Annotated in this window: 106 protein-coding genes and 2 tRNA genes (1 of these 108 cut by a window edge); 38 read left to right on the top strand and 70 right to left on the bottom strand. The window is 71.0% G+C overall.

The annotated features are described in order from the left end of the window. Nucleotides 1–157: 157 nt before the first annotated feature. From ACSU6M_RS12835 to ACSU6M_RS12845, 3 genes are all read left to right on the top strand, one after another. Nucleotides 158–1,255 (top strand): Gfo/Idh/MocA family oxidoreductase, encoded by a 1,098-nt coding sequence (locus ACSU6M_RS12835; RefSeq protein ID WP_437069687.1) that lies wholly within the window; start codon nt 158–160, stop codon nt 1,253–1,255. Further along, nucleotides 1,252–1,767, top strand: a complete 516-nt coding sequence (locus ACSU6M_RS12840) for a heme-degrading domain-containing protein (protein WP_437069689.1) — start codon at nt 1,252–1,254, stop codon at nt 1,765–1,767. The genes ACSU6M_RS12835 and ACSU6M_RS12840 overlap by 4 nt, the downstream gene beginning before the upstream one ends. A 151-nt stretch (nt 1,768–1,918) precedes the next feature. Further along, the gene (locus ACSU6M_RS12845) at nt 1,919–2,815 is read left to right on the top strand and encodes an aromatic prenyltransferase (RefSeq protein ID WP_437069691.1); all 897 of its coding nucleotides are present in this window, start codon (nt 1,919–1,921) and stop codon (nt 2,813–2,815) included. Nucleotides 2,816–2,940: 125 nt separating this feature from the next. On the opposite strand, the gene ACSU6M_RS12850 is transcribed toward ACSU6M_RS12845, so the two are convergent. The 4 genes from ACSU6M_RS12850 to ACSU6M_RS12865 form a co-directional block, all read right to left on the bottom strand. Further along, nucleotides 2,941–3,798, bottom strand: coding sequence for a fumarylacetoacetate hydrolase family protein (locus ACSU6M_RS12850; protein ID WP_437069693.1), 858 nt, complete (start codon nt 3,796–3,798; stop codon nt 2,941–2,943). A 130-nt stretch (nt 3,799–3,928) separates the two neighbouring features. After that, nucleotides 3,929–4,624 (bottom strand): YidC/Oxa1 family membrane protein insertase, encoded by a 696-nt coding sequence (locus ACSU6M_RS12855; protein ID WP_437075114.1) that lies wholly within the window; start codon nt 4,622–4,624, stop codon nt 3,929–3,931. 216 nt (nt 4,625–4,840) lie between these two features. After that, a complete protein-coding gene (locus ACSU6M_RS12860) occupies nt 4,841–5,158 on the bottom strand; it encodes a DUF6412 domain-containing protein (protein WP_437069694.1) in 318 nt (105 codons plus the stop codon). 115 nt (nt 5,159–5,273) lie between these two features. Continuing rightward, a complete protein-coding gene (locus tag ACSU6M_RS12865; protein WP_437069696.1) occupies nt 5,274–6,104 on the bottom strand; it encodes a class E sortase in 831 nt (276 codons plus the stop codon). Nucleotides 6,105–6,244: 140 nt separating this feature from the next. Here ACSU6M_RS12865 and ACSU6M_RS12870 point away from each other — a divergent pair, with 140 nt between their 5' ends. The 3 genes from ACSU6M_RS12870 to ACSU6M_RS12880 are packed head-to-tail and all read left to right on the top strand — an operon-like array spanning nt 6,245 to nt 8,780. Next, entirely contained in the window at nt 6,245–7,261 is a 1,017-nt protein-coding gene (locus ACSU6M_RS12870; protein WP_437069698.1) for an SEC-C domain-containing protein, read from the top strand. Between the two features lie 37 nt (nt 7,262–7,298). Next, entirely contained in the window at nt 7,299–8,276 is a 978-nt protein-coding gene (locus tag ACSU6M_RS12875) for a NaeI family type II restriction endonuclease (RefSeq protein WP_437069700.1), read from the top strand. A gap of 15 nt (nt 8,277–8,291) precedes the next feature. Continuing rightward, nucleotides 8,292–8,780: a very short patch repair endonuclease gene (locus tag ACSU6M_RS12880; protein WP_437069701.1), complete on the top strand. Its 489-nt coding sequence runs from the start codon at nt 8,292–8,294 to the stop codon at nt 8,778–8,780. Here the strand turns inward: ACSU6M_RS12880 and ACSU6M_RS12885 are convergent, their stop codons facing one another. Further along, nucleotides 8,781–10,001 (bottom strand): DNA cytosine methyltransferase, encoded by a 1,221-nt coding sequence (locus ACSU6M_RS12885; RefSeq protein WP_437069702.1) that lies wholly within the window; start codon nt 9,999–10,001, stop codon nt 8,781–8,783. Between the two features lie 580 nt (nt 10,002–10,581). On the opposite strand from ACSU6M_RS12885, the gene ACSU6M_RS12890 reads away from it, so the two are divergent. The 5 genes from ACSU6M_RS12890 to ACSU6M_RS12910 all read left to right on the top strand — a co-directional run bounded on the left by ACSU6M_RS12890 (nt 10,582) and on the right by ACSU6M_RS12910 (nt 21,467). Continuing rightward, entirely contained in the window at nt 10,582–12,690 is a 2,109-nt protein-coding gene (locus ACSU6M_RS12890) for a hypothetical protein (protein ID WP_437069704.1), read from the top strand. 14 nt (nt 12,691–12,704) lie between these two features. Then, nucleotides 12,705–13,634, top strand: a complete 930-nt coding sequence (locus ACSU6M_RS12895) for a hypothetical protein (protein ID WP_437069705.1) — start codon at nt 12,705–12,707, stop codon at nt 13,632–13,634. Next, nucleotides 13,627–19,194 (top strand): DEAD/DEAH box helicase, encoded by a 5,568-nt coding sequence (locus ACSU6M_RS12900; protein WP_437069706.1) that lies wholly within the window; start codon nt 13,627–13,629, stop codon nt 19,192–19,194. Before ACSU6M_RS12895 ends, ACSU6M_RS12900 begins: the two co-directional genes overlap by 8 nt. A gap of 135 nt (nt 19,195–19,329) precedes the next feature. After that, the gene (locus ACSU6M_RS12905) at nt 19,330–20,754 is read left to right on the top strand and encodes a PIN-like domain-containing protein (protein WP_437069708.1); all 1,425 of its coding nucleotides are present in this window, start codon (nt 19,330–19,332) and stop codon (nt 20,752–20,754) included. A gap of 116 nt (nt 20,755–20,870) precedes the next feature. Continuing rightward, nucleotides 20,871–21,467, top strand: coding sequence for a hypothetical protein (locus ACSU6M_RS12910; RefSeq protein ID WP_437069709.1), 597 nt, complete (start codon nt 20,871–20,873; stop codon nt 21,465–21,467). 6 nt (nt 21,468–21,473) lie between these two features. Here ACSU6M_RS12910 and ACSU6M_RS12915 read toward each other — a convergent pair whose 3' ends face one another. Next, a complete protein-coding gene (locus tag ACSU6M_RS12915) occupies nt 21,474–22,472 on the bottom strand; it encodes a zinc-dependent alcohol dehydrogenase family protein (RefSeq protein ID WP_437069710.1) in 999 nt (332 codons plus the stop codon). Between the two features lie 102 nt (nt 22,473–22,574). On the opposite strand from ACSU6M_RS12915, the gene ACSU6M_RS12920 reads away from it, so the two are divergent. Further along, a complete protein-coding gene (locus ACSU6M_RS12920) occupies nt 22,575–22,910 on the top strand; it encodes an ArsR/SmtB family transcription factor (RefSeq protein WP_437069711.1) in 336 nt (111 codons plus the stop codon). A 54-nt stretch (nt 22,911–22,964) separates the two neighbouring features. On the opposite strand, the gene ACSU6M_RS12925 is transcribed toward ACSU6M_RS12920, so the two are convergent. The 3 genes from ACSU6M_RS12925 to ACSU6M_RS12935 form a co-directional block, all read right to left on the bottom strand. Beyond that, on the bottom strand, nt 22,965–24,632 hold the full coding sequence (locus ACSU6M_RS12925; RefSeq protein ID WP_437069712.1) for a glycosyltransferase family 2 protein: 1,668 nt from the start codon (nt 24,630–24,632) through the stop codon (nt 22,965–22,967). Nucleotides 24,633–24,772: 140 nt separating this feature from the next. After that, nucleotides 24,773–25,270 (bottom strand): DUF2267 domain-containing protein, encoded by a 498-nt coding sequence (locus ACSU6M_RS12930; protein ID WP_437069714.1) that lies wholly within the window; start codon nt 25,268–25,270, stop codon nt 24,773–24,775. 298 nt (nt 25,271–25,568) lie between these two features. Next, nucleotides 25,569–25,991: an Hsp20/alpha crystallin family protein gene (locus tag ACSU6M_RS12935; RefSeq protein WP_437069716.1), complete on the bottom strand. Its 423-nt coding sequence runs from the start codon at nt 25,989–25,991 to the stop codon at nt 25,569–25,571. 162 nt (nt 25,992–26,153) lie between these two features. Between ACSU6M_RS12935 and ACSU6M_RS12940 the strand changes: the two genes are divergently transcribed. Next, entirely contained in the window at nt 26,154–26,456 is a 303-nt protein-coding gene (locus ACSU6M_RS12940) for a hypothetical protein (RefSeq protein WP_437069718.1), read from the top strand. 220 nt (nt 26,457–26,676) lie between these two features. Here the strand turns inward: ACSU6M_RS12940 and ACSU6M_RS12945 are convergent, their stop codons facing one another. After that, nucleotides 26,677–27,633 carry a GlxA family transcriptional regulator gene (locus ACSU6M_RS12945; protein ID WP_437069719.1) on the bottom strand — a complete coding sequence of 319 codons (957 nt, stop codon included), beginning with the start codon at nt 27,631–27,633 and terminating at the stop codon, nt 26,677–26,679. A gap of 359 nt (nt 27,634–27,992) precedes the next feature. Here ACSU6M_RS12945 and ACSU6M_RS12950 point away from each other — a divergent pair, with 359 nt between their 5' ends. Then, nucleotides 27,993–28,442 carry a DUF2269 family protein gene (locus tag ACSU6M_RS12950; protein ID WP_437069721.1) on the top strand — a complete coding sequence of 150 codons (450 nt, stop codon included), beginning with the start codon at nt 27,993–27,995 and terminating at the stop codon, nt 28,440–28,442. A 15-nt stretch (nt 28,443–28,457) separates the two neighbouring features. On the opposite strand, the gene ACSU6M_RS12955 is transcribed toward ACSU6M_RS12950, so the two are convergent. Then, nucleotides 28,458–29,822 (bottom strand): DUF445 domain-containing protein, encoded by a 1,365-nt coding sequence (locus ACSU6M_RS12955; protein WP_437069722.1) that lies wholly within the window; start codon nt 29,820–29,822, stop codon nt 28,458–28,460. A 185-nt stretch (nt 29,823–30,007) separates the two neighbouring features. On the opposite strand from ACSU6M_RS12955, the gene ACSU6M_RS12960 reads away from it, so the two are divergent. Continuing rightward, nucleotides 30,008–31,354: a GDSL-type esterase/lipase family protein gene (locus ACSU6M_RS12960; RefSeq protein ID WP_437069724.1), complete on the top strand. Its 1,347-nt coding sequence runs from the start codon at nt 30,008–30,010 to the stop codon at nt 31,352–31,354. A 6-nt stretch (nt 31,355–31,360) separates the two neighbouring features. On the opposite strand, the gene ACSU6M_RS12965 is transcribed toward ACSU6M_RS12960, so the two are convergent. The 4 genes from ACSU6M_RS12965 to ACSU6M_RS12980 all read right to left on the bottom strand — a co-directional run bounded on the left by ACSU6M_RS12965 (nt 31,361) and on the right by ACSU6M_RS12980 (nt 34,858). Next, complete coding sequence (locus tag ACSU6M_RS12965; protein ID WP_437069725.1) at nt 31,361–32,143, bottom strand: DUF1707 SHOCT-like domain-containing protein; 783 nt, start codon at nt 32,141–32,143, stop codon at nt 31,361–31,363. A 76-nt stretch (nt 32,144–32,219) separates the two neighbouring features. Continuing rightward, complete coding sequence (locus ACSU6M_RS12970) at nt 32,220–33,206, bottom strand: ABC transporter ATP-binding protein (RefSeq protein ID WP_437069726.1); 987 nt, start codon at nt 33,204–33,206, stop codon at nt 32,220–32,222. A 7-nt stretch (nt 33,207–33,213) separates the two neighbouring features. Then, on the bottom strand, nt 33,214–33,978 hold the full coding sequence (locus ACSU6M_RS12975) for an ABC transporter permease (RefSeq protein ID WP_437075115.1): 765 nt from the start codon (nt 33,976–33,978) through the stop codon (nt 33,214–33,216). Nucleotides 33,979–34,057: 79 nt separating this feature from the next. Further along, nucleotides 34,058–34,858: an ABC transporter permease gene (locus ACSU6M_RS12980; protein ID WP_437069728.1), complete on the bottom strand. Its 801-nt coding sequence runs from the start codon at nt 34,856–34,858 to the stop codon at nt 34,058–34,060. A gap of 236 nt (nt 34,859–35,094) precedes the next feature. Here ACSU6M_RS12980 and ACSU6M_RS12985 point away from each other — a divergent pair, with 236 nt between their 5' ends. After that, on the top strand, nt 35,095–37,488 hold the full coding sequence (locus ACSU6M_RS12985) for a transglycosylase domain-containing protein (RefSeq protein ID WP_437069730.1): 2,394 nt from the start codon (nt 35,095–35,097) through the stop codon (nt 37,486–37,488). Here ACSU6M_RS12985 and sugE read toward each other — a convergent pair. The 3 genes from sugE to ACSU6M_RS13000 all read right to left on the bottom strand — a co-directional run bounded on the left by sugE (nt 37,482) and on the right by ACSU6M_RS13000 (nt 38,678). Then, the gene (gene sugE, locus ACSU6M_RS12990; protein WP_189869176.1) at nt 37,482–37,802 is read right to left on the bottom strand and encodes a quaternary ammonium compound efflux SMR transporter SugE; all 321 of its coding nucleotides are present in this window, start codon (nt 37,800–37,802) and stop codon (nt 37,482–37,484) included. The two genes, ACSU6M_RS12985 and sugE, sit on opposite strands and share 7 nt — an antisense overlap. Nucleotides 37,803–37,972: 170 nt before the next feature. Beyond that, a complete protein-coding gene (locus ACSU6M_RS12995; protein WP_437075116.1) occupies nt 37,973–38,275 on the bottom strand; it encodes a GroES family chaperonin in 303 nt (100 codons plus the stop codon). Between the two features lie 73 nt (nt 38,276–38,348). Further along, nucleotides 38,349–38,678, bottom strand: coding sequence for a DUF3618 domain-containing protein (locus ACSU6M_RS13000; protein WP_437069732.1), 330 nt, complete (start codon nt 38,676–38,678; stop codon nt 38,349–38,351). Nucleotides 38,679–38,775: 97 nt separating this feature from the next. On the opposite strand from ACSU6M_RS13000, the gene bcp reads away from it, so the two are divergent. Together bcp and ACSU6M_RS13010 are read left to right on the top strand one after the other, a co-directional pair. Continuing rightward, nucleotides 38,776–39,243, top strand: coding sequence for a thioredoxin-dependent thiol peroxidase (gene bcp / locus ACSU6M_RS13005; RefSeq protein WP_437069733.1), 468 nt, complete (start codon nt 38,776–38,778; stop codon nt 39,241–39,243). A gap of 39 nt (nt 39,244–39,282) precedes the next feature. Further along, a tRNA-Leu gene (locus tag ACSU6M_RS13010) sits at nt 39,283–39,366 on the top strand. Between the two features lie 49 nt (nt 39,367–39,415). On the opposite strand, the gene rdgB is transcribed toward ACSU6M_RS13010, so the two are convergent. The 4 genes from rdgB to ACSU6M_RS13030 form a co-directional block, all read right to left on the bottom strand. Then, nucleotides 39,416–40,018, bottom strand: coding sequence for an RdgB/HAM1 family non-canonical purine NTP pyrophosphatase (rdgB, locus tag ACSU6M_RS13015; RefSeq protein ID WP_437069735.1), 603 nt, complete (start codon nt 40,016–40,018; stop codon nt 39,416–39,418). A gap of 34 nt (nt 40,019–40,052) precedes the next feature. Further along, the gene (locus ACSU6M_RS13020) at nt 40,053–40,451 is read right to left on the bottom strand and encodes a hypothetical protein (protein ID WP_437069736.1); all 399 of its coding nucleotides are present in this window, start codon (nt 40,449–40,451) and stop codon (nt 40,053–40,055) included. A 146-nt stretch (nt 40,452–40,597) separates the two neighbouring features. Beyond that, nucleotides 40,598–41,323 (bottom strand): ribonuclease PH, encoded by a 726-nt coding sequence (rph, locus tag ACSU6M_RS13025; protein WP_437069738.1) that lies wholly within the window; start codon nt 41,321–41,323, stop codon nt 40,598–40,600. A gap of 804 nt (nt 41,324–42,127) precedes the next feature. After that, complete coding sequence (locus ACSU6M_RS13030; protein WP_437069740.1) at nt 42,128–42,628, bottom strand: glucose PTS transporter subunit EIIB; 501 nt, start codon at nt 42,626–42,628, stop codon at nt 42,128–42,130. Between ACSU6M_RS13030 and ACSU6M_RS13035 the strand changes: the two genes are divergently transcribed. Together ACSU6M_RS13035 and ACSU6M_RS13040 are read left to right on the top strand one after the other, a co-directional pair. Continuing rightward, nucleotides 42,513–43,802 carry a PTS transporter subunit EIIC gene (locus tag ACSU6M_RS13035; protein ID WP_437069741.1) on the top strand — a complete coding sequence of 430 codons (1,290 nt, stop codon included), beginning with the start codon at nt 42,513–42,515 and terminating at the stop codon, nt 43,800–43,802. The two genes, ACSU6M_RS13030 and ACSU6M_RS13035, sit on opposite strands and share 116 nt — an antisense overlap. Nucleotides 43,803–43,990: 188 nt before the next feature. Then, on the top strand, nt 43,991–45,241 hold the full coding sequence (locus ACSU6M_RS13040) for a PTS transporter subunit EIIC (protein ID WP_437069742.1): 1,251 nt from the start codon (nt 43,991–43,993) through the stop codon (nt 45,239–45,241). 68 nt (nt 45,242–45,309) lie between these two features. Here the strand turns inward: ACSU6M_RS13040 and ACSU6M_RS13045 are convergent, their stop codons facing one another. The 6 genes from ACSU6M_RS13045 to ACSU6M_RS13070 all read right to left on the bottom strand — a co-directional run bounded on the left by ACSU6M_RS13045 (nt 45,310) and on the right by ACSU6M_RS13070 (nt 49,702). Next, on the bottom strand, nt 45,310–46,062 hold the full coding sequence (locus ACSU6M_RS13045) for an MBL fold metallo-hydrolase (RefSeq protein ID WP_437069743.1): 753 nt from the start codon (nt 46,060–46,062) through the stop codon (nt 45,310–45,312). Nucleotides 46,063–46,298: 236 nt separating this feature from the next. Beyond that, the gene (locus ACSU6M_RS13050; protein WP_437069745.1) at nt 46,299–46,940 is read right to left on the bottom strand and encodes a hypothetical protein; all 642 of its coding nucleotides are present in this window, start codon (nt 46,938–46,940) and stop codon (nt 46,299–46,301) included. Then, on the bottom strand, nt 46,937–47,617 hold the full coding sequence (locus ACSU6M_RS13055) for a hypothetical protein (RefSeq protein WP_437069747.1): 681 nt from the start codon (nt 47,615–47,617) through the stop codon (nt 46,937–46,939). The genes ACSU6M_RS13050 and ACSU6M_RS13055 overlap by 4 nt, the downstream gene beginning before the upstream one ends. Beyond that, on the bottom strand, nt 47,614–48,105 hold the full coding sequence (locus tag ACSU6M_RS13060; protein ID WP_437069749.1) for a hypothetical protein: 492 nt from the start codon (nt 48,103–48,105) through the stop codon (nt 47,614–47,616). The genes ACSU6M_RS13055 and ACSU6M_RS13060 overlap by 4 nt, the downstream gene beginning before the upstream one ends. Further along, entirely contained in the window at nt 48,083–49,384 is a 1,302-nt protein-coding gene (locus tag ACSU6M_RS13065) for a putative T7SS-secreted protein (protein ID WP_437069751.1), read from the bottom strand. Before ACSU6M_RS13065 ends, ACSU6M_RS13060 begins: the two co-directional genes overlap by 23 nt. Nucleotides 49,385–49,387: 3 nt before the next feature. Then, a complete protein-coding gene (locus ACSU6M_RS13070; RefSeq protein WP_437069753.1) occupies nt 49,388–49,702 on the bottom strand; it encodes a hypothetical protein in 315 nt (104 codons plus the stop codon). Between the two features lie 187 nt (nt 49,703–49,889). On the opposite strand from ACSU6M_RS13070, the gene ACSU6M_RS13075 reads away from it, so the two are divergent. After that, nucleotides 49,890–50,300: a type II toxin-antitoxin system PemK/MazF family toxin gene (locus ACSU6M_RS13075; RefSeq protein ID WP_437069754.1), complete on the top strand. Its 411-nt coding sequence runs from the start codon at nt 49,890–49,892 to the stop codon at nt 50,298–50,300. 33 nt (nt 50,301–50,333) lie between these two features. Here the strand turns inward: ACSU6M_RS13075 and ACSU6M_RS13080 are convergent, their stop codons facing one another. The 7 genes from ACSU6M_RS13080 to clpS all read right to left on the bottom strand — a co-directional run bounded on the left by ACSU6M_RS13080 (nt 50,334) and on the right by clpS (nt 55,150). Beyond that, nucleotides 50,334–51,284 (bottom strand): PLP-dependent cysteine synthase family protein, encoded by a 951-nt coding sequence (locus ACSU6M_RS13080; protein WP_437069756.1) that lies wholly within the window; start codon nt 51,282–51,284, stop codon nt 50,334–50,336. Between the two features lie 6 nt (nt 51,285–51,290). Further along, on the bottom strand, nt 51,291–51,569 hold the full coding sequence (locus tag ACSU6M_RS13085) for a MoaD/ThiS family protein (RefSeq protein WP_437069758.1): 279 nt from the start codon (nt 51,567–51,569) through the stop codon (nt 51,291–51,293). A 118-nt stretch (nt 51,570–51,687) separates the two neighbouring features. Beyond that, on the bottom strand, nt 51,688–51,783 hold the full coding sequence (locus ACSU6M_RS13090) for a putative leader peptide (RefSeq protein WP_343234080.1): 96 nt from the start codon (nt 51,781–51,783) through the stop codon (nt 51,688–51,690). Nucleotides 51,784–51,886: 103 nt separating this feature from the next. Continuing rightward, nucleotides 51,887–52,309 carry a Mov34/MPN/PAD-1 family protein gene (locus ACSU6M_RS13095; protein WP_437069760.1) on the bottom strand — a complete coding sequence of 141 codons (423 nt, stop codon included), beginning with the start codon at nt 52,307–52,309 and terminating at the stop codon, nt 51,887–51,889. 145 nt (nt 52,310–52,454) lie between these two features. Then, nucleotides 52,455–53,873 carry an amino acid permease gene (locus ACSU6M_RS13100; protein ID WP_437069762.1) on the bottom strand — a complete coding sequence of 473 codons (1,419 nt, stop codon included), beginning with the start codon at nt 53,871–53,873 and terminating at the stop codon, nt 52,455–52,457. A gap of 353 nt (nt 53,874–54,226) precedes the next feature. Next, nucleotides 54,227–54,820 (bottom strand): DUF2017 domain-containing protein, encoded by a 594-nt coding sequence (locus ACSU6M_RS13105; RefSeq protein WP_437069764.1) that lies wholly within the window; start codon nt 54,818–54,820, stop codon nt 54,227–54,229. A 12-nt stretch (nt 54,821–54,832) separates the two neighbouring features. Then, nucleotides 54,833–55,150: an ATP-dependent Clp protease adapter ClpS gene (gene clpS, locus ACSU6M_RS13110; RefSeq protein WP_019757729.1), complete on the bottom strand. Its 318-nt coding sequence runs from the start codon at nt 55,148–55,150 to the stop codon at nt 54,833–54,835. 56 nt (nt 55,151–55,206) lie between these two features. On the opposite strand from clpS, the gene ACSU6M_RS13115 reads away from it, so the two are divergent. Both ACSU6M_RS13115 and ACSU6M_RS13120 read left to right on the top strand, forming a co-directional pair. Next, entirely contained in the window at nt 55,207–56,538 is a 1,332-nt protein-coding gene (locus tag ACSU6M_RS13115; protein WP_437069766.1) for a nicotinate phosphoribosyltransferase, read from the top strand. An 85-nt stretch (nt 56,539–56,623) separates the two neighbouring features. Beyond that, nucleotides 56,624–57,211, top strand: coding sequence for a nicotinamidase (locus ACSU6M_RS13120; RefSeq protein ID WP_437069767.1), 588 nt, complete (start codon nt 56,624–56,626; stop codon nt 57,209–57,211). On the opposite strand, the gene ACSU6M_RS13125 is transcribed toward ACSU6M_RS13120, so the two are convergent. Next, nucleotides 57,204–57,539 (bottom strand): hypothetical protein, encoded by a 336-nt coding sequence (locus ACSU6M_RS13125; RefSeq protein WP_437069768.1) that lies wholly within the window; start codon nt 57,537–57,539, stop codon nt 57,204–57,206. The two genes, ACSU6M_RS13120 and ACSU6M_RS13125, sit on opposite strands and share 8 nt — an antisense overlap. Before the next feature lie 122 nt (nt 57,540–57,661). Next, nucleotides 57,662–60,016 carry an immune inhibitor A domain-containing protein gene (locus ACSU6M_RS13130; RefSeq protein WP_437069770.1) on the bottom strand — a complete coding sequence of 785 codons (2,355 nt, stop codon included), beginning with the start codon at nt 60,014–60,016 and terminating at the stop codon, nt 57,662–57,664. Between the two features lie 417 nt (nt 60,017–60,433). Between ACSU6M_RS13130 and ACSU6M_RS13135 the strand changes: the two genes are divergently transcribed. Then, nucleotides 60,434–60,697 carry a hypothetical protein gene (locus tag ACSU6M_RS13135; protein WP_437069772.1) on the top strand — a complete coding sequence of 88 codons (264 nt, stop codon included), beginning with the start codon at nt 60,434–60,436 and terminating at the stop codon, nt 60,695–60,697. A gap of 49 nt (nt 60,698–60,746) precedes the next feature. Here ACSU6M_RS13135 and ACSU6M_RS13140 read toward each other — a convergent pair whose 3' ends face one another. Both ACSU6M_RS13140 and ACSU6M_RS13145 read right to left on the bottom strand, forming a co-directional pair. Beyond that, nucleotides 60,747–61,484: an RDD family protein gene (locus ACSU6M_RS13140; RefSeq protein ID WP_437069774.1), complete on the bottom strand. Its 738-nt coding sequence runs from the start codon at nt 61,482–61,484 to the stop codon at nt 60,747–60,749. A 163-nt stretch (nt 61,485–61,647) separates the two neighbouring features. Then, entirely contained in the window at nt 61,648–63,453 is a 1,806-nt protein-coding gene (locus tag ACSU6M_RS13145; protein WP_437069775.1) for an RDD family protein, read from the bottom strand. A 253-nt stretch (nt 63,454–63,706) separates the two neighbouring features. Between ACSU6M_RS13145 and ACSU6M_RS13150 the strand changes: the two genes are divergently transcribed. Then, nucleotides 63,707–64,183 (top strand): SsgA family sporulation/cell division regulator, encoded by a 477-nt coding sequence (locus tag ACSU6M_RS13150; protein ID WP_437069776.1) that lies wholly within the window; start codon nt 63,707–63,709, stop codon nt 64,181–64,183. A 17-nt stretch (nt 64,184–64,200) separates the two neighbouring features. On the opposite strand, the gene ACSU6M_RS13155 is transcribed toward ACSU6M_RS13150, so the two are convergent. Then, nucleotides 64,201–65,607, bottom strand: coding sequence for an FAD-binding oxidoreductase (locus ACSU6M_RS13155; protein WP_437069778.1), 1,407 nt, complete (start codon nt 65,605–65,607; stop codon nt 64,201–64,203). 92 nt (nt 65,608–65,699) lie between these two features. Between ACSU6M_RS13155 and ACSU6M_RS13160 the strand changes: the two genes are divergently transcribed. Then, nucleotides 65,700–67,100: a tetratricopeptide repeat protein gene (locus ACSU6M_RS13160; protein ID WP_437069780.1), complete on the top strand. Its 1,401-nt coding sequence runs from the start codon at nt 65,700–65,702 to the stop codon at nt 67,098–67,100. Here ACSU6M_RS13160 and hppD read toward each other — a convergent pair. Further along, complete coding sequence (gene hppD / locus ACSU6M_RS13165) at nt 67,097–68,242, bottom strand: 4-hydroxyphenylpyruvate dioxygenase (RefSeq protein ID WP_437069782.1); 1,146 nt, start codon at nt 68,240–68,242, stop codon at nt 67,097–67,099. The two genes, ACSU6M_RS13160 and hppD, sit on opposite strands and share 4 nt — an antisense overlap. A gap of 124 nt (nt 68,243–68,366) precedes the next feature. On the opposite strand from hppD, the gene ACSU6M_RS13170 reads away from it, so the two are divergent. The 7 genes from ACSU6M_RS13170 (at nt 68,367) to ACSU6M_RS13200 (ending at nt 73,362) form a co-directional block, all read left to right on the top strand. Then, nucleotides 68,367–68,849, top strand: coding sequence for an Lrp/AsnC family transcriptional regulator (locus ACSU6M_RS13170; protein ID WP_437069784.1), 483 nt, complete (start codon nt 68,367–68,369; stop codon nt 68,847–68,849). A 21-nt stretch (nt 68,850–68,870) separates the two neighbouring features. Beyond that, nucleotides 68,871–69,518, top strand: coding sequence for an ABC transporter permease (locus ACSU6M_RS13175; protein WP_437069785.1), 648 nt, complete (start codon nt 68,871–68,873; stop codon nt 69,516–69,518). Then, nucleotides 69,511–70,755 (top strand): betaine/proline/choline family ABC transporter ATP-binding protein, encoded by a 1,245-nt coding sequence (locus tag ACSU6M_RS13180; protein WP_437069787.1) that lies wholly within the window; start codon nt 69,511–69,513, stop codon nt 70,753–70,755. The genes ACSU6M_RS13175 and ACSU6M_RS13180 overlap by 8 nt, the downstream gene beginning before the upstream one ends. Then, nucleotides 70,752–71,555, top strand: a complete 804-nt coding sequence (locus ACSU6M_RS13185; RefSeq protein WP_437069788.1) for an ABC transporter permease — start codon at nt 70,752–70,754, stop codon at nt 71,553–71,555. Before ACSU6M_RS13180 ends, ACSU6M_RS13185 begins: the two co-directional genes overlap by 4 nt. Continuing rightward, nucleotides 71,552–72,529, top strand: coding sequence for a glycine betaine ABC transporter substrate-binding protein (locus ACSU6M_RS13190; RefSeq protein WP_437069790.1), 978 nt, complete (start codon nt 71,552–71,554; stop codon nt 72,527–72,529). The genes ACSU6M_RS13185 and ACSU6M_RS13190 overlap by 4 nt, the downstream gene beginning before the upstream one ends. A gap of 75 nt (nt 72,530–72,604) precedes the next feature. Beyond that, the gene (locus ACSU6M_RS13195) at nt 72,605–73,177 is read left to right on the top strand and encodes a helix-turn-helix domain-containing protein (protein WP_437069792.1); all 573 of its coding nucleotides are present in this window, start codon (nt 72,605–72,607) and stop codon (nt 73,175–73,177) included. A 14-nt stretch (nt 73,178–73,191) separates the two neighbouring features. Beyond that, entirely contained in the window at nt 73,192–73,362 is a 171-nt protein-coding gene (locus tag ACSU6M_RS13200) for a hypothetical protein (protein WP_437069793.1), read from the top strand. Here ACSU6M_RS13200 and ACSU6M_RS13205 read toward each other — a convergent pair. The 3 genes from ACSU6M_RS13205 to ACSU6M_RS13215 are packed head-to-tail and all read right to left on the bottom strand — an operon-like array spanning nt 73,359 to nt 76,018. Next, the gene (locus ACSU6M_RS13205; RefSeq protein ID WP_437069795.1) at nt 73,359–74,138 is read right to left on the bottom strand and encodes a YlbL family protein; all 780 of its coding nucleotides are present in this window, start codon (nt 74,136–74,138) and stop codon (nt 73,359–73,361) included. The two genes, ACSU6M_RS13200 and ACSU6M_RS13205, sit on opposite strands and share 4 nt — an antisense overlap. A gap of 9 nt (nt 74,139–74,147) precedes the next feature. Then, nucleotides 74,148–75,275, bottom strand: a complete 1,128-nt coding sequence (menC, locus tag ACSU6M_RS13210) for an o-succinylbenzoate synthase (RefSeq protein ID WP_437069797.1) — start codon at nt 75,273–75,275, stop codon at nt 74,148–74,150. Beyond that, the gene (locus tag ACSU6M_RS13215; protein ID WP_437069798.1) at nt 75,272–76,018 is read right to left on the bottom strand and encodes a chorismate synthase; all 747 of its coding nucleotides are present in this window, start codon (nt 76,016–76,018) and stop codon (nt 75,272–75,274) included. Before ACSU6M_RS13215 ends, menC begins: the two co-directional genes overlap by 4 nt. A 98-nt stretch (nt 76,019–76,116) precedes the next feature. Between ACSU6M_RS13215 and ACSU6M_RS13220 the strand changes: the two genes are divergently transcribed. Next, nucleotides 76,117–77,667 carry a PucR family transcriptional regulator gene (locus ACSU6M_RS13220; protein ID WP_437069799.1) on the top strand — a complete coding sequence of 517 codons (1,551 nt, stop codon included), beginning with the start codon at nt 76,117–76,119 and terminating at the stop codon, nt 77,665–77,667. Here the strand turns inward: ACSU6M_RS13220 and dapE are convergent. From dapE to ACSU6M_RS13250, 6 genes are all read right to left on the bottom strand, one after another. Then, on the bottom strand, nt 77,648–78,700 hold the full coding sequence (gene dapE / locus ACSU6M_RS13225) for a succinyl-diaminopimelate desuccinylase (protein WP_437069801.1): 1,053 nt from the start codon (nt 78,698–78,700) through the stop codon (nt 77,648–77,650). The genes ACSU6M_RS13220 and dapE overlap by 20 nt on opposite strands. Nucleotides 78,701–79,200: 500 nt before the next feature. After that, nucleotides 79,201–79,842, bottom strand: coding sequence for an IclR family transcriptional regulator (locus tag ACSU6M_RS13230; RefSeq protein WP_437069803.1), 642 nt, complete (start codon nt 79,840–79,842; stop codon nt 79,201–79,203). Nucleotides 79,843–80,133: 291 nt separating this feature from the next. Further along, the gene (locus tag ACSU6M_RS13235; protein ID WP_437069805.1) at nt 80,134–81,927 is read right to left on the bottom strand and encodes a DEAD/DEAH box helicase; all 1,794 of its coding nucleotides are present in this window, start codon (nt 81,925–81,927) and stop codon (nt 80,134–80,136) included. A gap of 111 nt (nt 81,928–82,038) precedes the next feature. Then, nucleotides 82,039–82,413: a type II toxin-antitoxin system death-on-curing family toxin gene (locus ACSU6M_RS13240; RefSeq protein WP_437069807.1), complete on the bottom strand. Its 375-nt coding sequence runs from the start codon at nt 82,411–82,413 to the stop codon at nt 82,039–82,041. Continuing rightward, nucleotides 82,410–82,610, bottom strand: coding sequence for a hypothetical protein (locus ACSU6M_RS13245; protein ID WP_437069808.1), 201 nt, complete (start codon nt 82,608–82,610; stop codon nt 82,410–82,412). Before ACSU6M_RS13245 ends, ACSU6M_RS13240 begins: the two co-directional genes overlap by 4 nt. 253 nt (nt 82,611–82,863) lie before the next feature. Next, nucleotides 82,864–84,345, bottom strand: a complete 1,482-nt coding sequence (locus tag ACSU6M_RS13250; protein WP_437069809.1) for an MFS transporter — start codon at nt 84,343–84,345, stop codon at nt 82,864–82,866. Between the two features lie 208 nt (nt 84,346–84,553). Here ACSU6M_RS13250 and ACSU6M_RS13255 point away from each other — a divergent pair. Further along, nucleotides 84,554–84,628: transfer RNA gene (locus tag ACSU6M_RS13255), tRNA-Cys, on the top strand. On the opposite strand, the gene ACSU6M_RS13260 is transcribed toward ACSU6M_RS13255, so the two are convergent. The 12 genes from ACSU6M_RS13260 to ACSU6M_RS13315 form a co-directional block, all read right to left on the bottom strand. Next, nucleotides 84,597–85,103: an SUKH-4 family immunity protein gene (locus ACSU6M_RS13260; protein ID WP_437069811.1), complete on the bottom strand. Its 507-nt coding sequence runs from the start codon at nt 85,101–85,103 to the stop codon at nt 84,597–84,599. The two genes, ACSU6M_RS13255 and ACSU6M_RS13260, sit on opposite strands and share 32 nt — an antisense overlap. A gap of 196 nt (nt 85,104–85,299) precedes the next feature. Next, the gene (locus tag ACSU6M_RS13265; RefSeq protein ID WP_437069812.1) at nt 85,300–87,606 is read right to left on the bottom strand and encodes a xanthine dehydrogenase family protein molybdopterin-binding subunit; all 2,307 of its coding nucleotides are present in this window, start codon (nt 87,604–87,606) and stop codon (nt 85,300–85,302) included. Continuing rightward, nucleotides 87,603–89,609, bottom strand: coding sequence for a 2Fe-2S iron-sulfur cluster-binding protein (locus ACSU6M_RS13270; protein WP_437069814.1), 2,007 nt, complete (start codon nt 89,607–89,609; stop codon nt 87,603–87,605). The genes ACSU6M_RS13265 and ACSU6M_RS13270 overlap by 4 nt, the downstream gene beginning before the upstream one ends. Continuing rightward, nucleotides 89,606–90,499 carry an FAD binding domain-containing protein gene (locus tag ACSU6M_RS13275; RefSeq protein WP_437069816.1) on the bottom strand — a complete coding sequence of 298 codons (894 nt, stop codon included), beginning with the start codon at nt 90,497–90,499 and terminating at the stop codon, nt 89,606–89,608. Before ACSU6M_RS13275 ends, ACSU6M_RS13270 begins: the two co-directional genes overlap by 4 nt. 224 nt (nt 90,500–90,723) lie before the next feature. Further along, entirely contained in the window at nt 90,724–92,352 is a 1,629-nt protein-coding gene (locus ACSU6M_RS13280) for a beta-N-acetylhexosaminidase (protein WP_437069817.1), read from the bottom strand. Between the two features lie 2 nt (nt 92,353–92,354). Further along, the gene (locus ACSU6M_RS13285; protein ID WP_437069819.1) at nt 92,355–93,182 is read right to left on the bottom strand and encodes a carbohydrate ABC transporter permease; all 828 of its coding nucleotides are present in this window, start codon (nt 93,180–93,182) and stop codon (nt 92,355–92,357) included. Beyond that, nucleotides 93,176–94,132, bottom strand: a complete 957-nt coding sequence (locus ACSU6M_RS13290; RefSeq protein ID WP_437069821.1) for a carbohydrate ABC transporter permease — start codon at nt 94,130–94,132, stop codon at nt 93,176–93,178. Before ACSU6M_RS13290 ends, ACSU6M_RS13285 begins: the two co-directional genes overlap by 7 nt. After that, a complete protein-coding gene (locus ACSU6M_RS13295; protein WP_437069823.1) occupies nt 94,129–95,412 on the bottom strand; it encodes an extracellular solute-binding protein in 1,284 nt (427 codons plus the stop codon). The genes ACSU6M_RS13290 and ACSU6M_RS13295 overlap by 4 nt, the downstream gene beginning before the upstream one ends. A gap of 186 nt (nt 95,413–95,598) precedes the next feature. Next, complete coding sequence (locus ACSU6M_RS13300; protein WP_356690570.1) at nt 95,599–95,886, bottom strand: DUF3039 domain-containing protein; 288 nt, start codon at nt 95,884–95,886, stop codon at nt 95,599–95,601. A gap of 57 nt (nt 95,887–95,943) precedes the next feature. After that, nucleotides 95,944–96,765: an RNA-guided endonuclease InsQ/TnpB family protein gene (locus tag ACSU6M_RS13305; RefSeq protein WP_437069826.1), complete on the bottom strand. Its 822-nt coding sequence runs from the start codon at nt 96,763–96,765 to the stop codon at nt 95,944–95,946. Nucleotides 96,766–96,780: 15 nt separating this feature from the next. Beyond that, nucleotides 96,781–97,152, bottom strand: coding sequence for a hypothetical protein (locus ACSU6M_RS13310; protein WP_437069827.1), 372 nt, complete (start codon nt 97,150–97,152; stop codon nt 96,781–96,783). 82 nt (nt 97,153–97,234) lie between these two features. Next, nucleotides 97,235–97,807, bottom strand: coding sequence for a YqgE/AlgH family protein (locus ACSU6M_RS13315; RefSeq protein ID WP_437069829.1), 573 nt, complete (start codon nt 97,805–97,807; stop codon nt 97,235–97,237). Between the two features lie 245 nt (nt 97,808–98,052). On the opposite strand from ACSU6M_RS13315, the gene murA reads away from it, so the two are divergent. Continuing rightward, nucleotides 98,053–99,390 carry a UDP-N-acetylglucosamine 1-carboxyvinyltransferase gene (murA, locus tag ACSU6M_RS13320; RefSeq protein WP_437069831.1) on the top strand — a complete coding sequence of 446 codons (1,338 nt, stop codon included), beginning with the start codon at nt 98,053–98,055 and terminating at the stop codon, nt 99,388–99,390. Between the two features lie 159 nt (nt 99,391–99,549). Here the strand turns inward: murA and ACSU6M_RS13325 are convergent, their stop codons facing one another. From ACSU6M_RS13325 to ACSU6M_RS13350, 6 genes are all read right to left on the bottom strand, one after another. After that, entirely contained in the window at nt 99,550–99,831 is a 282-nt protein-coding gene (locus tag ACSU6M_RS13325) for an HU family DNA-binding protein (RefSeq protein ID WP_383380035.1), read from the bottom strand. Between the two features lie 282 nt (nt 99,832–100,113). Then, complete coding sequence (locus ACSU6M_RS13330; protein ID WP_437069832.1) at nt 100,114–101,535, bottom strand: NAD-dependent malic enzyme; 1,422 nt, start codon at nt 101,533–101,535, stop codon at nt 100,114–100,116. A 390-nt stretch (nt 101,536–101,925) separates the two neighbouring features. Continuing rightward, the gene (locus tag ACSU6M_RS13335) at nt 101,926–104,223 is read right to left on the bottom strand and encodes a HelD family protein (RefSeq protein ID WP_437069834.1); all 2,298 of its coding nucleotides are present in this window, start codon (nt 104,221–104,223) and stop codon (nt 101,926–101,928) included. A gap of 545 nt (nt 104,224–104,768) precedes the next feature. Beyond that, the gene (locus ACSU6M_RS13340) at nt 104,769–105,581 is read right to left on the bottom strand and encodes an anti-sigma factor family protein (protein ID WP_437069835.1); all 813 of its coding nucleotides are present in this window, start codon (nt 105,579–105,581) and stop codon (nt 104,769–104,771) included. After that, the gene (locus ACSU6M_RS13345; RefSeq protein ID WP_437069837.1) at nt 105,581–106,162 is read right to left on the bottom strand and encodes a sigma-70 family RNA polymerase sigma factor; all 582 of its coding nucleotides are present in this window, start codon (nt 106,160–106,162) and stop codon (nt 105,581–105,583) included. Before ACSU6M_RS13345 ends, ACSU6M_RS13340 begins: the two co-directional genes overlap by 1 nt. A gap of 183 nt (nt 106,163–106,345) precedes the next feature. Next, nucleotides 106,346–106,942, bottom strand: a complete 597-nt coding sequence (locus tag ACSU6M_RS13350; protein ID WP_437075118.1) for a CGNR zinc finger domain-containing protein — start codon at nt 106,940–106,942, stop codon at nt 106,346–106,348. Between the two features lie 82 nt (nt 106,943–107,024). Here ACSU6M_RS13350 and ACSU6M_RS13355 point away from each other — a divergent pair, with 82 nt between their 5' ends. Together ACSU6M_RS13355 and ACSU6M_RS13360 are read left to right on the top strand one after the other, a co-directional pair. Beyond that, nucleotides 107,025–107,855, top strand: a complete 831-nt coding sequence (locus tag ACSU6M_RS13355; RefSeq protein ID WP_437069839.1) for a hypothetical protein — start codon at nt 107,025–107,027, stop codon at nt 107,853–107,855. Next, entirely contained in the window at nt 107,843–108,877 is a 1,035-nt protein-coding gene (locus tag ACSU6M_RS13360; protein WP_437069841.1) for a hypothetical protein, read from the top strand. Before ACSU6M_RS13355 ends, ACSU6M_RS13360 begins: the two co-directional genes overlap by 13 nt. Nucleotides 108,878–108,938: 61 nt before the next feature. Here the strand turns inward: ACSU6M_RS13360 and ACSU6M_RS13365 are convergent, their stop codons facing one another. Next, nucleotides 108,939–110,090: a uroporphyrinogen-III synthase gene (locus ACSU6M_RS13365; protein WP_437069842.1), complete on the bottom strand. Its 1,152-nt coding sequence runs from the start codon at nt 110,088–110,090 to the stop codon at nt 108,939–108,941. Nucleotides 110,091–110,211: 121 nt separating this feature from the next. Further along, on the bottom strand, nt 110,212–110,663 hold the 3' portion of the coding sequence (locus tag ACSU6M_RS13370) for a nitrate/nitrite transporter (protein WP_437069844.1). The gene runs 937 nt beyond the window's last position; the window shows 452 of its 1,389 coding nt (coding positions 938–1,389); its start codon lies beyond the right edge, outside the window; it ends in the stop codon at nt 110,212–110,214.

Below are 110,663 nucleotides of genomic sequence, written 5' to 3' on the forward strand. Positions count from 1 at the left end.
CCCTGGCCCCCGGCCGCCGCCCCGCTCCCCTCTGCCGTCGCCCTCCCCCGAGCCGCACTCCCCCTGCTCACCGCATCCGCATCCGCCTTCGCCCTGTTCACGCCCCCATTCTCTCCCCCGCTTGCACTTTGGCAACAGCGTTGCGAAAGTGGGCTGCATGACTGCTGGCACTCCCTCCCTCGGCACGACCCCCCTCCGCGTGGGCCTCGTCGGCTACGGCCTGGCCGGGTCCGTGTTCCACGCCCCGCTGATCGCCGCCACCGAGGGCCTGACCCTCGACACGGTCGTCACCTCCCACCCCGAGCGGCAGGAGCAGGCCCGCGCCGCGTTCCCGGACGTACGCGTCGCCGCGAGCGCGGACGAACTCCTCGCCCGCGCCGACGAGCTGGACCTCGTCGTGATCGCCTCCCCCAACAAGACGCACGTCCCGCTGGCCACCGCCGTCCTGGGGGCGGGCCTCCCGGTGGTGGTGGACAAGCCGGTCGCCGGTACCGCGGCCGAGGCGCGCGAGCTGGCCGCCCTCGCCGAGAAGCGCGGCCTGCTGCTGTCCGTCTTCCAGAACCGCCGCTGGGACAACGACTTCCTCACCCTGCGCCGGCTGATCGACGAGGGCGCCCTGGGTGACGTATGGCGCTTCGAGTCCCGTTTCGAGCGCTGGCGCCCGCAGCTCAAGGGCGGCTGGCGGGAGTCGGGCGACCCGGCGGAGATCGGCGGTCTGCTCTACGACCTCGGCAGCCACGTCGTCGACCAGGCGCTCGTCCTCTTCGGCCCGGCGGCCCAGGTGTACGCCGAGTCGGACGTGCGGCGGGCGGGTGCGCAGACGGACGACGACACGTTCATCGCGATCACGCACGTGAACGGCGTCCGCTCCCACCTCTACGTCTCGGCCACCACCGCCCAGCTCGGCCCGCGCTTCCGGGTCCTCGGCTCGCGGGCCGGGTACGTCAAGTACGGCCTGGACCCGCAGGAGGCGGCCCTGCGTGAGGGCGCCCGCCCGGGCGACGGCACCGCCTGGGGCGTGGAGCCCGAGGCGCTGTGGGGCCGGGTCGGCTCCGGGGAGTCCCCGGTGACCGGCGGCGGCCACCCCGTGCCGACGCTCCCCGGCGACTACCCCGCGTACTACGCTGCGGTCGCCGCCGCCCTGCGCGACGGCTCCGCGAACCCGGTGACCGCGCTGGAGGCGGCCGCCGCGCTCGACGTACTGGAAGCGGCCCGTCGTTCGGCCCGAGACGGAGTGGTGGTGGCTCTTCGATGAACCTGCACAGCACGCACAAGCCGGCCATGACGCCGAAGATCACGCCGGAGCTCACTCCCAGCGTGGAGGAGCTGGAGGCGCAGGAACGGCGGCTGGTCTTCCGGGAGTTCACCGCCGACGACGCCTGGCGGCTCGGCTCGCTGCTGGTGGAGCTGGCCCGTGAGCGCCAGGCGCCGGTCGCGATCGACATCCACCGCGCGGAGCAGCAGCTGTTCCACGCCGCGCTGCCGGGCGCCACGCCCGACAACGACGCGTGGATCGCCCGCAAGCGCCGGGTGGTGGAGCGCTACCACGCCTCCTCCTACCTGGTGGGCGCCCGCTTCCGGGCCAAGGGCACCACCTTCGAGGAGTCCTCGCGCCTGGACCCCGACGTGTACGCGGCGCACGGCGGCTCCTTCCCGATCACCGTCGAGGGCGTCGGCGTCATCGGCGCGGTGACCGTGTCCGGCCTGCCGCAGCTGCAGGACCACCGGTTCGTGGTCGAGGCGCTGGAGGAGTTCCTCAAGCTCTGAGCCGGGGGCCGGGGCGCGCACCCCCAGGGTCCCCTGGGCGATTCAGCGCCACTCGACCGGTATCCGAGCCCCCAGGGCGATGATTCAGGCCACTCAGCCCGTACCTGTTGCTCGGGCTACGCCGACTGACTCATCGTTCCTGGGGGGTTTCATGTCCGGAAAAGCCGATACAGAGCGGCTGCACTCGGCTGCGGAGGAAGTGGCCGCGCTGCTGGACGTGACGGTGGACCACGACCACATGCGGTCGCTTCTGGCCGCGTTCCAGGACGTGCTGGTCTCCCCCTTCGTCTTCAACATGACCGCCCACAAGGGGGAGGTCACGGGCCTGTCCCTCGACTTCGGGACGGTGACGAGCGAGGGCGACCCCTATACGCGGGCCGTCGCCCACGGTCTCGTCGCCGGGACGGACCATCCGATCCGGGGCGTGTTCACGGAACTGCAGGCCCACCTCCCGGTCCAGGTCTACGGCGTCGACTACGGCGTCACCGGCCGGTTCAACAAGGCGTACGCCTTCTTCCCGCTGGGCGAGCTGCAGGACATGCGCCGGCTCGCGGAGGTCCCGGTCCTGTCGCGCGCCCTGTCCGAGCATGTGGAGCTGTTCACCAAGTTCGGCCTGGACAAGCATGTGTCGGCCGTCGCGGTCGACTACACCAACCGGACCTGGAACGTCTACTTCAACGGACTCTCCGCCGACCACGTCGAGCGCTCGGCCGTCCTCTCGCTGCTGGACGAACTCGGGTTGCCGAAGCCGAGCGAGCACCTGCTGGAGTTCGCCGAGAGCTCGGTGGCGCTGTACCCGACCTTCGGCTGGGACTCCACGCGGGTCGAGCGGTTCTGCTTCTCCCACCGGACCACGGACGCCGAGGCGCTTCCCACGCGCGTCGAGCCGGTGCTGGGCACACTCGCCCGCAAGGCGCCGTACACGTACGAGGGCGACCGCGCGCTCGTCTACGCCGGTGCGCTGTCGCACAGCAAGGAGTACTACAAGGTGGCGGCCTACCACGAGATGGCGTCTCGGGCGCAGGAGCGGGTGCTGAGCCGGAGCTGACGGCGGTTGCGGAACCGAGCCGGTCGCCGGAACCGACCAGCTTGCCCGGCGAGGGGCGAAAAGCCCTCCGCCGGGCAACCGGCGCTCAGCAGTTCCCCGCCCCCGGCCCAGGTGCCCTGGGCCTCTCAGGCGTCCTTGAGTTCCTGCCGCTGCCGGCCGAGCCCGGAGATCTCCAGCTCCACCACGTCCCCGGCCCGCAGATACGGCTTGGGCTCCGGCTGCCCCATGGCCACACCCGCGGGCGTCCCCGTGTTGATGACGTCCCCGGGGTGGAGCGTCATGAACTGGCTGACGTACCGCACGACCTCGCCCACCGGGAAGATCTGGTCGGCGGTCGTGCCGTCCTGCTTGAGCTCCCCGTTGACCCACAGCCGCAGCCGCAGGTCCTGAGGGTCGGCCACCTCGTCGGCGGTCACCAGCCAGGGGCCCAGCGGGTTGAACGTCTCGCAGTTCTTGCCCTTGTCCCACGTGCCGCCGCGCTCGATCTGGAACTCCCGCTCGGACACGTCGTGCGCCACCGCGTACCCCGCGACATGGGCGAGCCCCTCCTCGGCCGAGTCGAGGTAACGGGCGGTACGGCCGATGACGACCGCGAGTTCGACCTCCCAGTCGGTCTTGGTGGATTTCCGCGGTACGAGCACGGTGTCGTCGGGCCCGACCACCGTGTCCGGCGCCTTGAAGAAGACGACGGGCTCGGCGGGCGGCTCGGCGCCCGTCTCGCGCGCGTGGTCGTGGTAGTTCAGCCCGATGCACACGATCTTGCCGATCCGCCCCAGCGGCGGCCCGATCCGCAGCCCCGCCGCGTCCAGCACGGGCAGCTCACCCGCGTCGGCGGCGGCGCGGATCCGGCCGAGCGCGGCGTCGTCGGCGAGCAGCGGTCCGTCGATGTCCGGGACGAGCCCGGACAGGTCCCGCAGAGTCCCCTCGGCGTCCAGCAGAGCGGGGCGCTCCGCCCCGGCCGTCCCGACACGCAGCAGCTTCATGGTCACAATCTCCCTTGATCGCGTACACCCCGGCCGATGTGTGCGGTCATCTCAGGGGTTGGTCGATCCTCCAAGCTGGGCATCCACTCCGCAAGACCCGGTTCACGTACTGGACCGTAGCCCCGCGCCCCTACGGGTGCAGCAGCGCCCGCTCCACCGCGCTCCAGGCGGTGCTGGTCACGACGTAGAGCGCGGCCGCGAGCGGCACCACGGCGACGGTGACCAGCGTGAAGAAGGACAGGAACGGCATGACCCTGGCGATGCCGCCGGCGCCGGGGGTGTCCAGCGGGACGGCGTCGGCGAGGGCCGCCCGGGTCCGCCGGTAGTTGAAGACGGCGATGCCCGTGACGACCGCGAACAGCACGACGTACACCACTCCCGCCTCCCCGAGGACCCCGCCCGCCGCCAGCGCGTCCGTCCACCGCTCGCCCAGCGGCGCGCCCAGCAGCCCGTGGGCGAGCAGCGCGTTGGGCTCGCCACCGATCTCGGAGCTGGAGAACAGGTGGTACAGGAGGAAGAACGCCGGCAGCTGGAGCAGGCTCGGCAGACAGCCGGACAGCGGCGAGACCTTCTCCTCGGCGTGCAGCGCGAGGACCGCCCGCTGGAGCTTCTCGGGATCCTTCGCGTGCTTCCTGCGCAGCTCGGCGACCCTCGGCTGCAACGCGGCCCGCGCCCGCGCGCCCCGGGCGGCGGCCCGCGACAGGGGGTGCACCAGCAGTCGTACGAAGGCGGTGAACACGACGATCGCGGCGGCGGCCGCGGAGGCGTGGAAGAGCGGCTGGAGCAGGCCGGCGAGCTGCTCGACGAGGGTGGCGAAAAGGGACAGGGGCGCGGACAGGGGTGTGGACAGGGATGTGGACATGGGTGAGCCCTCCGGACGTCATGGGGTGAAGACATGGCGGCAGGACGACCCGCGCGGGCGGGGCCACGTGGGAGAAGGATCTCCGTGGACGCACGTGATCCGACGTGACGTCGCGAGGTGACGTGACGTACGTGACTAGGCGATGGAGCTCACGTACGTGACTAGGCGATGTGACGTGATCTACGTGATCGCGTGGCTCTGCGCGAGGGTCGCCGGGAGGGCGTGTCCGGGTGCTCGCGGGCGGCGGCGGCCCCGGGCGTCGGGGTCGCGTTGCGGCAGGAAGGCGGTCCGCAGGTCACGGTCGCGGATGGCCGTACGTACCCGCGTCGGCGGTACGGACGGCGTGCAGCGCGCCGCGATCACCGCGCACACGGTCAGCGCGGCCCCGGCCGCGGCGGTGGCGGCGAGGGCGACGGTGACGGCGTAGAGGCCACCGGAGTCCAGCGCGGCGACGGCGAGCAGGAGGAGCAGGAGGATGCCGACGGGCCGTCGGATCATGGGCTGCTCCTTCCTCCGTACGCCTTCTGCGGTTCCTCTGCTCCCGCTGCCCCCTCGGGCCTCTCCGGGCTTTCGTGGGGCGGGAGTTGGACCCAGGTTACCTCGGCGCTGGGCGTCAGCGGGGCCGGATCGAGGTGAGCGTGCCCCACACCACCAGGCGGTACGCCGACGAGTACGCCGGGGTGCAGGTGGTGAGGGTGAGGTAGTGGCCGGGCTCGCGGTACCCCTGACCGCGGTGCACCACGCTCATGGGCACGGGCCGCAGCACACCGGTGTCACGGGGCGAGGTGCGCGGCAGGATCCGGTCGACGGCGTAGGTGTATGTGGCCCCCGCCGTCTCCACGTCCACCCGGTCACCGGGAGCGAGCCGGTCCAGGTGGCGGAACGGCTCGCCATGGGTGTTGCGATGCCCGGCGAGCGCGAAGTTCCCGGCGGCGCCGGGCTGTTGGGTACCGGGGTAGTGGCCGGCGTACCCGAGGTCGAGGACGTCGTCCTTGCGGACGCCTTCGGCGACGGGGACACGGAGGTGGAGAGAGGGGATGGAGAGGATGGCGTAGGCGGGGTGGGCGGGAGGTGCGGAGGAGGGGTTGGAGGACGAAGGCCGGGAGGCCGAACCGTCGCCGGAGTTCCCGCCGCCGGACTGCCCGTAGGCACCCGACGCGGAAGCGCCGGCCGATCCCTCCCGGTACTCCCCGCGGCCCACCCCTCGATGCCGCCGCTCTTGATGCTGCCGGTCTTGGTGCTGCCGCTCCCATACGCGTTCCAGGGCGCGGACCTGGCGCTCGGCGCCCGCCTTGGCCTGCCGGTTGGTCCACCAGAGCTGATGGACGACGAGGAGGAGAAGGACGACCCCGAGGGTGACGAGGGTCTCACCGCAGCCGCGCAGGACGCGTCGGCGCAGCGCACGCCGGCGCACGGTCCGGTGCTGGACGACGGGCACGCGCATGGGGCGCCTCCGTGAGGTCCGCGGGCGGGTGGGACCGCCTGCACGATAGGAGGCCGGCCCCGAGGTCACCAGGCATGTGCACGCATCGGAGGCCCGAGGATGCCTCACCTTCTCCGCCGCCCGGCAGTACGGTGTGGACCATGCGCCCCGACACGCCTGCCGAGAACGTCGACCACACCGCCGAAGCGGCACGCCTGGAGCGGACCGCCGGCCTTTACCCCGAGGACGCCGAGGCCCTGCTACTGCGCGCCGCGGCCCATCTGGAACTGGCCGGCGACCGCCCGGCGGCGACCGCGCTCTACGACCGCCTGCTGGCGTCGGGAGAGGGCGTGGACAACCCGGCCCTCGTCCGCGCCCTGAAGGCGTCGAACCTGTGGGAGTACGGCCACGAGGCGGAGGCCAGGGCGATCATCGAGGGCGTCCGCGGTGCGGCGCCGCGCGATCCGGCGCCCTGGGTGATCGTCGCGGAGTCCCTGGAGTCCCACGACGAGCTGGAAGCGGCGGAGGAGACCTTCACGCAGGGCGTACGCCTGCTGGTGCCCGCGGGCCAGGGGGCTCCGCCCCAGGCCACGCACCCCCTCCTCTTCGGCCGCCACCGGGTCCGCCGGATGCTGGGCGTCCCGCACGACGCGTGGGACACCCTGGCCGACACCCTCCACACGTCCCCGGTCTCCCTGGACGAACTCCACGACCCCAAGCGTGTGTGGTCCCTCGGCTCGAACAACCCGGCGGAACTGGAAGCGGAGATCACCCGCCTCCGCGCCGAACTGGGCACCTACCGGGAGGCCCTCTCCCGCCCCTTCCCGGTGGCGATCCTCCACTGGCCGAAGCGCGAACTCACCGAGCTCCTGGAGGCGTATCCGTCCCTGTCGACGGAATACCCCTCCCACGAGGAGCACCTCGCGACCATAGAGTCCGCCCTCCGGGAACTGGCCGCCTCCGGCACCGCCAACCTCGGCATCGTCACCGGCACGGTCCCCTCCTACGAAGCCTTCGCCGCCTCGGAGGGCACGTCCCCCTCCGACGCCACCCTCCTCCCCCAGTACGCCACCACCCTGGCGGCCCGCGGCCGGGCAGCGGCCTGGCCCCCGGCCCGGGAGGCGGAGTGCTGGTGCGGGTCGGGGAGGGTGTATGGGGAGTGTCACGGCTTGGCATAGCTGACAGAGCTCCCATTCCCCTATAGAAAACGGAACCTTGAACGACTCACTGTTTCCTGAGGACATCGTCGCTGCCGCGAACATCGCCCAGCCTGTTGCGCCGCCAGAGAATGACCCTGACCTTGAGGAGGTCGTCTCCTGGTTTAAGGCGCAGGCGAATCTCGAAAAGAGATTCGGTCAAAGCCTGCGGCAGGCGATTGACGAGGTGCTGGACGGCCAGCGCACGGGGCGCTTCAACATTGCTGAACTAGAGAAGACCGAGAAGACCTATCTGGGCACAAAGGTCGAGATCATTCTCCGCGCCGAATTCGATCTGGGGCGCGGACAGAACATGGACTACTCCATCGTCGGCCACCAAGTCGACTCGAAGTTCACCATCGGGGAGAACTGGACCATACCCCACGAGGCTGATGGTCACATATGCTTGCTCACCAAGGCGAACGACCACAAGAGCACTTTCGATGTCGGGCTGATAAGAATTCACGACTCCCTCCTCAATATCGGGAGGAACCGAGACGGGAAGCGATCTCTGTCCGCCGCAGGCCGGGCCGCGGTCCACTGGATTACCCGAGGCGGGAAACTCCCGGAAAACATTCTCCTGGGCCTGCCTGCCGAAGAACGGACAGCGATCCTCCCTGCTGCCCGCGGGCGCCGGGGCCGGGGAAACGGCGGCCAGACGCGCACCAATGAGCTCTTCCGGAGGGTGCAGAAGCGGCTCATCAACCGCAATACGGTTCTCACAGTGGCCCAGCAAGACGACAGCCCGAAGCGGGTACGCGATGCCCGGAACCATCTTCGCCCTGAAGGCATCATGATCCTGGGTGACATGAAACGGCACCCGCACATCGCACGAGACCTTGGTCTCCCCGTCCCCGATAAGGGATCGTGGGTATCCGTAAGGGTCACAGAGGCCGCAGAGCTCCCGGCAGACCGGAGAACCACCTGCATCGATGGCAGGCATTATGCCGTCTGGCAGGATGGCGACCCCGAAGTGCCCGCACCCGTGGACTACTGACGCAGGATCCGTTACATGACTGAAAGTCCGGATAACGCGACGACTCCTTGGACACCGCCGTCAGGTTCCTGGGCATCTTCAGCTGCGCGGCGCCGGAACATGCAGGCCATCCGTAACCGGGACACAAAGCCAGAGTGGCTCATCCGGCGGCTGGTTCACGCCCGAGGACTGCGTTACAGAGTGGCCGCCAAGCCGCTTCCCGGCCTTCGCCGGACCGCCGACATGGTCTTCGGCCCGGCGAAGGTGGCTGTTTTCATTGACGGGTGCTACTGGCATGGCTGCCCTGAGCACTATGTCCCGCCGAAGACCAATCCGGGGTACTGGTCCGACAAGGTCGCCCGGAACATGGCCCGTGACCGTGACACCGACCAGCGTCTGGAGGAGGCTGGCTGGACGGTACTCCGGTTCTGGGAGCACGAGCCGTCGGAAGACTGCGCCGCGCGGATCGCCGCTGAGGTGGAAAAGCGGCGATCCGCGGCGCGAAGGGACAGGGCGGAGGGCTGATCAGCCCTTCTTCTCGTCACGCTCCCGCGCGGCCTTGAGGACCTCAATGATCGACTTGCCGACGGCCCTGGCGACCGGCGGCGGGAAGGCGTTGCCCACCTGCCGGTACTGCGCTGTCTTGCCGCCGGAGAAGTCCCAGCCGGAAGGGAAGCCCTGGATGATGGCAGCCTGCCGCACGGTAAGCATCGGCCCGTCCTCGCCAAGGAGATCCCGGCCCTGCGTCTCCTTGGCTTTGCAGGTGTCGATGTCGTTGGCTACGCCCATCCCGGAAATGCCGAGCTGCTTCCAGGCAGCTTTCGCGCGGCTGGGTCCAAGGTCCGCACCGCCGTGCTTCTTCGACCCGCCGACGAGGGTGGGCGCGATGCCACCGCCCTTGCCCTTCAGCTCGGCATCACGGTCGCGGGCCATCTTCAGCCAGCGGTCGAACTTCTCCTGCGCCAGCCCGGCAAGGGCCCCCGTGCAGCACTTCTCGAACCGCTCACGCATGGACGCCTCAAGGCTGTCAGCAACGCTGACCGGCTCCTCATGAGTGGCCGTAGGCCACTCATACTTGAGGTCCTTGATCACGTCATCGCGGAACGCCACAAGGATGGCTCGCGGACGGAGCTGCGGGACGCCGAAGTCACTGGCCTCCAGGATGTCCCACTCTGCAACGGTGTATCCCAGGCCCTCGTCGTAGGCCAGCTGCCCGTCGTCGCCCCGGTATGAGCCGCCTTCAAGCCGCGCCTTGATCCAGTCGCGGTAGTCCGAGAACTTGGGGTCCATGATCCCGCGAACGTTCTCGATCATGACTGCGCGCGGCTTCAGGGTGTCGACCAGCTCCAGCATCCGGGGGAAGAGGTCCCGCTCATCGTCCTTGCCCAGCTGCTTGCCCGCATGGGAAAACGGGGGGCACGGCACACCGCCGGCCAGGAGATCAAGAGAGCCGGGCTTCAGCAGCTCGGCGCTCTTCGTTACGTCGCGGTACGGCTTGAATTCCTTCACGTCCATCGACAGGACGTCGCAGTGCTCTCTTTCCCACGCCCACACCTCATGCTCCTCGATGTTGAGCTTGAGTGTGTCGACCGCATACTTGTCGATCTCGACGAGGGCCAGGTGCCCGAAGCCCGCCTGATGCAGGCCGATCGCCTGGCCGCCGGCCCCTGCGCAGATCTCGATCGACGTGAACTGAGGCACCGTCGCTACCGCGTTGGCGCTCCCCGGTTCCTTGGTGTGGGTCATGCCCCCTCCTTACAGCCGTACCGCGGCAGACTCATCTTGCAGTCCACCATCACTGAGGGTGACAGACCCCACTGACAACGGGACCCACCAAGTGTGCAACACGCCCAGCGGTCCACTGAACGCACCCTCCATGATGCGAACACTCGTACGATATCCATGGGCGGATGCCCTGCGGGCAGAAGACGAGCCAGTCAGAGCCCGGGCACGCTCCGGCATCCCTACGGAGGAGATAGAAGGCCGCTGCCCATCATGCGGTATCCGCTTCCGGCCCGTCAGGCACGTGCCCCTGTTGAAGGGCACCCACGCTAGAGACCGCCCGCGCATGACATCGGGCGGGTTTCGGCCAGCGCCAGGCAAAGCAGTAGGACCAGGACACCGAACTCACCTGCTGCGCAGGTAGCAGGCGTAGTAATGTGATCGATCCGTATACGCACAGAGTGGGTTTCCTCCGCTTGCCCACTTCGCGGACAGGGACGCCGAGTTGCCGTCCCGGCTTTTCCGGGTGAGGAAGGGAGTCCTCGCCAGGCGAATGCTCGCTGCCGCGGCTGGCACGCGGACGTGGGCCGGGGCTGGAAGGTCGATGAGGGCGGCGTACGACGACTGGCACGAGGTGCTCTCAGCAGAATTCTTTGGTCCAGACCATGAGTCTCGCAGCACGGTCCTGTATGTCGACGAGGAGGTCGAGCGGGACCTCGCAGAGCGCTACGGCATCGGGGCGAGTCTGGTCCAGGCCGTCGCAGGTGAACTCAACTGGGACGATCCGGAAAGAGCGCTCTTCAGCCGCATCAAGAGCCGGTGCTCGGCCTGGACGCGCGGCGCACGCGAAGAACCACCGCCGAGCCTGCCCCTGTTAGCTCTGTCCGTCCTCGCCGCAACGCGGATGGCTTCCTCTGAGGGAATGCGCAGGAGCAACTTCTACGGACGATGGATCCAGCTGTTCGGCGAATCACCGTCTAGTTACCGCGCGAATAAACTCGAACATGACTTTCCCGTGGTCGCCGCCATGTGGGAACAGCTCCACGACTGGCTAGGGGAGACAGGCGGTCGTCACGGCGCCAGCACCATCAGCACCGACGACCACTACTGGAAAATCGGCTTCCCTATCTCGCAGGCGCTCATTCGCGGGGCAGACCGGCAGATCCTCACCCGGTTCTTCGCCTCCACGGGTCTCAGACCGCACAACCCTCGCAATGTCTCTGGCCGGGAGCTGTTGCGGCGGCTCCGCGTCTGGACCGCTGGGCGCCACCGGCACCTCTCCCCTCGTCTCACCGCCGAGCTCGCCAACGCTGCCGAGACGGGCGAGGTCCTCATCACCAGTCTCCTCAAGCGACTGGCCGACGACTGGGACGGGACGCTGCACGAGCCGGAGCGCTTGCACCGGCGTCGGGCACTCGGCCTGCGCCTCATGGCCGCAGACCGCGGAACGCGCCTTGAATGGCTGGCTGAGACGGTTCAAGGGGTGCCTGCGACTCAGGTCAGCTTGCCGGGTGGCCGGACGTTCGCGCTCCGCGAGGGTTACGGCGACGTCTATGACGGGTTGGAGACACTGCGCCCCTCACCGCAGCATCTCGCCCAGGGGCTGCGTCTCGAAGGCGACGAGCTCGTCCTGGAGTGGGTGCCACAAGATGTGGTGCTGCTCCGGATGCATTCGCACCTCGGAGAATGGGTGAGCGCCGAGTACTTCGAGCCAGGCGAACAGCACTGGATCCTCGCTGTGGAGTCCGCCGTCCGCGACGTCAGAGCCATGCTCAGCTCGCTCGGTGCCCGCACTGTCCGAGAGCGGCCGGGACCCGTCGCAGGATGGAAACTCTTCACAGGCGTACGCGCGATCGGCGACAGCGGTCTCATCCGGACCCTGGACCGGGGCGGAGAACACGTTCATGTCCTGGAGCCACAGGTCCGGGAACACGTGGAACTCTCCGGCGGGCTCCGTATCGCACCCGAGTACCGGGCGGGTGCGGGCGTGGCAGGCCACTACCTCCGCGGCGGCGCCCCGGACCTGCGCCTGCCTGCGGGAGAGCCCCCTGACAGGCTGGTAGAAGTCGTCCTCGACGGCCGTGCCGAGAGGTTACGTGCTGATCCCCGCGTCCCGTTCCCCCTCTGGCGTGTGCCGCTGGAAGAGGGCAAGCACCACGTCATGACGGCCGGCGGCAGTGAGGTTTTCACTCTCCACGACGGACTGCACGAAGGGCTTCCCCCTGGCACCGGCTCGCTCGGCTACCGCTCCACAGGCGGTGCCGCAGAACAGCGGCTCACAGAGCCGGAATCTACGGATGCGGTGATCCGTGGAGCGTGCCTCCCGGAAGCGGGCGCCTTGCCGCGAACTGAGCTGGTGCGGTGCCCCGTACTGGAAGCCATGCTGATCGACTCTCGCGGTCAGGTCCTGAAGGTGCGCCAGCGGCCCGCTCCGGCCTGGATGCTGCGGCGCGGCCTGCCTGATGAAGTCCTCACCCCCTGCCTGGAGGTCGAGGTGCCTGCCGGCTACGTCTGGTTGATCTACCGCAAACCAGCACGCTGGTCGGTGAAGCTTGTCACCGAGGAACGGGACATCCCCCAGCCCTCCCCCGGAGCGGACGCCTTTTCCTGGGCCTACGCCGTGATCAGCGCAGCCGGCTGCCTGCAGACCCCCGCTTGGCGCATGTACGTGGCAGCGGCGAACGGGATCGCGGGGAAGCGGGGGATGTCATGACCGGTCCTGGTGACGTGCTGCTGCGCTGGGTGAGCGAGCTGGGCGCGGGGACGCTCCCCGACATCAAGCAGGGAATGTGGTGGCTGGCTGAAGCCCGCTGCCCGGATGTAGAACCGGGTGCCCCCGGCCGCTGGCTGCGTGATGCCGTATCCCTCGCCTATCTGGACATCGACTGGCGCAACAGGCGCTGGTGCGCGGCCCCGCCCGCGCTGACCCGTCTTCCGCGGGCGCGAGGCCTGGCCGTTCTGACCGGCAGCAGGACGGCCGCGTTCGAGAAACGGATCGAACTGGCATTGCGGGAGTCTCCGCTCGAGGTCTTCCGGGTGCCGAGCGCCCGCCCTGTCCGCGACATCCCCCTGCCCGTCTCCTTGCTCATCCAGTTCGATGACGAGGCACAGCTGAGAGATCTGTCAGATGAGCTCGGAGTCACTTACACATCGTGCTTTGCCCGCCAAGGCGCCGCCCTGCTCCCCCAGCTGGCCCTCGAAGTGCCGGCGCCACCACCAGAGTTCGGGCAGCCGCTGGAACGCTATGACCTGGACCGCCGCGCCTACCAGTGGATCCGACGCCCGCAGGGAGACGGGTTGTACCGGATCAAGCAGGGCGACGGCAAGCGCGTGTGTCAAGTTCTCCGCGAGGGCGAATGGTATGAGACGGGCCACGAACAAGGGGTCTACTCCGTGCTCGGGCAGCAGGGCCCGGACGCGGACGTCCTCCGGTGGATCCCTGACCCCCATCCCGGCTGCGGACTGACCGGCACCCTCCACGTCGACTGGGGTTATCCGCTGCCGGACTTGCACCGCCGGGTAGCCGTCCTGTGTTCGGGGATGGCCCCACGGATCAATGACAACGCTGAGAACGTCGCGTACGACAACGTCCCCAGAGACGTGGCTGAGAAGATCGCCGACTCGCTCGGCCAGCACCTTACGGAGAACCATGAGTGACACCGCCGACGTGCAGCCAGGCAACCTCGGCCAGGAGACCGACATCCTGGGAACGTTCGAGCATCTGAAGGACGCGCTGTTCCGCTACTACAACACCCCGTTCGGGCTTGCCGACGCCTACTTGGAGCGAGAACGGCAGCTGCTCTTTGACACCGACAGAGGCGCGTGGCGCAAACCCCTGATCGAGGTGCGCCCCCGGTATGTGTCGATGGAATCCGGTATCGCTGATTCGGTCCGCGAAGCGGGAGCCCTGCCAGAGCTGGCCGACCTCGTTCAGCTAGGTCTCCTGGAAGGTGTTCCTTCCCTGTATGAGCACCAGCATCAAGCCCTCATCGCCGCCGTGCGGGACAAGCGCGACGTGGTCGTCACGGCGGGCACCGGTTCCGGTAAGACCGAGTCGTTCATGCTGCCCGTCCTGGCTGACCTGGTGCAGGAATCCGCTGCCTGGCCGACCGCCTCGCTCCCGCATAACCGCTGGTGGGGGTCCCCCGATGGGGCATACCAGCCGCAGCGGGCAGGAGAGAGGGGCCGGCACGCGGCCGTCCGGGCCATGGTCCTCTACCCCATGAACGCTCTGGTCGATGACCAGATGATGCGTCTGCGCAAAGCCCTGGACAGCGACCCGGTACGCGCGTGGCTGGAGCGGTCCAGGCCAGGCCACCGCTTCTACTTCGGCCGCTACACCGGGGCGACGCCTGTGCCCGGCGACATCGGATCGCCCGCTGGTGTGCGGACCCTGCGCAGGGAGTTCACGGCGACCGAGGAACGATCGCGGCAGGCGCACAAAACCGGAGGGGATGGCAGGTTCTTCCTGCCGAGGCTCGACGGCGCGGAGATGCGCTGCCGCTGGGACATGATCCAGGCACCGCCGGACATCCTGATCACGAACTACAGCATGCTCAACGTCATGCTGATGCGCTCACGCGAGTCAGGCATCTTCGACAAGACCCGACGCTGGCTGAACGAAGTCCCTGACGCCCGCTTCACGCTGGTGGTCGACGAACTCCATATGTACCGGGGCACCGCGGGCACGGAGATCGCCTACCTGCTGCGCAACCTGCGGCACCGCCTGGGCCTCACGGACAGACCGGAGAAATTCCGCGTCCTTGCGGCCTCGGCATCGCTCGAAGCACCACGGGACCTCGGCTTCCTTCAGGAGTTCTTCGGTGTCGACGGCAGCCGCTTCGAGGTTCTCGGTGGCAGACTCGACCTTCCGGCACGCACCCGCCGGGACATCTCGGAGCACGCTGACCGGTTCGCGGCACTTGGTGACGCTCCTGATGCAGCCGAAGCCGACACAGTGCTGGCAGAGACCGGTGCGTCCGACGCGCTGGTCAACGCCCTCAGGGACGGCGACCGGCTCGTCACCGGCTTTCACGACCAAGTCGCCGCCCGGCTCTTTCCTCAAGTCCAGCCCACCCGCCAGGAGGCGGGACTGCGCGGAGTTCTCACGGCACTGCGACACTCCACGGATCCGAAAGCCCCGAGGCTCCGCGGCCATCTCTTCTTCCGGAATATCCCCGGCGTATGGGCGTGCTCCGATCCCGGCTGCCCGGACGCCGAACGCCCGGAGGGCGCCGACCGGACGGTCGGAAAGCTCTACTCCCGGCCAACTCCGCGATGCGGCTGCGGCGCTCGCGTCCTCGAGCTGCTCTACTGCCAGAACTGCGGTGACGTCTTTCTTGGCGGCTATGCCCCCAGATCGGCCTTCGAGAAGGCTGAGCGCGGGTTTGACGCCGGCCTGCTGGCGGACCTGCCTGACCTCGACTCGCTTCCCGACGCCGCCGCCCTGGGGCCCAACGCCAGCAATTACATCGTCTACTGGCCGCGGACGGACGAACCTGCCGTGAACAAGCTGGCCTGGACCTCGTCCTCCGACAAAGGAGTGCTCAGCGCGAGCTTTGAATTCAAACGAAGCAAGTACGACCCCCGGACAGGACGCCTCCGCAATCACGGGGACCACACCGGATGGTCCTTCCACGTCACTGTTCCGCGTTCCAAGAAGGGCAAGTCCAGGCTCCGGCCGGAGAACCTGCCGGCCGCGCCGACCCAGTGCCCCCGGTGCGGCGATGACTGGGAAACTCCCAGGCTAGGAAGAGATCACCTGAGCCTGACCGACAGCCGCCGCATGCGGAGCCCTGTGCGGTCCATGCGGACTGGTTTCGAAAAGGTGAATCAGGTCCTGACCACCGGGCTCCTGTCCCTGCTCCGCAATCCGCAGGCGGTGGTCTTCTCCGACAGCCGTCAGGACGCCGCGAAACTCGCCGCTGGTCTCGGCCTGCGTCACTATCAGGACTTGCTGCGCCTGATGCTTGCTGAGGCAGTCGACGGCCAAGGGGATCCGGCAGCGGACCTCGCCGCCGTGTCCGGCTTCTACCGGCAGACTCCGGGGACGGATAGGGAGACGGCTCTAGCGGCACGTGAACGGCTACGGGCGCGCGATCCTGAGACCTACGACAAATGGGAGCGGATCCAGAGCCCTCCGTCTGCCCTGAGTCTCGCGGCTCCCCCTGACCCGTCCGAGGAGGACGAGCTCTACGCCCTGCTCAGCCGTGTCCCGAGCCTGGTCAGCCATGCCGCTGAAGTCGCGGAGCGTCTTGTGGGCATGGGAGTCAACCCAGGAGGACCTAAGGCGTCCCTGCAGCGTGTGGCGCCCCAGAAAGGAACTCCGCAACCCTCATGGACATCGCTGTACCGCTGGCCTGACGGTGACCGCGGCACAGTTCAGCCTGAGGCAGGCATCAGCCTGAGCGAGCGCCAGCTGCACCTGCGGCAGGACATCCAGGAGACTCTCAGCACGGAACTGCTTGGCGGTCTCTTCGGCAGCGCTGGGCGGGACTTCGAGTCGCTGGGTCTCGGCTGGCTGACCCTCGTAACCGATCAGGTGCCGCTGGACGCCGAGCCGGCCTCCGACGCGGCACTGGTACGGGCCAGTCTGCGCGTCCTCGGCCACATGCGCCGCTTCGCCGGACTGCGCGGCGCACTTGACGAACCGCCCAAGCGGCTCCGTGACTTCTGGGCCCGCGCGGCTGAGCACCTTGATCAGGAGCCCAGCGAACTACAGCGAACCGTGGAGCGCATCTGGGGGCCCGCGGTCACCAAGTACCTCATCCTGCCGCAGCACGTAGCACTGCGCCGCGGCCGCGACGTGTCCTGGACCTGCCGTCATTGCAGCCGCCGCCACCTCCACCCTGGAGTCGGCGTCTGCACAAAGTGCTACCGTCCGCTGCCCGAGCAGCCGGAGGCGTTCCACGGAGTCGAGACCGACTACTACACGTGGATGGCACGCAAGCGGCTCGGTGACTTCCGCCTGAACACAGCCGAGCTGACCGGCCAGACGGACAGGATTGACGCGCAGTCCCGGCAGGCGCGCTTCCAGGGCGTCTTCCTTGACGGCGAGGAGCACCCGCTGCCGGACGGCCTCGATGTCCTTTCCGTCACCACCACGATGGAAGCCGGCGTCGATATCGGCCCGCTCTCGGCGGTACTCATGGCGAACATGCCGCCGACACGCTTCAACTACCAGCAGCGAGTCGGCCGCGCCGGCCGCCGGAACTCCCCGGTCGCACTCGCGTTGACGGTGTGCCGGGGACGCAGCCACGACGAGCACTATTTCCAGGACCCCCAGCGCATCACCAACGACCCCACCCCAAGGCCTTACCTGTCCACCGAGATGAAGGACATCTACCAGCGAGTACTGGCAGCGGAGGTCCTGCGCCGGGCCTTCGACGCCGTCGGCAAGGCCCGCGGTGACGACAGCGAGCTCGATCCCACGCGGAACGTCCACGGCCAGTTCGGCCGCTGCGCCGACTGGCCCACGGCGAGGGACGCTGTGAGCGGTTGGATCGACTCTCATCGTTCCGAAATCCGCGCCCTGGCCGAGGCGCTGGCGGAACGGACACGCAGCGTCTGGCCGGCCGAGGAAGCGACGGCCTGGGTCGCTGAGGAACTCGTGAAGCGGGTCACTGAACTCGCTCGCCAGGATCGCGGCCATCACGAGCTCAGCCAGAGGCTGGCCGAAGCCGGGCTGCTGCCCATGTTCGGCTTCCCCACATCTGCCCGGTACCTGTACACAAGGCGTCCCGGCGACTCGTACCCCTGGCCCCCCGCCGGTGTCGTCGACAGGTCGCTGGACATCGCCATCTCGCAGTTCGCCCCCGGCGCGGAGACGGTCAAGGACGGGCAAGTCCACACGGCCACGGGCGTAGTCGCCTTTGAGCCCACGGGCAAGGTGCCACGCGCTGTCGATGAGCCGCTCGGGCCTGCCCGCTTCGTCGGCATCTGCCGTGCCTGCGGACACCTCGCCGACGACATCGGCGCCGGGACGGCCGAGGAGACGAGCAGCCCGCTCCTGCCCTGCCCAGCGTGCGGCGCCGCAGACGGCTCCTACCGGGAGATTGAGCTCCGGCAGCCGGAGGGCTTCTTCTGCGGGAGCCGTCCCCGCGACTTCGATGGCAACTTCGCATGGCGCGCCCGTTCGCTTGCGCCACGCACGGCGACGGACCTAGAGCGCGACGCTCCTCTGAGGATCTCGGAGCCCGGCCTGGTCGTCCACGCGGGCAAGGGACGACGCTACGCGGTCAACGACAATGGGGGCCGGCTCTTCGAGTTCGCCAGGGTCCGGCCGGCATCACGCTGGGCGGGAGCGTATGTGGAGAAGGGTGCCGCGGAGCTTGCACCGTTGCGCAGCGAGGATCTCGCGGCAGACACGACGACTGTGACCACGGCTCTCGGTGCCACGCAGCACACCGACTTGTTCCTCGTCGGGCCCGCGCATGCGGAGCTCGTCAAGCCCGGCCTCCGACTCAATCTCGCCTCTGTGCCCCAGAGCACTGGCTTTCCCGACGACCGGTCTGGCCGACGGGCAGCGTGGTACTCCCTGGCCGCACTCCTGCGCACCGCTGCGGGCTCCCTCCTCCAGGTCCAGCCTAACGAGATCGCTGCTGGTATCCATGGAGCCGGCTCGGCCACGAGGGAAGCGCGTACCTTCGCGTTCCTGTCCGACACCCTGGACAATGGGGCCGGTTACTGCACACACCTTGCCGAGCCTGACATCTTCCAGGACCTCATGCAGACCGCCCGGAAGATGGTGGCCGCGTTCTCCTCCGGCGCGCACAGCCGCGACTGCCGGGGTTCGTGCTACGAGTGCCTGCGCGACTACACGAACATGGCGTACCACAGTCTGCTCGACTGGCGGCTTGCCTCCGACCTGCTGGACATTCTTGAGGCAGGGGAGGATTACCGGGAACAGCCGGTAAGGCAGGCCGCGGAGCTGCTCCGGAGCTGGGCATCCGATTTCCCCTCAGGAGACGCCCAGTTCGTTGAGGATCTCGGGGGGACAGGACCCGCGGTCCTGTTCGAAGAACGTCTGTGGGTGGCTGCCAAGAGCCCGTTCGAAGCGGCGGACGAGTCGCTGTCGTCGCAGCGGATCAAGGATGTACGCGCCGCGGCCGCAGCTGACGGCGGCGGCGTCCCTGATGTCGTGTTCATCGACGAGTTCGTTCTCGACAAGGCACCAGCACGTGTGACAGCCCTCCTCGCTGACTTCTCAGCGTTCTAGCAAGAGGTGAAGGCACCCATGAGGAGGACGGAAGAGAGGGAGATGGCTCCCGACGGTGCCAGACAGGAGCGTCTGGCCGCTGGCGCACTGTGACAAGATGATCACGGGAACAGGTCACGGGAGTCGGAGGCTGAGATGAGCGATCCCGTTCTGCTCAAGCGGTTCGCCGCATGGCTCCAGCCGCGGCCGTCGGCAGAAGACGCCGGCCGCGGCACGTTCTTCACGGACGGGATCATCGTCCTGGACACGAACGTGCTGCTCAGCCTCTACGAGTACACGGAGACATCCCGGGAAGAAGTGCTGTCGGCGCTGGAGCAGGCTGCGGGACGGCTTTGGATGCCGTACCAAGTCGGGCTGGAGTTCGTCCGCGGCCGCCGTAGCACGCTGGAGTCCCGCAAACGGGCCCTCTCAGACGCCGCCTCCGAGGTCAACAAGAAGCTCATGGCCGCCCGGAAAGCGATCGTGGAGGCCAAGAACCTCGTCTGCGCGCAGCTCGACAAGTACGCGCGTGCGTCCGCGGAGATAGCGGCTCTACAGGAGCTGGCCAACGAGAGCCAGGTCGACGCGCACTTGTCCGTCTACCGGCAAGAGTTCAAACAGTGCCTCGACATGCTGAAGGCTGATCACGGGCTGGCTCTGAACTCCGCCGACGCCGAGGATCCGATCCTCGCCCGGATAGCGGACCTCTACGGCTCGGCCGTCGGCCAGCAACCGGATGACGAAGTACTCCGACGGCGCATCGAGGAGGCGACCGGCTTCCGGTTCCCGAATAAGATCCCGCCCGGATTCTCGGACTCTGGCAAAGACACCCCGCTGAAATCGGCCGGGGACTACCTTCTCTGGGAAGAGCTGATCGAGCATGTAAGCCAGCTGCCCGACAGCGGCCGCCATGTGCTCTTCGTGTCGAACGACACGAAGGAGGACTGGTACGAGCCTGGCTCCGGATCGAGCGGATCCAGGCCTTGGCCAAGTCTCGTCGACGAGTTGCAGCGGAGGGCAGGCGCAGATCTCCGGATCGAAACCCCGCTCCACTTCTATGGCGGGATCAAGGAGTTCCTGGACGCCGAGCTCGCGGAAGACACATACGCCGAGATTGAGCGCGTGTCCGAAGCATTCCACTCGAAGGTTCCGGACCCCCGGCTGCTGGTTACCGAGGAGACGGCGCCTCACTTGGCACCGCCCGAAGGACTGGCGGTAGCCGCGTTTGAATCAGTCGGGCTCGCGTCTTCAGCGCTTCGCGCGGCTGTCGAGTCCGGTTCGCCGTCTCAGCGCATGTTCCAGTGGTGGCTGATCGGTGTCACAGCCCAGCTCGGAAGGCGGGCCGCGGAAGACTCAGAGCCTTCTGTCGGCATCGCCGCAGCCATGAGAAGCAGCGAGCCGCCTTCATCGTCCTGGATTCCGGGCACCGTTCTGTCGCCAGGTGAATGGCTGCACCGCGACTCGTCGTGGATCGCCCCCTGGTTCATGGATCTGCTGGAATCCTCACCGCAGATGGACCGTGCTGTGCTGCGCAGGCTCGCAGCACAGCAAGCGGAGGACAACCGCCGCTCGGGGAGCTGAGGTCAGGGTCCCTCCACGCACGCGTGCCATGCTCGATTGATCCGGCCACGCCGGGCTGCTTAGCTAGCCTCCCTCACTCCGTGAGTACATGCCAGGACGGACAGGAGAGGCGTAGCGTGGCGATAGAGGATCATGGCGCGTTCGAAGTGTGGCAGCGTCTCAAGCCAGACACGGAATTCGCGGTCAGCGAGTTGCGTGCGGCTCTGGAGGATCCCGAGGTAACTCCTGCCGCCGTCCTTGATGCCTACCTGTTCGCGAAGCGTGCCCTGGCTGAGTCCATGCAGTCACTGATGCGGTCACAGCTGCCCGCCTCCTCCCGCGCCGCGTTCCAGGAGCTGCGGACGCGCGTTCAGGAGGAGTTGCGCTCCCGCTTCGCGGGTCTGGTGCCCGATCGATACCTACGGGTCCCTTACGGCACAAAGGCCAACGAGGAACTCTTCGCAGTCCTCCACCAGGAGATGGGATCGCCCGTTGACAGCGCGCGCCTGCGCACCATCAACGCCGACGACATACACACAGAACGCCGCATCAGAGAGCTCAGGGAACTCGGACTCGACATCAACCCGTCCAAGGTGAACGGAAACCAGTACTACGTCCTTAGCTCGCTCGACCTTGACAGCGAACGCGTGCGGGAACTCCCAGTCAAGGCGATCCGCAATGCGAAGTCCCTGTCAAAGGCGGACAAGGAGAAGCTGATCGCACGGATTTCGTAGCACGGCTCAGTGATCCACCCGCAGCACGATCTTGCCGAACTGCCCGTTCGCCTCCATGTACTCGTGCGCCTTCACCACCTCGCCCAGTTCGAAGACGCGGTCCACGACAGGGCGGAACATGCCGTGGCGGAGGCCGGAGTCGATGTAGGTGCGGGCGCGGTGGAGGCGTTGGGGGGAGCGGCTGATCTCCAGCATGGTGAAGGTGCGGATGTTGACGGCGGGCATGCCGAGGTCGAAGGCGGGGTAGGGGGTCGGGTCCTTGCTCTGGGCGCCCCAGAGGATGAGCGTACCGTCGGGGGCGGTGGCGCGGACGAGGTCGGTGATGCCGGGGCCGGCGACGGCGTCGAGGATGTACTCCGCGCCCTTGCCCTGGGTGAGGGCGAGGATGCGGGTCGCCACGTCCTCCTCGTCGGAGACGATCACTTCGGCCGCGCCCGCGTCGAGGAGTTGCCGGCGCTTGGCGCGGGTGCGGGTGACGGCGACGGGGATCGCGCCGATGCGGTGGGCGGTCTGGATCGCGGCCAGTCCGACGCTGCTGGACGCGGCCGTGATCACCGCGGTGTCGCCGGGGCGCATCCCGCCGACGTCGAGCATCGCGCCGTAGGCCGTGAGGTACGGCATCCAGATCGCCGCCCCCGTGATCGCGTCGGTGTCCTCGTCGCGGGGCAGGACGGACGAGGCGGGGACGAGGGCGCGTTCGGCGTAGACGCCGTAGTCGTTGTGGGAGAAGTTCGGTATGACGCTCACCGGCTGGCCGGTCGTCAGGCCCGTCACTCCCTCGCCCAGGGCCTCGATCACGCCCGCGGCCTCGTTGCCGAGGCGGGCCGGCAGGTGCTTGACGGGCTCGATGTAGCGGTCGGTACGGAAGAGGATCTCGGCCCGGTTGACGCCGACGGCGTCCACCCGGATCCGCACCTCGCCGGGGCCCGGCTCGCCCGGGTCCAGGTCCTCCACGCGCAGCACCTCAGGGCCGCCGATCTCATGGAACCGTACCGTTCTGGTCATGGCCATTCCCCCATCTCTCACGCCGAGTTGCCGGAACGGCCTCCACCCTGGACCCTAAGTACGACCGCTGTCAAACTTTGATGGGGGCCGTACTATGGACCCATGACGCCCCTGGAACGCACCCCACCCCACCCGGAGGTCTCCGCCTTCGACCTCCAGCAGGTGCTGGAGGCCCTCGTCGACCCCGTGCGGCGCGGCATCGTCACCCAGCTCGCCGCGTCCGGCGAGGCCATCGCGTGCGGGGGGTTCGACCTCTCCGTCAGCAAGTCGACCGCGACCCATCACTTCAAGGTGCTGCGGGAGGCGGGGCTGATCCGGCAGTACTACGTCGGGACGTCACGGATGAACGAACTGCGCCGGGCCGAGATGGACGAGGCGTTCCCCGGACTGCTCGACGCGCTCACGCTGCCGCGCGGTGGTGGCCGCGGGCGCCGCTGACCGCCGGCACGGCAGGACAGGAAGGACCCTTCACGACCGCTCCGCCACGCCGGCTCAGCCGTTCCGCGTCGACCGCCGCTTGGTCCACGGGTCCGCCTTGCGGACCAGCGGGCGCAAGCGCTTGGGTGCCCGCCGGGCCAGGTCGCGGGCGGCGCGGCGCAGCCGGGGGTCGGTCGTGGCCCGCATGAGCAGGCGGCTGGGGAGCCCCGCACGGCCGGGCCGGCCGACGGCCAGGGTGAGCTGGGACTCCTCGATGGTGCTGGTGGGCAGGACCAGGCGGCGCGGGGAGCCCAGGGCGCGGGCGGGGTAGGTGGCCTCGGGCAGGACCAGGCGGTTTCTGCGGCCGACGCCCAGGAACTGGCCGTAGAGCCAGACCTGATGGGTGCCGGTGGGCAGGGGGTCGCCGCCGGCCAGGGTGAGGGGGTCGAGGCGGGTCGTGGAGCGGAGGACCATCGTGTGGTCGTTCCCCGACAGGCCCTCCAGGCTGGGCGTGAGCTCGGTGTCGTCGAACCACCACAGGTCGCGGGCCGTGTCGTGCACGAGGACGTCGCCGAAGGCGGACTCGAAGGGGTCGGGGACCTCCCACTCCTTGGCGCCCTCGATGCCGGCCAGCAGATCGGGGTCGAGCAGGAACCGGCCGCGGTGCTCGCGCAGGGTGAGCGGCTCGCCGTCGGGGCGGAGCAGGCGCAGGGCGGTGGTCAGGGTGAGGCGGCCGTCCTCCCAGTGCACGTCGGAGACGGTGAGCCGGGACTTGATGTGCCGGGTGCGGCGGGCCAGTTCGATCAGGGAGTCCAGCCGGCCCTCGATCAGCAGCCGCGCCCGCAGGGCCGAGACGGCGGGCAGTCCCTCGGGCACGCCCGGCGGGAAGCATTCGAGTGCCATACGGCGGACCACGCCGAAGTAGCGTTCCAGGTTCGCGCCCTTGCGCTGGAGGACCCGGGGCTCGCTGACCGGGCGCAGCAGTTCGACGCGGAAGGAGCGGCGCAGGAAGTGGTCCTGCTCGGGGCCGGGTTCGGTGGCCGCCTTGACGGAGTCGACGACCTCGCGCAGATAGCCGTAGTACGCCTCGGGCGTGGTCGCGCTGCCGCTGGTGTTGCCGCCGTCCTCCCGGCGGTTCCAGACGTAGCAGTGGTAGTCGCCGAGGATCGACACGGTCCTGGCGCGGACGTAGGCCCGCGCCATGAAGATCTGGTCCTCCAGCCGCACCCGTCCCTCGGGGAACTCGATGCCGTGCTCCAGCAGGAACGCGCGGCGGAACATCTTGTGCGGGGTCAGACTCTCGAACAGCGGTTCGTCGAGGGCGGTGCACCGCTCGACCGTCCGCCGGAACACCCGGCTCGGGCCCTGCATGGTGCCGGTGACCTTGCCCAGCACGATGTCGGCGCCGTTGCGGGAGCCGAGGGCGTACATGCGCTCAAGCGCCTCGGGGGTCAGCTCGTCGTCCTGGTCGACGAACTGCACGTACTCGCCCTGGGCGGCCCGGACACCGACGTTGCGCGGTCTGCCGGGCCAGCCGGAGTTCTCCTGGGTCAGCACGCGGACGTTGCGATGGCGGGCCCCGAGGCGTTGCAGGCGCTGGAGGGAGTCGTCCGTGGAGCCGTCGTCGACGTAGACGATCTCGTACGAGTCCGGGCCGAGCGACTGCCCGAGCAGCGAGGGCGCGCAGCGCTCCACGTACTCGCCGGCGTTGTAGACCGGGACGACGATGCTGACCTTGATCATTGCTGCCCCCAAGGGCGGCCAGGGGGTGGGCGAACGTCCTCCACCCTAGGTCCCCCGGCCGCCGCACGCCGGTCAAGCGGTCACCCACGGTGACGGCACGTACGGGTGAATACGGCGTTGGGGTGACGCCGGGCCAGGCGTTACGCCGGTGCCGGCACGGTGGTGCGCCCCAGCTCCGCTCGGCCGAACAGCAGAGCGTAACCGGGCGGGAGGGCGGCCAGGAGGCGGTCCGTGAGGTCGTCGCCTATCAGTGCGGGCAGGGCGCTGAGCACCGAGCTGACGTCCCAGCGGGCGGTGGCCGGGGTGGCGCCCTCGACGCGGGCCGCCACGGAGTCGACGAACTCGGCCGCGGTGAGGGGGTGGGTCACCGGGATCTGCTCGGCCACCAGCCGGGCCGCCCGCTCGGGCAGCGCGCGGGCCAGGGCGACGCGCTCGTCGCCGATCACATGACCGCCCAGGGTGGACAGGACGATCCGGGTGATCCGCTCGGCCTCGGCTCTGGTGGGGTACTGGCCCGACTCCCGTACGGAGTCGATCAGCCGGTCCCAGTCGTCCTGGCCGGCCTCGGTCGAGCGCGGGGCGTCCGCGGACCGCGGGTCGCCCGCGGTGGTGTGCCGCTCCTGCGTCGTGATGGTCATCGTTAGGACTCCTCCTCCTCGCCGGGCACCCGGTCGCCGGGCACGCGTCGCCAAGCAGTCAGTCACCAAACGCCCGGGTGCCAAACCCCGATCACCGAGATCACTGGGCGACCGGCCGGATTCGGCCCGCGGACAGGGGGCGGACAACGGTCCCGCGGGCGGCTGTGCGCGGGCCCGCGGGAGGTGTTCCGGAAGCAGTCAACGTGTCGTCTGCGGGGTGTCGACCTCCCGGAAACGATCAATCGGTTGTTTGCTTGCTCGATTGCTCGCTTGCGCGACCGCTCAGCCGCTCAGCCGCTCAGCCGCTCAGCTGCTTGCGGTCGCGGCCGCCGCTGATCTCGATGCGGCGCGGCTTGGCCGTCTCGGCCACGGGGATGCGCAGGGTGAGGACGCCGGCGTCGTACGAGGCGTCGATGCGGTCCGTGTCGAGGGTCTCGCCGAGGAAGAGCTGGCGGGTGAAGGTGCCCGTCGGGCGTTCGGCGGCGATCATCTCCGCGTCCTCGGGGGCCGCGGGCCTGCGCTCGGCACGAACGTTCAGGACGTTGCGTTCGACCTCCAGCTCGATCGACTCGGGGTCGACGCCGGGGATGTCGAAGTGGACGACGAAGTCCTCACCGGCCTGGTAGGCGTCCATCGCCATCGCGGCCGGGCGTGCGGTGGAGCCGAAGACCTGCTGCGCGAGCCGGTCGAACTCACGGAACGGGTCTGTGCGCATGAGCATCACGGGTCACTCCTTCCTTGAGGCGCTGTGGATGCGATGCCCTATGGCTTCTTATATAGCCCGCAGGTAGAAACTTGACAAGCCTTGACTCAGGTCTCGGGGTGCGGGGAGCCGCAGGACTAATCTCGTCCCTGTTCACGACCCCAATCGCGGGAGGCTGCCATGGACCGGATCCCCAGCGCGCTCGTCGCCTCGAGCGGACTCGTCGGCGGGTACGCCGTGGCCCGCTGGACCCGTAAGCGCCAGCTCGGCGGGGTCGTCCTCGCCGCCGCGGGCGCGGCCGCCGCCCGGCAGTGGCACCGGAGCGCGGGCGCACCGGCCGCCGGCGCCCTGACCGCGGCCTACATCGCCGCCTTCGCCGGCTCCCATCCGCTGGCGAAGAAGGTGGGCGCCTGGCCTTCGGTGTTCGGCGTGGCGGGCGCGGTCGCGCTGGCCTCCTGGGCAGTGGCCGACCGGCGGGGCTGAGCCGACGCTCCCGCGTTCCACCGGCGTCCCCGGACCGGCGCCGTAGGGCCGCCGCCCCGGCCCGGCACCATAGGGCCGCCACCCCGACCGGCGTTCCCCGGCCGCACCCCCGGCCGGCATTCCCGGCCGCCACCCCGCCCGGCACTGTCGGGCCGCCCCCGGACCGGCGTTCCCAGGCCCCGCCCCGAGCCGTCGCCCCCTCCGCCCGTCCAGGCCGCCGTCAGACCGCGCCCGGTCCCGCGCGGAACGCTCGTCGGTAGCCCTGCGGGCTCGTGCCCACCACCCGGCGGAAGCGTTCGCGGAAGGCCGTCGGGGAGCCGAAGCCGGCTTGGAGGGCGATGCGCTCGACAGGGTAGGACGTGGTCTCCAGGAGGTACTGGGCGCGGCGGACGCGTGCGCGGTGCAGCCACTGCAGGGGCGTGGTGCCGGTCTGTTCGCGGAAGCGGCGGTTGAGGGTGCGGGTGCTCAGGCCGGCGTGGGCGGCGATGTCGGCGAGCGTGAGATCGCGGTCGCAGTGGTCCTCCAGCCAGTGCAGGAGGGGCTCCAGGGTGGCGCCGGACGGGGTCGGCGGCAGATCGTGGACGATGAACTGGGCCTGACCGCCCTCGCGTTCGAGGGGCATGACGGACATCCGGGCCGTGTGGGCGGCCACCGCCGAGCCATGGTCCTTGCGGATCATATGCAGGCACATGTCGAGGGCCGCGGCGGCGCCCGCGGAGGTGAGGAACTGGCCGTTGTCGACGTAGAGGACGTTCGGGTCGACCGTCACCTCGGGGTAACGCCTCGCCAGGTCCGGCGCCGCGATCCAGTGGGTCGTGGCGCGCAGGCCGTCCAGCAGTCCGGTGGCCGCGAAGAGGAACGCCCCCACGCACACCGACGCGATCCGCGTGCCGTTCGCCGCCGCCGCGCGCAGCGCCTCGGTGACGCCCGGCGGCAACACCTCGGGCGGGTCCTCGACGCCGGGCAGGACGATCGTGTCGGCCTCGGCCAGCAGCTCCAGGCCGTACGGCGCCCGCAGGGTGAAGGCGCCGGCCCGCACCTCCTCCTCCGTCGAGCAGACCCGTACGTCGTAGGGCGCCCTGCCGTCCGGCAGCCGGGCCCAGCCGAAGGCGTCGATCGGGGCGGACAGGTCGAACGGGATCACCCCGTCCAGGGCCAGTACGGCGACGATATGCATGGCGAGAGACTACGGAGGCGCCCGGATCTCGCCAAGCCGCTCCGCCGCGGTCGACGGCCCGTACGCGGCTCCCCGCCTCGCCCGATGCCCGGTACACGGCCTCCCGCCTCGCCCGATGACCGGTACACGGCCTCCCGCCTCGCGCGATGACCGGTACGCGGCACCCCGCCTCGCCCCCCGACCGGTACGCAGCACGGGCGCGAGACGCGCGGCTCCCCGCCTCGGCCGACGGCCCGTCCATGCCCTTCCATCTCGGTCGATGCCCCGCTGCCCGCCCGCCCCCCTCTCTGGCGAGAATCCGTCGACTCCTGGCACTCTCGCCACTTCTCCGTGATCCACCCGCCTTCTACCGTCACGGCGTGACCAAGTTCCTGCTCGCCGTCCATGTCCTGGCCGCCATCGTCGCGATCGGCCCCGTCACCGTCGCCGCCAGCATGTTCCCGCCCGCCGCGCGCAAGGCGCTGGCCGCGCCCGAGGACGCGCGGGCCGCGGAGAACGTCCGGCTGCTGCACCGCATCTGCCGGGTGTACGCGGTCGTCGGCGTCGTCGTCCCCGTGTTCGGGTTCGCCACCGGCAGCGCGATGGGGGTGCTCGGCGACACCTGGCTGATCGTCTCGATCGTGCTGACCGTGGCCGCCGCGCTGGTGCTGGGCGCGCTGGTGCTGCCCCGGCAGGAGGCGCTGGCCGAGGGGACCGGGGACGAGCGCGCGACCGTGCGGCTCGCCATGGTCACCGGGATCTTCAACCTGCTGTGGGCCACCGTGACCGTGCTGATGATCGTGCGCCCTGGGTCCACCACCGGGGCGTGAGGAAAACCGGGAGTCCTACCCGCCCAGCGCCCGCGACACCGTATGGATCAGCAGGCCCGCCAGCGAGCCCACCACCGTGCCGTTGATGCGGATGAACTGCAGGTCGCGGCCGATGTTGGCCTCGATCTTGCGGGTGGTGTGCTCGGCGTCCCAGCCGGCGACGGTGTCGGTGATCAGCGAGGTGATCTCCTTGCGGTACGTGGTGACGACGTGCACGGCCGCGCCCTCGACCCAGCTGTCGACCTTGTCCTGGAGGCGGGGCTCGGTGGCCATGCGGGCGCCGAGTGAGAGCAGGGAGGCGCGGGCACGCAGGCGCAGCTCGCTGCGCTCGTCCTCCGCCGCCGAGACGATCATGGAGCGTACGGCGGTCCAGGCGGAGGCGATGAGGTCCTGCACCTCGCCGCGGCCCAGTACGTCGCCCTTGAGCCGCTCGACCCGCGCGCGCGTGTCGGTGTCGGACTGGAGGTCGGAGGCGAAGTCGGTGAGGAAGCGGTCGAGGGCGCCGCGCGCCGGGTGGGTCGGCATGTCCCGCATCTCCGCGCAGAAGCGCAGCAGCTCCTTGTAGACGCGCTCGCCGACCTTCTTGTCCACGAAGCGCGGGGTCCAGCCGGGCGCCCCGCCCTGGACGGCGTCCATCACGGAGTCGCTGTGCAGCACCAGCCAGTCGTGCGCGCGGGTCACCACCAGGTCGACGACGCGCTTGTGGCCGCCGTCGGCGACGATCTTCTCCAGCATCTTGCCGATGCCGGGCGCGATCTCCTGGGCGTCGGCCCGGCGGGTGATGGCCTCGCCGACGACCGCCTGGACGTCGGAGTCGCGCAGCACGGTCAGCGCGCCGCGCAGCGCGGTGGCGAGCTCGGCGGTGACCCGGTCGGCGTGCTCGGGCTCGGCGAGCCAGGCGCCGAGCCGGCTGCTGATGCCGACGGAGCGCAGCCGCAGCCGTACCACGTCCTCGGAGAGGAAGTTCTCGCCGACGAACTCCCCGAGGGTGACGCCGAGCTGGTCCTTCTTCTTGGGGATGATCGCGGTGTGCGGGATGGGGATGCCGAGGGGGTGCCGGAAGAGGGCGGTGACGGCGAACCAGTCGGCGAGCGCGCCCACCATGCCGGCCTCGGCGGCCGCGGCGACATAGCCCGCCCAGGCGCCGGCGCCCTGGTGCTCGGCCCAGGTGGCGAGGACGTAGACGACGGTGACGAACAGCAGCAGGCCGGCCGCGGTCAGCTTCATCCGGCGTACGCCGCGCTGCTTCTCCTCGTCGGCGGCGCTGAAGACGTTCATCGCGCGCGCGGGGCGCGCGCCCGCGGCCTGCGCGCCGGGGGGCCGTCGCGGGGCGGTTCCCGGGCCGGGATCTTCCGTCAGTTCCGGTTCCGTACGGTCCATGCACTCCACCCGTTCGCGAGCCCCGACAGCACCATTGTCCCTTCCTGACCGACTCCTGGAACGGAAGGAGAGTTCCCGGCGTCTGTCAGATGCGCCCCGCACGGCTGCCGGACGCACCCGTACCGCATCATGAGGCGATCACCACGGAAGCCCCCGGCTCCCCCCTGCCCGAGGAGACCCACCGCATGACCAGGCGTCGTCAGGGCCTGCCCCTGCTCGCCGCGATCACCGCCCTGGTCGTGGCCCTGTCGGCCGCGATCTACCTGACGGCCGCCGCCGACGACGGCACCGCACGGCACACGGCCGCCGCGGGCCTCCCGCACGGCGACGCCGCGCCCGCCTCCACCGGGACGTGGGTCGGCGCCTGGTCCGCCGCCCCGGCGGCCGCCGAGCCCGGCACCGAGGCGCGGGGGCTCGCCGGACGGTCGGTGCGCAACGTCGTGCACACCAGCGTCGGGGGCACGCGTGCCCGCGTGACGCTGTCCAACCTCTTCGGTCTGCGCCCGCTCACCCTCACCCACGCCTCCCTCGCCCTCGCCGAGGGCGACGGCGCCGCCGCGCGGGCCGGGACGATGCGCCGGCTGACCTTGGGCGGGCGCGCCAGGGTCGTCGTACCGGCCGGCGGGCAGGTGGTCAGCGACCCGGTCGCGCTGGAGGTGCCCCACGACACCGACGTCCTGGTCACCACGTACTCCCCCGTCGCCTCCGGTCCGGTCACCGTCCATCCGCGCGCCCGGCAGACCAGCTATGCCGCCGTCGGCGACCGCACCGAGGACCTCACCGGCACCGCCTACACCGAGCAGGTCGACGCCTGGCGCTATGTGACCGCCCTCGACGTGTTCAGCGCCGAGGCCGACGGCACCCTCGTCGCCCTCGGCGACTCCCTCACCGACGGCAGCAGCTCCAGCGCCGGCGAGAACCGCCGCTGGCCGGACGCGCTCGCCCGGCGGCTGCGGGAGGCGGCCGGGGAGGGACGGGACGTGCCGCGCTACGGCGTGCTCAACCAGGGCATCAGCGGCAACCGCGTGACCGGCGACGGCTACATCCGCCCCGGCGCCCGTACGGTCCTGCCGCAGAACCCCGGCGGGCTGCGCCGCTTCGGACGGGACGTGGCGGCCGGCCCCGGTGTGAAGGTCGTCGTCGTGGACCTCGGCGTCAACGACATCCTGCGCCACCCCGCGGGCGGCGACCCGGACCGCGTCCTCTCCGGCCTGCGCGAGCTGACCCGCCGCGCCCACGCGCACGGCATCAGGGTGGTCGGCGCCACCCTCATGCCCTTCAAGGGCCACCCCGCCTACACCGACGCCCGCGAGGAGTCCCGGCGGCGGATCAACGCCGCGATCCGCGCGGGCGGTGTGTTCGACGCCGTCGCCGACTTCGACGAGGCCCTGCGCGACCCGTACGACCCGCGCCGGCTGCGCTTCGACTACGACAGCGGCGACCATCTGCACCCCAGCGACCGCGGGTACGCGCGCATGGCCGAGGCCGTCGACCTGGACGATCTGAAGGGCGGGGCGCGCATCCGGCGGTGACCGCCGTCAGTCCTCGTCCCGGTGGCGGCGCTCGCGCATCAGGTCGCGGTGGCCGTCCAGCATGCGGTGGTGGGCGTTCTCGACGTCCTCCCGGAAGTCCTGGTGGAGTTCGCGCAGCGCGGCCTTGCGGTCCCGCTTCTCCTGGCGCCGCTCCAGCCGCCGGCGTTCACGCTCGGCGCGGGTGAGCTTGCGGTCGACGCCGACGCCGCCCCAGAAGGCGAAGCCGGTGACCACGACCCGGGGAGCGCCCGGGTCGCCGGGGGTGCCGTCCTCGCGGTGGTCGAAGCCGCCCATGACGCCGGTGCCGCGGATCACGACCTCCACGCCGGGCGGCACGGTCACCTGGATGCCGCCCATGACGGTCACGCAGGTGATGTGGACCTCGCGGTCGGCGAAGTCGGCCTCGCGCAGGTCGACATGGCCGCCGCCCCAGAAGGTGAACGCGGTGAACCGGCGCGGTGCGGTCCAGCGCCCCTTGCGCTGGAAGGAGCCCATGACCGCGAAGGCGCCCCTGGAGGAGCCCTCGCCGCCGACGATGCGCCGCTCCCAACTCCCGGCCCCCGCCGGCGGCTTGGCGAGACTCACCGCGGGGGGCGCCGCGCCGGGTGCCGGCAGGTCGCGCGTGATCGGTGCCAACTCGCCGTAGGTGCGGGCCTTGTACGTGGCGTCCAGCCGTTCCTCGAACTCCGCCATGTCGAGCCGGCCCTCCGCGAGGGCGTCCCGCAGAATCTCGGCGACCCGCTCGCGGTCGGCGTCGGAGGCCCGCAGCTCTGGGGCATCGTCGGTCATACGAGCAGCCTACGAGCTCCACGCCCGCCGCACTACGCCATCGCACACCGCGGGCCGCCGACCCCGACCCCGCCGCCTACGCCGTCGCCCTCCCCGCGTACATCTTCGCGATCACCGCCTCGATGTCCGGCTCCCGCACCGACAGGTCCACCAGCGGATAGCGGGCCGCGATCGCGGCGACCAGCGGGGCCGCCGACCGGGACGCCGGGAAGGCGAGCCACTGGCGGGGCCCCTCCACCCGTACCACCCGGGCGGGCGGCGCCTCGATCGGCGGCACCTCGCGCTCCAGGTCGACCACGAGGGTCCGCTCGCTCTCGCCCGCCTCGTGCAGGCCGGTGAGCGGGCCGTCGTACATCAGGCGGCCGTGGTCGATGACCATCACGCGGGAGCAGAGCTGCTCGATGTCCTGGAGGTCGTGCGTGGTCAGCAGCACCGTCGTGCCGCGCTCGGCGTTCAGCTCGCGCAGGAACGCGCGGACCTTGGCCTTGGAGATGACGTCCAGGCCGATGGTCGGCTCGTCGAGGTAGAGCACCTCGGGGTCGTGCAGCAGGGCCGCCGCGATGTCGCCGCGCATGCGCTGGCCGAGGGAGAGCTGGCGTACGGGGACGTCCAGCAGGTCGGCCAGGTCGAGGAGTTCGACCAGGCGGTCGAGGTCGGCGCGGTAGCGGTCGTCCGGGATGCGGTACATGCGGTGCATCAGCCGGTAGGAGTCGATCAGCGGCAGGTCCCACCACAGCGTGGTGCGCTGGCCGAAGACCACGCCGATGCGGTGCGCCAGGCGGACGCGGTCGCGGGCGGGCTCGATGCCGGCCACCCGCAGCCGGCCGCCGCTGGGCGTGAGGATGCCGGTGAGCATCTTGATCGTGGTCGACTTCCCGGCGCCGTTCGGGCCGATGTAGCCGACCATCTCGCCGCGGCCGACGGTGAAGGAGATCGAGTCGACCGCCCGCACCTGCCGGCGCTCCCGCTTCATGAAGCCCGTCCTGCGGCGTACGTCGAAGACCTTCTCGACGCCGTCCACCTCGATGAACGCCTCGCCGGACGCCCCGAGAACCCCAGTCATCCGTCCCTCAACTCCCCGTGCTCCGATACGACCTCAGCCCCGCCCGCCACGCCAGCCCGGCCAGCGCGCAGAACACCACGGCCACCAGCGGGGGCAGGAACGCCGCGCCCGCCGGCAGGCCCACCGGATAGGGCCGGTCCAGGACGTACGCGGCGGGCACCCAGTTGACGAAGGCCAGCGGCACCAGGAACGTCACCCCGCGCACCAGCTCCTTGCCGAACACGCTCGGCGGATACTGCAGCAGCGTGGTGCCGCCGTAGGTGAACGCGTTCTGCACCTCGGCCGCGTCCTGCGCGAGGAACTGGAAGGCCGCCCCCGCCACGAACACCGCCCCGAAGATCACCGCACCGCTGATCAGCATCACCGGCACCAGCAGCACCTTCGGCACGCTCCAGTCGACGTCCACCGCGACCAGCCCGTACCCCAGCACCAGCACCCCCTGGGTGACCCGGCCCAGCCGGCGCAGCGCGAAGTGGTCGGCGCCGACCTGGGCCAGCACCGGCGCGGGCCGCACCAGCAGCGTGTCGAAGGAGCCGTCCCGGATGCGGGCGCCCATGGCGTCCATCGAACCCAGCGTGAGATCGGCGAAGCCGAACGCGGTCGCCGACAGCCCGTACAGGAAGGCCACCTCGGGCAGGCTCCAGCCGCCGAGCGAGTCGACCTGCGCGAACATCAGCAGGATCCCGACGAAGTCCAGCGAGGTCAGCAGCAGGTTGCCGATCACGGTGAGGACGAAGGAGGAGCGGTAGGCCACGGTGGAGCGGATCCACATCCAGGCGATGAGCCGGTAGGCCCGCAGCCCCTCCCCCAGCCGGAAGCCGTTCCTGCGCAGCCGGGGCCGGAGTCCGGTCTCAGCCACCCTGCACCACCACCCGCCGGGTCGCCGCCCGCTGCACCAGCCGCCCCGCGGCCAGCAGCGCCGCCGCCCACGCCGCCTGGAAGGCGAGCGCCTCCAGCGCCCCGGTCCGGCCCATCAGCACATCCGCCGGCATCTGGAGCTGCGCCGCCCAGGGCAGGGCCTGGACGACCTCGGCGAAGCCGCCCGGGAAGGCGTTCAGCGGCAGCAGCATCCCGGAGAAGAAGACGCCGGTGACCATGACGGCCTGGGCGACGCCCCGGTCGTCCATCAGCCAGAACACGCTCAGCGCGGCCAGGTAGCGGATCCCGAAGCCGACCGCCATGGCCGGCGGCAGCGTCAGGGCGAACGCGGCCCAGGTGAGCGCGTCGGTGGGCAGGGCCATGTCGAAGACCAACGCCCCGAAGACGAAGGGGATCACCCCGCGGCCGAGCAACTGGAACAGGCAGCGCCCCGCGTCGGTCGCCAGCCACCACAGCTGCAGGTCGGCCGGCCGGTACAGGTCGATCGCGATGTCGCCGGTGCGGATGCGGGCCATCAGGTCCTTCTCGGCGCCGCCGCCCTGGATCGCCAGCGCCGCGTACAGCGCCTGCGCCAGCCACGCGTAGGTGACGGCCTGTGTCTGGTCGTATCCTCCGAGGTGGGGTCGTTCGTCCCACAGGGCCAGATAGGTGTAGACGATGATCACGCCGAACACCGTGTTGGTGAACACCCCGGCGGCGGTCGCCGCCCGATAAGTGGCGTACCGTCGGAATCCCCCCGTCACCACGGCCGTGTACAACCGTGCCGCGCCCACTGCGCACCGCCTCCCAGGTTCCGCCCGCGCGCCGAAGCGCAGGAGCCTACCGGCGGTGTGTGGTGGCCGCCACGCGGTTTCCGGCGAACGCGTGCCGCTGTCCGGGAACGGAACACGCGGTGCGAGAGTCTTCGTCAGGGGGGCGCAGTAGGCGTACGAGGCGTACGGGAACGTACGAGCGACACACGAGGGCGTACGGGAACACGTACGACGCGAAACAGGAGTCCGTGCACGAGATGAGCGACGAGTCGCAGCGACCGGCCGAGGCAGCCGGGACCGAGCCGCAGGGGGAGGGCCCGGACGGCGGCGGGAAGGCCCGGCGGCCCAGGCGCACCGGATGGCGCCGCCTGGTGCCGACCTGGCGGATGGTGCTCGGCACCTTCGTCCTGGGTGTCGTGCTGGTGGCCGGCCTGTTCTTCCTCGGCTACTCGGTGGTCAAGATCCCGCCGGCGAACGCGCTCGCGACCAAGCAGAGCAACGTCTACCTCTACGCCGACGGCAGCCAGCTGGCCCGCGACGGCGAGGTCAACCGGGAGAACGTCACCCTCGCCCAGATCTCCAAGGACGCCCAGCACGCGGTGCTGGCCGCCGAGGACCGCAACTTCTACTCCGAGTCGGCCGTCGACCCCAAGGCCATGGTCCGCGCCGCCTGGAACACCGCCACCGGCAAGGGCAAGCAGTCCGGTTCGACGATCACCCAGCAGTACGTGAAGAACTACTACCTCGCGCAGGAGCAGACGCTGACCCGCAAGGTGAAGGAGTTCTTCATCGCGATCAAGCTGGACCGCGAGGTGACCAAGGACGAGATCCTCCAGGGCTACCTCAACACCAGCTTCTTCGGCCGCAACGCCTACGGCATCCAGGCCGCCGCCCAGGCGTACTACGGCATCGACGCCACCGAGCTGAACGCCGCCCAGGGCGCCTACCTGGCCTCGCTGCTGAACGCGCCCAGCGAGTACGACGTGATCGCGCACCCGGAGAACCGCCGTGCCGCCGAGGCCCGCTGGAACTACGTGCTGGACGGCATGGTCAAGGAGGGCTGGCTGGAGGCGGCCGAGCGGGAGGGCATGAAGTTCCCGACGCCGAAGGAGGCCACCGTCTCCACGGGGCTGTCCGGGCAGCGCGGCTATGTCGTGGACGCGATCAAGCAGTATCTGACCGAGCACGACATCCTCACCACCGAGCAGCTGGAGGCGGGCGGCTACCGCATCACCACCACGCTCCAGAAGAGCAAGCAGAACGCCCTGGTGAAGGCGGTCGACGACCAGCTGATGTCCCAGCTGGACAAGAAGAACAACAAGGTCGACAACTACGTCCGCGCGGGCGGCGCCTCCGTCGACCCGAAGACCGGCGAGGTCGTCGCGATGTACGGCGGCATCGACTACGTCAAGCAGTACACCAACGGCGCGACCCGCCGGGACTTCCAGGTCGGCTCCACCTTCAAGCCGTTCGTGTTCACCGCGGCCGCCGAGAACGGCTCCACCACGCAGGACGGCCGCGCCATCACCCCGAACACGGTCTACGACGGCACCAGCGAGCGCCCCGTCGAGGGCTGGGAGGGCGGCCACTACGCGCCGGAGAACGAGGACCACGTCGACTACGGCGACGTCAGCGTCCGCGAGGCCACCGACAAGTCGGTGAACTCGGTGTTCGCGCAGATGGCGGTGGACGTCGGCGTGGAGAAGGTCAGGAAGACCACGATCGCCCTCGGTCTGCCGGCCGACACCCCCGGGCTCCAGGACGCCGGACCCTCCGTCGCGCTCGGTGTCGCGCAGGCCAGCGTGCTGGACATGGCGGAGGCGTACGCGACCCTCGCCAACCACGGCGAGCACGGCACGTACACCCTGATCGAGAAGATCACCAAGGACGGCAGCGAGGAGATCACGCTGCCCTCGCGCCAGACCCGGCAGGTCGTCAGCCGGGAGGCCGCCGACACCACCACCTCGATCCTGCGCAGCGTGGTCGAGAACGGCACCGGCTTCGCCGCGACGGAGGCGGGCCGCCCGGCCGCCGGCAAGACCGGCACCGCCGAGGACGACAAGGCCGCCTGGTTCGCGGGCTACACCCCCGAACTGGCCACCGTGGTGGCCGTGATGGGACAGAACCCGGAGACGGCCGAGCACGAGCCGCTGTACGGCGCGCTGGGCAAGGACCGCATCAACGGCGGCGGGCCGCCCGCGGAGATCTGGGCGCAGTACACCCGCGACGCGCTGGAGGGCACCCCCGTCAGCGACTTCGACCTGTGGATGCAGGAGGAGGAGGGCACGTGGGAGATCCCCACGGGCGAGCCCACCGAGGAGGAGCCGTCCACCGAGCCGTCCACCCAGGAGCCGACCGAGGAGGAGCCGTCCGACGAGCCGACCGGCGGTGAGCCGACCGACGGCGGCGGCACCGGCGACGGCGGCCTGGTGACCGGCGGCGGCGGTGTGGTGACCGGCGGCGCGGTCACCGGCGGCGGCACGGCCGACGGCGGCACCACGACGGACGGCGGCACCACCGGTGACGGCGGTGTGGTCACCGGCGGGGGCGGTGACACCGGGAGCGGCGGCAGCACGGACGGCGGGGCGTCCGACGGCGGCGGCACCGGGGACGGCGGCCTGGTGACCGGCGGGGACGGCTTCGATCAGTGACCGGAGGTCGCCTTCAGGCCCACGACGGCGACCAGCAGCAGACAGATGAAGAAGATCCGGGCGGCGGTGGCCGGCTCACCCAGCACCACCATGCCGAGCACCGCCGCCCCGGCCGCGCCGATGCCGACCCAGACGCCGTAGGCGGTGCCGATGGGCAGGGTGCGGGCGGCGTAGGACAGCAGGACCATGCTGGCGACGATGCCGGCGCCGGTGAGCAGGCTGGGGACGAGACGGGTGAAACCGTCGGTGTACTTCATCCCGATCGACCAGCCGACCTCCAGCAGACCGGCGACGACGAGCAGAACCCACGCCATGGGGAGCACCTCCGTGAGACGGGCGTTTCAGGGGGTGCGTCGTCTTTGCGATCCGCCGCTGCGGGGCGGCCCCGGTACGGCGCGTCTCGTCGGGGTTCACCTTCGAATCTAGCAAGGAAACACGGAAAGGGCCGGTGACATCGGTCACCGGCCCTTCGCTGCCCCTCGGATCAGAGGTAGAGCCCCGTGGTGTCCTCCGACCCCTCGAACCGGTCGGCGGCGACGGCGTGCAGGTCGCGCTCGCGCATCAGCACGTACGCGGTGCCGCGCACCTCCACCTCGGCACGGTCCTCCGGGTCGTACAGGACGCGGTCCCCGGGCTCCACGGTCCGCACGTTCTGCCCCACCGCGACGACCTCCGCCCACGCCAGCCGGCGGCCGACGGCGGCCGTGGCGGGGATCAGGATGCCGCCGCCGGAACGCCGCTCGCCCTCGTTGGTGTCCTGCCGCACGAGGACGCGGTCGTGCAGCATGCGGATGGGGAGCTTGTCGTGATGGGTGCTGTCGTTTCTGTTGGCGCTCACGCCTCGAACCTACCTGCCTCGGTCAGCCCTTGCGGCGCCGGGTGCCGAGGGCGAGCAGGCCCACGACGCCGACGGCCAGCAGGGCGACGGGCAGGACCCGTTCCAGGCGCGGGGCGCCGTCCTCGTCCACGAACTTCTCCCGCACCTCGGTCACGGCCCGGTTGACCTGGACATAGGCCCTGCCGAGGGTGTGATCGACGTTGGCGGCGATCTTCGCCTTCGCGTCGCCGACGATGGTCTTCGGGTGCACCCGCACACCGATCTCGTCGAGCGTCTCGGCCAGCACTTCACGGCGGCGCCTGATGTCCGCCTCGATCTGCGCCGGGGTTCTGGTGTCCGACGTGTCCGCCACCGTACGGCCTCCGTGTCTGCTGCCTGATGCTGTTGCGGACAGTCTGTCAGCTCTCGCGGCCGTCGCACTGTCAGGACCCCCGGTTACGCTCGTTGCCATGAGCGAACGACTCCAGCCCGGGGACGTGGCCCCCGCCTTCACCCTCCCCGACGCCGACGGCAACGAGGTCTCCCTCGCCGACCACAAGGGCCGCAAGGTCATCGTGTACTTCTACCCGGCCGCCCTCACGCCCGGCTGCACCAAGCAGGCGTGCGACTTCACCGACAACCTCGACCTCCTCGCCGGCGCCGGCTACGACGTCATCGGCATCTCCCCCGACGCCCCGGAGAAGCTGGCGAAGTTCCGCGACAAGGAGTCCCTGAAGGTCACCCTCCTCGCGGACCCGGAGAAGAAGGTCACGGAGTCCTACGGCGCCTACGGCGAGAAGAAGAACTACGGCAAGACCTACCTGGGCGTCATCCGCTCCACGATCGTCGTGGACGAGGAGGGCAGGGTCGAACGCGCGCTCTACAACGTGCGGGCCACCGGCCACGTGGCGAAGATCATCAAGGATCTGGGCATCTGAGCGCCCCGCCCGGCCAGTAGCATGGCCGGGCAGTCTCCGGCGGCCGTGGTGGAATTGGCAGTCACGCTGGGTTTAGGTCCCAGTGGGTTCACGCCCGTGTGGGTTCGAGTCCCACCGGCCGCACGCACGTACGAAAGGGGCCGCCCGTCCGGGCGGCCCCTTTCCGCTGTGCTCAGCCCAGCAGCTCCCGCACCACCGGGACCAGCGCCCGGAACGCCTTGCCGCGGTGGCTGATGGCGTTCTTCTCGTCGGGGGTGAGCTCGGCGCAGGTGCGGGTGTCGCCGTCGGGCTGGAGGATCGGGTCGTAGCCGAAGCCGCCGGTGCCGGCGGGTTCGCGGCGCAGGGTGCCGGTCAGGCGCCCCTCCACCACCCGCTCCGTGCCGTCGGGCAGGGCGAGGGCGGCGGCGCAGGCGAAGTGGGCGCCGCGGTGCTCGTCGGCGATGTCGGAGAGCTGGGCGAGGAGAAGGTCGAGGTTGGCCTTGTCGTCGCCGTGACGGCCGGCCCAGCGGGCGGAGAAGATGCCGGGGGCGCCGTTCATGACGTCCACGCAGAGGCCGGAGTCGTCGGCGACGGCCGGCAGACCGGTGGCCCGGGCGAGGGCGTGGGCCTTGAGCAGGGCGTTCTCGGCGAAGGTGACGCCGGTCTCCTTGACGTCGGGGATGTCCGGGAAGGCGTCGGCGCCGACGAGCTCGTGCGGGAGGCCCGCGTCGGCCAGGATGGCCCTGAGTTCGGTGATCTTTCCGGCGTTGCGGGTGGCGAGGATCAAGCGGGTCATGGCCCCCAGTATCCCGGGGGCCGCACGGCGCGCGTTACGGCGTGCAGACCTTGGTGAGTTCGCCGGCCGCGTCGGTGACCCCGCTGATGTCGGGCGTCTTGTCGCCGTTCTCCAGGGCGGTGGTGACCTCGGTCAGCGCCTTGCGCAGATCCTCGGCGGCCTTGTCGAGGTCGGCGTCGCCCGTCTCGGTGTCTATCTTGTCCAGGCTGGCGCCGACGGCGTCGACCGCCTCCTGGGTCTGCGTGGGGTCGTTGGCCGCGGTGTCCACCGCCTGCTGGAGGTCGGTGACGGCGTCGGCCACGGCGTCGGCGGTCTCGACGCAGTCGAGTGCCTTGCTCACGGCGTCGCAACCGGTGGTCAGGCCGGTGGTCAACACCGCGGCCGCCAGGGCGGCTGTGATGGCTCCGGTACGGCGTCGGCGGCTCGCGGCCATGGAACGGTTCCCTCCCTCTGGGCCTCGCGGCCCGCTGTCGGCCGGGCGCACGGCGGTGAGCCGTGCGCCCGTACTACTGGTGACGCGGCGGCGGGCGGCCCGGTTGCCCCCTGGGTCCGCCCGCCCCGCCGTGCGCGCTCCGCGTGCTACTGCTGGAGCGCCTTGGCCTGCAGGTCGGCCAGATCGGTGCAGCCCGCGACCGCGAGGTCGAGCAGGGCGTTCAGCTCCTCGCGGGCGAAGGGCTGGGCCTCGGCGGTGCCCTGGACCTCGACGAAGCGGCCGTCGCCGGTGCAGACGACGTTCATGTCGGTCTCGGCGCGCACGTCCTCCTCGTAGCAGAGGTCGAGGAGCGGGACGCCGTCGACGATGCCGACGGAGACGGCGGCGACGGTGCCGGTGAGCGGCTTGCGGCCGGGCTTGATCAGCTTCTTGCCCTGGGCCCAGGCGACGGCGTCGGCGAGGGCGACGTAGGCGCCGGTGATGGCGGCGGTGCGGGTGCCGCCGTCGGCCTGGAGGACGTCGCAGTCCAGGACGATGGTGTTCTCGCCGAGGGCCTTGTAGTCGATGACGGCGCGCAGCGAGCGGCCGATCAGCCGGGAGATCTCGTGGGTCCGGCCGCCGATCCGGCCCTTGACGGCCTCGCGGTCGCCGCGGGTGTTGGTGGAGCGGGGCAGCATCGCGTACTCCGCGGTGACCCAGCCCTCGCCGCTGCCCTTGCGCCAGCGCGGGACGCCCTCGGTGAAGGAGGCGGTGCAGAGGACCTTCGTGTCACCGAAGGAGACGAGGACGGAGCCCTCGGCGTGCTTGCTCCAGCCGCGCTCGATGGTGACCGGGCGGAGCTGTTCGGGGGTGCGGCCGTCGATTCGAGACATGGGCAGGAGCCTATCCGGCGCACGACGAGGGGCCCCTCCCGCGGTGGAAGGAGCCCCTTGTGGGTGAACCGGCGGTCCGGTGACGCGGCGGTCCGGTGGCCCGGCGGTCCGTTGAGCTCGGTGGGACGGCGGTCCCGGACGGCGGTTCCGGTGGCCCGGCGGGGCTTGTGAGCCGGTGGCCCGGTGAGCCCGGCGGGCCAGCGGTCCCGGCCGTCCGTTGAGCTCGGTGGGACGGCGGTCCCGGCGGGGCCTGTGAGCCGGTGAGCCGGTGGGGCCGGTGGCCCGATTAGCCGGTGAGCCCGGCGGGCCGATGGCCCGATGAGCCCAGTGACCTGACGGCCCGCTAGGCCGCTGAGCCAGCGACGTGGGACCCGGCGGGCCGGTAAGCCCAGCGGATCGGTGGCCCGGCGGGCCCGATGGGCCGGTGAGCCCACGCGGCCCGGTGAGCCCGGCGGGCTGATGGCCCTATGCGGCCAGTGACCTGACGGCCTGGTGGGCCGCTGAGCCAGCGAGGCCATGGGGCCTGGCGGCCCGGCGAGCCCGGTGGCCCGGTGAGCCCAGCGGATCGGTGGCCCGGCGGGCCCGGTGGGCCGTAAGCCCAGTGACCTGACGGCCCGCTAGGCCGCTGAGCAAGCAAGGCCGTGGGACCCGGCGACCCGGTGAGCCCGGCGGTCCGGCGAGCCCGGTGGCCCGGCGGGCCGGTGAGCCCAGCGGGCCGGTGAGCTCAGCGGGCCGGCGAGCCCGCGGGACCGTGGGGCTCGCGCGGTCGTGGGGCCCGCGGGGCCGTGGGGCGTGAGCCGTGGCTCACATCATGTCTTCGATCTCCGCGGCGATCGGGTCGGCGTCGGTGCCGATGACGACCTGGACGGCGGTGCCCATCTTCACGACGCCATGGGCGCCGGCGGCCTTCAGCGCGGCCTCGTCGACCAGGGAGGCGTCGGCCACCTCGGTGCGCAGGCGGGTGATGCAGCCCTCGACCTCTTCGATGTTGTCGATGCCGCCGAGCCCGGCGACGATCTTCTCAGCCTTGCTGGCCATGTCCTTCTCCCTGATCCGAACCGCTTTGTCGCAGTAACCCACAGTTGGCCCAATTTCGCGAGCGATCGTGCCGTTGGTACCGAAAGATGACGTCACAGCAACGAAATCGTCCGTGACTGGTCTACACCACCTGACAGGCGGTCGCCAAACCATGAGTGAAGAAGCCGTCAGCCCCGCGCGCGCCCGCTGGAACTCCGTGTTCCAGGGGCTGCAGAAGATGGGGCGCAGCCTCCAGCTCCCCATCGCCGTGCTGCCGGCCGCGGGCATCCTCAACCGCCTCGGCCAGCCGGACGTGTTCGGCGAGGACGGCCTCGGGTGGACGAACGTGTCCAAGGTCATGATGGGCGCGGGCGGCGCACTGCTGGACGGGGCGCTCGGACTGCCGCTGCTGTTCTGCGTGGGCGTGGCCATCGGCATGGCGAAGAAGGCCGACGGCTCGACGGCACTGGCGGCGGTGGCGGGGTTCCTCGTCTACTACAACGTGCTGCGCCAGTTCCCGGAGGACTGCCCCGCGGGCACCAGGCCGGTGCCCAACATCGGCTGCCAGGGGAACATCGACGAGCCGGTGACGGCCTTCACGTACCAGAACCCGGGTGTCTTCGGCGGCATCGTGATGGGCCTGCTGGCGGCCTTCTTCTGGCAGCGCTACCACCGCACACGGCTGGTGGACTGGCTGGGCTTCTTCAACGGCCGCCGTCTCGTCCCGATCATCATGGCGTTCGTGGCGATCGCGTTCGCCGCGCTGTGCCTGTGGGTGTGGCCGCCGATCGGCGACGCGCTGGAGAACTTCAGCGACTGGCTGAGCGACGCGGGCGCCTGGGGTGCGGGCATCTTCGGTGTGGCCAACCGCGCGCTGCTGGTGATCGGCCTGCATCAGTTCCTGAACGTGCCGATGTGGTTCCAGTTCGGGACGTACACCAAGCCGGACGGCACCGAGGTGCACGGCGACATCAACATGTTCCTGGCGGGCGACCCGGACGCCGGGCAGTTCCTGACGGGCTTCTTCCCCATCATGATGTTCGCCCTGCCGGCGGCCGCCCTGGCGATCACGCACTGCGCCCGCCCCGAGCGCCGCAAGGAGGTCGGCGGTCTGATGCTGTCGGTGGCCCTCACCTCGTTCGTCACCGGCATCACCGAGCCGATCGAGTACTCGTTCCTCTTCATCGCACCCGCGCTCTACGCGATCCACGCGGTGCTGACCGGCGTGTCGATGGCGGTGACCTGGGCGCTGGGGGTGAAGGACGGCTTCAGCTTCTCGGCGGGCCTGATCGACTACATCATCAACTGGAACCTGGCGACGAAACCGTGGGCGATCATCCCGATCGGCCTGTGCTTCGCGGTCGTGTACTACGCGATCTTCCGTTTCGCGATCACCAAGTTCGACCTCAAGACCCCGGGCCGGGAGCCGGAGGAGGAACGCGAGGACGTCACGAAAGCGTGAAGTCCCGGCAGCGCGAGGCCCCTTGGACCACCGGTCCGAGGGGCCTTCGTCATGCCCTCGCCGCAGCTCCGGCAAGCACGCCGCGTAGCCCTTCCGTAGCAGGAATCGCGGGTTCCTTATACGCCCTTCACCGTGTTAAAACAGGTCTACACCACTGAGTGGTGTAGACCACCACCGTTGGAGGACGTATGAGCACCGCCACCGCATCGGCGGCCCCCGCGAAGAAGTGGGGATCCGGCCTGTTCCAGGGCCTGCAGAAGGTCGGCCGCAGCCTGCAGCTGCCCATCGCCGTGCTGCCGGCGGCGGGCATTCTGCTGCGTCTGGGCCAGGACGACGTGTTCGGCAAGGACGGCCTCGGCTGGAACAAGGTCGCGTCGGTGTTCGCCACCGCCGGCGACGCCGTCTTCGCCAACCTGCCGCTGCTGTTCTGCGTGGGCATCGCCATCGGCTTCGCGAAGAAGGCCGACGGCTCCACGGCGCTGGCGGCGCTGGTCGGCTTCCTGGTCTACAAGAACGTGCTGACCGCGTTCCCGATCACGGAAGCAAAGATCACCAAGGGCGAGGACATCGCCGCCACCTACAACGATCCCAAGGTCCTCGGCGGCATCATCATGGGCCTGATCGCCGCCGTCACCTGGCAGCGCTTCCACCGCACCAAGCTCCCCGACTGGCTGGGCTTCTTCAACGGCCGCCGCCTCGTCCCGATCCTGATGGCCTTCATCGGCACCGCCGTCGGTGTCGTCTTCGGTCTGGTGTGGGAGCCCATCGGTGACGTCATCACCAACTTCGGCGAGTGGATGACCGGCCTCGGCGCCGCCGGCGCGGGCCTCTTCGGCGCCATCAACCGCGCGCTGCTCCCGGTCGGTATGCACCAGTTCGTCAACACGGTGGCCTGGCAGGAGATCGGCTCCTTCACGGACTCCGCCGGCGCCGTCTGGCACGGTGACCTGCCCCGCTTCTTCCACGGCGACCCGACCGCGGGCCAGTTCATGACCGGCTTCTTCCCGATCATGATGTTCGCCCTCCCGGCCGCCGCCCTCGCGATCACCCACACCGCCCGCCCGGAGCGCCGCAAGGCCGTCGGCGGCATGATGGTCTCGCTCGCGCTGACCTCGTTCGTCACCGGTATCACCGAGCCGATCGAGTTCGCGTTCATGTTCATCGCCCCGCTGCTGTACGTGATCCACGCGGTGCTGACCGCCGTCTCGATGGCCGTCACCTGGGCCCTCGGCGTGCACCACGGCTTCAGCTTCTCGGCCGGCGCGATCGACTACTTCCTCAACTGGAACCTGGCCACCAAGCCGTGGCTGATCATCCCCATCGGCCTGGTGTTCGCCGCGGTCTACTACGTCGTCTTCCGCTTCGCGATCATCAGGTTCAACCTCACCACCCCGGGCCGCGAGCCCGAGGAGGAGGTCGAGGACCTCACCAAGGCGTGAGCCCTCACCCAGCGCGCGGGAAGGCCCCCGGAGCCAGGCTCCGGGGGCCTTCCCGTCTGTGAGGGGCCTCAGATCTCGTACGACGTCCTCGGCGCCGCCAGTTCCACCGGACCGTCGTACACCGCGCGGGCGTCGGCGAGGTTGACCTGGGGGTCGGTCCACGGGGGGATGTGGGTGAGGACCAGGCGGCGGGCACCGGCGCGGGCGGCGGTCTCCCCCGCCTCGCGGCCGTTGAGGTGCAGGTCGGGGATGTTCTCCTTGCCGTGCGTGAACGCGGCCTCGCACAGGAAGAGATCGGTGTCGCGGGCGAGTTCGTCGAGGACCGGCGTGACACCCGTGTCGCCGGAGTAGGTCAGCGACCTGCCCCCGTGCTCGACCCGGATGGCGTACGCCTCCACCGGATGGGCCACCCGCTCGGTGTGCACCGTGAACGGGCCGAGCTCGAACGTGGACGGCTTGACCGTGTGGAAGTCGAAGACCTCGCTCATCGAGGACGCGGACGGCGTGTCCGCGTAGGCCGTGGTCAGCCGGTGTTCCGTGCCCTCGGGTCCGTACACCGGGAGGGGGGCGCAGCGGCCGCCGTCGTGCCGGTAGTAGCGCGCGACGAAGTACGCGCACATGTCGATGCAGTGGTCGGCGTGCAGATGGCTCAGAAAGATCGCGTCAAGGTCGTAGAGACCGCAGTGGCGCTGCAGCTCGCCCAGGGCGCCGTTGCCCATGTCGAGGAGCAGCCGGAAGCCGTCGGCCTCGACGAGGTAGCTCGAGCAGGCCGATTCCGCGGACGGGAACGACCCCGAGCAGCCGACGACGGTGAGCTTCATGAAGCAGAAACCTCCGCTGGCGGGTGTGAGAACGGGGGTCGTGCGGTCCGTCGAGCGTAAGGCGCAAAACGTCCGGTCGCTCCTCCGCCAGGGGCCGTTGTGGGCGAACTCACCTGTGCGGCGCTGCCATACGGGCTACCCGACGCTCAGCTGTTCGAGCCTCATCCGAGGGCCCGAGGCAAGCTCCCCTGCCTTCGCTCTCCACCATGCGCCGACGACGAGAATCACGGGGCCTTTCAGGCGTCCGCTTCCTCGTCCGGGCTGATCCGGATGGTCCGGGCGAATTCGTCGATGTCGTCGAGCGCCCGCAGGATCCGGCCGGCGTCCGGATCGGCCAGGATGATCAGGACGTCCGCGGCTTCCGCGTCCTTCTCGTAGCGCCAGGCATAGCGCAGGCCGACGTGCACCTCGTTGCTGTCCTCGTCCTGGTAGTAGCGCAGCACCCGCAGGCCGGTTCCCAGATGCGGCGAGTGGAAGTCCTCGACGATGGGGGGCTCGACGGTGTAGCTCGCGTCGGCGTGGGTCAGTTCACGCAGTGCCGTCTCCCGGTCTTCACCCTCCTCGATCTCCACCAGGTCGACATACGCAGGAAGCGGGATCTCCCGTGGGTGTGGGAGATGGAGGAAGACCTCGAAGTCCGGAAAGGCCGCCGGGGCTCTGAGGGCGTACATCGACAGGATGTCGGCCAGCAGGTCGACCTCGCCCGGTTCCGGCTTCTCGGACGCGAAATCCTCCCAGAGGCCCTCGGCGAAGTAGCGTGCCCAGGCCTCAGGCGTCTGCGCCTCCTCGACGTCCTCCAGACCCGGCTCCGGCCACATGAGCGGGATGCGGATCCAGGGGGAGAGGTCCATGACGTGCTTGACGTTGAGCCAGCTCACTCGTAACTCCATTTGAACGTGCCGACCACCGCGTCGAACAACTCGACCAGCACGTCGGTGAACTCACTGTCGATGTCGCCGTCACCCGGCGTGGAGAAGGTGATGCTGATCCAGCGACCGGAGTCGCCCGCCACAGGGATCACATAATCCACCCGCCGCGTCGGCAGGGCTGCCGGCTGTACGTCTCCGGAGGCGGACCCCTGCTGCTCCTCGTCCACGGCGGAGGCGTAGTCCCGCCGGAGCGCTGGTTCTCCTGCCACCTCGACCATGGCCGCTGTTCCGCCGGGGACGCCCTCGTCGGCCAGCTGAGCGATCACCGCCTGCGGCGGAACCGAACGGTCCTGGCCGATCGGCATCTCGGCGACGATGAACGACGCCATGAGGAAGATTCCCCCGCGCGGGAGCACCGGAAGATAGAGGTCGAGGCCGCCGTTCCTCCTGGCAGCGCGGGCCTGCTTCTCCAGCCGGCGGCGCATGTCCAGCCGGAAGCGCATCGCCGCGTCCCGGGGAATGCCCTCCGGGACTTGCCCCATGTGCGTGAAGAGGACCTTCTCGAGTGCCTCCTTCGTGCCCTCCCGCAGGGGGATACGGACCCAGCCGGGCGGCAGAACGAGCTCATAGCGCCGGGGAACGGTCGCCTCGACGCGGGGCGGCTGCCCCAGTCCGGACGCGCTCACGCACGCGCCTGCTTCTTGAGCTGCCGATCGGCCAGGAGGATCGCCAGAATGGAGAGCACGGACACCACGGCCAGCCGGCTGTAGCCGAGTGCCAGGAACACGTTGGGGATCAGGAACAGGAAAGCAACGATCTTGATCGTCTGGGAGAAGTTGGCGCCCTTCCGCGGGTCACGGATCAACTCTCGGTACTTGATGAACAGGAGCAGCATCAGAACGGGTCCAGCCATCATCGGCCAGGCCGCGTAGCCCGTGGTGAGCCAGTCCATCCCCCCATACTCGCTTCCGAGGTCCTGGAAGGCGAAACAGAGGATCGGCGTCAATGTAAACGCGGCAAGGAATTTCATGGCCCGAGACTCTTCTGGGCCTTTCGCCGGGAACGGTGCCACTGTCTGCTTCTCCAGAATAATTGTCGTCGAACTCTGCTCTACCTGACGGCTGCCAATCGCTTGCCTTACGCGGAAAATTTCACCAGCGGCTCCCGACTTCACGCGTCAGAACATCCTTGGCGTCTCCGTACGCGTCCCCGCCGAATTTTTCCCCAGCCTTGTCCCCGAGGTCGACAGAGGTGGCTGCGAGGTAGTTCAAGCGGAACTTCATCGCCGCCTTGTCCATTGCGTCGGCCGCCCTCACCACATCCGGATTTCCGCCGAACTCGTTCCGCATCGCCTTGGCGAACTTGCTCGCGCTGACGACTTCCTTGTCGCCGCCCAGCAGGCGTTCCAGCCGGGTGGTCGCGGGCCGTGTTTCCTCCGAGCCGATCCGGCGCAGCGCGTTCTTCGCGCGGAGCGCCTTCGCGCCGCGGACCGAGTCGGTGCCGTAGCGCGTGATGTTCTTGTCGAGCAGCTTGCGCAGGTTCGCGTACCGCTTGAAGCGTTCCGCCCTGCTGGCGGCCTTGAGGGAGGTCGCCGCGGCCTTCACGCCCTTCATCGCGATGCTGCCGAACCCCAGCGTCGCCAGCGCGAAGACGTCCATGGCGACGTCCGCCCAGTTCCCCTCGCCGGAGAGGGCCAGCAGCACATGACCGGCGGTGACGAGGCCCGTGAGGCTGAGGGCGGACACCGTGACGAGGGTCGCCACCCATCCGACCGGTGTGCAGAGGAGGGCGATGACCCCGATGGCGGTCGCTGCCCAGCTCAGCGCTTCAACGACGCCCTTGATCGTGTCGGCGTGCTCGTGCACCAGGTCCTTGAAGTTCTCCCACCTGCTGTCCTTGATGATGTCCGAGATGTCATCACCGATGAGTGAGGCGTAATGCCCGGCGCGGGAGTCGCGGTCGGAAGTGATCTGGTTGAGCTGCTTGTGGTACGGCGCCAGGTGACCGAGGGGATCGGAATCCTCCGACGGCTTCTTCGCGCCGTCCTCGCCATTGCTCTTGGCCTCGGCTTCCTTCTTCCTCACCTCGGCGGCGTGCTCCTCGTCGGCCTGCTTCGCGGCTCGCAGGACGCTGTCGGCCCGCTCCTGGAAACCCTCCAGTTCGTCGGCCCACCCTTTGAGGTCGCCGACCACACGTTCGTAACGGGCGGCCGTCTCGCGGAAGCGCTTTTCGAGGTCGCCGGACTTCTCACGGATCGCGTCGGCGTACTCGCCCCGCAGTGCCTCGCCGTCGGCGGCCTTGCGCAGGGTCTCGGCCTGGGCGCGGAGGGTCGAGGCGAGATCCGACATCCTCTTGACCTCGGTGCGGATGTCCTCCGGATCACCGGGGATCGGGTCCTCCTCTGCCAGCGGGTGCCAGTCGACCGGTCGACGCCTGCCCCTGCCTGCACCCATCGGTCAGTTTCCCCCTTTGTGCCCGCTCTTCTTCTCGGCCGCGTTCTTGAGATCGAGGTCCAGCTTCTCGAAGCTCTTGAGTGAGGTCTCTACTTGCTTGCCCAGATCCTCGACGTTCTCGAGGAGCTCACGCCGATAGTTGTCCCAGTTGTCGACGAACTTGTCCATCTTGCCGGCGATGGCGGAATGGCCCCAGATATCACGTATGTCATCGCGGTGTTCTTCGATGCCTTTGAGGGCTTTCTCGATGTCCCTCAGATTCGTCTTCGAAGACCGCAGCAGTGTGTAGTCGACCACCAGGCGGTCATGTTCCCCCATGAGCCCCTCCGTCTGCCGAGGGGCGGCAGCCCCCGGGCCTTCCCTCGCGAAAGCGGACACCGCTTCATGTGGTTCTGCGACGAGCGTGATGCTAGCCGATGGGGATGCACCGGTTTGTGCTGGACCGGGGGCGCACACAGGCCGCGGGAGCGCGCGGGGTGGTGGGTGCGCCGGTACCTTCGTCGGTATGGACACGTCCTGGTGGCTGGTGCTCGGGGCGGTGGTGGTCGTCGCCGCCGTGGCGCTGCTGGTGTGGCGGAGCCGGGCCGTGCGGGCGGCCTCGGTGGAGCGGCCGCGGCCTGCGGAGATCTGGTGGGCGAACGTGCCGTTCGAGGACGGGCCGGGGGCGAAGGACCGGCCGTGTCTGGTGCTGACGGTGCGGGGGCGCCGGGCCACCGTCGCGAAGATCACCAGCCGGTTCCGGGACGAGCGGGCCGGGGTGATTCCGCTGCCGCCGGGCGCCGTCGGCGATGCGCAGGGGCGGGCCAGCTTTCTGGAGACCGACGAGCTGCGCGAGGTTCCGGTGGCCGAGTTCCGCAGGAAGGTGGGGGTGATGGACCCGGTGCTGTGGGACCAGGTCCGTCACCTCGCGACGTAGCGGCCGCCCCGCCGGGGCGTCACCCGCCGGGCGTCACGCCCAGAGCTGGCCCTGGAGGGTCTCGATGGCCTCCTCCGTCGTCGCGGCCGTGTAGACGCCCGTCGACAGGTACTTCCAGCCGCCGTCCGCCACCACGAAGACGATGTCCGCGCTCTCCCCCGCCTTCAGCGCCTTCCTGCCCACGCCGATCGCGGCATGCAGGGCCGCGCCCGTCGAGACGCCCGCGAAGATGCCCTCCTGCTGGAGCAGCTCGCGGGTGCGGGTCACCGCGTCGGCCGAGCCGACGGAGAAGCGGGTGGTCAGCACCGACGCGTCGTAGAGCTCCGGTACGAAGCCCTCGTCGAGGTTGCGCAGTCCGTACACCAGGTCGTCGTAGCGCGGCTCCGCGGCGACGATCTTGACGTCCGGCTTGTGCTCGCGCAGGTAGCGCCCGACGCCCATCAGGGTGCCGGTGGTGCCGAGGCCCGCGACGAAGTGGGTGATCGAGGGCAGGTCGGCCAGGATCTCCGGGCCGGTCGTCGCGTAGTGGGCGCCGGCGTTGTCGGGGTTGCCGTACTGGTAGAGCATCACCCAGTCGGGGTGCTCGGCGGCGAGTTCCTTGGCGACCCGCACGGCGGTGTTGGAGCCGCCCGCGGCCGGCGAGGAGATGATCTCCGCGCCCCACATCCCGAGCAGGTCCCGGCGCTCCTGGGAGGTGTTCTCGGGCATCACGCACACCATGCGGTAGCCCTTGAGCTTGGCCGCCATGGCCAGGGAGATGCCCGTGTTGCCGGAGGTGGGCTCCAGGATCGTGCAGCCCGGCGTGAGGCGGCCGTCCTTCTCCGCCTGCTCGATCATGTGCAGGGCCGGGCGGTCCTTGACCGAGCCGGTGGGGTTGCGGTCCTCCAGCTTGGCCCAGATGCGGACGTCGGCGGACGGCGACAGCCGCGGCAGGCGCACCAGAGGGGTGTTGCCCACCGCGGCCAGCGGGGAGTCGTAACGCATCGCCGGTCAGGCCATGCCGCCGGCCACGGCCGGCAGGATCGTGACGTTGTCGCCGTCGGTGAGCTTGGTGTTGATGCCGTCGAGGAAGCGGACGTCCTCGTCGTTCAGGTAGACGTTGACGAAGCGGCGCAGCTGCTCGCCGTCCACGATCCGGGCCTGGATGCCCGCATGCCGGGTCTCAAGGTCGGCGAACAGGTCGGCGAGGGTGTCACCGCTGCCCTCCACCGCCTTCTGACCGTCGGTGTACTGGCGGAGGATGGTGGGGATGCGGACCTCGATGGCCATGGCTGTGGGCTCCTGTCGGGAGTAGGTGACGTCGGTGGGCGCGCGGCAGCGCAGGGGAGGCTTCAGAAGTGGTGCGGTGAGCGCCGCGGCTCCACGGCCGTACGGCGGCAGGGCAGCGTCAACAGATGGAGCTGGCGAGCCTGCACAGGTCGACGTGCAGCCGCGCCACGAGCAGCATGCCCGGCGTCTTGTCGCTCACGTCGTTCAGAACCATGGGCTCATCGTATCGATTCCCGTACCGGGTCCCGGAGTGTGATTCCGCATGACGGACGGAATCCGTCCAGCATGCGGGATGAAAGCCCGGAATCAGCCCGGAATCAGTACGACTCCACCACCGTGACCTCCTCCTCCGTCACCTCTCCGTCGACGATCCGGAACGAGCGGAACTGGAAGTCGCCGAGTCCGTCGGTGTCCGCGGTGGACACGAGGACGTAGTGGGCACCGGGCTCATTGGCGTAGGAGATGTCCGTCCGGGACGGGTACGCCTCGGTCGCTGTGTGGGAGTGGTAGATGACCACCGGCTCCTCGTCGCGGTCGTCCATCTCGCGGTAGAGCTTGAGGAGATCGCCGGAGTCGAACTCGTAGAACGTGGGCGACATGGCGGCGTTCAGCATCGGGACGAAGCGCTCGGGGCGGTCCGAGCCGGCCGGGCCCGCGACCACGCCGCACGCCTCGTCGGGGTGGTCCTTGCGCGCGTGGGCGACGATCTGGTCGTAGAGAGCCTGGGTGATGGTCAGCATGCCCGCCAGGATAAGCAGAAGGGCCGTTCCGTACCGAGGGATGGTACGGAACGGCCCACATGCCGGACGTCCTTGAGCGGCTGCCGCCGGGGACGCCACGAGTGTCCCCGGCGGCCGGACGTCCGCTGGGCGAACGCCTGGGAGGTCAGCCGACCTTCTCGAACTGCGGCTCGCGGCGCTCGGCGACCTGCGGGTTGCGCGACTTCAGCACCATCCAGCCGATGCCGAGGGCGGCGGCCCAGCCGGCCATCACATAGAGGCTGACGCGGGCGTCGGAGTCGTACGCGATCAGACCGGTGACGAAGAGCAGGAACGCGATGGCCACGTAGGAGCACTTCGCGCCGCCCGGAGCCGGGAAGGAGGAGGCCGGCAGCCGGCCCGCCTCGACCGCGCGGCGGTACAGGACGTGGCTGACCAGGATCATCAGCCAGGTCCAGATGCCCGCGCCGGTGGCGACGGAGGTGACGTAGCCGAACGCCTTCTCCGGGACGACGTAGTTCAGGACCACGCCGATGCCCATGAAGCACACCGAGACGAAGATGCCGAGGGCCGGGGTCTTGGTCGAGGACAGCTTCTGGAAGACGCCCGGGGCCTCGCCGCTGGACGCCAGGTTCCGCAGCATGCGGCCCGTGGAGTACATGCCGGAGTTGCAGGAGGACAGGGCCGCGGTCAGCACGACGAAGTTGACGATGCCGGCGCCGGCCGGGATGCCGATCTTCGCGAAGGCCGCGACGAAGGGGCTGACGCCCTCGGCGAACTCGGTCCACTTGACCACGCAGAGGATGACGGTGAGGGCACCGACGTAGAACAGCGCGATACGCCAGGGCAGGGTGTTGATCGCCTTGGGGAGCGTCTTCTCCGGGTTCTCCGACTCACCGGCCGTGACACCGACCAGCTCGACCGCGAGGTAGGCGAACATGACGCCCTGGAGGGTCATCAGGGAGGAGCCGATGCCCTTGGGGAAGAAGCCGTCGTAGGCCCACAGGTTGGAGACGGCGGCCGTGTCGCCGGCGGAGCTGAAGCCGAAGGTCAGCACGCCGAGACCGATCACGATCATGCCGATCAGGGCCGTGACCTTGACCATCGAGAACCAGAACTCCAGCTCGCCGAAGAGCTTGACGGAGATCAGGTTCACCCCGAACAGGATCACCAGGAAGACCAGTGCCGTGACCCACTGCGGGATCTCGGGGAACCAGTAGTTCACGTAGATCGCGGCGGCCGTCAGCTCGGCCATGCCGGTGACGACCCACATCAGCCAGTACGTCCAGCCGGTGAAGTAGCCGAAGAACGGGCCGAGGAACTCGCGGGAGTACTCCGCGAAGGAGCCCGAGACCGGGCGGTACAGCAGGAGCTCGCCGAGCGCCCGCATGATGAAGAAGATGATCACGCCGGCCAGGGCGTACATGAGGATGAGACTGGGACCGGCCTTGGCGATGTTCGCCCCGGCCCCCAGGAACAGGCCGACGCCGATGGCGCCGCCGATCGCGATCATCTGGACCTGACGGCTGCCGAGCCCGCGCTCGTAGCCCTCTTCAGGAGCCTCGGTGACCTTCTCAGAGGTCATGTGTAGTGCGCCTTTCTCCATGGCCGAACCGGGCCTTTCGTCGGCCGCGGATCGGATCTCGATCCCCCCGGATTGATGGAGCTGAGCAGACTGTGCGGGCCTGCCCATTGCCTGGCCGGCGGTCGCCGGCTCGGTGGCGCACCCGGACGAAGACATGGGTGGTGTTCGCCGGGCGGTCGTGAAGATTTATCACGCCCGCAACACTGATCGCCCGGGCCGCTTGTGACGCACTGCACAGGAAGAAGCGGACTAATCGGACATAAACGGGGCGTAAGTGGCCGCTTCGTTGACAGGATCGTTATCCGGATCTGAGCGTCCGCTGAGCGAACGCGACCCAGGTCACACCGGGACGATCAGGGCATCAGTGTCGAGACGAGCGTCTCCTGGAGTCCGCCCAGCCACAGGTACGCCATCACCATCGGCTTGCGCGGGTCCTCGTCCGGGAGCCGGTAGAGCAGATCGGTGTCGTCCTCGTCGGTGATCTCCAGCCGGGAGCCGATCGCGAGGCGCAGGTCGTTGAGCGCGCCCAGCCACTGCCGGGACTCCTGCGGCGACAGCTTCAGCACCGCCCCGCCGTCCCCGGCCGGGGTCAGCGCGTCCAGGGTGCGGATCACTCCGAGGGCGTTCTCCCGCTTGCCCGCCCTGAGGTCGTTCTCGGTGTAGCGGCGGAACTCGGCGGAGTACGCCTTCTGCTCCTCGTCCTCCCGCGGGGCCTCCGGGTCGCTGTAGGCGTCCGGGAACAGCCGGCGCAGCACCGGGTCGGACGGGGGCTCGCTGGGCCCCTCGGCGAACAGCTCGGCGAGCGGGTCGGCGTCGGCGTCCTCGGCGGGGCCGGGGCCGATCAGCTCCAGGAGCTGGACGGTCAGCGACCGGATGATGGAGATCTCGACGTCGTCGAGGGCGACGGCCGCGCCGCCGCCGGGGATCGGTTCGAAGGTGCCTGGCATCGGGGAGGTCGTCTACTTCCGGTCCTGCTGGAGGGTGGCCCACAGACCGTATCCGTGCATCGCCTGCACGTCGCGCTCCATCTCCTCGCGGGTCCCGCTGGAGACGACCGCCCGGCCCTTGTGGTGGACGTCGAGCATGAGCTTGGTGGCCTTGTCCTTGGAGTAGCCGAAGTACGTCTGGAAGACATACGTCACATAGCTCATGAGGTTGACCGGGTCGTTGTGGACGATCGTGACCCAGGGGACGTCGGGCTCGGGTACGGCGAAGACCTCCTCCGCCGACTCGGTGCGTTCGATCTCTAGGGGCGCGGGTGACGTCACACAGCCCATGCTGCCACGCACACGATAAATCGTCACACTGACGAAATGGGGGTAGCATGCTTGCCATGAACACAGCGGACCTTGGGCTGCCGGTGGATGTTCCCTCGACGGCGCTCTTCACGGACCAGTACGAACTGACGATGCTGCAGGCCGCCCTGAAGGCGGGTACGGCGGACCGCCGGTGCGTCTTCGAGGTCTTCACCCGCCGCCTGCCCGAGGGGCGCCGCTACGGGGTCGTGGCGGGCACCGGGCGGGTCCTGGACGCGGTCGAGAACTTCCGTTTCGACGCGGATGTGCTGGGCTTTCTGCGTGAACGCGGGTTCCTCGACGAGGAGACCCTCGAATGGCTCGCCGGTTACCGCTTCTCGGGTGACATCTGGGGCTACCCCGAGGGCGAGGTGTACTTCCCCGGCTCGCCGATCATGCGGATCGAGGGCTCGTTCGCCGAGTGCGTGCTCCTGGAGACGGTGATCCTGTCGATCCTCAACCACGACTCGGCGATCGCCGCGGCCGCCTCCCGGATGTCCTCGGCCGCCGGTGACCGCCCGCTGATCGAGATGGGCGCCCGCCGCACCCACGAGCTGGCCGCCGTCGCCGCCGCCCGCGCCGCCTACGTCGGCGGCTTCACCTCCACCTCCGACCTCGCCGCCGGCTTCCGCTACGGCATCCCCACCGTCGGCACCTCCGCGCACGCCTTCACCCTGCTGCACGACCGCGAGCGCGACGCCTTCCAGGCCCAGGTGGACTCCATGGGCCGCGGCACGACCCTGCTGGTCGACACCTACGACGTCACCGAGGCCGTCCGGACGGCCGTGGAGGTCGCCGGGCCCGAGCTCGGCGCGGTGCGCATCGACTCCGGCGACCTGCTGCTGGTCGCGCACCGGGTGCGGCAGCAGCTGGACGAGCTGGGGGCCCGGGACACGAAGATCATCGTGACGTCCGACCTCGACGAGTACGCGATCGCCTCGCTGGCCGCGGCGCCGGTCGACGCGTACGGCGTCGGTACGCGGCTGGTGACCGGGTCGGGGCATCCGACCTGCTCGATGGTGTACAAGCTGGTCGCCCGCGCGGAGTCCGGGGACCCGACCGCGCCGCTGGTGCCGGTCGCGAAGAAGTCCACCGGGGGCAAGACGTCCATCGGCGGGCGCAAGTGGGCCGCCCGGCGGCTGGACGCGGAGGGGGTGGCGGAGGCCGAGGTCGTCGGCACGGGGGCCGTCCCGGCGGAGCTGGCGGACCGGCAGCTGCTGGTCGAGCTGGTCAAGGGCGGGAACGTGGTGGCCCGCGAGCCGCTGGACGTGGTGCGGGAGCGGCATGTGGCGGCGCGGAACGGGTTGCCGCTGTCGGCTACGCAGCTGTCTCGGGGGGAACCCGTCATTCCTACCGAGTACGTGCGCTAGGGGAACTCCCCGAAGGCCCTCTCCCGCACCCCGCGTTCAGTCACTAGGCTCTATGAGTTCCAGCCCTCAGCGAAGGACACCTGCCATGCGCCGCGCTTTGATCGTCGTCGACGTACAGAACGACTTCTGCGAGGGGGGCAGTCTGGCGGTGGCCGGTGGGGCCGATGTGGCCGCCGCCATCACCGAGCTGATCGGGCAGGCGCCGGCCGGGTACCGGCATGTGGTGGCCACTCGGGACCACCACATCGCGCCCGGCGGGCACTTCGCCGACAATCCGGACTACGCGCACTCGTGGCCGGCGCACTGCGTGGCGGGGACGGAGGGCGTGGGGTTCCATCCGAACTTCGCGCCGGCCGTGGCCTCGGGCGCCGTCGACGCGGTGTTCGACAAGGGGGCCTACTCCGCGGCGTACAGCGGGTTCGAGGGGACCGACGAGAACGGCACCCCGCTGGCGGAGTGGCTCAGGGAGCGCGGGATCGACGAGGTGGACGTCGTGGGCATCGCCACGGACCACTGTGTGCGGGCCACCGCGCTGGACGCGGTGCGCGAGGGCTTCCGTACGCAGGTGCTGCTGGACCTGACCGCCGGGGTGGCCGGCGAGAGCACCGACCGCGCGCTGGAGGAGATGCGCGCGGCCGGGGTGGAGCTGTCGGGCAAGCCGGTCGTCAGCTGACCGGGGCCGCGGGGCGTCTGAGCAGGGCCCGGATGGGGTGCCAGAGCTCGGTGGCGACGGTGACACCGTTGTCCGGGGCCGTCCGCCATATCAGGCCGTCGGGATGGTGCAGGACGGCCGTGATCTCGTCCGGGGTGGGCGGGGCGGCGTTGCCCCGCAGATAGACCGCCCTCAGGCCCAGGTTGCGCAGCCTGGTCAGGGCGCGCGCCCGGTTCTGGGCGAGGACGAGGACCCGCACCCCGGCGGGGCCCTCGACGGCGGGGCTGGGCAGGTTCAGCGCCACCACCACGCTGCCGTTCGGCAGCTTGCAGAAACCTCCTGCGGCCATGCAGTCACACCCCCGTGCGTACCGGTGTCAATAAGAAATCCACAGCACGCACCTAAACACGATCGGCGGCAACCCGCCAGGGGGTTACCGCCGATACGCGCCTGACCTGCGAAAACGCTGTTCTACTTGGCCGCGGGCGACACCTGGAGGATCATCCAGGAGCCGTTGACGGCCTCCTGGCGGATCTGGATCTTGGTGTTGGTGTCAGTGATCTTGACGCCCACACGCGGGTTCGCCGGGTCGTAGTAGGTGCTGGTGCGGTCGTTGAAGACCGACACGCCCTTCGACGACGGGATCGTGGTCGCCACGTCCCCCTTGTGCAGGGTCATGCCGTCCGTCCGGTACAGGCTGAACGGCGCGTCGTAGGACTGGATGCGCGCGCGCATGTAGCTGCCGTCGGACCACTTCAGCTGGGTCGGGTGGGAGTCGACCGGGAGCAGCAGACCGACACCGGGGTGCTGGCTGGTGTTGTTGTCCTTCTGGGAGGTGTCCCACTTCCAGATCAGCAGACCGTTCTGGTACGCGTAGTGCTCCACCCACGAGGGCTTCGAGGCGAAGCCGAAGTTGTACGGGCCGACCTTCAGGGTCTTGTCGTACGACACGTACTGGCGGTTCTCCGCGATGTAGAACTGGTCGTACTCGTTGGTGAAGGAGGCGCCGATGCGGTCGAAGCCCTTCTTCGTCCAGCCGGCGTCGTCGCCCTCGGCGGTGTCCGTGAACAGCGCGGTGCCGTCGGCCACGACGGAGATGTTGTCGGCCGCGAAGCCCTTCAGCGCCACGCCGCCGTCGCTCTGGTAGCGGAAGCGCAGGTCGAACTTCTTGCCCGCGTAGGCGTCCAGGGAGTACGACAGCTTCTTGTAGCCGTCGACCGTGCCGGTCAGGGCGGGCTTGCCGCTGCCGTCACGGGTGATCGGCTGGCCGTCCACCGTGCCGTCCAGGGCGGTCCAGTTGGCGCCGCCGTCGGTCGAGACCTCGGTGTAGAGGTAGTCGTAGTCCTTCTCGATCTCGTACCAGCCGTCGAGGGTCAGCGCCGCCGACGTCTTGCCGGTCAGGTCGACCGAGCGGGTCAGGGTGTTGCGCAGGTCGTCGCCGCTGCCGCTCCACCACTGCTTGGTGCCGCCCGCGGGGGCGACGATCTCGGTGGTGACCTTCTTCTTCGGCAGGGTCACGATCAGGGCCTGGGCGTTGCGGTTGTTGTACTCCGCGACGCCGAGCTTGTGACGGGAGTACGAGGCCGCCTTGGCGGTCTCGTAGTCGAGCCAGCCGAGCTGGAGCTTGTCCCAGGCGGTCATGTCGCCGGGCAGGTCGCCGATGGCGTCCTTGCCGGTGCCGAGCCAGGAACCGGAGGACATCAGCGTCCAGAACCCGGTGGAGTTCTCGCCGCCGTTGGTGTCGTAGTGGTCCGGCAGACCGAGGTCGTGGCCGTACTCGTGGGCGAAGACACCGAGGCCGCCGTTCTCCGGCTGGATGGTGTAGTCGCCGACCCAGATGCCGGTGTCGCCGATCTGGGTGCCGCCGAGCTTGTTGCCCTCGGGGCCGGTGGCGCCGGCGTCGGTGCCGAAGGCGTACCAGCGGTGGGCCCAGATCGCGTCCTCGCCCTGCGCGCCGCCGCCCGCGGACTCGTCCTCACCGGCGTGGACGATCTGGAAGTGGTCGATGTAGCCGTCGCGCTCGTTGAAGTTGCCGTCGTTGTCGTGGTCGTAGCGGTCCCACTGGTCGTACTCGGCGAGCTTGGCCTTGATCTCGGCGTCGGTCTTGCCGGCGGCCTTCTGGCCGGCGACCCACGCGTTGACGCCGTCCTGCACGGCGAACCAGGCGCAGTTGTCCGGGTCGCACTTGTTGGAGCCGTAACGGGCCTCGTTGTAGGGGACCTTGACCCAGTCCTGGACCTCGCCCTCGATCGAGTAGCGGCCCGAGGACTGCTTCTCGTAGTAGGTCTTCATCGAGGCGAAGCCCTCGCCGAAGTACAGGTCCTGGAAGTGCTCGCGGCTGTAGTCCGCCTGCCAGGCCGTGCTGTTGTCCTGGGTGCGGTCGGGCTGCGCGATCTGGTTGTGCAGCGGGCCGGGGGTGCCGCCGTAGCGGCTGTCGATCTGGTCGCCGAACTCGACCAGGATCGTGAAGATCTTGTCCGTCTTCTCGCGGCCGAGCTCGACGTACTTGTTGCCCCGCCGGCTCTCCAGCTCGACGACCTTGGAGCCGCCGCGCTGCTGGATGTCCGCCTCGCCGGATATGACCTGCTTCAGGGCCTCTTCGCGCTGGGCGGCCTGGGTCTTGGTGAACGGGCCCTCGAGGTCGTGCTCCTCGCTGTGGGCCTTGGGGGCCGCCGGGTCCCGGCGGTCCGCGGCCGGCGCCTTGGCGGTGCCTGCCACGTCGGCCGAGTCGGCCTGGGCCACGGCGAACGTGGAGATCGTCGCGGTGGCCGCGGCGAGCGCGACGGCGGTCGCCGCGGCTCTGTATGTCCAGGGTCTGCTGGTCACTTGAGATCCTCCCCCGCGTCCGGGCACGCGGGAGGAAGGGCCTTGGTCACAAGAGGGGCGCCCGCGCGCGCGTGATCGACGCGTGTAGTCAAGTGACGACATTGGACTAGAGGTTGCCCGGAAAAGACAGACCTTGACTTGAGCAGGTCAAGTGCACTATGCGGAGTTCCCGTTGCGCTCAGCGGACGTTCCGCCCGACGTCGAGGCATATTCAACAGGCGCATGCGAGCGTCCACTTGCTGGACACCATGACTCGGTGCGCCCCCTGTGCACCGGCACTGTTGGTCAGGTCACGCTTACCGCTCGTTCCGCTCGGGCATCCACGCGAAGAGAATGTCCAGTGGCGGAACGCCCGGAAATGGGCGGAAAGCCAGGCCGACCCCCCGTCTCGCCCCCGCTTCCGAGGACACGATTGCCATGCCTCGTCCGACCGCCGCACAACTCGCCTACGGTTCGTGCACCGTGATCCTGTCCGCGCTCGCCCTGCTGCTGCTGTCCGGGACCACTTCGGCCGTGGGGATCGCCGTCGTCGCCGTCGCGGCGCTCGCCCTCGGGCTGCTGGTCGCCCTGGCCCTCCCGGCGCACCGGGCCGCGGGCCGGCCACGCCCGGCCGCGGTGGCGCAGCCCTCCCCCGCACAGCAGGAGCCGGTGGCGGCCGCGTCGGTCACCGCCGACAACTGACAGCACGCCAAAGGGGCGGACCGGTCAGGTCCGCCCCTTCCGCGTGCGCTCAGGCGTTGGTGCTGACCACCACCGTCTTGGCCGCCTTGTCGTGCAGGCCCTGTTTGTAGGGCTTGTCGAAGAAGCTCCAGCCGCCGCAGATCGCCGTCCACAGACAGGCGCAGCAGAAGGCGAACGGGATCCACAGCACCGCCGCGCGGATCAGCGCGGTCTGCACCGAGGGCGTCGAGCCGTTGTCGAGGTGGGCCACCCGCAGGCCCAGCCACTTCTTGCCGAGCGTCTGGCCCGTCCTGGCGATCATGAAGGTGTCGTACGCCATGTAGAGGACGGCGGCGATCACGGCCTGGGTGAGCGAGCTGCCGACCTCCACCTCGTCGGCGTTCACGTCGTAGTTGTCGGCACCGAAGCCCCAGGTGAGCAGCCAGACCACCAGGCCGACGAGGATCATGTCGACGATCCTCGCGAGCGTGCGCCTGCCGCTGTCGGCGAGCGGGGGCATGCCGGCGAGGGGGTCGGCGGGGTAGTCGCCGCCGCCGTAGGGACCGCCGCCGTAAGGGCCACCGCCGTAGGGGCCGCCGCCTCCGTAGGGGCCGCCTCCGTACGGGCCGCCGCCGTAGGGGGGTTGACCGCCGGGCGGGGGCTGGCCGCCGCCCGGCGGAGGCTGCGCACCGCCGCCCGCGGGCGGGCCGTACGGCGAGCCCGCCCCCTCGCCGGGTGGTGGCTGCTTCCTGAACGGGTCGTCCTCCGGCGGCTGGCCGCCGGAGCCGGGGGGCGGTTCGGTGCTCATGGCCCGAGTGGACCGCGGCGGCACCGGCCGCGCATCCGGCGCGCGGCCGTCCGGGCTACCGGATCACCCGGATCCCGCCGTGGGGTGCGCTCGCTCCGCCACGACGGGAGTCCTCACGCGGCTTCCGCCGCGGGGCGCGCGCACCCCGCTCCGACGGAAGGGCTCACCCGGCGACGAAGGTGTGCGCGGCCTTGTCGTGCCAGCACTGCCGCCAGGGGCGGTCGACGAGGCACCACAGGACGCCGACGAGACCGAAGAGGAGCAGTCCGGGGACGCTGTAGACCAGCCAGCGGCGCAGGGCCGCGCCGAACGTCGGGGGCTCGTGCGCCTCGATGTCCCGCACCTCGATGCCGAGGGCCTTCTTGCCGAGGGTGCGGCCCCACTTGGCCATGGGCAGCGCCTCGTAGAGGACACCGGTCAGCAGCAGGACGCCGAGGATGATGCCGAGGTACGTGGATGTGGTGCCGTCCAGCAGCCAGACGGTGACCGTCTGGCCGGACTGCTTGGCCGCGTCGATCTTGCCCTGGAGGTGGTCCGCCGCCCTGGCGCCGAGCGGGACGGCCGCCACGGCGGTGACGCCGAGGACGACGACGGTGTCGATCAGCCGCGCCGCCAGCCGCTTGCCGAGCGCCGCCGGACGGGCCGCCGCCTGGCGCCGTGCGGCCGCCTGGAAGGGGTCCTCCACGGGCGGCTTCCAGGGCGCGACCGGCTGCTCCTCCGCCGTCCCTCCCGCGAGGCGGTGGACCTGCTGGGCCCAGGAGGACTGTCCGCCGCCGGGGCCGCTGGTGACGGGGCCGACGGCGGCGGGTACGGGGGCGGGCTGGGGCAGTCCGGCCGACTGCGGGGGGACGCCGGGGGCGGCCTGCTGGGGGCCGGAGAGGGAGGAGGGGGCGGAGGAGGCCGAGGGGGCGACGGGTGCCGAAGGGGCGGAGGGAGTGGCCGTCGGGGCGGGGTGCGCGGCGGAGGGCGCCTGGGCGCCGCCCTGCTGTCCGGCCGCTCCCGCGGGGCCCTGCGCCGCGGGGCGCTCGGCGGCGGCCTTCCCGGCGTCGAAGCCGGGGGCACCGGTACGCGGGGGGACGGCACGGAAGGTCATGGTGCCCTCGTCGGAGGGACCGGGACGGGACCCGGCACCGCGCCCCGCGCCCGCGGCCGCCGCGGAACCGCCCGCGAACCGGGGCCCGGCCGCGTCGTCCGCCCCGGAGGCAGCGGCACCCGAACCGGTGACGCCGGAAGCCCCGGCAGCGCCCGGCGAGGCCGTTCCCGCGCCCTGGTCGTCGCCGCGCGTCGGGCGGCGGAAGACGAAGGTGTTGCCGCTGTCGGCGGCGGGCGCGTCGGCGGGGACCCTCGGATCGGCTCCCCAGGAGACGCGGCGGTCCTGGTCGCCGCCGAAACCGGACTGGTGGGCGCGGTCGGCGCCCCACGCGGAGGCCGGTTCCGGACGGCCGTCGGACGACTGCGCGGGCTCCGGGTCCTCGTCGAAGAAGTGCGGGCCGGTCTCCTCGACCGAGGCCGGGGGCGCAGAGGGCCCGGAGACCGGGGACACCGAAGGCCCGGAGGCCGGGGGCACCGAAGACCCGGAGGCCGCCGAAGACCTGGAGGCCGCCGCGGCACCGTGCGCGGCCGAAGCCGCGGAGGCAGCCGAAACACCGGGGGCCACCGAGGACCCGGTGGCCGCCGAAGACCCCGGCGCGGCCGGCGCCCCGGAGCCCGACGCGGCGCCGGAGGTCGCCGAAGGGCCGTGCGCCGTCGGCAGCGGGGAGCCGGGCGGGGCGGACGCGCCGCCCCCGCGCGTCCGCGGGACCACGCCCGGCGGCGGGGTGAGCGGCTCGCCGTCGGACGGCGCCGGGCGGCTGGTGCCGGGCACCCAGGCAGAACCGTTCCAGTAGCGGACGTATCCGGGAATGGAAGGGTCCGGGTAGTAGCCCTCGCGGGGCCGGTCGTCACCGGGGGCCGGGGTTGGGGCGCTCATGTCCGTCGTCCCGTATCTGCTCGGGGGTGGGATGGGGGCCTCCACATCTATCAGACCGGCGCAACCGGCAGGGCGTGTCCCGCAGGACCCACTCCTTTCCGGGCAACGCCGTGCGCCCCCTTCACCCGGCCCGGAAAAAAATTTCTCAGAACCCGCGTAATGCTCCGGGCCCACCCCGCTCTCCACTCGTACGGGCCCGCCCCTGGGTCCCCGACCGAGCCGTACGACAGACCCGTACGAGAGAGGAACGGCCATGCACCAGACCGTCGTGGAGCGCGAGCTGGAGCTCAAGCTCATCCTGTCGCCCGAGCGCAGCATCCCGGTCCCGGCCCGGCTGAGCTACCGCACCGACGACCCGTTCGCCGTGCACATCACCTTCCACATCAACTCCGAGCACCCGGTGAACTGGACGTTCGCCCGCGAGCTGCTGGTGGAGGGCGTGTTCCGGCCGTGCGGGCACGGGGACGTGCGGGTGTGGCCGACGAAGGTGAGCGGGCGCAGCGTCGTCCTGATGGCGCTGAGCTCCCCGGACGGGGACGCGCTGCTGGAGGCGCCCGCCGCGCAGGTGTCGGCCTGGCTGGAGCGGACGCTGCGGGTGGTGCCCCCCGGCACCGAGGCGGAGCAGCTGGGCATCGACGACGGCCTGGCCGAGCTGCTCGCCCCCACTCCGGCCGACGACCTGTGGCTGCGGGACCCCTGGCCGTCGGACGAGTCCAAGGACGGGGAGTGAGCCGCCTGCCGGACGGGTCAGAAGAGCTTGCCCGGGTTGAGGATGCCGAGCGGGTCGAAGACCTGCTTGATCTGCCGCTGCATCTCCACGCCGACGGGTCCGATCTCGCGCGCCAGCCACTCCTTCTTCAGGACGCCGACGCCGTGCTCGCCGGTGATGGTGCCGCCGAGCTCCAGGCCGAGGGCCATGATCTCGTCGAAGGACTCGCGGGCGCGCCGGGAGGCGTCGGGATCGGCGGCGTCGAAGCAGACGGTGGGATGGGTGTTGCCGTCCCCGGCGTGGGCGACCACGCCGATGGTGAGGGCGTACTTCTCGGCGATGCGCTCGACGCCGGTCAGCATGTCGCCGAGGCGGGAGCGGGGCACGCACACGTCGTCGACCATCGCCGTGCCCTGGAGCGCCTCCAGCGCGGTCAGCGACAGCCGGCGCGCCTGGAGCAGCAGTTCCGACTCGGCGGCGTCGTCGGCGGGGACGACCTGGGTGGCGCCGGCGGCCTCGCACAGGGCGCCGACGGCGGCGAGGTCGGCGGCCGGGTCGGGCGTGTCGAACGCGGCGAGCAGCAGCGCCTCGGTGCTGTCCGGCAGGCCCATGTGGGCGAGTTCGTTGACCGCCTTGACGGTCGTACGGTCCATCAGTTCGAGGAGGGACGGGACGTGCCCGCCGGCCATGATCCGGCACACCGCGTCGCACGCGGCCGCCGCGGAGGCGAACTCGGCGGCCAGGACGAGCTGCTGCGGCGGCCGGGGTTTGAGGGCCAGGGTCGCCCGTACGACGATGCCCAGCGAGCCTTCCGAGCCGACGAACAGCCGCGTCAGGTCGTACCCCGCGACGCCCTTGGCGGTGCGGCGGCCGGTGGACATCAGGCGGCCGTCGGCGAGGACGACGTCCAGGCCGAGGACGTACTCGGCCGTCACCCCGTACTTGACGCAGCACAGTCCGCCGGACGCGGTGCCGATGTTGCCGCCGATGGTGCACTGCTCCCAGCTGGAGGGGTCCGGCGGGTAGTACAGGCCGTGTTCACCGACCGCGCGGGACAGCGCGGCGTTGACGACGCCCGGTTCGACGACGGCGACACGGTCGACCGGGTTGATCTCCAGGATGCGGTCCATCCTGACGAGGGACAGCACGATGCAGCCGTCGGAGGCGTTGGCGGCGCCGGACAGGCCGGTGCGGGCGCCCTGCGGGACGACGGGGACGCGCAGTGCGGTGGCGGTCCGCATGACGTGCTGGACCTGTTCGACCGTGCGGGGCAGGACCACCACGGCGGGGGTGCCGGCCGGACAGAAGCTCGCCATGTCGTGGGCGTAGGAGGCGATGACGTCGGGGTCGGTCAGGACGGCCTCGGCGGGCAGGCCGGTGCGCAGCCGGTCGGTGAGGTTGCCCTGCGCCTCGTCGGGCGCGGCTTCGATACGGCTCATGATCACAGCGTGGCACCCGGGGCCATCGGTGTGAACCCCGTGGGCGGCGGCCCTCGGCTGCCCGGGTGGGGTCGTCGTACTGACGCACAGTGAGCGGCATGGACAGCGAGGAGAAGGCACGACGGCTACGGGAGCGCCTGGCGACGGGTGTGGTCGTCGGGGCGCTCGTGGGGTGTCTGGTGCTCGGCGGGACGCTGATGGCGCTGCCGCCGGAAGAGGGGCGGGATGTGGCGCGGGGGGCGCCGGGGCCGGTGGCGCTGGCGCGGACGGCGGTGACCGCCGGGGTGCCGGCCGCGCTGCCCGATCTGGCGGTGCTGATCGCCGACCGGCAGGGGCATCTGCGCAGGCATCCCGGAGACGCGCAGTCCTGGGCGGTGCTCGGGGCGGCGTATGTGGAGCAGGGGCGGCGGCTGGCCGACGCCCGGTGGTATCCGCGGGCGGAGCGGGCGCTGAGGACCTCGCAGCGGCTGCGCGGGGGCGCGCAGGCCCTGGAGGGGCTGGCGGTGCTGGCGAACGCGCGGCGGGATTTCCGGGCCGCGCGGGTTTACGGCGAGGCCGCGCTCAAAGCGGAGCGGAAGCGCTGGACGGCGTACGGGCCGCTGATCGAGGCGTGTACGGGGCTGAACGACCACAAGGCGGCGAAGCAGGCCCTCGACCGGCTGCTGGAGCTGCGCTCGGATCCGGTCGTGCGGGCGCGGGCGGCGGCGGTCTACCGGGACCGGGGCTGGCGGGAGGACGCGGCGGCGGCGCTGTCGGACGCGGCCGCGGCGGCGCGCACCCCGGCCGAGCGGGCGGCGTGGCTGGAGCGGGGCGGGCAACTGGCGTTCGAGCGCGGGGACCGCGCGTCGGCGCTGAGGCACTTCCAGGAGGCGCTGCGCACCGACCCCGACCAGCGGGCGGCGCAGGCCGGGCAGGGCAGGGCGCTGGCGGCGCTGGGGCGCACCACGGAGGCGCTGGCCGCGTACCGGGCGGCGCTGGCGAAGCAGCCGGTGCCCCAGTACGCGCTGGAGCTGGGCGAGTTGTACGAGTCGCTGGGGCTCGGGCAGGCGGCGCGGGTGACGTACGACCTGCTGCGCGCGCGGGTGCGGGCGGCGGCCGCGGGCGGGGTGGACGAGGAGCTGGTGCTGGGCCTGTTCGAGGCGGACCACGGGGATCCGCGGGCGGCGGTGCGGCGGCTGCGGGCGGAGTGGCGCCGGCAGCCGGGGATCGCGGTGGCGGACGCGCTGGGCTGGGCACTGCACCGGGCCGGGGAGGACGAGGAGGCGCTGGGGTTCGCGCTGCGGGCGACGGACAAGGAGCGCGGGGGCGGGGTGCGCAGCGCGCTGCATCTGTTCCACCGCGGGGTGATCGAGCGGGGCCTGGGGATGTCCGGTCCCGCCCGGCGGCACCTTGAGGAGGCGCTGCGGATCAATCCGTGGTTCTCTCCTCTTCAGGCGCCGGTGGCCCGCCGGGCGCTGGACGCGCTGGGCGAGCCACCTGAGACGCCGCTCCCCCGTTAGAGGTTGCCGCGCTTGGCCTGCTCGCGCTCGATCGCCTCGAACAGGGCCTTGAAGTTGCCCTTGCCGAAGCCCATGGAGCCGTGCCGCTCGATGAGTTCGAAGAACACCGTCGGGCGGTCCTGGACCGGCTTGGTGAAGATCTGCAGCAGGTAGCCGTCCTCGTCGCGGTCGGCGAGGATCTTCAGCTCGCGCAGGGTCTCGATCGGCACACGGGTGTCGCCGACCCACTCGCCGAGGGTGTCGTAGTAGGAGTCCGGGGTGTCGAGGAACTGGACGCCGGCCGCGCGCATGGTGCGGACGGTGGCGACGATGTCGTTGGTGTTCAGCGCGATGTGCTGGACGCCGGCGCCGCCGTAGAACTCCAGGTACTCGTCGATCTGGGACTTCTTCTTGGCGATGGCGGGCTCGTTGATCGGGAACTTGACCTTGAGCGTGCCGTCGGCCACGACCTTGGACATCAGCGCGCTGTACTCGGTCGCGATGTCGTCGCCCACGAACTCCTTCATGTTCGTGAAGCCCATGACCTTGTTGTAGAAGCCGACCCACTCGTTCATCTTGCCGAGCTCGACGTTGCCGACGCAGTGGTCGATGGCCTGGAAGGTGCGCTGGGCGGGCGGCTCGACCATCGGGGCGGCGGCGACGTAGCCGGGCAGGTAGGGGCCGTCGTAGCCGGAGCGGTCGACCAGGGTGTGGCGGGTCTTGCCGTAGGTGGCGATCGCGGCGAGGACGACGGTGCCGTGCTCGTCCTTCAGCTCGTACGGCTCGGCGACGGAGGTCGCGCCGTGCTCGATGGCGTAGGCGTACGCCTTGCGGGCGTCGGGGACCTCGATGGCGAGGTCGATCACGCCGTCGCCGTGCTCGGCCACGTGCTCGGCGAGGAAGTGGCCCCAGGGGGTGCTGGCCTTGATCACCGAGGTGAGCACGAAGCGGGCCGAGCCGTTCTCCAGCACATAGCTCGCGGTCTCACGGCTGCCGTTCTCCGGTCCGGAGTACGCGACCAGCTTCATGCCGAAGGCGGTGGAGTAGTAGTGCGCCGCCTGCTTGGCGTTGCCCACGGCGAAGACGACCGCGTCCATCCCCTTGACCGGGAAGGGGTCGGCCTGCCGGGCGGTGTCGGGAGTGTGGTGTGTGGTCTGCGTCATAGCCGAAGCCTCGCGCCACCCTGCAAGGTGCGCAATAGTTCGCTCGTTCACTGGGCAATCTGCTCAGTGATACGGCGGTGAAGGCGGGCTTTCTGTACAGGATGACCACCCAGGGGAGCAGGGCATGGCGATCGATCATCTGGACGGGCGCATCATCGTGCTGCTGGCGCGGGAGCCGCGCATCGGGGTGCTGGAGATGTCGCGGCGGCTGGGCGTGGCGCGAGGGACCGTGCAGGCGCGGCTGGACCGGCTTACGTCGAACGGAGTCATCCGCGGATTCGGTCCGGACGTGGATCCGGCGGCCCTCGGCTACCCGGTCACCGCGTTCGCCACGCTGCAGATCCGGCAGGGTCAAGGGGCCGATGTCCGGGCGCACTTGGCGAGTGTGCCGGAGGTGCTGGAGCTGCACACCACCACCGGCAGCGGGGACATGCTGTGCCGTCTGGTGGCCCGCTCGAACGCCGATCTCCAGCGTGTGATCGACCTCGTCGTCGGTTTCGATGGGATCGTCCGGGCCTCCACCGCGATCGTGATGGAGAACCCTGTGCCGCCGCGGATCATCCCGCTGGTGGAGCAGGCGGCGGAGGACCGGAAGGGAGCGACCTGATCCGACCCTTGAGGTGACCGCTTGAACTTCTGGGAGTACCTCGGCAACCGCCACCAGCAGCTGCTCACGGACGCCTTCCAGCACGCCAGCGCCGTGTTCCAGTGCATGGTGGTGGCGACCGTGCTCGGGGTGCTGATCGGTGTGGTCACCTACCGCAGCGACTGGGCCGGGAACCTGGCGACCACCGCCACCTCGACCGTGTTGACCATCCCCTCGCTGGCCATGATCGGTCTGTTGATCCCGATCGTGGGCCTCGGTGTGCCGCCCACGGTGATCGCGTTGACGCTGTACGGGCTGCTGCCGATCGTGCGCAACGCGATCGTGGGCCTGCGCGGGGTCGATCCGGCGCTGGTGGACGCCGCCAAGGGGATCGGGATGTCCCGGCTGACGCGGCTGGCGCGGGTGGAGCTGCCGCTGGCCTGGCCGCCCATCCTGACCGGCATCCGGGTCTCCACGCAGATGCTGATGGGCATCGCGGCCATCGCCGCCTATGCCTCCGGGCCCGGTCTGGGCAATGTCATCTTCCGGGGCCTGGCCTCGCTGGGCAGCGCGAACGCGATCAACCAGGTGCTCGCGGGCACGCTCGGCATCATCCTGCTGGCCCTGTTGTTCGACGCCGTGTACGTGTTGATCGGCCGGCTGACCATCCCCAGGGGGATCCGTGTCTGATGTGGATGCATCGACCACCGGTGCCACGATCGAGCTGGAGAACCTGACCAAGCGGTATCCCGGCAATCCGCAGCCGTCCGTCGACAACGTCAACATGGAGATCAAGGCGGGCGAGACGGTCATCTTCGTCGGCCCGTCGGGATGCGGTAAGTCCACCACGCTCAAGATGATCAACAGGTTGATCGAGCCGTCCAGTGGCCGCATCCGGATCAACGGTGAGGACGTGACCGACATCGACGCGGTCAAGCTGCGCCGCAAGGTCGGCTACGCGATCCAGTCGGCCGGCCTGTTCCCGCACATGACGGTCGCCCAGAACATCGGTCTGGTGCCGAAGATGATCGGCTGGTCCAAGGGCCGCATCAAGGACCGCGTGGAGGAACTGCTGGACCTGGTGGGCCTGGACCCCGGCGAATTCCACGGCCGCTATCCGCGCCAGCTCTCCGGCGGCCAGCAGCAGCGCGTCGGCGTGGCCCGGGCGCTGGCCGCGGACCCTCCGGTGCTGCTGATGGACGAGCCGTTCGGCGCGGTCGACCCGATCACCCGCGACCACCTCCAGGACGAGTTGATCAGGCTCCAGCACGAACTGCACAAGACGATCGTGTTCGTCACCCATGACTTCGACGAGGCGATCAAACTCGGCGACCGGATCGCGGTGCTGCGCGAACGATCGCACATCGCCCAGTTCGACACCCCCGAGGCGATCCTGACCAACCCGGCCGACGACTTCGTCTCCGGCTTCGTCGGCGCGGGTGCGGCCCTGAAGCGGCTGAACCTCACCCGCGTACGGGATGTGGAGATCACCGACTATCCGACGGTGACCGTGGACACGCCGCTGCAGGAGATCTTCCTGATGCTGCGCTCCAGCGGGACCAACGAGATCCTGCTGCTCGACAAGCGCGGCCGCCCCTACAAGTGGCTGCGCCGGGGCGATCTGATGCGGGCCAAGGGATCGCTCGCCCGCGCGGGCACGCTGGTGCACGACACGGTGACCAGGGACGCGACCCTGCGCGACGCGCTGGAGGCGGTGCTCACCGACAACGCCGGGCGGGTCGCGGTGACCGGGCGGCGCGGGGAGTACACCGGCGTCGTCGACATGGAGACGCTGATGAACTCCGTGCACGAACTGCTGGAGGCCGACCGGCTGGACGCCATGGAGCACCAGCACGAGCTGGAGGAGGCGCGGGCCGAGCGCACGCACGCGGAGCAGGAGGGCTTCGGAGGGGAGGCGAAGGCGTGAGCGCACCCGAGCTGGAGGAGCAGGAGGCGGAGGAGGCACCGCCGCCCTCGCCGCCGACCCGCAGACGCGTCACCTGGCAGAAGCTGACCTTCCTGCCGGTCTTCGTCGTCGCCGTGCTGCTGGCGACCTGGCTGTGGTTCGAACAGGCCGACCTGGACACGATCTCGGAGAACGCGATCTCCGACGGCCAGGTCACCAAGGCGCTGTGGCAGCACATCGAACTCACCGCGATCTCGACCTTCTTCGTGCTGATCATCGCCGTCCCGCTGGGCATCCTGCTGACCCGCGGGGCGCTGCGCCGGGCCACCCTGGTGGTGATGGCGATCGCCAACATGGGCCAGGCCACCCCGGCGATCGGCCTGCTCGCGCTGCTGGTGATCTGGCTGGGCATCGGCCGCAGGGCCGCCCTGATCGGCATGATCGCCTACGCCGTGCTGCCGGTGCTGTCCAACACCATCGCGGGGCTGCGCGCCAACGACCCGACGCTGCTGGAGGCCGCTCGCGGCATCGGCATGTCGGCGGCGCAGGTGCTGGCCAAGGTCGAACTGCCGTTGGCGGTCCCGCTGATCCTGGCGGGCGTGCGCACCGCACTGGTCCTCAACGTCGGCACCGCGACGCTGGCGACCTTCGGCGGGGGCGGCGGGCTCGGCGTGCTGATCACCGCGGGGATCACCAACCAGCGGATGCCGGTCCTGGTGCTCGGCTCGGTGCTGACCATCGCCCTCGCGCTGCTGGTGGACTGGCTGGCCTCCCTGGCGGAGCTGATGCTGCGGCCACGGGGGCTGGAGGTGGGGCGATGAGGCGGGGCGCGGTTCTCGTTCCGGCCGGGCTGCTGCTCGCCGCGCTGCTGCCGGCCGCGGGCTGCGGGCTGACCAGCGGCTCCCCCATGGTCGACGACGTGCGGCCCGGTTCCATCGGGAAGGGCGAGCCGCTCAAGGGCGCGGAACTGACGGTCACCTCCAAGTCGTTCACCGAGAGTCTGATCCTCGGCTCCATCATGGGCATCGCCTTCGAGGCGGCCGGCGCGGAGGTCCTCGACCGCACCGGCATCCAGGGCTCGATCGGCGGGCGCGAGGCGGTCCGCAAGGGCGACGCGGACGCCATGTACGAGTACACGGGCACCGCCTGGATCACGTACATGGGCAACAGCGAGCCGATCGACGACCCGCAGCGGCAGTGGGAGGCCGTGCGCGACGCCGACGTGAAGAACGGGCTGACCTGGCTGCCGCAGTCCCGGCTGAACAACACCTACGCGCTGGCGATGAACCAGGAGAACTTCAAGAAGTACCGCACGAAGACCCTGTCCGACGTCGCCGCGCTGGCCGAGTCCGACCCCGGGGCCGTCACGCTGTGCGTGGAGAGCGAGTTCGCCAACCGCGCGGACGGGCTGCCGGGGATGCAGAAGGCGTACGGGATGAACGTGCCGGCGTCCCGGATCACGCAGATGGACACCGGGATCATCTACACCCAGGCGGCGAAGGGCAGTTGCACCTTCGGGGAGGTCTTCACCACCGACGGGCGCATCAAGTCCATGAACCTCGCGGTGATGGACGACGACCGCAAGTTCTTCCCCAACTACAACGCGGCCCCCGAGATCAACTCCAAGACCTTCGAGAAGTGGCCGGCCATCGCGGACGTCCTGGCCCCGGTGACGGCGAAGCTGGACAACGCGGTGGCACAGGAGCTGAACGCCCGCGTGGACGTGGGCGGGGAGGATCCGCACGCGGTGGCGCTGGACTGGATGAAGGACGAGGGGTTCGTGAAGGAGGGCTGAGCGCCCCGGAGTTGCCGAGGTTTGGTTGCAAAGAATCCCTTGCATAGGTTTCTTTGCAACGCTAGCTTTGTACGCATGGACGAGCCCGAGAAGCCCAACGTCCGTCAACTGGACGCCCGTTCGCTGCGTGGACTGGCGCATCCGCTGCGGTTGCAGTTGCTGCGCGCCCTGCGCCTGCACGGTCCGGCCACCGCGTCGATGCTCGCCGAGCGCCTGGGCGAGTCCAGCGGGGCCACCAGCTACCACCTGCGGCAGCTCGCCGCGCACGGGTTCGTGGCGGACGCCCCGGAGCGAGGCAAGGGCCGTGAGCGCTGGTGGCGGATGGTCGACGACGGGATCAGCTTCGACGAGGGCCTCGTGCCCGACGACCCCGCCACCCGGGGCGCCATGGATGTCCTGATGCACGAAGCGGTGGCCAACCACACCCGCGAGATGACCACCTTCGTCGCCACCCGCCACGACTGGCTTCCGGCGTGGTCCTCCCAGTCCACCGACCTGAGCGACTACACGCTGCGACTGACCCCAGCCGAGGCCACCGAGCTCATCGAGAAGATGCACGCGCTGATCAACAGCTACCGGGGCCGCGAAGCCCCCGACGCGACGACCGTCCGCGTACACACGCACGCCTTCCCGATCTCCACCGACTGAGAAAGGCACACCCGATGACGCCGCCCGACCTCGCCCGCTACACCCGTCTGCGCACCGAGGCCGACGACCACCGCGCCGCCCTCGCCGCCCAGCGTTCCCGCGACCTGCGCGTCCGCCTCGGCTGGACCCTTGTCGAGCTCGGGTTACGGCTCGCCACCCCCAGGCCCGTCCCAGGCCCCGCCTAACAGCGCGGCACCTTCCCCTTCCCCGTCTCCAGTGCCGCCAGCGCATCCACCGCGCCCTTCAGCGTGGTGACCGGGATCAGCCGCAGTCCCTTCGGCAGGTCCGACTCGGCGTCGGAGCACTCCGCCGCCGGCACCAGGAAGACCGTCGCCCCGTCGCGCCGCGCGGCCTGCGTCTTGAGGGCCACGCCGCCGACGGCGCCGACCCGGCCGTCGGCGTCGATCGTGCCCGTGCCGGCGATGACCCGGCCGCCGGTGAGGTCGCCGCCGTCCAGCTTGTCGACGATGCCCAGGGCGAAGAGCAGGCCGGCGCTGGGTCCGCCGACGTCGGCGAGCTTCAGGCTGACCTTGACGTCGTCGGGGTCGAGCTTGAGATGGTTCAGGGCGGCCTCGGCGGCCGCGTCCTGGGACTTCTTCATCTCCGCGGTGTTGTGCCGCTCGATCTCCTCGACCGTGTCGCCCGAGGGGTACACCGAGTCGCGCGGCATGACGGCCCGGTCCGTGCGGAACCAGCCGTCGAGTACGTCGCCGAGGGAGATCCGGGTGTCCGGGCTGGTCGCCTCGATGGTCGTCATCCGCAGCTCACCGCGGGTCTCGCGGGTCGGGGCGCCCGAGATGGTGATCACCGGGTCGCCCTTGTTCTCGCCCAGGACGTCCGCCGTCATCCCCGGCTGCGCCACCGCGAACGGCAGCGGCGCGAACGCGGCCGTGGCGAGCAGGGCCACGACGGGGAGGGCACAGACGGCGACGGCCTGGGGGCGCGTGAGACGAGAGAGCACGGGGTCAATCTAACGTGGCGGCCGGGACGGTCCCCCGTACAGGTCCCTGCGCTCCCTGGTGAAACGCCGCAGCGCCTCCGGCAGCGGGGCGACGCCGATGCCGGGGCCGGTCGGCACGGGGAGATGGCCGTCCTGAAGGACGAACGGCTCCGTGAGGTCCTCGGCGAAGTAGCGGCTGGAGGCGGAGGTGTCGCCGGGCAGGGTGAAGCCGGGCAGCGCGGCCAGCGCCAGGTTCGGGGCGCGGCCGATGCCCGTCTCCAGCATGCCGCCGCACCACACCGGCACCCCGTGCGCGTGCGCCACGTCGTGCACCCGGCGGGCCTCCAGGTAGCCGCCGACGCGGGCGGGCTTGACGTTGACCACCCGGCAGGCGTCCAGGGCGATCGCGGAGGCGGTGTCGCGGGCGTTGTGCAGCGACTCGTCCAGGCAGACGGGGGTGCGCAGCCGCTGCTGGAGCCGGGCGTGGCCGTGCAGGTTGTTCTCCTCCAGCGGCTCCTCGATCAGCAGCAGCCCGAAGTCGTCCAGCCTTCGCAGGTGTTCGGCGTCGGCGAGCGAGTACGCCGTGTTGGCGTCCACCTGGAGCGGCAGCGCCTCGCCGAACCGCTCACGCACGGCCCGTACCGGCTCGACGTCCCAGCCCGGCTCGATCTTCAGCTTGATCCGGACGTACCCCTCGGCCAGATACCGCTCCACGTCGTCCAGCAGCTCGGCCACCGTCCGCTTGATGCCGACGGACACACCCGCCGGCACCCGGTCGCGCACCGCGCCCAGATGCACCGCCAGCGGCATCCCGTACGCCCGTAGCTCCGCGTCCAGGACGGCCGTCTCCAGGGCCGCCTTCGCCAGCTCGTGGCCCTTGATCCCGGACAGCGCGGGGGCGAGCGCGGCCGTGGTGAGGTGCGGCAGCGCGGCCGCGCGCGGCAGCAGGAAGTCGCGCAGCACGATCTCCGCGCCGGCGACGAACTCCGAGCAGTACAGCGGCTCGGGGTCGGCGGCGAACTCCGACCAGCCCTCGGCCTCGTCGGTGACGACGTGCAGCAGGAAGGTGTCCTTGGCCGTCATGGTGCCGAAGGAGGTGCGGAAGGAGGTGACCAGCGGGATCGCCACATGGACGATCTCGACGCGTTCGAGCTTCATGCGGTGGCCTCCAGGGTGTACCAGCCGTCGCGGGACATACCGGTCGCGGTGAAGCCCTCGGCGAACGCCTCCGTGAACACCTCGCGCACGGCGTGCCGCCAGCGCAGGGCGAGGGCCGGGTCGGCGGCGCGCAGCGCGACGACGTCCGCCGGGACCCGGCACCAGACGCGCCCGCCGTCGCGGTGGGCGAGGGCGCCGCCGTCCGGCGCGCGCCGCGTGACCGGCGCGCTCTCGCGGTCCCCCGGCTCGTACGGCCGTAGCGGCGCCCGCAGATCCCAGGTCACCGTCAGCCGGTCGCTCTCGTCGCCCGCGTTCACCCCGTCGGCCATCGGACCGTAGAAGTCGACCAGGTACTCGGTGCCGACGGCGCCGAGCTTGACCAGGTTGAAGCGGGCGTTGCGGCCGACCAGCGGATCGAAGGTCCAGCGCATGGTGCGGGCACCGGCCCGGAGGGCCCAGTCCCGCTGGGCCTGCTTCAGGGCGGGCCCGAGCCCGCGGTCGGCGGCCGCCACCAGCGAGTACGTGTCCGGCCCCGGCCCGCGCACCGCGACGGCCGCCCCGGCGAGGCGCTCGCCGTCGTAGGCGGCGTGCACGGCGCCGCCCGCGTGGATCAGGCTGTGCAGCACCTCGGCCGGATAGGGCGGGGCACTGCGCGGGGTGTGCCAGACGTCGCTGAAGTGGTCGGCGACGGCCGCGACCCCGGCGACGTCATGGACGCTGCGGATACTGACTTCGGTGGTCATGCCCCGAGTCTCCGAGCCGGACGGCCCGCGCGCGTTGGCCGGGCGTACAACGGATGCGTACCGTGCTGTGCGGATCAGCCAAGGAAGGGGAGCGGCTCATGGACACGCTCGGGGATCTTCTGGACGTCGTCGGGGGCCCGTCGGTACGGCTGCTGACCGCGCCGGCCGGGCTCGGCGTTCCCGTCACCGAGGCGCTGCTGTACGACGCGGGCGCCCCGCTCTCCCGTGCGCCGGGCGCGCTGCTGCTCGCGGTGGGGGTGCCGGCCGCGGCGACCGGGCCGCTCGTGCGGGCGGTGGCCGCGGCCGGGATGACGGGACTGGTGGTGCGCGGCCCGGACGGGCCCGTCGCGCAGGCCGAGGAGCACGGCGTGGCGCTGCTGGCGGTCGACGCGGACGCGGCCTGGCACCAGGTGCACCTGCTGCTGGCCTCGGCCATCGGCGCCCGGCATGCACCGCCCGGACACGGCCTCGGTGATCTGTTCGCGCTGGCCGACGCCATCGCGACGGCGACCGGGGGCGCCACCGCCGTGGAGGATCCGCGCCAGCGTCTGCTCGCCTACTCCACCGTGCCCGGCCAGCCCGTGGACGAGGACCGGCGCCAGGGCATCCTGGGCCTGAGGGTCCCCGCCGGCGTGGAGAACAGCGAGCAGTACCGCGTGCTGTTCGCGGCCCGCGGCCCGGTGCGGCTGCCCGCGCTCGGCGAGGGGCAGCTGCCGCGGCTGGCGGTGGCCGTGCGGGCGGGCGGCGAGACGCTGGGCTCGATCTGGACCGTCGACGACGGCACGCTCGCGCCGGACGCCGAGGACACCCTGGCCCAGGGCGCCTCCACCGCCGCGCTGCTCCTGCTGCGGGCCAGGGCCGCGCAGGAGCTGGCCCGGCACCAGAACAGCGACCTGCTGCGCCGCCTGCTCGACGGCACGGCGGACCCGTCGGACGCCGCCCAGCGCCTCGGACTGCAGGGCCCCGTGCGGGTCGCCGCGTTCGTCCTGGACTCGTCGGCCGCGCTCGCCGACGCCGAGCAGACCGCGCTGCGCCTGCTGGACGTCGTACGCCTGCAGTGCGAGGCCCGCTACGGGCGGCAGGCCGCGGTGCTGGTCGACGGGGTGGTGTACGCGCTGCTGCCCGCGCCCGGGGAGAGCGGCGGGGCGCGGCACCGGGCACTGGCCGAGGACATCGTGCGGCGGGCCGGTCAGTCACTGCGGGCTCAGGTGCGGGCGGGGCTCGGCGAGGTGGTGCCGGACGTGTCCGGGGCCGCGGAGTCACGGGCGGACGCAGATCTGGTGCTGCGGGTGCTGGACGCGGACCTGCCGGTGGCGGCCGTGGACGAGGTGCGCGCACGGGTGACGCTGCTGCGGCTCGGGGAAGTGCTGGGCGAGCGGCGGGAGTTGAGCGCGGGAGCCTGGCGGCGGGTGCTGGCGTACGACGCCGAGCACGGCACCGACTACGCCCGCACCCTGGTGTGCTGGTTCGACGCGGGCTGCGACATGGCGGGCGCCGCCGAACTCCTCGCCGTGCACCCCAACACCTGCCGCTACCGGCTCAAGCAGCTCCAGCGGCACATCGGCGTCGACCTCACCGATCCCGACGAACGGCTGCTGCTGTGGCTCCAGTTGAGGACGCTGGCGGGGCTCAGCGCAGCCACTCGCTGAGCCGCTTCTCGCACTCCGCGAGCTGCGCCACCGGCACGTACTCCCCGGCGGTGTGGGCCAGCGCCGGGTCGCCGGGGCCGTAGTTGAGCGCGGGCGTGCCCAGCGCGGCGAACCGGGCCACGTCCGTCCAGCCCAGTTTGGGCCGCGGGCGCGCGCCGAGGGCGGTCACGAGGCCGCCGAGCCGGTCGAGCCCGGGCAGCGCACCCGGCACGACCTCGGTGACTGTCGTTTCGTACTCGGGAAAGAGCCCGCGGACGTACGCCTCCGCCTCCTCGGGCGAACGGCTCGGCGCAAAACGGGAGTTGACGGTGATCACGCACTCGTCGGGTACGACGTTCCCGGCCACCCCGCAGCGCACGGCCACCGCGTTCAGCCCCTCCCGGTACTCCAGCCCGTCGATGACGATCCGCTCCGGCCGGTGCTCGGCGAGCCGCTGGAGCACGGGCGCGGCCAGATGCGCCGCGTTGGCGCCCATCCAGGACCGCGCGGTGTGCGCCCGCTCGCCCCGTACGACGATGTCGGCGCTCAGCACGCCCTGGCAGCCGGCCTCCACGCCCGCGTCGGAGGGCTCCATGAGGATCGCCAGGCCGGCGTCGAGGAGTCCGGGCCGCTCGGCGGCGATGCGGTGCAGGCCGTTGCGGTCGCCCTCGACCTCCTCGCACTCGTAGAAGACGTACGTCACGTCGCGTACGGGCGCGGTCAGGTGGGCGGCGAGCCGCAGCGCGACGGCGACGCCGCCCTTCATGTCACAGGCGCCGAGCCCGTACACCCGTCCGTCCGCCAGCCGGGAGGGCAGGTTCCCGGCGGCCGGGACGGTGTCCAGGTGCCCGGCGATCAGCACCCGTTCCGGCCGGCCGAGGTCGGTGCGGGCCACCAGCGAGTGGCCGACGCGGTCCACGGTCAGGTGCGGTGTCCTGCCGAGGGCCTCCTCCACGGCGTCCGCGAGCTGCCGCTCGTGCCCGCTCTCGGAGGGCAGGTCGACGAGGGCACGGGTGAGGTCGACGACGTCGGCGGTGAGATCGAGGGAGGGCACGGGGTCTCCTGGGCTGAGGCCGGGGCGGGTGCCCTCGATCATGCGGGGCGAGGGGGTGGGGCGGGCAGGAGGAACGGCCAAAGATGGGGCGCGGGTTTTGCCCGATGGCCCAAAGGGCGGCGTGCGTCTTGGGCGTGATCACCCGCAGGTCGGCGGGCGCCCTGTGTTCGGCCGCCGTAGGCGACGGGCCCCTGGGCTCGATCGCCGAAGACCCACGGGTTGCCCCTGCGCTCGATCGCCGAAGACCCACAGGTTGCCCCTGCGCTCACTCACCGAAGGCCCCCAGCCGCCCCAGCGCTCGCGCTCACGAAGGCCCACCGCTAGCCCCGCGCTCCCTCACCGAAGGCCCACGGCCGCCCCCGCGCTCGCGCTCACGAAGGCCCACCGCTAACCCCGCACTCGCTCACCGAAGGCCCACGGCCGCCCCCGCGCTCGCGCTCACCGAAGACCAGGCCGCCTGATCGCCCTCTCGCCGCCCTGCCTCCACGGCAGCCGCAGTGTCAGCGCAGCGCCTCCGCGACCTCGCGGGCCGCCTCGACGACCCTCGGGCCGACCCGCTCCGGCACGGCGTCGGCCAGCATCACCACGCCCACGCTGCCCTCGACACCGGTCACCCCGATCAGGGGCGCGGCCGCGCCGCTCGCGCCGGCCTCCAGCTCGCCGTGGGTCAGCGTGTAGCCGGGGTCCTCGAACGGCTTCAGCCGGGCGGAGAGTATGGCCTTGCCCGCGGCCCCGCGGTCCAGCGGGTGCCGGAAGCCCGCCCGGTAGGCCACGTGGTAGTCGGTCCAGGTCGGCTCGACGACCGCGACGGCCAGCGCCTCCGCCCCGTCGACCAGGGTCAGATGCGCGGTGGCGCCGATGTCCTCGGCCAGCGAGCGCAGCGCCGGCAGCGCGGCCTCCCGTACCAGCGGATGCACCTGGCGGCCCAGCCCCAGCACGCCCAGCCCGACGCGGGCACGTCCGCCCAGATCACGCCGTACGAGCGCGTGCTGTTCCAGCGTGGCCAGCAGACGGTAGACGACGGTCCGGTTCACGCCGAGTTTGTGGGAGAGCTCGGTCACGGTCAGCCCGTGGTCGGTGTCGGCCAGCAGCTTCAGGACTCTGAGGCCCCGGTCGAGCGTCTGAGAGGTCTCCGCGGTCACGACGCCCACTCCTTTGGTGGTGAGGTCGGCGGCCCCTCGCGGCGGATGCGTCACCGAGTCCCGTCGGCGACGCGCTTCAGAGGGCCGCCGATCGGCTGACGGCCCGGCCTGTCCGGAACCGGTCGCTTCACGGCTGCGCTCCGCGGCGGCGCTGCCACGGGGCGTGTGCGTAGCGGGACATTAGCGAAGGGGGTTCGCTCAGCGGAAGGCTAAGTCCAGAATCCGGTCAGGGGCCGGGGAGGAGTGCTGGCGTTTGCGTAGAAACGTACGGCGGCCGCGGGGCGGTCCCCGTCACCTCATCCGCGTGGCCCACTCCTGGACCTTGGCGATCCGCTGCCGAAGCTGTCCGGCCGTGGCCTCCGCGCTGGGCGGCCCCCCGCACACCCGCCGCAGCTCGGTGTGGATCACCCCGTGCGGCTTGCCGCTCTGATGGACATACGCGCCCACCATCGTGTTCAGCTGCTTGCGCAGCTCCATCAGCTCCTTGTGCGTGACCACCGGCCGCCGCTCGGCCGGCAGCTCCAGCAGGTCCGCCTCGGCGTCCGGCTTCTTCCGGCTGTGCGCGATCTGCCGGGCCTGCCGCTTCTGCAGCAGCAGCTGCACCTGCTCGGGTTCGAGGAGACCCGGAATGCCGAGGTAGTCCTGCTCCTCCTCGCTGCCGGGGTGCGCCTGCATACCGAACTCGGCGCCGTTGTACATGACCCGGTCGAACACCGCGTCCGACTCCAGCGCCTCGAACGGCAGCATGTCCTGCTCGCCGGTGTCCTCGTCCTTCTGCTGCTCCGCCTCCTTGAGGAGCTTCTCCTCCTCGGCGTACGGGTCCTCCTCGCCGTTCTTCTTCGGCTTGTCCAGGACGTGGTCGCGCTCGACCTCCATCTCGTGCGCGAACGTCAGCAGGTCGGGCACGGTCGGCAGGAACACCGACGCCGTTTCGCCCCGCCTGCGCGACCGCACGAAGCGCCCGACGGCCTGCGCGAAGAACAGCGGCGTCGAGATGGTGGTCGCATACACGCCGACCGCGAGGCGGGGCACATCGACGCCCTCGGACACCATGCGGACGGCGACCATCCACCGGTCGTTGCTGTTGCTGAACTCGTCGATACGGTCCGACGCCCCCGCGTCGTCCGACAGCACCAGCGTCGCCTTGGTGCCGGTGATCTCCCGGATCAGCTTGGCGTAGGCCCGCGCGGAGTCCTGGTCGGAGGCGATGACGAGGGCGCCCGCGTCCGGGATGGCCTTCCTGACCTCGGTCAGCCGCTGGTCGGCGGCGCGCAGCACGCTCGGCATCCACTCGCCGCGCGGGTCGAGCGCGGTCCGCCACGCCTGGCTGATCGCGTCCTTGGTCATCGGCTCGCCGAGCCGGGCCTCGATCTCGTCGCCCGCCTTGGTGCGCCAGCGCATGTTGCCGCTGTAGGACAGGAAGATCACCGGGCGCACGACATGGTCGGCGAGCGCCGAGCCGTAGCCGTAGGTGTAGTCGGCGGCCGATCGCCGGATGCCGTCCGGGCCCTCCTCGTACGTCACGAAGGGGATCGGGTTGGTGTCGGACCGGAACGGCGTACCGGTGAGCGCCAGGCGCCGCGTCGCCGGCTCGAACGCCTCCAGACACGCCTCGCCCCACGACTTGGAGTCGCCGGCGTGGTGGATCTCGTCCAGGATCACCAGCGTCTTGCGGTTCTCGACCCGGTTGCGGTGCAGCATGGGCCGCACCCCGACACCGGCGTACGTCACGGCGACACCGTGGTACTCCTTGCCGAGCGGGCCCGCGCTGTACTCCGGGTCCAGCCGGATCCCTATCCGTCCGGCCGCCTCCGCCCACTGCTTCTTCAGGTGCTCGGTCGGCGCGACCACGGTCACCTGCTGCACGACGTGGTGGTGCAGCAACCAGGACGCCAGCGTCAGCGCGAACGTCGTCTTGCCGGCGCCGGGGGTGGCGACCGCCAGGAAGTCTCGCGGCTGCTCCTGGATGTACTTCTCCATCGCTCCCTGCTGCCAGGCCCGCAGCTTGCTCGCGGTGCCCCAGGGCGCACGGCCGGGGAAGGCCGGGGAGAGGTGATGAGACGTGGAGGCGGCTGTGGTAGTCACGGTCTCCGTACGGGGGTGGCTCGGCTACGTATGACAACCGGGCCACCCTACCGGCGACCCGGCGGTGTCAACGCGCCGACGACGCCGGGTCGCCCGTCGGTGGGACTGACGTCACAGCCGCCTCAGCCGTCCCGCGATCTCTCCTACGTCGCTCAGCTCGCCGGCGGCCACCGCCACGACCAGCTCGTACGCCGCGTCCTGGTCGCAGCCCTCCAGATCCACGCCGTTCACCCTGAGGAACGTGGCCGCGGCCAGCCAGGCGGCGCGCTTGTTGCCGTCGACGAGGGGGTGGTTGGTCGCGAGGGCGTGCAGCAGCGCGGCGGCCTGTTCGTGCAGGTCGGTGTACGCCTGCTCGCCGAACATCCGGGCCCGCGGCCGCCGCACGGCCGACTCGAACAAGCCGGGCTCCCGCATCCCCGGCTCACCGCCGCCGAAGGCGATCCGCGCGATCGTCCGCGTCTCCCCCACACTGAGGTACCTGGTCATTCGCCCAGCCTCCGCAGCAGGTCGGCGTGCGCGTCCGCCAGCAGTTCGGCGGCGACCCGCACCCGCGCCGCCTCCTTCGCCAGCCGCTCCCGCACGGCCTCCAGCACGAGGTCCTCCGGACTGCGGCCGACGGCATCGGCGAGGTCCGCCAGGGCCTGACCGACGTCGGCGGGCAGGGCGACGGTGTACTGATCCATGGCGGCGAGGCTAGCCCCGGCGCCACCCGGCGACGAACGGATTTCGCCGCCGCCCGGCGACGAACGGATCTGGCCGCCACCCGGCGCGACGAACGGTTCTCGCCGCCACCGCTCCCGCCCTCGCTCCCGTCCTCGCTCCCGCCGGGGCGACCGCACCCCCGCCCGCTACCGCTCCCCCAGCCGTCGGCCGACGCTCCCGCAGCCGTCTGTCACCGCTCCCCCAGCCGTCGGCCGACGCTCCCGCAGCCGTCTGTCACCGCTCCCGCAGCCGTGTCGTCACCCACGCGCCCACCAGGGCCACCGCCGCCATCGGCAGGAACACCGCGGCGAACGCCGCCGGATGGGAGCCGGCCGAGTCGGTCGCCGCGTGGCTGACCGTGCCGCCGCCCAGGGCCGCGAAGGCGGCGCCGCCCGTGGAGAGGAGGACCACATTGGACAGGCCGTCGGATATCTGGAGCGCGGCGGAGTTGGTACCGGCCTCCTCGGGCGCGGAGAGATGGAGCAGCAGCACGCTGGTGGAGGAGATCACCAGCCCCATCCCGAAGCAGCCGAAGCCCCAGGCGACCGCGACGGTCCAGGCGGGCACCCAGTCGATCAGTACGCTCGGCGCGGCCGCGATGGCCGCCGCCACCAGCACCATGCCCAGCGTCATCAGCCGCTGCCGGTGGGGCTCCACCCGCGGCCGTGACTGAACCCACGAGCCCAGCGCCCATGTCCCGCCGCCCGCCGCGAGCGAGAACCCGGCCAACGTCGGCGACAGCCCCCGCTGCGTGACCAGCATCAGCGGCACGAACGACTCGGCCGCGATGAACGACCCCGCCGCCAGTCCGCGCAGCAGCACCACCGAGGGCAGCCCGCGCGCCGCCCGGTACGTCCCCCGCGGCAGCAGCCCCAGCACGGCCGGCACCAGCAGCGCGGCCCCCGCGACGCCGGGCACGACCGACAGCCAGCGCAGGTCCTGGGCGGCGTACTGGAGGAGTCCCGCGCCCAGCGAGATGCCGAGCGCGAGCCGGATGCGCCGCCGGTCGAGCGAGCCCCGCGCGCCGGCGTCCGCCGGGTCGGTGTCCGGCCCGCCCACCGGGCCGGCCGCCCGCCTGCGTATCTGCGGCAGCGCCAGGGCCAGCGGGAAGACCACCAGCACCGGGATGCCGACGAACACCCAGCGCCAGCCGATGTGCTCGGTCACCGCGCCCGCCGCGAGCGGGCCGACGATGGACGGCACCACCCAGCTCGCCGCGAACGCCGCCATGATCGCCGGACGCAGCCGCTCCGGATAGGCGCGGCCCACGACGACGTACAGGGCGACGATCACCAGGCCGCCGCCGAACCCCTGGACCGCCCGGCCCAGGATGAACAGCCACATGGCGCCGGCCGTCCCGGACAGCAGCAGACCGGCGCCGAAGGCCGATATGCCCGTGGTCAGCGCGCCGAGCGGCCCGCGCCGGTCCGACCACTGGCCGGACAGCACCATCCCGAACAGGCTCGTGGTGAAGTACCCGGAGAACGCGAACGCGTACAGCGAGACCCCGTCCATTTCGCGGGCGGCCACCGGCATCGCCGTGCCCACCGCCGTCGCCTCGAAGGCGATCAGCAGCACCACGGACACGATGCCGATGCTCAGCGCCCGGTAGGCCCGGCCGAGCACGCCCCCGGCGGCTTCGTCGGCCGGGGCGGGATCGGCGGTGGGGTCGGACGGCAGGAGGACGTCCTTGTCGCGCGGTTCCAGGGCTGTCATGGTCGCCAGCGTAAGGCCCGAAGAGCCGTTTGACCCCTGTCGTGAGGACCGCCGTGACTGGGACCTTGGTCGTACGCCCCTGCGTACCTCCCGCACCGCGAACCCCCCTTTCATGAACGGCGTATGGCGGTCCCGTTGCAGCCGCCGCCGTTTCCTTGAGCCGCCGACGGGCGCCGCTCTACGGTCGTTTCACCGAGTTCGAAGCAACGACCGTGTGCCCGAGTGGTTCAGGGAGTCGCCTGCAAAGCGACTTACGCGGGTTCGATTCCCGCCACGGTCTCCAACAGCGCGCACTCCCGGCGCACTTGCCACAGGGCGAAGGCGAACGTGGAGACGTCCGCGCTCAGCGGATGCAGCGTGCCCTCGGGCTCGCTCCAGTCCAGGAGCGTGCCCGTGCGGCCGTCGAGGACGACGCTGCTGTCCTGCGTGAGACGGCCGAGGCGTATCAGGTGGCCGGCGTCGGCGTCCGGCAGCGGCAGATCGGGGCGCTCCTCGGCGACGTACTCCCCCACCGGCGCCAGCGGCACTTCCGTGTCCAGGGCGAAGAGGAAGCCCTCCTCCGGCAGCCCGGTCTCGCGCAGGAAGCGGCGGGTCGGCTCGTGGGTGAGGGCCGTCGGGAAGTCGACGTCCTCGAAGCGGACGACCCGGCCGCGGCCGAACTCCCGGTCCAGCAGGCGGTAGGGCAGGTCGAGAGCGAGGCCGGAGCGGCCCTGGGCGAACTTGGGTGCCACTCGTGGCTCGGTCGTCAGCAGACTCATGATTCCCCCGTGCGTGCTCGTGCCGGGGCAGGCGCCACCGGGTTCCCGGGCAGCCCCGCCCACTGCCAGAACACTACGCGGCCCCACTGACAACGACCCCGACCTGTGGAAAACCTCGGGAGAGCAATCAGCGAAGCCCGAGCCTCAACGAGCCGAGAACACCGCGGACCTCACCGGCCCGAAGGCACTCCAGACCTCACGGCCCCGTGATCACCGCCGCCTGGGGGCGGATCGGCAGCCGGTTCACCGGTCGCCCCGTCGCCGCCCGCACCGCCGACGCGATGGCCGCCGGGGAGGCGACCACCGGCACGGCGCTGACGGCCTTCGCGCCGAAGGGCGCCACGACGTCCCGCTCCTCCACCAGCTTCACGATCCGGATGTCCGGCGCGTCCAGGGCGGTCGGCAGCGCGTAGCCGGTGAGGTCGGGATGGCGGACCGTGCCGCGGGGCGTGCGCAGGTTCTCGGTGAGCGCGATGCCCACGCCCTGCGTGACACCCGCCTCGATACGGGCCGTCAGCTGCGCAGGGTTGAGCACCCGCCCCACGTCCTGGGCGACGGCCAGCTCCACCACCCGCACCGAGCCGAGCTCGATGTCGACGTCCACGACGGCGCGGATCGCGCAGAAGGCGAGCCCCACGAAGGCGTCGCCCTGCCCGGAGTCGTCCAGCGGCTCGGTGGGATGCGGGCGGCACTGCGCGGTCGCCCACAGCTCCTTGCCCTCCATCGCCTCCGCGACGGTGGTCGACAGGACCCCGTCGTACGAGGTGATCTTGCCGTCGGTGATCTGGAGCAACTCGGTGGACATGCCGAACTTGTGCGCCAGAGGCTGCAGAAGCTGTGTACGGACCATCTTGGCGGCCCGCTCCACCGCACCGCCGGACACCCAGGTGTGGCGGCCGCGGCAGCCCGCGCCGGCCGGCGGCTGGTCGGTGTCGACGGGCGCGACGTGGACCTCCTCCACCCCCAGCGTCTCCTGCACGATCTGCCGGGCCAGGGTGGAGAAGCCCTGTCCGGTCTCGACGGCCGCGCACAGCACCGTCGCCACGCCGTCCTGCACCTTCACGGTCGCCGTGGAGACCTCGTCGGCGCCCTCCGCGCCGAGCATGTGCACCATGCCCAGGCCGTAGCCCACGCCCCGGCGCACCGCGCCCGGTTCGCCCGCGCCCTCGGGGCCGCCGGGCAGCAGCCACTCGTCCTCGGGGGTGTCCTTGGGCAGCGGGGGCAGCGGGAAGTCACGTACCGCCTGGAGGAGTTCGGCCACCGGGGCCGGGCAGGTCACGGTCTGGCCGATGGGCAGCACGTCACCCGTGGCCATGACGTTGCGCAGCCGCAGCTCGGCCGGGTCCAGGCCCAGCTTCTTGGCGAGCTTGTCCATCTGCGCCTCGTAGGCGGCGCACACCTGCATCGCGCCCTCGCCGCGCACATGGCCGGACGGCGGGTTGTTCGTACGGACCGCCCAGCCCTCGATGAACGCGTTCGGCACGACGTAGGGGCCGCAGGCGAAGGAGACGGCCGCGGCGAGCGCGTCGGAGGAGGTGTCGGCGTAGGCGCCGGCGTCCAGCAGGATCTGCGCCTCGACCTTCACCAGCTTGCCCTCGGCGTCCGCGTGGTGGCGGTAGCGCAGGAGGGTGGGGTGGCGGTGGGCGTGGCCGAGGAAGGACTCCTCGCGCGTGGCGGTGAGTTTGACGGGGCAGCCGGTCTTCAGGGCGAGCAGGCCGAGCGGCAGCTGGAAGCCCTGGTCCTCGCGGTCGGCGGTGGCGCCGGGCACACCGGTGACGACGATCTTGACCTGTTCGGGCGCCAGGCCGTAGCAGGCGGCGAGGGTGTCCCGGTCGGTGTGCGGGTCGGTGGAGGCGGTGTACAGCTCCACGCCGCCGTCGGGACGGGGCACGGCGAGCGCGGCCTCGGCGCCGATGGGGGCCGGGTCCTGGCGGCCGATGCGGTACAGGCCCTCGACGACGATCTCGCCGCTCGCCTCCGGGTCGCCGTGGCGCAGCGGGATGTGCCGGATCAGGTTGCCGTCGGGGTGCAACGGCTCGGCCTCGAAGGCGTGTTCGGGGTCGGTGACCGGTTCGAGCACCTCGTACTCGACGATGACGGCCGCGGCCGCCATCCGCGCGGTGTCGGGGTGGTCGGCGGCCACGGCGGCGATGGGCTCGCCGTGGTGGCGTACGACCTCGGAGGCGAAGACCGGGCGGTCCGCCTTGCCGCGGCCGTGGACCGGGCTGCCCGGCACGTCCTCGTGCGTCACGACCGCGCGCACTCCGGGCATCTCGCGCGCGTGGGCGGTGTCGATCGACGTGATGCGCGCGTACGGGTGCGGCGAGCGCACCACCGCGGCCCACAGCAGGCCCTCGGCCCACAGGTCGGCCGCGTAGGGGAAGGTGCCCTCGGTCTTCGCGCGCGCGTCGGCGGGGGCGAGGGAGGAGCCGAGGCCGTGCGGGATCGGCTCCGGGGCGGGAGCGGCCTCGGCGGTGGTCGCGGTGGCTGCCTCGTTGCTCACGCCTGGCCTCCGTCCTGGCCCTGTCCATACACCTGGTCGTGCGGGTGCCCGCCCGCCTCGAACGCCGACGGGTGGACGCCTCCGGCGCCCGGTCCCGCCTGGTGGGGGATACGCGCCTCGTCGCCGTCGTGTTCGCCGGCGTCGGCGCCGCTGTGCGCCTCGCGCTCGGCGACGACCTCCCGCACGGCGTCGAGGACGCCCCGGTAGCCCGAGCAGCGGCACAGGTTGCCGCACAGGGCCTGCCGGGTCTCCAGCTCGGTGGGCGCGGGGTTGCCCTCCAGCAGGTCGTGCACGGTCATCGCCATGCCGGGCACGCAGAAGCCGCACTGCACCGCCCCGCACCGCGCGAGCGCGCGCTGCACGTCGGAGGGCTGCCCGTCGGCGGCCAGTCCCTCGACGGTGCGCACCTCGCTGCCGGCCGCGGTGGCCGCGGGCACCAGGCAGGACGCGACCAGCCGGCCGTCCACCTGCACGTTGCACGCCCCGCACTCACCCTGCGAGCAGCCGTCCTTCGCCCCGGCCAGCCCGAGCCGCTCCCGCAGCACGTACAGCAGCGACTCGCCGATCCACGCGTCCGTGACGGGCCGGTCGGTGCCGTTGACCCGCAGGACGTAGGAGGCGAGGGGGTGCTCCTCGGCGGGCGGCGGCGCGAGTTCGGGCGCGGGGGGCGCCGCCTCCTCGGGGGCGGCGGGCGGTGCGTCCTCGTCGGCGGCGGCGTCGGCGGGTACGGCCGGATCGGCGGCCGGTACGGCGTGGCCGGCGCCCGGCGCGGCATCCCTGGCGGTCTGCTCGGCGGGCGCCTCGGCGGTCCCCTGGAGGGCGCCCTGCGTCACGCCGGCGGAGGCGTCCGCACCGGAGTCGGGCGTCGCGACGGCGGCGGACGCGGCCTCGGGCGCGGGCGCCTCGGCGGCACCGTTCGCGACAGGGCCCGCGGCGGCCTCGTCCACGGCGTCCGCCACGGGGGCCCCGTCGGCCTCGACGGCCGTCTCCAGGCCCTCCACGGCCTCCTGCGCGCCTCCGGCGCCGGGCACGGGCTCCGCGACCCCGACGGCCCCGGAAGCGCCCTCAGAGCCCGCTGCGGCCCGCGGCTGCTCCGGCGTCCCGGCGTCGGCGGCCTCCGACGCCCCCACCGCCTCCGCTGCCCCCATGGCCTCCGGAGCCCGCGGGGCCTCCCCGGCCTCCGGGACCCTCACGGCTCCCCCGGCCTCCGGGACCCTCACGGCTCCCCCGGCCTCCGGGGCCCTCACGGCTCCCCCGGCCTGAGCCTCCCCGCCGGCATACGGCTGCTCGGCGACCCCGCCGTGCAGGTCCGCCTGCTCCGCGACCCCGGCATGCGCCCCGGTGTGCGGGTGCCCCAGCGGCGTCTGCTCCGCGAACGTGCCCGCGGCCGGCTCACCGGCGTACGCGCCGGCGCCCGGCGTCTGTGCGCCCCAGGTGTGCTGCCCGGAGTCCTGTGTCGCCCAGGGCGCGGGGGCGCCGCCCGGCAGGGTGGCCGGGGGCGTGCCGCCCCACTGCTCGACGAGCGAGGACGTGGTGTACTCGCCCGACTCGTCCGGAAGGTCGCCGTTCGCGACGGGGATGGACCACTGCCCGGTCACCTCGTGCCCGGGCGCGGGGTGCTCCTGGGCCGGCTGCTCGGCGTTGGCGTCGCCGAAGGTCCACTGGCCGGTCGCACCGGGGTGGTACGTGAACCGGTCGTCGCCCACGGAGCCCGCGGCGGGCGCGGGCCACGCGTCGCCCTCGGCGGGCGCGGCCGGCATCGTCCAGGTGCCGGTGGCCGCGGGGTCGGTGCCCGCGGTGGTGGCCGGAGCCACCGTTATCGGCGGCGGAACGTAGCCGTGGCCGGGCGCGGCGAGCGGACTGTCCCCGGCGAGCAGCGCGTCGACGCCGCCCTCGGGCAGCTTCACGAAGGCGGTGGCGCCGTCGTCGTAGTCGCCCTGGGGCAGCGGGTCCCAGCGGCCCGGCGCCTGGGGCGTGCCCTCTCCGTGCTGGTCGTCGGTCACGACAGTGCCCTCCCCAGTGCTCGTCGGGCCAGCGCGGCGACGGTGCGCCGCAGGTGCAGTACGGCGGGCGGAAGCTGCTGCACGGTGCCGTCCTCGGCCGGGACCGGGTCGGGGATGCAGGCGGCGGCGACGTACTCGCCGAAGGCGTTCAGGGCCTCGGGGACGATCGCGCGGTCGTTGTCCCAGTCGATGAGCTGGGCGACCCACTGCTCGGCCTCCAGCGGCCTGAGCGGCATCGGCGCTATGGCACCCACCGCGCAGCGCACGCCCCGGCGGGCGGGGTCGAGGACGAGGGCGACGGAGGCGATCGCACGACCGGGGCCGGTGCGGCCGGTGGCCTTGAGGAAGACCTGCGGGGCGTGCAGCAGCGGCACGCGCACGTAGCCGATGAGTTCGCCGCCGCGCAGCATGTCCATCCCGGCCAGCAGATGCGACACCGGGATCTCCCGGCGGGCGCCGCCCGGTCCGGCGACGATCACCGTCGCCTCCAGGGCGGCCAGCACGGGCAGCGCGTCGCCGGTCGGGGCGGCGGAGGCGATGTTGCCGCCGAGGGTGCCGGCGTTGCGGATGTGCGGCGGCCCGGCCGCGCGGGCGGCGGCGGCGAGCGCCGGGATCAGGGCGGCGAAGTCGGGGCGGCCCATGCGGGCGTGGGTGAGTCCGGCGCCGAGCAGGGCGTGCCCGTCCTGGTACTGCCAGCCGCGGATCTCGCTGATCCGGCCGAGGCCGACCAGCGCGGTGGGCCTGAGCTGCCCGGAGTTGACGGCGGCCATCAGGTCGGTGCCGCCCGCGACGGGCACGGCGGCGGGCATGGCGGCGAGCGCCGCCACGGCCTCGTCCAGAGTCGTGGGCAGGGTGACGGCCTGCGCCGCCTGCGGTGCGTGCGTGGTCAAACCGGCTGCCCCTTCCCGCTGCCCCACCTGGTCCCACCTGTGTTGCCGTACGGTACGTGCCGACAAGGCGGACGTGGCAACTCTGGCACATCATCGCAGGGGCCGGACGCGGGGGTCCGCTAGGAGGCATTCGCCCACCTCACCGAGGAGATGGTCCGTTTTCGCACGGCATCGCCCGAGCGCACGAATTGGCACCCTTCGGTGACAGTGGGCACCTTTTGCCATTATCGGTTCGGTGGCGGGCCCTCCAACGGGCGCCCCAGCACGCCGGGACGCCGCTGCCACGGCCGGGGCCCGGCGGGCGGCCGGTAGGCGACACCCAGGGCGTCCAGGCGCCGGTAGTGGGTGGCCATCCGCCGCTCGAAGTCCGCGAAGTCGCGCTCCTGCGGGGCGGGCAGGGCGCTCCAGGCCACCTCCGCGAAGGCCGCGAGCCGGGGGAAGACCTGGTAGTCCACGCGCGCGGGGTCCTCCATCACCTCGGTCCACACATTGGCCTGGGTGCCCAGCACATGCCGGGCCTCCGCCTCGGTCAACTCGGGCGGAACGGGCTCGAAGCGGTAGACGTCCTCCAGGGTGCGGACGTAGCCGATGGGCACCGGCTCGTCGTCGCCCGCGTCCTGACGGTGATCCAGATACACGAACTGCTCGGGGCACATGACGACGTCGTGCCCCGCCCGCGCGGTCGCGATCCCGCCCCCGTAGCCGCGCCAGGAGGACACCGCGGCGCCCGGCGCGAGCCCGCCCTCCAGGATCTCGTCCCAGCCGATGAGCCGGCGTCCGCGCGCGGACAGCCAGGTGTCGAAATGGCCGATGAACCACGCCTGGAGCTCGTCCTCGCCGGCGAGGCCCAGTTCCTTCATCCGCGCCTGCGCGACGCCCGACCGCCGCCACTGCTCCTTGGGGCACTCGTCCCCGCCGATGTGCACGAACTCGCCCGGGAAGAGTTCCAGCAGTTCCTCGAACACCCCCTCGTAGAAGCGCAGCGTGTTGTCAGTGGGGGCGAGTACGTTGGGAGAGATTCCCCAGGTGTCCCAGACGGTCAGGGAGGCGGTGTCGATGACGTCGGTGTTGCCGAGTTCCGGATACGCGGCGATGGCGGCCTGCGAGTGGCCGGGTACGTCGATTTCCGGGACGACGCGGATATGCCGCTCGGCGGCGTAGGCGACGATCTCGCGGATGTCGTCCTGGGTGTAGTAGCCGCCGTGCGGCTTCTCCTCCCACAGCGGTGAGGCGCGGTGACCGAATTTCGTGCGGGAACGCCAGGCTCCGACCTCGGTGAGCCGGGGGTACCGCTTGATCTCGACGCGCCAACCCTGGTCGTCCGTCAGATGCAGATGCAGCACGTTGAGTTTGTGCGCGGCCATCAGGTCCAGATAGCGCAGGACACCGTCCTTGGGCAGGAAGTGCCGGGCGACGTCGAGCATCAGGCCGCGCCAGCGAAGACGGGGGGCGTCCTCGATCACCACCATCGGCACCAGCCACTCCCGCCGGTCCGGATCGACCGGCGCCCGCCTGAAGGCGTCGGGGCCGAGGAGTTGACGGAAGGTCTGCGTGCCCCAGAAGACACCAGCCGCGCTCCCTCCGTCGACCCGGATCGCGTAGCCGTCGACGACGATGCGGTACGCCTCCGGCGCCAGCTCGGGGTCCACGCGCAGCACGATGCCGTTGTCGTCGCGGCCCTCGGCGAAGGGCAGCCCGGTGGCGGCGCACAGCGTCTCGCGCAGCCGGCGCGCCACCCGTTCGGTGCCCGGCTCGGCGTGCAGCACGGTCTCCTCGTCGAGCGGGAACGCCCCCTGCGCGGGCGGCACCCACCAGCCCTTGCGGGGAGCCGGAATCAGATCCTCGAAACCCATGGTCAGTCCTTTACCGCCCCGCCCAGCCCGGAGACCAGACGCCGTTGTACGAGTACGAAGAAGATCAGCACCGGAATCGTCATCACCGTGGAGGCCGCCATGGCCCCGCCCCAGTCGGGTTCCTCCGGCTCCAGGAACACCAGCAGCGCCATCGGCAGCGTCGACTGCGAGGTGTCGCTGATGATGAAGGACTTGGCGAACAGGAAGTCGTTCCAGGTGGAGATGAAGGAGAACACGCTCGTGGCCACCAGCCCCGGCAGCACGAGCGGGAAGAGAATCTGCCACAGAAAGCGCGCCCGGCTCGCCCCGTCCAGGTAGGCGGCCTCCTCCAGCGACTCCGGAACGGCTTTCACGAACCCCCGCAGCATCCAGATCGCGAAGGGCAGCGAGAAGGCGAGGTGGGGCAGGATCAGCGACCCCAGGGTGTTCAGCTGACCGAAGTCCCGCATGAGGAAGAACATCGGGATGGTGAGCGCTTCCACCGGCACCATCTGCGCCACCAGGAACATCACCAGCAACGTGGTCCGGAAGCGGAACCGGAATCGCGTCACGGCGACCGCGGCGAGAAAGGCGATCAGCCCCGAGGCGATCACCACGCTCACCGCGACGACCGCGCTGTTGAGGAAGTAGCGGCCGAATTCCTGCTGCCCGAAGACCCGCCGGAAGGACTCCAGCGTGGGCGAGGACGTCCACGGCCGCGGCGCGGTCGACTCCATCTCCCCGGCCGGCCGGAACGCACCGAGCACCATCCAGTACAGCGGGAAGGCCACCACCAGGGCCGTGAGCAGCGCCACGCCCTCCGCGAACAGCCGCCAGGGCCGCCTCACCACGCCTCCTCCCCCTGCCGGCGCAGCAGCCGCAGATACCCGAGGGTCACCGCGAGCAGGATCAGCAGCATCACGACGCCGATCGCCGAGCCGAGGCCGTACTGCGAGGACGCGAACGCCTGCTGATAGGCGTACACGTTCAGCACGAGGTTCTGGCCCGCGATACCGCCGCCGCCCGTCATCACGTAGATCTGGGTGAAGACCTTGAAGTCCCAGATGACCGACTGGATCGTGACCACGACCAGGACCGGCCGCAGCATCGGCGCCAGCACCGACCGCCAGATCCGCCACTGCGAGGCCCCGTCCAGCGCGGCCGCCTCCAGCACCTCGGCGGGCACGGCGCGGATCCCGGCGTAGACCGTGACCATCACGAACGGGAAGGAGCACCAGACCACTTCGAGCAGCACCAGCAGGAAGGCGCTGTAGCGCCCGTACGTCCAGGAGAAGTCCCCGAGTCCCAGCACCCGGTTCACCGGCCCGAAGTCCGGGTCGAACAGGAACAGCCACACCGTCGACCCGGTGACCGCCGGAGTGGCCCACGCGCCCAGCGCCGCCGTCATCAGCGCCAGCCGCGGCAGGGCACGCACGCGCGTGAGCAGCACGGCGAGGGCGCAGCCGACGGCCAGCGTCGAGGCGACACAGGCGGCGGCGAACAGGACGGTGGCCAGCAGCACGTCCCAGAACCGCGTGTCCCCGAACAGCTCGGAGTAGTTGCCCAGTCCTCGGAAGGTGATCGGTTCGCCGCCGCTCACCTGCGCCTGGGTGTAGTCGAGCAGGGAGATGAGCCCGAGCTGGTAGACGGGGTAGACGAGCAGCGCCCCGAGCACGACGAGAGCGGGTGCCAGCAAGAACCAGGGCACACCGGAACGCCGCGAGGGGCGCGGGGCCCTGGCAGATGCGGCGCCGCCGGGCGGGCGCGACCGGCCGCCGCGCACCCTGACCCGACCACTCACCCGAAGTCCCCGAATGCCTCGTCCATCTTCCGGGCCGCGTCCGCCGCGGCGTGAGCAACCCCCTTCTTGCCGCTGACGACCTCCTGGAACATCGTCGGCAGGACAAGACCCGCGTCGATCCGGGCCCACGCGGGCGAGGCGGGCACGAACCGCGTCCCCGCCTCCAGCGTGTCCACGAACGGCTTCACCCAGGGCTCCCGCCCGGCCACCTCCGCCCGCACCTCGCTGTACGTCGGCAGGAAGCCCATCGCGTCGAAGAGCTCCTCCTGCGTCCGCTCGGACGCCAGCCGCTTCATCAGGTCGACGGCGAGCGTGCGATGGGACGTGCTCTTCAGCACCCCGATGTTGTTGCCGCCCGCGAAGGCGGGCGCGATCGACCCGGCCCGCACGCCCGGCAGCGGCACGACGCCGAACCTCACCTTCCCCGCCTCGACCGCCGCCCGGCTGAAGTCGCCCCCGATCGCCATGCCCGCCTTGCCCGCGGCGAAGGCGGTGACGGTGTCGTTGCCGGTCCAGCCGGCGCAGGTCGCGGCGGGGCAGTTGTCGTCACCGAAGAGGGACGTGTACGCCTCGATGCCCTTGCGTGCGGCCGCGCTGTCGATCGCGGCGGCGTACGAGCCGTCCTCGCCGGTGGCCAGGTCGCCGCCGTGCGCCCAGACGAAGGGCAGCGCGCCGTAGGTGTAGGCGCCGCCCACGGCGAGGCCGTACAGGTCCGGCCGGGCCGCCCGGATCCTCTTCGCGGTCGCGATCAACTCGGCCTGAGTGCGGGGCACTTCCAGTCCCAGCTCGGCGAACACGTCCGTGCGGTAGTACAGCGCCCGTACGCCGACGAAGAACGGGGCCCCGTAGACCTTGCCGCCGACGGTCACCGAACGACGTGCGGTGGGATCGGTGCCGGCGGCCTCGGGCCAGGCGGTGAACTCGCGGGTGACGTCCAGGAGTCCGCCGTCGCGGACGTAGCCGGCCGTGTCGGTGTTGCCGTACTCGATGACGTCCGGCGCGCTCTTCGGGTCGTTGAAGGCGGCCTTGACGCGCTGGGCGCGGCTCTCGACGGGGATGTACTCGACGGTGACCTCGGTGTCGTCGTGCGCCTTCTCGAAGGCCGCGACGACGGAGGCGACGACCTTCTCCTTGGGCCCGTTGTCGACCTCCCGGAAGAGCCAGACGCGCAGCGTGCCGGATGTCTCGTCCTCGGCGGAGGTGGTGCCGGAACCGCCGGGGGCGCAGGCGGCGAGGACGAGACAGAGGGCCAGAGCGGCGAGGCGGGCGGGCGGCTTCATGGAGCGACCTCCGTGGCGTTGCAGCATACGCAATGACGATTTCGCTCTGCACAACACAACGAAGGCTAGGGACTCCCCCACCGCTCCACAAGAGGTCTGAACCACCCCGTGACACACGAAGGCCCCCGCAAGCGCGCCGCAACGCGCCCCCGGGGGCCTTGCGCGGTCCTGGCGGACCGGGCCGGGCTACTTCTTGTCGCCGCCCTTGCCCTTGTCGTCCCCGCCGCTGCCCATGGAGTCGTAGATCTCCTTGCACATGGGGCACACGGGGTACTTCTTCGGGTCGCGGCCGGGCACCCACACCTTGCCGCAGAGCGCCACGACGGGAGTCCCGTCGAGAGCGCTGGCCATGATCTTGTCCTTCTGGACGTAGTGGGCGTAGCGCTCGTGGTCGCCGTCGCCGTGGGAAGTCTGCGGCGTGGGCTCGACGAGGGTCCCCGTACCAGTCCCGCGCTCGGGCTCAAGAGTGCTCATAGCCCCAAGGGTAATCAACCGCCCGGGTTTGCGGACTCCAGGCTTGCACAACGGGCATCACTGGCGGTGATGCTGCGCTTGCGTCCAGTCCCACCGAGGTCTACGCGGTGAGGCAGGGGCCGTCGATGGGGCCCCGCACCGCCACAACACCTGAGCGCGGGCCCGGATGTTGCGGGAGCTGTTCCGGTCCGCGTGATCAACGAATGCGCAGTTCCGGCATGCGAACCGGGCTTGTGCGACTCGGTTCGCCTTGTCGATGTGCCCGCACTCGGCGCAGGTGCGCGAGGTGTACGCCGGATCGACGTACACCACCGGCACCCCCGCCTGGCGGGCCTTGTACCTGATGAAGCTGCCCAGCTGAGCGAACGCCCAGCTCGAAAGGGTGGCCCGTTGGGGCTTGCGAAGCCGTACCCGTTCGCGGATGCCCGTCAGTTCCTCCAGGGCGATCCCGCGACCGGTGCGTTCAGCCTCGGCCACCACATGCTCAGCGATCTTGTGGTTGATGTCCCGCGCCCGCCGCGCCTCCTTACCCCTGCGCTTCTTGAGCCGGCGCCTGGCGGACGGGGTGTTCTTCTTCCGGAGCTTGGCCCGCAGCCCGCGTTCGCGGACCCTGAGGCGGTTGAGTGCGCGTCCGGCGATGATCTCGCCGTCGGAGGTGGTGGCGATGTTCACGATGCCCAGGTCGATGCCGAGGAACTCCACCGGGTCGCTGTTCGGTTCGGGTTCGGGCACTTCGCAGGTGGCCAGCAGGAACCACATACCGTCCCTGTGCAGCAGATCTGACTCGCCCTTGCGGTACAGGGTCAGGGTCGCCAGCTGCTCGCGGCTCGCGGCGAGTGCCACGTCCTTCACTCGCCCGGAAACAGTCCAGATCGACACCCGACGCTCCGGGATCTACCAGGACAGCATCCGGTCGTCATAGGGCTGCGCGCTGTCCAGCCGGAAAACGACTGGCTTCCCGACAGCCTTCCGGTACTGCTTCGAGTTCGGCCCACCCAGCCTGCCCGCCCTCACGTTCGCCGTCAGCGTCGCGTACGCGTCGCACGTCTTCTTGATCACATGCTGGGCCGCCTGCGCACCAAGCCCCCATCGGGTCTTGATCTCGCCGTAGGCGTGCTTTCGCAGCGCGAAGTTGTTTCTCACGTTCTTCTCGAAGGCGATCTCGCTCACCCATGAGGCCGCCTCGTTGCACGCGCGCAGGGTCGCCTCGAGAGCCTCCGCCTGTATCGGCGTCGGCAGCAACTTGACCTGCACCACCTGCTTCACTGTCGCCAAGGTATGCGCCGACGGTCTGGCCCACCTTCGAACACACACATCGGCACTCGAAGGAGTGATCCACCACCGAACCTCAGTTGAGCGAAGGGTCGTCCGGGTACGTGGCCACCATCGCCAGTTCGTTGCGCTGGCGGCGCAGGACTTCGCGCCACAGTCGCTCCGGTGCCGGGGAGGAGACGTCACCGGGCTCGGACTCCACGACGTACCAGGCGCCGTCGACGAGTTCGTCCTCCAGTTGGCCGGGCCCCCAGCCGGCGTACCCGGCGAAGATGCGCAGGGAGCCCAGGGCGGAGGCGAGCAGTTCCGGCGGGGCCTCCAGGTCGACCAGGCCGATCGCCCCGTGGACCCGCCGCCAGCCGAGCGGAGCGCCGTTGACGGAGGTGCCGCCCGGGATCACGGCGACCCCGAGGGCGGAGTCCAGGGAGACCGGGCCGCCCTGGAAGACGACCCCCGGCTCACCGGCCAGGTCCGCCCAGCCCTCCAGGATGTCGCCCACCCCCACCGGCGTGGGGCGGTTGAGGACGACGCCGAGGGAGCCCTCCTCGTCGTGGTCGAGGAGGAGCACCACCGCGCGGTCGAAGTTCGGGTCCGCCAGGGCGGGCGTGGCCACGAGCAGCCGCCCTGTGAGCGAGGACACCTCGGTCATGCCAGACATGATCCCGCATCTTGCCTCCGTGTGGGGAGCCCATCGCACAGGGCGAGAACGGCGGGCTCACGGCGCGGGGGTGCGCGCCCGGCGCACGGTGACCGCATGTGCCCGCGGGGGAACGGTTCGTGTTGTGACAGACCTATGACGCGCAGAGTGCCGCCTCGGGCTTACGGACGGGGGGTCCGCGGCGATTACTCTTTCTCTCTCTGGCCCCCTGCCCCACTCCACGGAACGCGAGATTCATGACCGTCAACGACGATGTCCTGCTTGTCCACGGCGGAACCCCGCTGGAGGGCGAGATCCGTGTCCGCGGTGCGAAGAACCTCGTACCGAAGGCCATGGTCGCCGCCCTGCTGGGCAGCGCGCCGAGCCGGCTGCGCAATGTTCCGGACATCCGCGATGTGCGGGTCGTCCGCGGACTGCTGCAGCTGCACGGGGTGACGGTCCGCCCCGGTGACGAGCCGGGCGAACTGGTGCTCGACCCGTCGCACGTCGAGAGCGCGAACGTCGCTGACATCGATGCCCACGCCGGGTCGTCGCGCATCCCGATCCTGTTCTGCGGTCCGCTGCTGCACCGTCTCGGCCACGCCTTCATCCCCGGCCTCGGCGGCTGCGACATCGGCGGCCGGCCCATCGACTTCCACTTCGAGGTGCTGCGGCAGTTCGGCGCGACGATCGAGAAGCGCGCCGACGGCCAGTACCTGGAGGCCCCGCAGCGGCTGCGCGGCACCAAGATCCGGCTGCCGTACCCGTCGGTCGGCGCGACCGAGCAGGTGCTGCTGACGGCCGTGCTGGCCGAGGGCGTGACGGAACTCTCGAACGCGGCCGTCGAGCCGGAGATCGAGGACCTGATCTGCGTCCTGCAGAAGATGGGCGCCATCATCGCGATGGACACCGACCGCACCATCCGCATCACCGGTGTGGACAAGCTCGGCGGCTACACCCACCGGGCCCTGCCGGACCGCCTGGAGGCCGCCTCCTGGGCGTCCGCGGCGCTGGCGACCGAGGGCAACATCTACGTCCGCGGCGCCCAGCAGCGCTCGATGATGACGTTCCTGAACACCTACCGGAAGGTGGGCGGCGCCTTCGAGATCGACGACGAGGGCATCCGCTTCTGGCACCCCGGCGGCCAGCTGAAGTCCATCGCGCTGGAGACGGACGTCCACCCGGGCTTCCAGACCGACTGGCAGCAGCCCCTGGTGGTCGCGCTCACCCAGGCGACCGGCCTGTCGATCATCCACGAGACGGTCTACGAGTCCCGCCTCGGCTTCACCTCCGCCCTCAACCAGATGGGCGCCCACATCCAGCTCTACCGCGAGTGCCTCGGCGGCTCCGACTGCCGCTTCGGCCAGCGCAACTTCCTGCACTCCGCGGTCGTGAGCGGCCCCACCAGGCTTCAGGGCGCCGATCTGGTCATCCCCGACCTGCGCGGCGGCTTCTCGTACCTCATCGCCGCCCTCGCGGCCCAGGGCACCTCGCGGGTCCACGGCATCGAGCTCATCAACCGCGGCTACGAGAACTTCATGGAGAAGCTCGTGGAGCTCGGCGCGAAGGTGGAGCTGCCGGGCAAGGCCCTCTGACACCGCACGGCAACGCCGATGGGGCGGCCACCCGGACTTCGGGTGGCCGCCCCATCGGCGTTCAGCGGAGGGTGTTACGGGGCGCGGGGAGCTGCGCGACCGGGCACGGACGGCCCGCAGGCCGCCGGTCGGTCCGCAGCACCCGGCACCGCGGCGCCCTTACTTGCCCTTGGCCGCTTCCTTCAGCTTCGAACCCGCCGACACCTTCACGCTGTGGCCGGCCGGGATCTGGATCGGCTCACCGGTCTGCGGGTTGCGCGCGGTGCGAGCGGCACGGTGGGTGCGCTCGAAGGTGAGGAAACCAGGGATGGTGACCTTCTCGTCGCCCTTGGCGACGACATCGCCGACAACCTCGGCGAACGCGGCCAGCACGGCGTCGGCGTCCTTGCGGGTCACCTCGGCGCGCTCGGCCAGCGCGGCCACCAGCTCACTGCGGTTCATGTTGTTACTCCCGTGTTCTTCTTGCCGTTGGGGCGCCCCACGCGACGGAGCCGCATAGGCGCTGCGAATGCCGATGCGCTCGCGCCCAGGGACGCATCCTGCCTCTACCTGCGGCGGGAAAGCCAATCCACCACCCGCAGGAGTCGTGAGAACACCCTTGGGAGTCACACGAAAAGAGGGCCGGAGCCTGGCCGACACCATAGAGGCAGTTCGGCCGGGCCCGGTTCCACGACGCGCCGAGGGGCGCCCGTGGCGATATTCACAGTCGGAGACGGCGGCGGCTCAGGCGTGCTGCGCCTCGCCGGCCGCCTTCGCGGCCTCGCGCACCGCACCGGCGACGGCGCCCGCGACCTTGTCGTTGAAGACGGACGGAATGATGTAGTTCGGGTTCAGCTCGTCCTCGGTCACCACGTCCGCCAGCGCCTTCGCGGCGGCCAGCATCATCTCGGTGTTGACCGTGCGGGACTGGGCGTCCAGGAGGCCGCGGAAGACACCCGGGAAGACCAGCACGTTGTTGATCTGGTTCGGGAAGTCGGAGCGGCCGGTGGCCACCACGGCGGCGGTCTGGCGGGCGATCGCCGGGTCCACCTCGGGGTCGGGGTTCGCGAGCGCGAACACGATGGCGTCGGCGGCCATGGCGGCCACGTCGTCGCCGTCGAGGACGTTGGGGGCGGAGACGCCGATGAAGACGTCGGCGCCGCGCACGGCCTCCTTGAGGGTGCCGGTGAGGCCCTCGTGGTTGGTGTTGTCGGCGATCCAGCGCAGCGGCGAGTCGGCCGGGGCGTCCACCAGGTCGGCGCGGCCGGCGTGCACGACGCCGTGGATGTCGGCGACGACGGCGCTCTTGACGCCGGCGGCCAGCAGCAGCTTGAGGATGGCGGTGCCGGCGGCGCCGGCGCCGGACATGACCACCCGGATGTTCTCGATGGCCTTGCCGGTGACCCGCAGGGCGTTCGTCAGGGCCGCGAGGACCACGATGGCGGTGCCGTGCTGGTCGTCGTGGAAGACGGGGATGTCCAGGGCCTCGCGCAGCCGGGCCTCGATCTCGAAGCAGCGGGGCGCGGAGATGTCCTCCAGGTTGATGCCCGCGAAGCCCGGCGCGATGGCCTTGACGATCTCGACGATCGCGTCGGTGTCCTGGGTGTCCAGGCAGATCGGCCAGGCGTCGATGCCGGCGAACCGCTTGAACAGGGCCGCCTTGCCCTCCATGACCGGCAGCGCGGCCTTGGGGCCGATGTTGCCCAGGCCCAGCACGGCGGAGCCGTCCGTCACGACCGCAACGGAGTTGCGCTTGATGGTCAGCCGGCGGGCGTCCTCGGGGTTCTCGGCGATCGCCATGCAGACGCGGGCCACGCCCGGCGTGTAGACCATGGAGAGGTCGTCACGGTTGCGGATGGGGTGCTTGGACGCCATCTCGATCTTGCCGCCGAGGTGCATCAGGAACGTACGGTCGGAGACCTTGCCGAGCGTGACGCCCTCGATGCCGCGCAGCTTCTGGACGATCTCGTCCGCGTGCGCGGTGGAGGTGGCCGCGATGGTGACGTCGATACGGAGCTTCTCGTGACCGGACGCGGTGACGTCGAGGCCGGTCACCGAGCCTCCGGAGGACTCCACGGCGGTGGTGAGCTGCGATACGGCGGTTCCGCTCGCGGGCACCTCCAGCCGGATCGTCATCGAGTAGGAGACGCTGGGCGCCGTTGCCATGGCCGACTTCCTCTGCTTTCACCGTGTCGCGAAGTTGTGCCGTCCGATCGTCGCACCTACCGCCGAGTACGTGGTAGCCGCGCTGGGTTGCGGACGTTTTGTTCACAGGGTGGCGTGAACACACCGAAGGCTTTCGGAAAACATCTTCCACGATACGAGAATCGATCAGCCACCCTTGGCAAGAAAAGAGGCCCACGTCACATCGGACGTGGGCCTCTCTCACGTTCATGACACCGACCCGCCATGCTCGCCTCGCGGCAAGTGGTCCCTCTGAGGGACGAAGGTTGGGCCCGGGGGCTTGGATCGAGCCGGTGTCACGACAAGGCTAACAAACGGATCCCTCGGGGCCATTCCCGTTCGCGGAAGGTTCTCCCGGACACCCGCGTCGCCTCAGTCCCGCAGCAGGTCCGGCACCCCCGCCCCGTCCGGCTCGTCCCGCTCCCCCGACACCACGGTGAGCTGCTGGGTCGCCCGGGTCAGGGCGACGTAGAGCACCCGCAGACCGGCCGGGGACTCGTCCGCGATCTCCGCCGGGGAGACGACGACCGTCGCGTCGTACTCCAGTCCCTTGGCCTCCAGGCTGCCGAGCGCCACCACCCGGTCGCCGAGCCCGTCGAGCCAGCGCCGCGCCTCCTCGCGCCGGTTCATCGCGACGACGACGCCGACGGTGCCGTCGACCTGTCCGAGCAGCCGCTCGGCCTCCGCGCGCACGGTGGCGCCCAGGGACTCGCCCACGACCGCGAAGCGCGGCACGACGCCGGTGGAGCGCACGGCGGACGGGGCCTTCGCGCCCGGCATGGCCAGGGCCAGCACCTTGGCGGCGAGCTCGGCGATCTCCGCGGGGTTGCGGTAGTTCACGGTCAGCTCGAAGCGGCGGCGCGGGCGGGTGCCGAGGGCCTCGTCGCGGGCCTCGGCGGCCTCGTCCGGGTCGGACCAGGAGGACTGGGCCGGGTCGCCGACGACCGTCCAGGTGGCGTGCCGGCCGCGGCGGCCGACCATGCGCCACTGCATCGGGGTGAGGTCCTGGGCCTCGTCGACGATGACGTGCGCGTACTCGGTGCGCTCCTGGGCGAGCCGCTCGGCGCGCTCGCGCTGCGACTCCTCGCGCACCGGCATCAGCTCCTCCAGGCCGGTGAGCTGGTCCAGCGGGTCGAGCTCGCGCTTCTTTTTCGGACGGGCGGGGGCGCCGAGGATCGCCTGGAGCTCGTCGAGCATGGCGATGTCGTGCACGGTGAGGCCGTCCCGTCTGAGGGAGCGGGCGACCTTGCGGACCTCGCCGGGGTTGAGGATCCGGCGGGCCCAGCGGCCGAGGCGCCGCTCGTCGGCCATGGCCCTCAAAACGCCCTGCGGGGTCAGTTCGGGCCACCAGGCGTCGAGGAACCCCGTGAAGGAGTCCTCGCTCATGACGTCCTCGTCGAAGGAGGAGCGCAGCTCCGCGGCCAGCTCCGGGTCGGTGTGCCGGGACGCGCCGCCGGACCGCTCCCACAGGGCGTCCAGGAGCAGCTTGCGGGCGCGGGGGCGCAGGAGGTTGACCGGTGCCGTGCCGCCCAGCGCGTTGCGCCGGATGCGGTCCAGCTCGGCGGCCTCCAGCTCCAGCCGGCGGCCGAAGGCGACGACCCTGAGCCGGTCTGGCGAATCGTTCAGCTCCAGAGCTCCGCGGGCGGCCTTCCTGAGCACCTTGAGCATGCGGTACGAGCCCTTGGCGCGGGCCGTGGCCGGGGAGTCGTACAGCGTGGCCTCGGCGCCGTCGACGAGCGAGCCGATCGCCCGGATGGCGACCTGCCCCTCCTCGCCCAGGGAGGGCAGCACGCCCTCGGTATAGGCGACCAGCAGCGGGGTGGGCGAGACGATGAGGATGCCGCCCGCGTACCGGCGCCGGTCCTGGTAGAGGAGGTAGGCGGCGCGGTGCAGGGCGACGGCGGTCTTGCCGGTGCCGGGCCCGCCCTCGACGTACGTCACGGACGCGGCGGGGGCGCGGATCACCAGGTCCTGCTCGGCCTGGATGGACGCCACGATGTCCCGCATGGTGTGGCTGCGGGCCTGCCCGAGGGCGGCCATCAGGGCGCCGTCGCCGATGACGGGCAGCTCGCGGCCGTCCAGGAACGCCGTCAGCTCGGGGCGCATGAGGTCGTCCTCGACGCCGAGGACGCGGCGCCCCTTGGAGCGGATGACCCGGCGGCGGACCACCCGGCCCGGATCGACCGGGGTGGACCGGTAGAAGGGGGCCGCGGCGGGGGCCCGCCAGTCGATCACCAGCGGCGAGTAGTCCGCGTCGAGCACGCCGATCCGCCCGATGTGCAGGGTCTCGGCGATGTCGGCGGTGTTGTCCTCCCGTACGGCGCCCTCGGCGGGCTCCACGGCGGTGTACGCGCCGTCGGGGCCCTTCTTCCCGTCCTTGCCGAGCAGCAGGTCGATCCGCCCGAAGAGGAAGTCCTCGAACTCGTTGTTGAGCCGGTTCAGATGGACGCCCGCCCGGAACACCTGGGCGTCCCGCTCGGCGAGCGCGCCGGGCGTGCCGACCTGGCCGCGCTTGGCCGCGTCGTGCATGAGGAACTCCGCCTCGTGGATCTTCTCCTCAAGACGTCGGTACACCCGGTCCAGGTGTTCCTGTTCGACGCCGATCTCACGGTCCCGGACCGAGTCCGGGGCCGTGCCGACCGCGCTTTCCTGTTGAGCCTGAGCGGCCACCGGGCCCCCTTCTGACGTGCTGGGCAGCCGTCAACCGTACGCGAAGGGACCGGGCAAGGCGAGTGCCCGTGCCTGCGGGAACGCCGGGGGTGGGGGCGGTGTGCGGGGGGGTGTGCCGGGGGGCGGTGTGCCGGGGGTGTGCGGGAGGGGGCGGTGTTCACGCGGCGTGGGGGTCGGGTGGGGGGCGCGGGCCGGGGCGTCGGGCGGGGGCGGCGGGTGTGGGTGTGGGGTGTGGGCGCCAGCCGCACGCGCCGGTGACAAAGCACCAGTCGCCGGCGCCGGTCGCGGGCATCGGTCACAGACACCGACCACAGACACCAACCACAAGCCCCGGCAGCAGGCACCGCACCGGTCACCAGACACCAGCCGCAGGCGCATGTCGCAGACGCCAGTCACTGACCCGGCCCCAGACCTCAGTCACAGACCCGGCCCCAGACGCCAGTCACAGACCCCCGCCCCGGCGACCAGTCCCCCCCCCCCCCCCCCGCCGACGGCAGGCACGGGCAGCCGACGGCAGTCACGTCGTACCGGCCGCCGACGGCGCTCTACGCATCCACCTCCACCAGCCGCTTGCCGTCGAAGGTCATCACCTCGAAGTGGTCGATCTCGTCGGGGGCGAAGGCGGCGCCGCCGTGGACGTACAGCGGCTGGCGGGCCTGCTCGGCGGCGGAGTCCGGGATGCCGTAGCCCCAGTTGGGGACGGACCAGGAGGTGACCGTCTCGCGCTCGCCGTTCTTGCCGACGGCGATCAGCGAGCAGCGCTGCGGGCCCTTGACGTTCTTCAGCTCCAGCACGGCATGGGTGCCCCACGCCTTCTTCTCCACCGCGACGGTGGCGCTGACCCGGGTGGCCGGGTCGGTGGCCCGGAGCTTGTCGGGTATGACGTCGAACGCCTCCTTGGCGGGGCTCGACGCATGCGCCTCGACCTTGGTGCCGGTGTCCCCGGCGGAGGTGGCGACGGCGACGACCGGCCCGCCGATGATCAGCGCGGCCGCGGCGGCGACCAGATAGAAGCCGCGCCGGCGCTTGCGGGCGCGCCGCTCGGCGACCTCGTCGACCAGCCGCTCCACCAGCCGCGGGCTGGGCCGGGCGGACAGCGACTCCCCGATCGCGGGCGTACCCGTGCCCGGCAGGTCCGCGAGCGCCGCCAGCATCGGCTCCATCCCGGCCAGCTCGTCGAGCTGCTGCGCACACCATTCACAGGTGGCCAGATGGGCCTCGAAAGCGGTTGCTTCGGCGTCGTCGAGAATCCCGAGGGCGTAGGCGCCGACGGTCTCGTGTTCGTTCGGGCCCTGTGATCCCTGCATGGGACCAGGATGTCCGGTCCCGTCCGGGCCGAATCCCCCGTAGTTGCTCATCACGCCGTCACCCCCCGCTCCTCCAGTGCCAGCTTCATCGAACGCAGGGCGTAGAAAACCCGGGACCGCACGGTGCCGCTCGGTATGCCCAGGGTCTGCGCCGCCTCATTGACGGTACGCCCTTTGAAGTACGTCTCGACGAGCACTTCCCGGTGTGCGGGCGTCAGGTCGTCGAGAGCGTCGGACAACGTCATCAACCACAGCGCCTTGTCGATCTCGTCCTCCGCGGGGATGACCTCCAGCGGTGACGGATCGACCTCCTGCGGCCGGGCCTGCCGGCTGCGGTGGCCGTCGATGACGATGCGGCGCGCGACCGTCACCAGCCAGGGGCGTACCGAACCGGTCGCCCGATTGAGCTGACCGGCGTTCTTCCAGGCACGGATGAGTGTCTCCTGCACGACGTCCTCGGCCCGCTGCCGGTCTCCCGCGACCAGCCGCAGCACGTAGGCGAGGAGCGGTCCGGCGTGCTCCTGATACAGCGCGCGCATCAGCTCCTCGTCGGGCTCCGAGGGCTGGGACATGCGATGTCGGGCCCTCGCCCCACGTTCCTTGGCCACGGCCGCATCCTTGCGCACGCCCACCTCCGGTGTCCCCGCTTCAACTGGGCTCCCCCAGCCGGTCGCTCGACGACGGGTACGGACGGGGGGCGGCGGGTGTTCAAAGGGAGCGGACAGTTTTCTGCGGGGCGGGGAGACGAGCGGGGACATGGGCGCACATTTCCCCCGCGTTTTCTTCACCGGCGGAGGAGTCGGGTACGGGGCTCCTCAGGCCCTGGTGAGCGCCGCGGCACGGCGCCGGTGCCGTGCGACGCGCTCGCGGTTGCCGCAGACCTCGCTGGAGCACCAGCGCCTGCGGCGCCCGCGGGACGTGTCGACGTACACGATGGGGCAGTTGTCCCCCGCGCACCGCCGCAGTGCCGCCCGCGCGACGGGATCGGTCAGCAACTCCACGGCGTCACGGGCGACGGCCCCGATCAGCCCGGCGCACTCCGGTCGGTCCTCCAGCGTCGGTACGAGCGTCCCGTCGGCGGCGAGTACGGCGCTGGGGGCGGGAGGCGAGGGGCGGGCAAGGGCGTTGAGCAGAGCGAGAGGTCCGTCTCGCGGAGGGCGGCCGGCGAGATGAGCGTCGACCAACACCCCGACGACACCTCTCACTTCCCGGAATCCCGCGACCCACCCCGCCTCGGCATGCGCCAGCGACGTCCCCGCCGGCACGAGTCCGCTCCCGGCGATCCACGCCCGCAACACCTCGACCTCACCGAGCCGTTCCATCGGATGCGCGGTCGCCAGCAGATCCAGACAGACCCGACCGGAGCCGAAGCGCAACGCATAGGGGGCCGCCGGGATTCCCGGTACTGCCATTGCCATGTGCCGTCACCGCCCAGCGGTCGAAACACGGTTGGGGGAGAGCGGCGGGGAGCCGCTCCTTCCGTCACCCTCCACAGTGCCCGCCCGCACCGGCCGGGGGTACCCCTCCCGACTGCTCAACCGAACGGACACGTCGGCAGAGCCCGGGGCTGGGGTGTGCGCTCTTCTTGACGCGACGACGCCTGGCGTCACCACATTCACCGTCGATAACGTTGCGTCGCTCGTGAACATCTCGCCCCACCGGGAGTTGAACGTGAACCGCCGCCCCACCTTGTTCACGGCCGCACTGACGGCCGTCACAGCCCTGTCGCTGTCCGCGTGCGGCGGTAGTGACGACAGCCCCGAGGCCAATGACAAGATCGCAGGCGTGGACCGCGGAACCGAGGAGTCGGCGTCCCCGACCGCCTCGGCCTCCGCAGCCGTCGACCGCCCGACGATCGAGTTGCCGTCGGATGTCAGGTACAAGTTCGAGTGGGCGAGGACAGGCGACCCGGAAAAGGACGCCGTGCTGAGCGACGCCGAACAGCGGATCAAGGCGGTGGACATGGCCATCGCGGAGCAGGACCCGCTTCACGCGGCGTACCGCTTCTACTCCGAGGGCACGGCTGCCGCTGGAAGCCAGCAGTACATTCAGGACTTCGTCGACCACAAGGCACGTACAACCGGTCTGCGCCGGTTCTACGACGAGAGTCTGACCGTCCGGGACGACGGCACGGCCGCCCTCGTGTACTGCGAGGACCAGAGCAAGGCCTTCAACAAGTTCCTGGAGACCGGAAAGACAGACATCACGCCGGTGACGAAGAACAGCTACGTCATCTATGCCAGCACCCTGCGCAAGAACGAGAAGGGCGTCTGGGTCACCGAGCGGCTCGACTCGCAGAGGGGAAGCGCCAAGTGCCGGCATTGAGGATGCGAGACGGCCTGATTCTCACCTCTGGACTCACGGCCCTGGTACTGGCCGGCGCGGGCCCCGTTCATGCCGACCAGGGATTCGGAGGCGGTACGGACGGTCGGACGGAACAACGTGCCGACTCCGGCGACGACGGCACCGTCTCCGTGACCGTCGGCGGCGTCGTCTTCGACCGTTCGAAGAACGGCAGCGGCAACGCTGCGGGCGCACTGGCGTCAAGCACCTCCTGGACGCCACCACCGTGCTGGTACGCCCCGAAGTACACACCCGAGCAGCTCCAGAAGTATCTCGAGCCGATCTGGGAGGCCGGGTCCACGGGGCATGAGTGGGATGCCCAGCAGCGGAAGAAGTACGTGGACGAGAAGGATCACTCCAAGGACTTCAACAAGCACAAGACGGGCAAGGGTTATTGGTGGGCCTCGTACGTCAACGAGGACTACCCGCCGGGCTGGGACTCCTGCGACGAGGACTACTTCTGGGTGGACGAGGGCAGTGCCCCACCCGCCGGCATCGAGAACGCCGTCACTCCAGAGGTCCTCGCCGAGCTGGCCTACGCCGAGATCCGGGTGCCCGGCACCGAGGTGACCCTGGCCCCCGCGGGCACCACCAAGGTCAACCTCCCGACGTGGGCCTGGCTGGACGCGGCGGAGTTCGAGCCGGTCTCGGTCACCGCTTCCGTACCGGTGCTCGGTATCGCAGCGACCGCCACGGCGGAGCCGCGATCCCTCGAACTCGATCCTGGTACGCCGGACGCCGAGACCTACCCGGCGTCCGGGGTGTGCGAGATCGTCGACGGTCGCATCGGCGAGCCCTACGCCAGGGGCAAGGCCGACCGGACTCCGCCCTGCGGCGTGCGGTACCTCCGCTCCTCGGGCGACGGGTCGTACCCGCTCAGGGCGACGATCACCTGGAAGATCACCTGGACCGGCACCGGCGGCGCGGGAGGCGACCTGCCTGACGGCACCTTCGGAGCGGAGCAGGCGGTGACCGTCCAGGAGATCCAGGCGGTCAACCGCTAGCTCGGTCGGTTTCGCCTGTCCGCAGGGCAGTCATCACACAAGGACTCGGTTGACGTACGCCTCACGCGTCCGCGTACTTCGCGTCCGCCGCCGGGTCCAGTGCCAGGCGGTACCCCCGCTTGACCACCGTCTGGATGAGCTTGGGGGTGCCGAGGGCCGTGCGGAGGCGGGCCATGGCTGTTTCGACGGCGTGTTCGTCGCGGCCGGCGCCGGGGAGGGCGCGCAGGAGGTCGGCGCGGGCGACGACCCAGCCGGGGCGGCGGGAGAGGGCGCGGAGCAGGGACATGCCGGCCGGGGGGACGGGGCGGAGGGTGCCGTCGACGAGGACCGCGTGGCCGCGGATCTCGACCTGGTGGCCGGCGATGGGCAGCGAGCGGGCGCGGCCGGGGAGTTCCTGGCAGAGGAGCTGGACGAGGGGGCCGAGGCGGAAGCGGTCGGGCTGGGCCGTGTCGATGCCGTGGGCCTGCAGAGGCAGTGCCGTCACCGGGCCCACGCAGGCGGGCAGGACGTCGTGGTGCAGGGCCGAGACGAACTCCCCGAGCAGGCCCCGCTCCTCCGCCCTCGACAGCAGCGACGCCGCCGCCGGGGCGCTCGTGAAGGTGACCGCGTCCACACCGCGGGAGACCGTGGCGTCGAGAAGGCGGTCCACCGGCGCGATGTCCTCCGGCGGCATCCAGCGGTAGACCGGCACGCCGACGACCTCCGCGCCGCCCTCCTTGAGCGCCTCCACGAACCCCGGCAGCGGCTCGCCGTGCAGCTGGACCGCGATACGGCGGCCGTCGACGCCTTCCCCGAGGAGGCGGTCGAGGACCTCCGCCATGGACTCCGACGAGGGCGACCACTCCTCCGTCAGGCCCGCCGCCCGGATCGCGCCCTTGACCTTGGGGCCGCGGGCCAGCAGTTCCACGCCCCGCAGCCGGTCCAGGAGCGTCTCGCCGAGGCCCCAGCCGTCGGCGGCCTCGATCCAGCCGCGGAAGCCGATCGCGGTGGTGGCCACCACGATGTCCGGCACCCGGTCGATGAGGTCCTTCGTGGCGGCGAGCAGCTCCCCGTCGTCCGCCAGCGGCACGATCCGCAGGGCGGGCGCGCGCAGGACCGAGGCGCCGCGGCGCTGGAGCAGCGCCCCGAGCTCCTCGGCGCGACGCGCGGCCGTGACGCCGACGGTGAAGCCGGCGAGGGGTCCGTGCTCCGGTGACTGCTGTTCGTCGTACATAACACTCGTCCCGCGGCTCGTCGAGTCGTCGGGGTCTCATGACCCCTTTTCACCTACATGCCGTCGAGCCTGTCAACGGCGCGTGACAGGCTCGGTTCGGCTTGATTGCGCCGGTGTTACGTCACACCTCGGCGTAGCTGAGCTCGGGCTTCGCCTCCGTGGCGGCCGTGGCGGGCCGCTTGGACGCCGGTCGGCGAAGGTATACGGCCCAGGTCACCGCGAAGCAGACGCCGTAGAAGGCGAGGAAGGCGATGAAGGCGCCCGTGCCGGTGCCGGTGGTCTGGAAGGACTGCCGGAAGGCGAGGTTGATGCCGAGCCCACCGAGTGCGCCGATCGCGCCGATCAGGCCCATGGACGCTCCGGACAGCCGCCGCCCGTACGCCGCGGCCTCCTCGCCGCGCAGCCCCTGGGCGAGCGCCTTGGCCTGGAAGATGCCGGGGATCATCTTGAACGTCGAGCCGTTGCCGAGCCCGCTCAGCACGAACAGGGCGATGAAGGCGACCGTGAACAGCGGCAGCGACTCCTGCTCGCTCGCCAGCAGGATCACGCCGGTGGCCGCGGCCATCGCCACGT

The organism is Streptomyces sp. enrichment culture, assembly GCF_964272895.1.
Classification (GTDB): Bacteria; Actinomycetota; Actinomycetes; order Streptomycetales; family Streptomycetaceae; genus Streptomyces.

What these genes read in the sequence shown, in the direction of transcription:
- ACSU6M_RS12860 (WP_437069694.1), bottom strand. Translation starts at nt 5,158, where the DNA reads ATGATCCGACGGCCCGTCGGCATCCTCCTGCTCCTCCTGCTCGCCGTC.
- ACSU6M_RS12915 (WP_437069710.1), bottom strand. Translation starts at nt 22,472, where the DNA reads ATGACCAGAACGGTACGGTTCCATGAGATCGGCGGCCCTGAGGTGCTG.
- ACSU6M_RS13120 (WP_437069767.1), top strand. Translation starts at nt 56,624, where the DNA reads ATGCGCCGCGCTTTGATCGTCGTCGACGTACAGAACGACTTCTGCGAG.
- ACSU6M_RS12845 (WP_437069691.1), top strand. Translation starts at nt 1,919, where the DNA reads ATGTCCGGAAAAGCCGATACAGAGCGGCTGCACTCGGCTGCGGAGGAA.
- ACSU6M_RS12850 (WP_437069693.1), bottom strand. Translation starts at nt 3,798, where the DNA reads ATGAAGCTGCTGCGTGTCGGGACGGCCGGGGCGGAGCGCCCCGCTCTG.
- ACSU6M_RS12945 (WP_437069719.1), bottom strand. Translation starts at nt 27,633, where the DNA reads ATGCATATCGTCGCCGTACTGGCCCTGGACGGGGTGATCCCGTTCGAC.
- ACSU6M_RS12880 (WP_437069701.1), top strand. Translation starts at nt 8,292, where the DNA reads ATGACTGAAAGTCCGGATAACGCGACGACTCCTTGGACACCGCCGTCA.
- ACSU6M_RS13020 (WP_437069736.1), bottom strand. Translation starts at nt 40,451, where the DNA reads ATGGCCGCGAGCCGCCGACGCCGTACCGGAGCCATCACAGCCGCCCTG.
- ACSU6M_RS13115 (WP_437069766.1), top strand. Translation starts at nt 55,207, where the DNA reads ATGAACACAGCGGACCTTGGGCTGCCGGTGGATGTTCCCTCGACGGCG.
- ACSU6M_RS12975 (WP_437075115.1), bottom strand. Translation starts at nt 33,978, where the DNA reads ATGTGGATCCGCTCCACCGTGGCCTACCGCTCCTCCTTCGTCCTCACC.
- ACSU6M_RS12900 (WP_437069706.1), top strand. Translation starts at nt 13,627, where the DNA reads ATGAGTGACACCGCCGACGTGCAGCCAGGCAACCTCGGCCAGGAGACC.
- ACSU6M_RS13085 (WP_437069758.1), bottom strand. Translation starts at nt 51,569, where the DNA reads ATGGCCATCGAGGTCCGCATCCCCACCATCCTCCGCCAGTACACCGAC.
- ACSU6M_RS13330 (WP_437069832.1), bottom strand. Translation starts at nt 101,535, where the DNA reads ATGGCAACGGCGCCCAGCGTCTCCTACTCGATGACGATCCGGCTGGAG.
- ACSU6M_RS12965 (WP_437069725.1), bottom strand. Translation starts at nt 32,143, where the DNA reads ATGACCGACGATGCCCCAGAGCTGCGGGCCTCCGACGCCGACCGCGAG.
- ACSU6M_RS12955 (WP_437069722.1), bottom strand. Translation starts at nt 29,822, where the DNA reads ATGGACCGTACGGAACCGGAACTGACGGAAGATCCCGGCCCGGGAACC.
- ACSU6M_RS12935 (WP_437069716.1), bottom strand. Translation starts at nt 25,991, where the DNA reads ATGCTCATGCGCACAGACCCGTTCCGTGAGTTCGACCGGCTCGCGCAG.
- ACSU6M_RS12970 (WP_437069726.1), bottom strand. Translation starts at nt 33,206, where the DNA reads ATGACTGGGGTTCTCGGGGCGTCCGGCGAGGCGTTCATCGAGGTGGAC.
- ACSU6M_RS13075 (WP_437069754.1), top strand. Translation starts at nt 49,890, where the DNA reads ATGGACACGTCCTGGTGGCTGGTGCTCGGGGCGGTGGTGGTCGTCGCC.
- ACSU6M_RS12930 (WP_437069714.1), bottom strand. Translation starts at nt 25,270, where the DNA reads ATGACCATCACGACGCAGGAGCGGCACACCACCGCGGGCGACCCGCGG.
- ACSU6M_RS13135 (WP_437069772.1), top strand. Translation starts at nt 60,434, where the DNA reads ATGCCTCGTCCGACCGCCGCACAACTCGCCTACGGTTCGTGCACCGTG.
- ACSU6M_RS13340 (WP_437069835.1), bottom strand. Translation starts at nt 105,581, where the DNA reads ATGAGCAACTACGGGGGATTCGGCCCGGACGGGACCGGACATCCTGGT.
- ACSU6M_RS12925 (WP_437069712.1), bottom strand. Translation starts at nt 24,632, where the DNA reads ATGATCAAGGTCAGCATCGTCGTCCCGGTCTACAACGCCGGCGAGTAC.
- ACSU6M_RS12940 (WP_437069718.1), top strand. Translation starts at nt 26,154, where the DNA reads ATGGACCGGATCCCCAGCGCGCTCGTCGCCTCGAGCGGACTCGTCGGC.
- sugE (WP_189869176.1), bottom strand. Translation starts at nt 37,802, where the DNA reads ATGGCGTGGGTTCTGCTCGTCGTCGCCGGTCTGCTGGAGGTCGGCTGG.
- ACSU6M_RS12995 (WP_437075116.1), bottom strand. Translation starts at nt 38,275, where the DNA reads ATGCTGCACGACCGCGTCCTCGTGCGGCAGGACACCAACGAGGGCGAG.
- rph (WP_437069738.1), bottom strand. Translation starts at nt 41,323, where the DNA reads ATGTCTCGAATCGACGGCCGCACCCCCGAACAGCTCCGCCCGGTCACC.
- ACSU6M_RS12960 (WP_437069724.1), top strand. Translation starts at nt 30,008, where the DNA reads ATGACCAGGCGTCGTCAGGGCCTGCCCCTGCTCGCCGCGATCACCGCC.
- ACSU6M_RS12840 (WP_437069689.1), top strand. Translation starts at nt 1,252, where the DNA reads ATGAACCTGCACAGCACGCACAAGCCGGCCATGACGCCGAAGATCACG.
- ACSU6M_RS13070 (WP_437069753.1), bottom strand. Translation starts at nt 49,702, where the DNA reads ATGGGGGAACATGACCGCCTGGTGGTCGACTACACACTGCTGCGGTCT.
- ACSU6M_RS12985 (WP_437069730.1), top strand. Translation starts at nt 35,095, where the DNA reads ATGAGCGACGAGTCGCAGCGACCGGCCGAGGCAGCCGGGACCGAGCCG.
- ACSU6M_RS13080 (WP_437069756.1), bottom strand. Translation starts at nt 51,284, where the DNA reads ATGCGTTACGACTCCCCGCTGGCCGCGGTGGGCAACACCCCTCTGGTG.
- ACSU6M_RS13170 (WP_437069784.1), top strand. Translation starts at nt 68,367, where the DNA reads ATGGCGATCGATCATCTGGACGGGCGCATCATCGTGCTGCTGGCGCGG.
- ACSU6M_RS13030 (WP_437069740.1), bottom strand. Translation starts at nt 42,628, where the DNA reads ATGCCCGCGGCCGGCAGCACGGCGATGGGGAGCTGGAGGCTGCGCCCC.
- ACSU6M_RS13045 (WP_437069743.1), bottom strand. Translation starts at nt 46,062, where the DNA reads ATGAAGCTCACCGTCGTCGGCTGCTCGGGGTCGTTCCCGTCCGCGGAA.
- ACSU6M_RS13125 (WP_437069768.1), bottom strand. Translation starts at nt 57,539, where the DNA reads ATGGCCGCAGGAGGTTTCTGCAAGCTGCCGAACGGCAGCGTGGTGGTG.
- ACSU6M_RS12890 (WP_437069704.1), top strand. Translation starts at nt 10,582, where the DNA reads ATGAGGGCGGCGTACGACGACTGGCACGAGGTGCTCTCAGCAGAATTC.
- ACSU6M_RS13095 (WP_437069760.1), bottom strand. Translation starts at nt 52,309, where the DNA reads ATGCTGACCATCACCCAGGCTCTCTACGACCAGATCGTCGCCCACGCG.
- ACSU6M_RS13035 (WP_437069741.1), top strand. Translation starts at nt 42,513, where the DNA reads ATGAGTGAAGAAGCCGTCAGCCCCGCGCGCGCCCGCTGGAACTCCGTG.
- ACSU6M_RS13200 (WP_437069793.1), top strand. Translation starts at nt 73,192, where the DNA reads ATGACGCCGCCCGACCTCGCCCGCTACACCCGTCTGCGCACCGAGGCC.
- ACSU6M_RS13260 (WP_437069811.1), bottom strand. Translation starts at nt 85,103, where the DNA reads ATGAGTCTGCTGACGACCGAGCCACGAGTGGCACCCAAGTTCGCCCAG.
- clpS (WP_019757729.1), bottom strand. Translation starts at nt 55,150, where the DNA reads ATGGGCTGTGTGACGTCACCCGCGCCCCTAGAGATCGAACGCACCGAG.
- ACSU6M_RS13215 (WP_437069798.1), bottom strand. Translation starts at nt 76,018, where the DNA reads ATGACCACCGAAGTCAGTATCCGCAGCGTCCATGACGTCGCCGGGGTC.
- ACSU6M_RS13295 (WP_437069823.1), bottom strand. Translation starts at nt 95,412, where the DNA reads ATGAAGCCGCCCGCCCGCCTCGCCGCTCTGGCCCTCTGTCTCGTCCTC.
- ACSU6M_RS13365 (WP_437069842.1), bottom strand. Translation starts at nt 110,090, where the DNA reads ATGTACGACGAACAGCAGTCACCGGAGCACGGACCCCTCGCCGGCTTC.
- ACSU6M_RS13105 (WP_437069764.1), bottom strand. Translation starts at nt 54,820, where the DNA reads ATGCCAGGCACCTTCGAACCGATCCCCGGCGGCGGCGCGGCCGTCGCC.
- ACSU6M_RS13315 (WP_437069829.1), bottom strand. Translation starts at nt 97,807, where the DNA reads ATGACCGAGGTGTCCTCGCTCACAGGGCGGCTGCTCGTGGCCACGCCC.
- ACSU6M_RS13240 (WP_437069807.1), bottom strand. Translation starts at nt 82,413, where the DNA reads ATGACCAGGTACCTCAGTGTGGGGGAGACGCGGACGATCGCGCGGATC.
- ACSU6M_RS12920 (WP_437069711.1), top strand. Translation starts at nt 22,575, where the DNA reads ATGACGCCCCTGGAACGCACCCCACCCCACCCGGAGGTCTCCGCCTTC.
- murA (WP_437069831.1), top strand. Translation starts at nt 98,053, where the DNA reads ATGACCGTCAACGACGATGTCCTGCTTGTCCACGGCGGAACCCCGCTG.
- ACSU6M_RS13220 (WP_437069799.1), top strand. Translation starts at nt 76,117, where the DNA reads ATGGACACGCTCGGGGATCTTCTGGACGTCGTCGGGGGCCCGTCGGTA.
- rdgB (WP_437069735.1), bottom strand. Translation starts at nt 40,018, where the DNA reads ATGACCCGCTTGATCCTCGCCACCCGCAACGCCGGAAAGATCACCGAA.
- ACSU6M_RS13280 (WP_437069817.1), bottom strand. Translation starts at nt 92,352, where the DNA reads ATGGGTTTCGAGGATCTGATTCCGGCTCCCCGCAAGGGCTGGTGGGTG.
- menC (WP_437069797.1), bottom strand. Translation starts at nt 75,275, where the DNA reads ATGAAGCTCGAACGCGTCGAGATCGTCCATGTGGCGATCCCGCTGGTC.
- bcp (WP_437069733.1), top strand. Translation starts at nt 38,776, where the DNA reads ATGAGCGAACGACTCCAGCCCGGGGACGTGGCCCCCGCCTTCACCCTC.
- ACSU6M_RS13195 (WP_437069792.1), top strand. Translation starts at nt 72,605, where the DNA reads ATGGACGAGCCCGAGAAGCCCAACGTCCGTCAACTGGACGCCCGTTCG.
- ACSU6M_RS13300 (WP_356690570.1), bottom strand. Translation starts at nt 95,886, where the DNA reads ATGAGCACTCTTGAGCCCGAGCGCGGGACTGGTACGGGGACCCTCGTC.
- ACSU6M_RS13145 (WP_437069775.1), bottom strand. Translation starts at nt 63,453, where the DNA reads ATGAGCGCCCCAACCCCGGCCCCCGGTGACGACCGGCCCCGCGAGGGC.
- ACSU6M_RS12905 (WP_437069708.1), top strand. Translation starts at nt 19,330, where the DNA reads ATGAGCGATCCCGTTCTGCTCAAGCGGTTCGCCGCATGGCTCCAGCCG.
- ACSU6M_RS13100 (WP_437069762.1), bottom strand. Translation starts at nt 53,873, where the DNA reads ATGACCTCTGAGAAGGTCACCGAGGCTCCTGAAGAGGGCTACGAGCGC.
- ACSU6M_RS13065 (WP_437069751.1), bottom strand. Translation starts at nt 49,384, where the DNA reads ATGGGTGCAGGCAGGGGCAGGCGTCGACCGGTCGACTGGCACCCGCTG.
- hppD (WP_437069782.1), bottom strand. Translation starts at nt 68,242, where the DNA reads ATGACGCAGACCACACACCACACTCCCGACACCGCCCGGCAGGCCGAC.
- ACSU6M_RS13325 (WP_383380035.1), bottom strand. Translation starts at nt 99,831, where the DNA reads ATGAACCGCAGTGAGCTGGTGGCCGCGCTGGCCGAGCGCGCCGAGGTG.
- ACSU6M_RS13150 (WP_437069776.1), top strand. Translation starts at nt 63,707, where the DNA reads ATGCACCAGACCGTCGTGGAGCGCGAGCTGGAGCTCAAGCTCATCCTG.
- ACSU6M_RS13040 (WP_437069742.1), top strand. Translation starts at nt 43,991, where the DNA reads ATGAGCACCGCCACCGCATCGGCGGCCCCCGCGAAGAAGTGGGGATCC.
- ACSU6M_RS12865 (WP_437069696.1), bottom strand. Translation starts at nt 6,104, where the DNA reads ATGCGCGTGCCCGTCGTCCAGCACCGGACCGTGCGCCGGCGTGCGCTG.
- ACSU6M_RS13350 (WP_437075118.1), bottom strand. Translation starts at nt 106,942, where the DNA reads ATGGCAGTACCGGGAATCCCGGCGGCCCCCTATGCGTTGCGCTTCGGC.
- ACSU6M_RS13090 (WP_343234080.1), bottom strand. Translation starts at nt 51,783, where the DNA reads ATGGTTCTGAACGACGTGAGCGACAAGACGCCGGGCATGCTGCTCGTG.
- ACSU6M_RS13140 (WP_437069774.1), bottom strand. Translation starts at nt 61,484, where the DNA reads ATGAGCACCGAACCGCCCCCCGGCTCCGGCGGCCAGCCGCCGGAGGAC.
- ACSU6M_RS12885 (WP_437069702.1), bottom strand. Translation starts at nt 10,001, where the DNA reads ATGACCCACACCAAGGAACCGGGGAGCGCCAACGCGGTAGCGACGGTG.
- ACSU6M_RS12835 (WP_437069687.1), top strand. Translation starts at nt 158, where the DNA reads ATGACTGCTGGCACTCCCTCCCTCGGCACGACCCCCCTCCGCGTGGGC.
- ACSU6M_RS12870 (WP_437069698.1), top strand. Translation starts at nt 6,245, where the DNA reads ATGCGCCCCGACACGCCTGCCGAGAACGTCGACCACACCGCCGAAGCG.
- ACSU6M_RS13190 (WP_437069790.1), top strand. Translation starts at nt 71,552, where the DNA reads ATGAGGCGGGGCGCGGTTCTCGTTCCGGCCGGGCTGCTGCTCGCCGCG.
- ACSU6M_RS13245 (WP_437069808.1), bottom strand. Translation starts at nt 82,610, where the DNA reads ATGGATCAGTACACCGTCGCCCTGCCCGCCGACGTCGGTCAGGCCCTG.
- ACSU6M_RS13160 (WP_437069780.1), top strand. Translation starts at nt 65,700, where the DNA reads ATGGACAGCGAGGAGAAGGCACGACGGCTACGGGAGCGCCTGGCGACG.
- ACSU6M_RS13250 (WP_437069809.1), bottom strand. Translation starts at nt 84,345, where the DNA reads ATGACAGCCCTGGAACCGCGCGACAAGGACGTCCTCCTGCCGTCCGAC.